Here is a 106943-nt window from a genome sequence, read left to right as displayed (position 1 = left end):
GGCGACGGGCACGTGGAGATCATCCGCAAGACCATGCACCGCATCCGGACGGTGGCGGGGTTGGCGCCGGCGGTGGGTGACACCGCCGAGGAACAACTCGCCGGGNTGGCNNNNATGTTGTCGCCGCGGCGGNTGGCGACCGCGGCGAAGGTGATCGCCGACCGGCTCGACCCCGACGGCGCCGCCCCGATCGACGACGACCCGTCGGGCAACGAGTTGCACTACCGCAAGCGCCGCGACGGCACCCTCACCGCGAAGCTGCTGCTGCGTGATCCGGCCGCGGTCGCGGTGTTCGACGACGCGATCCGCGCCGCCACCCCCGCCCCCGCCTCCGCCGCGTGTGCCGACCCGGAGACGGGGTTGCCGCCGGTCACCGAGGACGGCCGGCAGGTCGGGGCCGACCCGCGCGTCGAGGCCCGCAACACCAAGCCCTGCCGGCAAGCGACCGGGCTGTTGGACCTGCTGGCCGCCTCCCACCACGCCGGTCTCGACCACCCCGAGTCCGAACAGCACCCCGACAGCCCCACCGCGTCGATGCCGCTCCCGGACCTCGACGACCACGACGACACCGGCCCCATCGACGACCTCCCCGGCAACGGCGCTCCCGCCCACCGCGAACCCACCGACACCGGAGACGCCTTCGACGGGGACGGGGACGGGGACGGGGAGGCGGAGCCCGCCACGTTCGGGCCCGCGGCACCCGAGCCGGACGACGACACCATCGACGAGGAGCAGATCGAGGCCGAGTTCGGGCTCGACGGCGAGCCCGACAAGGCGGATGACGGGACGGGGCCCTTCGGCCGCACGGGCTCCACGCAGGACGACCGTGATCCTCCGGCCGGCGGACCGCCACCCGGTCCCGAGTCGCAAGCACCGCCGCCACCGCCGTGGACCCCTCCGGAGCGCGGAGCGATGTCCCTGCCCGGCCGCGAACGGGTCACCCTCACCGTGACCCTGGACTACGACACGCTGCGCCAACAGCTCACCGACACCAGCCGCACTCTGGCGCTGCTCGGGGACTCCACCTGGATCCGGCCCGACACCGCCCGACGCCTGGCCTGCGACGCCGANGTCATCCCCCTGGTCCTCGGCTCCCACGGCGAGGTCCTCGACGTCGGCCGCAAGACCCGCGCCGTCCCCACCGCCACCGCCCGCGCCGTCATCCACCGCGACCGGCACTGCGCGTTCCCCGGCTGCCGACGACGCGCCCNCACCACCGAAATCCACCACATCGTCCACTGGGCCGACCACGGCGACACCACACCCGACAACCTCGTCTGCCTCTGCCGCTATCACCACGACCTCGTCCACCACGCCGGCTGGACCGTGACGATGGTCGACCACCAGCCCTGGTTCACCCCACCGCACTGGCTCGACCCCACCCGAACACCACGACACAACCGACCCTGGCAGCTCCCGGCCGACGCCTGACCGTCAGGAGCAGGCCATGTTCATGGCGCGGCGGACCTGGTCGAGCTTCAGGTCGGCGACGAGGTTGGCGTGGTCGTTCCCCCGCGCGAGCACCTCGTCGAGACCACCGAGCGCGGCGTCGACGGCGAGTTCGGCGCGCCGGCGCAGGGCGCGGGTCTCGTCGGCGGTAGCGAGCAGAAGAGGATGTCGGCGGCCTGGTGCGGGGGATAGGTCAACATCAGGGCGCTCATCGATCGTTCGCCGGTCGCCGCAATCTCCGCCTTCACGGTGGGGTTGCGCGAGAGCTCGGCGACCGAGAGCAGGGACAGCAGCGGCAGCAACAGCTGGTTCAGCGCGGGCACTGCACTGTGGGTGAAGACGGTGGTGCGCATCGGGTCGATGCCGGCGGCGAACTGGTCGAGCAGCATCTCCCGGACGTGGCTCTGGATGTCGCCGGCGAGGTCGCGGTCGGTGACCACCTGGTAGTCAGCGATGACGACGTAGCTCTCGACGCCGAGCTCCTGCAGCCGCACCCGGTGGGCGAGCGTGCCGAAGTAATGACCGAGGTGGAGCGGCCCGGTGGGTCGGTCGCCGGTCAGCACCCGGTACCGGTGCGGTGCGCTCTCGACCAGCGTCATGAGGTCGGACGTCGCGGAAGCGGGCAGAGCGGTCATGTCGTACCTCTCGGAGGAGAGGCCGCCTCAGCCAGGTCGTCCGGGCTCCGGGAGAGCGCGCGTCGGCCGCCGGTGAGGCGGCCGCGTGCAGCGGTCAGGGCCGCCGGAGAGGCGACGACCACCAGCAGGACACGGACGGGAACACGTCGCGCAGCATGGCACGGACGAAACCGCCTATGCAGCACCCTTCCGCGACAGGGCTCCGGCGGGCGCGGGGCTCGCGAGCAGCACAGCGGTCGTCAGACACGCCCCGGCCCACAGCAGGGACGACGACGCGGCGCTTCCGAACAGCAGCACCCCGAGGTAGCCGACAACGCTGCCGAGCACGAGGACCGCGTCCCCCCGCTCCCCCGACGACCGCCGTCGACACCACAGCCACGCCCAGGCGATCACGACGACGGGTGTCGCGAGCAGGGCCCCCGTGTCGACGGTGCTCCCGGGCGTCGGCGCGAACTCGAGGCCCCGCCCGGACAGGAGAGCTCCCAGGACGGCCACCAGCAGGCCGCCGATCACCGCGACCAGGTCGACGGTGACCCGTCGGGTACGGGCACGACGCAGGCCGGTGTGTCGGGACCAGGCGCCGGCGACGAAGGCGAGCAACGCCCCGAGGACCAGCGGCGCTGCGGCAGGGTCGGCGCACACCGCCAGTCCGAGCAGTGACCCGGCGAGTCCGCGCACGAGCAGCCGCCGCACGCCCGTCGCCCAGGCCGCGAGCGACGGGAGACCGCCGAGCAGTCCGGCCAGGGCCACGCCGCGGGGGCCGTCGGGGGCGAGGTGCACGACGGCCGCCGAGGTGAGGACGACCGCCACCGCACCGGCGACGAGCGCCCGACGCCGCAACGACACGGCGACCGGCACGATCGCGACGAGCGCCAGCCCGTACCGCACCGCGAACGACATCGGGGTGTCCGGGCGCGACGTCAGCAGGGCGACGACGCCCGGCACCAGCAGGACCGCCGACGCCTCGGCCCACCGCGGGACGCACCACCCGAACCGCGCGACCGCCGACGGTGTGGTCTCGAGCGTGCTCATCGGAGTGACCCCACGACACACATCTCACTGCGCCGAACGGGGTACCGCCCAGGCCGGAGCGCCGGTTGAGGCCCCTCCGATGACGCGTCGTCACACTCTCGTCACCATCAGCGGTCGCCGTCGAGTGCTACCGGGTCGGACAGCTCCCGGCCAGGCGCTGCGCGGTGAGGGCGGCCGCGTGGTCGCGGATCGCCGTCGCGAGGGCCTGACCGTCGGCCGCGATCACGGCCGCTGACGCCCCGCGGCGCACATCGGCCGCGAGCCGGGTCCGGGCGGCGTCGATCGCCGCGGCGGTACGGACCACGTCCGCGTTCCCGACGACGGGTGTGGTCCCGGGCCGCGGGCACGGCAGGACCACGGGCGGCGCCGGCGTGGACCCCGGGACCGGCGTGGACCCCGGGACCGGCAGGACCACGGGCGGCGCCGGCGTGGACCCCGGGACCGGCAGGACCACGGGCGGCGCCGGCGTGGACCCCGGAACCGGAGGCGTCGTCGTCGAGACCGGAGTCGTCGTCGAGACGGGAGTCGTCGTCGTCGGAACCGGAGGCGTCGTCGTCGAGACCGGAGGCACGGTCGTGCTCGGAGGCGCCGGGTCCTCGCCGGTGATGACGGGCAGCAGGACCTTCCCCGTCTCGGGGTCCACGTCGCCCGGGAGCAGCCCCAGCGCGTCCACGGTCGATCCGTCCGCCGCCTGGCAGTCGGTCCCGTCGAGCGTGTAACCCGACGGGCACCCGTAGACGATGTCGTCGGCGTGGGCCACCCCGAGGCCCACCGTCGCCCCGCCGAGCGCCACCCCGGCGAGCACGCCCGCCACCCGCCGCGCCATCCGTTCCCTCGTCGTCATGACCGTCCCCTCGCTCCGTCGCCGCACGGGCAGCTCTCGGGGCGGTCCGGAGCGTCGTTACCGGGACGCGCGGGGCAAGCCGATGATCCACACGATGCGTGGACCGGCCTGGACAACGACGCGGTGGACGTGCCGTGACCGGGGGCGGCCGCCGGGGTACACCGGCTGGCGTGAACAGCTCCGACGTCCTCGTGGACGCCTTCGGCCGGGTCCGCTCCGACGTGCGCCGCGCGTTGGAGGGGCTCGACGAGCGTGCCCTCAACCTGCGGCTCGACGAGGACGCCAACCCCGTCGGGTGGCTGGTGTGGCACCTGACCCGCGTCCAGGACGACCACATCGCCGAGCTCGCCGGACTCCAGCAGGCCTACACGTCGCAGGGCTGGGCGGAGACGTTCGGGTTCGACCTCGACCCGTCCTCCATCGGCTACGGGCACACCTCCGAGCAGGTGGCGGCCGTCCACGTCACCGACGCGACGCTGCTCGCCGACTACTACGACGCCGTGCACGACCGCACCGTCGACTACCTCCGCACCCTCTCCGACGAGGACCTCGACGAGGTCATCGACAACGCCTGGGACCCGCCGGTGACGCGCGGCGTCCGGATCATCAGCGTCGTCGACGACGACATCCAGCACGCGGGCCAGGCCGCCTTCGTCGCCGGGATCGCCCGCCGCGCCTGAACCCGACCGGGTGAACCCGACGTGGAGGTGTCACCCGAACGGCCGCACGGCCGATGCTCCGGTCGGTCCCACCTCCCGGAGGTCGCGTTGTCCCTCACCCGGCCCGCCGGCGCGGCGTGCGCCCTGTTCGCCGCCTGTGCCCTCGTCCCCGCCCTGCTCGTGCTCGGCACCGCCGCACTGCTCCTGATCTCCTTCCCGACGACGGGTGCGGCGGCTCTCGTCGTCGGCGTCGCCGCCCTCGCCGTGCCGGGGACGCTGACCGTGGCGGCCGGGGCGCTGGTCACCGGTCGTGCCGAGGGGCCCGCGCTGGCCGTGCTCGCCGCGGCCACGGCGACGGCCGGTGCCGTGGCGACGACCGTCACCGCCGGCGGCACGACGATCCCGGGGCTGCTCGCCGTCGTCGCGGTCGGCACCGTGCTGGCGGCGGCGACGGTGGCCGTGCGCGGACCCGTCGTCGTGACCCCCGTGCTCGAGCGGACCGTCACCCTCACGGCCGCCGGGCTGCTCGCCGCCCACGGCCTCACGCTGCTCGCGGGAACCGCGGTGACCGGGCCCGCCGTCGCGACGTGCGCGGTCGTCGCCGTGGTGACCGCGGCGGTGGCGACCGGGGCGTGGTGGACGGCCCGACCCGGCGTCGTGAGCCCGGCCGTCGCCGCAGCCGCGATGGCCGTGCTGACGACCGTGCTCGCGGCCCGCTCCGGGGTCGATCCGCTGCCGCCGGCGACCGCCACGGCGGCTCTCGCGGCGGTGGCTACGCACCGTGGCGTCCTGTTCGTCCGCACTCCCACGATTCCGAAACTCCGGATCGTCCGATGTGATTGAGATTGCACGCCAGGTGGAACTCCGGGGCCATTCGATCACGCCTACGGGGAGGACACCGATGTCCACGACCAGTGAGAGCCGCGCCGCCGCCCACGCGTCCACGATGGACGAGCACGCCGCCGATCCCACCCGGAGCATCGCCGATCCGGGTCCCCTCGGGCTCGCGGCCTTCGCTCTGACGACGTTCCTGCTGAGCCTGTTCAACGCGGGCCTGGCGCCGAAGGCCCTCGAAGCGACCGTGCTGCCGCTCGCCCTGTTCTACGGCGGCCTCGCGCAGCTCATCGCCGGGCTGTGGGAGTTCCGCAAGGCCAACACGTTCGGCGCCACGGCCTTCGTGTCGTACGGGTCGTTCTGGCTCGCCTTCGCCGCGTTCGTCAAGTTCGTCGAGCCCGGTCTGCCGTCCGGCCAGGCGACCCTGGCCGCCGGCCTCTTCCTGCTCGGCTGGGCGATCTTCACCGGCTACATGCTGATCGCCTCGCTGCGCACCACCGGCGCGCTCATCGCCGTCTTCGCGCTGCTGTTCCTGACGTTCCTGCTCCTCGCGATCGGCGACCTCGCCGGGACCGATGGCATCGCGACCATCGGCGGGTACGCGGGCATCCTCACCGCCATTGCCGCCTGGTACGCGTCCTTCGCGGTGGTCACCAACGCCACGTGGGGCCGCCAGGTCCTGCCGACGGCGCCGCGGTAACCCACTGGCGTCACCGGGTGGGCCGCCGCCCGCCCGGTGTCGCCCGTGGTGCCACACTCCGCCGCCATGGGGGTCCTGCCGCGTCTCGCACTGTTCCTGACGACGGGCCTGGTCGGCCTGGGCGGGACGGCCTGCGCGGCCGAGACCGCACCCGCCATCGGGAACGCGTCCGCACCCGCGCGCACCGTCGCCTGTCCCGACGCGCACTGCACGGTCACCGCGACGCCGGGCACCGTGGTCGACCTCGGTGACGCGGGCTCGGTGACGGTCACCGACGTCGGGTCGGACACGGTCACGACCACGGCCGGCGGCTCCCGGATCACCTCGGGGCCCGGCGGGTCGAACACCCTGGGCGACGTGACCTACCGGGTGGCCGCCGTCCGCGACGGCGAGGCGACCCTGGTGTTCGGCGACACCGACTCCTAGCGACGGGCCGGCCCGACGACGTCGCGGCCGTGCGGGTGGGTCGGGGACGACAGGTCGTGTGCGACCCCGCTGCGCCAGACCGTGCGCAGGTCGCGGGTGGCGGTGATGTCGGTCAGCGGGTCGCCGTCGACGAGCAGCAGGTCGGCCCGGCGGCCGGGAGCGATCCGCCCGCGGTCGGCGAGGGCGAAGACGTCCGCCGCCCGCGAGGTCGCCGCGGCGAGCGCGTCGGCGGGCGAGCACCCCGCGCGCACGAGCAGTTCGAGCTCGAGGTGCATCGACGCACCGTGCAGGACAGCAGCGGGGCGGCCCGGGACGTCGTTCGCGTCGGTGCCCGCGACGATCGTCGCGCCGGCCTGCAGCAGCCGCGCGAGGTTGTCCTCGGCGTGCGCGTAGGACGCGCCGGCGGCCGAGGAGGTGGGCAGCCCGCCGCGGTCACCCGCTTCGAGTCCGGCCACGACCTCGGCGGGCAACCGGGCGGTCAGGCGGGGGTCGGCGAGGAGATCGCGGACCGAGTCGTGCGAGGTCAGGGCGGCCATCATCGTCAGGGTCGGCACCACCGTCAGGTCCGCCGCCGCCTCCGCGGCCCCGTCCAGCGGCAGGTGTGTGAGCACGTCGACCCCGGCGGCGCGGGCGGTCGCGAACGCCCACCGCGTGGGGGCATGGGCCACCGTCATCAGCCCCCGCCGTCGTGCGGCCCCGCACACCGCCGCGACCGTCTCCGGGGCGAGCGTCGGGCGCGACACGTCGGCGGCGTTCTCGACGAACACCTTGAGGTAGTCCGACCCCTCGCGCTCCCGGTCGGCGACGAACCGCTCGGCGTCGTCCGGGCCGGAGAGCCCGGGCATCCGCCAGCCCGTCGGGTCCGGCGGGAGCATCACGGCGGGCCACCCGTCGACGGCCCCGGCCATGAGCCCGGAGCTGCGCAGGTCGGCCTCGTCGTCGCGGGACGCCGCCCGGCGTCGCAGCATCGCGGTGAACTGCGGGGGCGCGGAGAACATGTCGAGGACGGTCGTCACGCCGTGGCGCAGGTCCTGGCCCAGGTTGCCCGCCCCGCGCAGGTGGACGTGCGCGTCGATCAGGCCCGGCAGCAGCGTGCCCCCGCGGGCGTCGACCTCGCCCGCGACCGGCGCCCGCTCCCCCGGCTCGACGGCCTCGATCGTCCCGGCGTCGTCCACGACGACCGTCGCCGGCCCGAGCGACCGCTCCCCGTCGAACACCCGCGCACCCACGATGGTCGTCGCCACCGGCCGAGTGTGCCGCCGCGGGACCCGTCGTCGGAACCCTCCGCGCGGGCGAGCCGAAGCGGCACGATCAGCGAGCCCCTGAACCCAGGCGGCGTGCGCCGAGGAGCAGGAAGGCCGGCCGGGCGGTGAGCCGGCGGAAGGCCTCCGGGTAGATCTCCGCCGTCGTCGGCAGCGGGCGTGGCTCGACGACGTCGGTCAGCGCGAGCCCGGCTCCCGTGAACCAGGCCGTCATCGCGCCGAGCGGGTGGTGCCAGAAGCGGACGACGACGGCCGTCCCGTCCAGTTCCCAGGTGTCCGCGACCCCGTAGCTGTCGAGGTAGTCCCCGTGCGGGTCCAGGCTCGGGATGTCGACGTCGGAGAAGGGGTGGTGGACGCTCGCGACGAAGCGCCCGCCCGGGCGCAGGACGCGGTGGACCTCGGCGAGCACGGCCGACCAGTCGCGCAGGTAGTGCAGCACGAGGCCGGACACGACGAGGTCGAACGTCGCGTCGGCCAGGGGCAGCGGGTCGGCGAGGTCGTGGACGAACAGACACGCGTCCGAGAGTGACCGGCCGTGCCGCACCAGCGCAGCGCTCCGGTCGAGCCCGGTGACACGCGCTCCCCGCCGGACCAGCTCCGCCGTCGTGATCCCCGGGCCGCACCCGAGGTCGAGCACGTCGAGCCCGGCGACGTCGCCCGCGAGGTCGAGCAGGGCGGGCCGTTCGTACAGCGCGTTGTAGGGAGCGACGGCGTTGTGCGCGGCGTACGCCGCCGCGTGCTCGGTGTAGGGGTCGGTCACGACGCCGAGCGGTGGCGGGACCAGGTGGCGACGACCTCGTCGACGAAGTCCGCCGTGACCGGCTCGCGGGCGAAGAAGCGCCGGAAGAAGAGCGGGCCGGCGAGCTGGTGGTACTCGCCGCTGGTGATCCTCACGCCGACGGGCTCGAGGAGTCGGTTCAGCTCGTCGCGGATCCCCACGACGACGTCGGCCAGCGCGCGCCGGCTCGCGGGGTCGTGGTCGGCCTGCGCCACCAGCGCCATCAGCGGGCCGGCGTTGGCCGGGTCGTCCATCCCGGCTCCGACCTGGTGGAGGAACGCGCCGAGGAGGCGTTCCGCGGTCGTCGCCTCGCCCGCGGCGCCCGCCAGCGACTGGATCTCCCTCACCGCCCGATCGAGCACGAGGTCGACGTACAGCGCCTCGAGGGTGGGCCAGTGCCGGTAGAGGGTCTGCCGGGTCACGCGGGCCTGCTTCGCCAGCGCGCTGTAGGTCATCGACGACGGTCCCCCGGCGGCCAGCATCGCGCGCGCGTGGTCGAGCACGTGCGCACGGGTCCGCTCGACGCGGGGGTCGAGGTCCGGGGACGCCATCGCACGATCCTATCGACGGAAGTCGCTATAAGACAGTCCGTTGCATGTAAGACACAATGGATGATAGACAGGCGGGGTGGAGGCGCCCGGGACGCGCGCTCCCCGAGGAGGAGACCGATGGGCGAGACGCGGTACTTCGAGGCCGTCAACGATGCGTTGGACCGGCTGCACGACCTGGGGTTCGAGTTCGGCGAGGTCGGGGACCTGGCGAACCACGGCCCGATGGGGTCGGAGACGCTGGCCATTCTGGGCTACCCCGACCAGGTCGCCCGGTGGGCCGACGGCTACCACCGCAAGCCCCACCACGAACGACCGGCGCCGCGGTTCGCGATCGACGCACACGACGAGGAGTCGTGGCGGCCGGCGTTGGGGCGCTTCGACCGGGCCGGGGACTGGGAGCAGCTCTTCGACCGGGAGCTGGCCGAGGCGCCGTGGCGTGAGGTCCTCGCGCGCTGGTGGTCCCGGCTGCTGCCGGGCCTGATGGCGAGCTTCACCCACGGCATGATCCGCACCGCCCACGCGGTGCGGAGCATCTCCTCGACCCCGTCGCCGACCCCGCTCCAGCTCGACGAACTGGCACGCGGCCTGTCCTATTGGGCGGCCCGTTACCGCGCGCTGCCGGGCGAGGCCCGGCTACGGGGGCGGCTCTCGGTCGCCGACGCCGTGGCCACGCTCCCCCGTCCCGATCTCGAGGAGGGCCTCGAGGGGCGGCTGGCCCGGCTCGACGGCCTCCCGGGCTGGGACGACGCCCTCGACGCCCTCGCCCCGGCCACGCTGCAGCGGATCCTCGGCGACATGACCGCCGAGTTCGCGGGGGTCTACCTCGCGCACCCCGAGGTGTTCCCGGTCCCGCTCGTCCACGGCGTGACCGCGCCGGCCGCCGTGCGCATGGTGCTGCCCCATCTGCCCGGTGACCTGCACGAGCGGAGCGTGGCCGCGGTCTGGCACGTGCACACCGCGATGCTCCTCGGCTTCACCGGCGACCGTCGTGGCGAGGCCGAGGCGCTGGCCCGGGCCGCCGGGACCGAGTCGCCCGGCTTCACCGAGCTGGTCGGTCGGGCGGTCGAGAACGGCGACGAGCACGTCATGAAGTTCACCGAGGCCTGCCAGCGCGAGTACGGGCTGCGGCCGGACCCACGGTTCCCCGCCGCGGTCATGGCCGCCCAGGAACGGATCGCGGGCGCGCAGGAGACCATCCAGCACCTCTAGGTGCCGGCACCGATCGGAGAGGACCGGACGATGTTGACCAACGATCACCCCCACGCCGAACTGCTGGCGCGGATCTACGGGACGGTGGGCGCGGGTGGCGGCCCGGAGGTCCTCCAGGCGGCCATCACCGAGCCGTTCGTCGCGCACACCGCCGGGCACGGCCCCATCGGGGGGACCCACGTCGGCGCCGCGGGCTTCACGGGCCACATCGCGCTGCTGCGCGCGATGAGCGACGGGACGATGCGCCGCGCGTCGATCGAGTTCTGGGCCGACGACCGGTGGGCCGTCGTCCCCCAGGTCCTCACGGCCACGCGGAACGGGCGCACCCTGGAGATGGAGGTCGCCGGTTTCTGGCGGTTCGGCGGGCCGGAGGAGCTCGTCGAACACTGGGAGGCGGTCGCCGACCCGGCCGCCTGGGACGCCTTCTGGAACACCCCGGCTCCCGTGGCGCCCGGCCCCTGACCATGCGGCCCGCGCGTCACGGTGCCGGCGGGATCTCCGGCGCCGGCACCTCGAAGGCGTTGAGGAGGGCGGAGGTCGCGAGGTACATGCCGATGAGGTGGACCATGTCGAGCACGCCGTCGCGGCCGAAGGCCGCCTCGGCCGCGGCGTAGGTCGCGTCGGCCACCCGGTGCTCGCGCACGAGCTCGGCGGTGAACCGGTGCGCGGCGAGCTCCGCGCCGGTGAAGCCCTCCGTCGAGCCCGTGCGGATCCCCTCGATCACGGTCTCCGAGAGGCCGACCGACCGGCCGACCGCCACGTGCGCGTAGATCTCGTAGGCCGCACCCCAGGCGACGCCGACGGTGAGGATCACGACCTCGCGGATCGGCACCGGCAGCGAGGAGTTCCGTTGGTCGTTCGCGACCCACTGGTTGAACCCGGCGCTCTGCCCCGGCCGCAGCACGAACGAGTTGAACGGCCCGATGAGGCCGCCCTGGTCGTCGGTCGCGGCGAAGCCGGACTTCTCGGCCCAGCGCTGCTGGCGCTGGTGGATCCGCTCGGCGGCGGCCTGCTGGTCGTCGTCGAGGTCGATCGACTCGTTGCGGGGCAGTCGCCCGCCCCAGTTCTCGGCGTCCGCCGTGGGGAGATCCGTCACGACGCCGGATTACCCCGCCTCGGGCGGCGTCCACCGGAAGAGGGTGGAGTCACGGCGGACGAAGCCGCACCGCTCGTAGAGCCGGATCGCCGCCTCGCGGGACGGCCGTGAGGTCAGGTCGACGGTGCGGGCGCCGACCTCCACGGCCCGGTCGAGCGCCGCGCGCACCAGCGCCTCGCCGACCCCCCGGCCCCGCGCCGCGTCGTCGACCACCACGTCGTCGACGTGCGCCCGCAGGCCGGTCGGCAGCGGGTACATCACCAGCGTCAGTGCGCCGACCACCGTGTCGCCGGCGGTCGCGGTGAAGAGCGTGCACGCCTCGTGCTGCACCACCCACGCGATCGTCTGCTCGTCGAACGTCGCCGAGCGCGAGAGCTGCGGCAGGAGCCGCTCGACGGCCGCGAGCAGGTCGTCGTCGACCCGCTCGACGATCTCGATGACGACGGTGTCCGGCTCGCTCATGGCCGCGACGGTAGACCCAGCATCGCCAGCGCCTCGTCGGTCGTCAGGGTCATGCGGCCTCCAGCCGGGCGAGGGAGCGGTCGAGGATCGTGATGAGCAGGAAGAGGCCGGACGCCACGAGCATCACGACCGCGAGGACGTGCAGCCCCGCCGTCGTGGCGCCGTCGGCCGCGAAGGCGAATCCGCCGGTGGTCCCGGCCGCGATGGCGCCGAGGTAGAAGAACGTGCGCATCAGGCCGGCCGAGGACGCGGTGCGCTCGGGGTCGGCCTGGCGGTAGACGGCGTTCTGGATCGCGAGGTTGTTCAGGCCCTGCGGCACCCCCGCGACGAGGGCGACGACCACGATCAGCCAGATCGGGCTCGTCGAGCCCAGGAACAGCAGCAGGACCCCGACGAGGAGCTGCCCCGCCGAGCCCACGAGCAACTTCCCGCGGATCTCCCGGCGCCGACCGGTGAGCGCCGCGACCCCGATGCCGCCGAGGAAGATCGGCAGCAGGGCGAGCCCGGCGCCGGAGGCCGACAGCCCGCGCCCCTGCTCGAGCCACTGCGTGTACCCGTAGAGGATCGCGTAGGAGACGGTGGCGCCCAGGAGAGCGCGCAGGAACGTCAGCAGCAGCGGACCGTTCCCGGCGAGCACCCGGACGTCGAGGAACGGGTGCGCGGCCCGCAGCTCCCACCACACGAGCGCGGCGGCGGCCACCACCGTCACCGCCGCGAGCGGCCACAGCGCCGGGCGCTCCAGGACGAGGAGCAGCGTCACCAGCGTCGCGGTGAACAGGACGATCCCGGCCGGGTCGACGAGCGAGGCCACCCGCTCCCCCGCCGAGCGCCTCCCGGCGCCGCGCGGCAGCCGCCACCAGCCCACCGCCAAGGCGATCACGGCGAGCGGCAGGTTGACCGCGAAGGTGGCCCGCCAGCCGCCGACGCCGATGAGCAGGCCACCCAGCGTCGGGCCGATCACCGCGATCGTCTGCGTCGACACCGAGAGCACGGTCAGCACGGTCTCCGGGCTGTCCTGCCCCGTCCGCTCGGACTCGCGGCGCACCAGGGCCATCGCCGCCGGGTAGCCCGCGCACGTCCCAAGCCCGAGGACCACCCGGGCCGCGACGAGCGTCCCGATGTCGGGGGCGAGCAGCCCGAGCAGGCCGCCGAGCCCGACCAGGGTGGTCCCCACAAGGTAGAGGGGCCGAGGGCCGTAGAGGTCGACGAGCCGTCCGGTGACCGGCTGGCCCACGGCCGTTGCCAGGTAGAGGCCGGACACCAGCCACGCCGTCTGCGCCGCCGACGCGCCGAGGGCGATCCCGATCGGGACGAGCGCCACCGCGATCAACGAGGAGTTGACCGGGTTGAGGATCGAGCCGAGCACCATCGGCAGCAGGAGCCGTCGGTCGAACACGCGCTCCCGCGACCTCACGTCCGTCATGTTCTCAGCATAGATACTCAGTCCGAACTGTGCATCTGTCGTTCGGCGCGGGCCGTCGACCCTCCGGCGCGGGCCGTGGAACCGGACGAAGGGGTCGACCGTGTCGTGACCCGGCACTCGGCGGCACGGCCGACCGCCGTGTCCCTGCTCCACGTGGCCGTATCGACCTGCGTTCCCGACGGCAGGTGTCGGCGGGTCCGCGCCGGACGGTCCCCTCCCGCGACCACCGGACGCCGAACGGTGCGCCGCGCCGGGGACACGCAGGGGGGTGCAGATCACGGAATGGTCTCGGTACGGTCTCGACCGGCTCGTCACCCGACGGGCCACCGCGCTCTCCGCCCGGGTCACCGACCCGTCCCGGTGACCCGTTCCCCGGGCGTCGAGCGAGGGACGACCGCGTGCGGGCCCCGAGCCGATCCCCAGCGGCACGGAGCCCGACCGAGCGGCCGCAGGACGGGAGCGGTGGAACCCCGAGCCACCGTGTCCGGCCAGGAGATCCCCCATGGGACGTCACGCCGCCGTCGCCGGCAGTCCGTTCACCGCACCCTTCGGGGCCGTCGCGCTCGTCGACGGGCCCGCCCGAGGCCACCGGGGCGGTCCGCGCACCGCGGCCGGCCCGATGTCCACCGGTTCCCTCACGCGCGCAGGCATCGCCGCCGCCCTGGTGACCGCGAGCGCCGCCGCCGTCGCCGGCTCGACGGGCACCTTCCCGTCGCTGGGTGACGCCGACGTCGCGAGCACCGGCACCAACCTGCTCTCCGTCTCCTCCCCCGACGCCGCCGCGGTCCCCGCTCCCCGGGCCGCGACCGTCATGCCGGTGTCGCTGGCCGCCGCGCCGGTGGCGACCGCACCCGCCGTCAAGACCGTGTCACCCGCGCAGAAGGCCGCGGCCGCGAAGGCCGCGGAGCAGGCCGCGCAGCAGAAGGCCGCCGCGGCGGCGACGAAGGACCAGGCCGACTCCGGGTCCGCCTCGAGCACCGCCGGCCTCGGGTCGCTGGGCGAGCGGATCGTCGCCCAGGCCGCCTCCTTCAAGGGCGTGCCCTACGTCTGGGGCGGCACCACGCCGAGCGGGTTCGACTGCTCGGGCCTCACGAAGTACGTCTTCGGCAAGATGGGCATCAGCCTGCCGCGGACCGCGCAGCAGCAGTACGACGCCGCGCAGCACATCTCGCAGAGCCAGGCCCAGCCCGGTGACCTGGTGTTCATGGGCTCCCCCGGCGACGTCTACCACGTCGCGATCTACGCCGGGAACGGCAAGATGTGGACCGCGCCGGAGACCGGGGAGACCGTGAAGCTCGGGAACCTGTTCGGCGACTACTCCTTCGGCCGCATCCGGTGACGTAGCTCTCCCCCAGGACTTGCTGACACTCACTGCCATATTCGCGATGGAGCGGGTACCACGATCAGTGGCCTGACCCGACGCTGACGCAGGAGGCGGCATGTCCACCGACACCGACCTCGACGCCCGGCCCGCGACCGTCACCGACGCTCCGCGGCCCGTGGTGTCGGACGTCGCCCCGACGCCCGCCCCCGCGGCGGCGCCGCCCGCCCCGGAGGCCCCGGCCCGGCGCGAGCCGTCGTCGGGGAAGGGCGGGGGGAACCCCTGGATCCTCCCGCTCCTGGTGCTGGTCGCCGGGATGTTCATGTCGGTGCTCGACATCAGCATCGTCAACGTCGCCATCACGACGATGCAGAACGACTTCGGGGCGACCACCGACGAGATGCAGTGGGTGTCGACGGCGTACTCGCTCGCCGAGGGCGTCGTCGTCCCCGCGAGCGCGTGGCTGGGCATCCGCTTCGGGCTCGGCCGCGTCTACACGATCGCGATGATCTTCTTCGCGCTGTTCTCGACGCTCTGCGGCTTCGCGTGGGACATCAACTCGATCATCGCCTTCCGCATCCTGCAGGCGATCCCCGGTGGCGTGATCCCGGTGGTGGCCCTGGCCGCGCTGTACAAGATCGTGCCGAAGGACAAGCTCGGCGCCGCGATGGGCATCTACGGCCTGGGGATCATCTTCGCGCCGGCCATCGGCCCGACACTCGGCGGCTACCTCGTCGAGTACGTCAACTGGCGGCTGATTTTCTTCATCAACGTGCCGATCGGCATCGTCGGCGTGCTCGCGGCGATCTTCTTCCTCCCGTCGTTCCCGAGCACCCGGGGCCGGAAGCTCGACGTCCCCGGCTTCGTCGCGGTCGCCATCGGGTTGTTCTCGATGCTGCTGGCCCTGCACGAGGGGCCGACGTGGGGCTGGACGTCCTACCCGACGCTGATCCTGCTGACCGTGGGCGCGCTGGCGCTGGCGCTGTTCGTCGTGATCGAGCTCGAGGTCGACGAGCCGCTGCTCGACCTGCGGGTGTTCGGCCACTGGCCGTTCACCAACTCGCTGCTGCTCATCGCGATCATCTCGATGGGCCTGTTCGGGGTGCTCTTCTACATCCCGGTCTTCCTGCAGCAGTACCAGGGCCTCGGCGCCTTCGAGACCGGCCTGCTCCTGCTGCCGCAGGCCCTCGTCATGGCGTTCGTGATGCCGGCCGCCGGGTTCATCTACGACAAGATCGGCGCCCGGATCCCCGCCGCCCTCGGCCTCGCGATCGTCGCCGGGACGACGTGGGAGCTCGCCGGGATGACGATCGACGTCTCTCACGGCCACCTCGAGATGCTGCTGGCCGCACGCGCCGCCGGGATCGGGCTCGCGATGATGCCGATCATGACGGGCGGGCTCGGCTCGCTGCCGTCCTTCCTCTCGGAGAACGGCAGCGCGGTGAACACCCTGGTCCAGCGGGCCTCGTCGGCGATCGGGCTCGCCGCCATGACCGCGATGATGACCATCCAGCAGGCGCAGGCCTCGGCCGACCGCACCGGCCTCGCGTCCATGCCGGACGGGTCGAGCGGGATGACGATGGAGTACCAGATGTACTCCAAGCTCCAGAGCCTCTCGTTCGTCACCGCCATGAACGACCTGCTCTACGCCACCGCGATCCTCACGGCGCTCGGCGTCCCGCTCGCCCTGATGCTGCGGCACGGGAAGCCGGCGCCGTCGGACGGTCCGGCGATGGCGCACTAGAGGTGGCTGCGCCCTGTGAGTATTAATCCGCGTCCTGGCACGGATTAGTACTCACGGGCCGGAGGCACCCCCACCTATGGGCATCAAGGACGCGATCTCGAAGGCCGCGAACGCGATCAAGGGCGAGGACGGGCCGCTCGGCCCGCCCGCGTCGGGTGAGCCGTCGGAGCAGGACGTGCCGCAGGACCCGCGGGTCGCGAGCAGCCGCGCCACCGGCGGGGAGCACCCCGACGCCGATTGCCGGTGGGACGAGATGTCGACGACCGGGACGGGCGACACGGACGAGTTCGTCGGGCGGGTCGCCGGCGACGACCCCGCGTACGCGGAAGAGACCGGCGCCGAAGCACGACGCACCCGCGAGTAGCCCGAAAGAGGCAATAGCTTTAGCCCGTTCATCGCAGCGCTGCCGTAAGCTCAGTTGCGTGTCGAGCCAACGGCGCCGTGATGACCGCGCGGACGGGTGAGGGTCTGGCCCGCCGGCTCGACGAGCTGGCCGGCTTCGTGGTGGAGCTCGCGTCCGGACGGCTGGACGCCCGCCTCACCCCCTCCCACGAGTCCGACGACATCGACGCGATCGTCGTCGGGCTCAACATGCTCGCCGAGGAGCTGCAGGGGCTGACCGTCGACCTCGAGGGGCGGGTCGAGGCCCGCACCCGGGAGCTGGCCGACGCGCACGCCGCGCTGGAGTCGCTCGCGCACTCCGACCCGCTCACCGGGCTCGCGAACCGCACCCTGCTCCACCAGCGGCTGCGTCAGGTCGAACGGTCGTCCGCGGTGCCGGCCGTCCTCGTCCTCGACCTCGACGGCTTCAAGGCGGTCAACGACAGCTTCGGCCACGAGGTCGGGGACGCGCTGCTGGTCGCCGTGGCCGACCGGCTCCGCGGGGTCGTGCGCGAGACCGACACCGTCGCGCGGCTCGGCGGTGACGAGTTCGCGATCCTCGTCCACGACGCCTCCCCCGGGCAGGCCCTCGACATCGCCGAGCGCATCCGCACCGTCCTGGCCGCACCCGTCGTCGTGCAGGGGCGGACGTGCTGGGTGAGCGCCAGCGTCGGGGTCCGGCTGGGCGGCCGGTGCGGGGACTCCACCGACGACTTCCTGCGCGACGCCGACACCGCCATGTACCGCGCGAAGTCGCGGTCGCGGGGCGGGGTGAGCGTGTTCGCGCCGTCGATGCGCCGCGAGGCCCAGGCGCGCACGCGGCTCGCCGACGAGCTGCGGACCGCCCTGATCACCGGTCAGCTCGTCGTCCTCTACCAACCGATCATGGACCTGGAGACCGACCGCGTCGTCGCCGTCGAGGCGCTCGCCCGCTGGCGGCACCCGGAGCGCGGCTTCCTCACCCCGGACGTGTTCCTGTCGGTCGCCGAGGACACGGGGCTGATCACGGCGCTCGACCTGTGGGTGCTGGAGACCGCGGCGGCCCAGGTCGCCCGCTGGCGTGCCGACGTGCTCGGCGACGCGCCGTTCACGGTGCACGTCAACGTCTCCCCCGTCGAGCTGCGGGCGCCGCGGTTCGTCGAGGACATCGTGGAGTGCACGCGTCGGCACGGCCTCGCGCCGCAGGACATCACCCTGGAGATCACCGAGCACCGGCTCCTCGGCGACGACACCCTCACCCGGGACGCGCTCGGGGAGCTGCGGGCGGCCGGCGTGGGCGTCGCCATCGACGACTTCGGCACCGGGAGCTCCTCCCTGGGCTATGCGCGCCGCGCCTTCGTCGACGAGGTCAAGATCGACCGCTCCCTCGTCAGCGACCTCGACGTCGACGAGCACCAGCTGCGCATCACCACGGCGATCCTCGTGATGGCCCACGCCTTCGACCTGGTCCCGATCGCCGAGGGGGTCCAGACGGCGGGTGAGGCCGAGGCACTGCGTCGGCTCGGCTGCCGCTACGGGCAGGGCTGGTTCTGGAGCCCGCCGGTTCCCGCTACCGAGCTGGAACCGCGGCTGCGACGGCAGCGCGCCTGACCTTCCCCGCGTCGTCGCGCAGTGGGTCGTCGACGAACGTGTACCCGCGGGGCTGCTTGTGCCGGCTCAGCCGCTCGGCCGCGTGGTCCCGCAGCGCCGGTTCCGACGACGGGTCCGCCTGCACCACCGCGTGCACGACGCGGCCGAGGTCGTCGTCGGGCACCCCCACCACGACGGCGTCGTGGACGGCCGGGTGCCCGAGCAGGACCGCCTCGACCTCGGCGGGATAGACGTTCGCGCCCCCGACCACCACCATGTCCGCGCGCCGGTCGGCGAGGTACAGGTAGCCGTCGTCGTCGAAGGAACCCATGTCGCCCAGGGACTCCCAGCCGTCGCGGGCCCGCGGCTCGGCGCCCAGGTAGCGGTAGGTCGGCGCTCCCTCGGGCCGCATCCAGATCTCCCCGACGACGCCGGGCGGCACCTCCCGCCCGTCGTCGTCGGTGATGCGGACGTGCCCGCGGGTGACCCGACCGACCGAGCCGGGGNGGGCGAGCCAGTCCCGGCCGTCGATCATCGCGCTCGCCTGCGACTCAGTGCCCGCGTACAGCTCGACGAGGATCTCCGGGCGGGGCAGCCGTGCCAGCCACCCGCGCTTGACCTCCGGCGGGCACGGCGCGCCCACGTGCAGGGCGGTGCGCAGGCTGCCCAAGCGGCCCCACCGGTCGTCGGGAACGGCCCGGAGGATGCGCGACATCATCGTGGGCACGAGGTAGAGCCACGTGACGCCGTGCTCGGCGACCAGAGCGAGCGTGCGGGCGGCGTCGAAGCGCTGCATCAGCACGACGTGGTGGCCCTGCAGGAGCGCCATGAGGCTGAACATGTAGGGCGCGTTGTGGTGCAGCGGGGCGGTGGCGAGGAAGACCCCGTCGCGGTCGATGCGCAGGCCGTCGGCGCGCGCGAGGACGTGCTCGGTGCAGGCGGCCTGTCCGGCGACGATGACCTTCGGCGTGCCCGTCGAGCCACCCGAGGTGGGCGCCTTCCAGGACGGTCCGACGACGTCGGGCAGCGGCGCGTCGTCCGCGGTGGTGAGCTCGGGCTCCCGGTCGATCACGACGGCGGGTCGCGCGACCGCGAGCACCGCCTCCCGTTCGGTGGCGGGGAGCCGGGCCGACAGCGGCAGCGGGACCGCGCCGAGCTTCCAGGCGGCCACACTCGCCGCGACGTGGTGCACGGTGTTGGGCAGGGCGATCGCCACGAGGTCGCCCCGGGCGACCCCGCGGGCCGCGAGGGTGCGGGCGAGCCGGTTGGTGAGCCGGTCGAGCTCGTCGCGGGTGAACCCGGCGTCGCCGTCCGAGACCGCCGGCGCCGCGGGGGCCGCGTCCGCGAGCTCCCGGAGCCGGGTGGCCAGCGGGGTCGGGCGCTCGGGGAGGGCGGGCTCGGCGATCACACCGCGGGAGCCTGCCCCCTCACGTCACGCGCCGCAGGCGGGGCAGACGCGTCGCTGCGCCGCGAGGTCGCCCCCGGCGGCCCACACCCGGACGACCGCGACCACCGGCGACGTGCCGTGGTGGTGGACGGCCCCATTGACGAGGGCCTTGCGGAGGGCGGCGACCGCGCCGGGGACGTCCGGCGTCACGGCCGGGAACGCGCCGGAGGCCGGCTCGCGCGAGCTCGGGACGGCGAGGTGGTCGAGGGAGACGGTCATGTCCCTCCCGACGGCCGGTGGGGCCGGGGACTTGATCCGGTGAAGGAGTGCGCCGCCCCTGAGACCGCCCTGCATGATTCCCCCGATCTTCGTACCGCTCTGGTCGCCGGGGTGATCGTGCGTCACCGGGGGCCTGTTACGCAGGGCCCCGTCACCCGACGAGACCAGTCGTTCCCCGGTGAGAACGCGGATCGCAACGACCCCGCGACGTCGACGTGACCACCCGAACGTGTGGCGCGTCAGTCCGTCGAGCGACCGGCACCCCGGGCCACGGCCTCCTCGACGAGCCAGCGCGCCACGTCGACGAGCTTCATGTTCGTGTCCTGGGAGGAGCGCACGAGCATTTGGAACGCGGCGTCGCCGTCGGTGCCGAACCGCTCGACGAGGATCCCCTTGGCCTGCCCGATGAGGTCGCGGCTGTCGACGGCGCGCTGCAGGTACTGGGCCTGCTCGCTGCCGTAGAGCAGCATCGCCGCCTGGGAGGCGAACAACGTCGCGGTGAGCAGCGCATCGCGGTCGAACGCGTCCGGCCCGGCCGCGTAGAGGTTGAGCGCCGCCCGCATCCGGCCACCGGTGTTGAGCTCGCAGGACACGATCGACCGGAACCCGGCGTCCACCACGTGCGGGGTGAAGCGGGGCCAGCGGTCGGCGTCCGCCCCGGCGAAGTCACGCACCACCACCGTGCCGTTCTCGGGCGGGTCCTCGATCGCCGTCACGCACGGCCCCTCGTGGAGATCGCCCTGCAGCCGGTCGAGCTTCGTGATCGACCCCGACGTCGGGTTGCGGGAGGTGACCTCCCCGTCCTCGGTCATCGAGATGCCACCGGCGTCCGCGCCGTCGACGGTCGCGACGGCTGCCGCGACGATCTCGGCGAGCGTCCGGTCGAGGTCACGGATGCTCCGTTTCCCCGTCAGCTCCCGGGCCGCACGGCGGAGTGCGACGGCGAGTTCCTGGTGGTCGACCATGGAGGGAACGGCCCCTTCCGCCTGGGGTGCGGATGACGAGTGCGGGGCAGCCCTGAGGTGGACCAACCTTCGTATCCCGGCCTACCCGTTCGCTCGACGAACGACACGAGGCCGGGTGTGAACACGCTGTGCGGGCCCCGTCTCGTGGTCCCCCCGCGACGACGGCGACCGTGGCGTGGACAGGATGAGCCCAGGAGCCGTGGGGTATCACCGGTGTGAGGCCGGCGGCGTCGGGACGACGGCGCCGCCGGCCGGTCCACCCCGGGCGGGCCGGAACCCGTCGCCGGTGGGGCAGGTCGGGCTCGAACCGACGACCTGACGGATTATGAGTCCGCTGCTCTGACCAGCTGAGCTACTGCCCCCGTGCGGCGCGCTCGGACGCGTGGCCGCGCCGCGCACCCTATCGGGCGACCGGATCGGACCCGTCGGCGCGACGCACGATGCCGGGCGCCCGGACCTCCCCCGGGCCGGCCCGGGCGCCGGCTTTCGTTGCGATCGTGGAACCCCGCTGGACATCGGCACATCACGGGCCGACCATCGAAGGACCCGACCTCGTGGAGGCAGCCATGCGCCTGGGACGTCGACTCTCCGCCGGCATCGCCGAGGACCCGCCCGCTCCCGTCCCCGCGCGGGAGGAGACGCCGGAACCGGTCGCCGTGGCGGCCAAACCCGTCGTCGAGGACCGGTCGTCGGACCCCGTGGGCACCGGGGGCTGAGCTGCGCCCGCTCTCGCGGCGCGGCCGCGCCGAGCCGGACGGCGATGCCGGGGCGGACCGCAGGCCCGCCCTGCCCGGCTGGAAGATCGCCTACCCGATGCTGTCCGCGGACGGCACCGCGGTCGGCTTCAACGGCGTGGCCCTCGGCCGCAGCCAGGTCTACGGGACGGTGGCCGAGGCGGTCTGCGTGCAGTCGCCGCGCCACCGCTGCCCGTCGACGTGGTGCGACTGCGGCTTCTACTGCTTCCACGAGGCCGACCAGGCCCGCGCGCTCGCCTGCGACGAGCAGTACGAGCGCGCCGTGCTCCTCGAGGTCCTGGCCTCGGGGCGCTACGTCTCCTACGAGCTCGGGCTGCGCTACCAGCGCCAGACGGTGCGGTCGGTGCGCCTCGGGCGCTGCCGCTGCGGGCGGACGGCCGCGGCCCTCGACGACGTCGGTGGCGGCATCGTCGGCTGGCGGCGGCTCGAGGCCGTCTGCCGCGAGTGCGCCGGCCGTCGTGCGGTGCTCTCGCTCGCGCGGCTCGCCCGTCTCGCCGGCGTGCCCGTCGACGTCGACGAGGGCGCGGAGCGTTCGGTCCTGGCTCCGCTGGCACCGCTGACCGATCCCGACGTCGGGGCGGCGGACCTCCCCCCGGACGCCGAGATCCCCCTCCTCACCGCCGAGGTCACGCTGCTGCAGGCGCGGCTCGACGAGGTCCAGCGACGCTTGCAGCGGCTCACCGGCCCGGCGTGAGGCACGCTGTCGGGGTGACCGACAGCACCGCACTCGTCCTCGGGCCCCTGCTGCGTCACGTCGGGACGACGACGGCGACGGTGTGGGTCGAGGTGGACCGTCCGGGGACGGTGGAGGTGCACCTGGGAGACGCGGCGCCGCGGAGCTCGACGTCGAGCGGCAGCCACACGGCCCCGACGTTCACCGTGTGCGGCCAGCACTACGCGCTCGTCGTCGTCCGCGATCTCGCGCCGGGCAGCGTGCACCCCTACGAGGTCCACCTCGACGGCGAGCGCGTCTGGCCGGTCGAGGGGCTGCCGCCCTCGCGCATCCGCACCCGGTCCACGCACACCGGGCGCACCCAACGGGTCGTGTTCGGGTCCTGCCGCTACCCCCCGACGGGCGACCCGGAGCTCGAGACCACGCTCGGGGTCGACGCCCTCGACGCCTACGCGGCGCGCCTCGTCCGCCGGCTCACCACGGTCACCGACGACGAGGCGGCCGCCGCCGAGCTGCCCGACGCGGTCTGCCTGCTCGGGGACCAGGTCTACGCCGACGAGACGACGCCCCGGACCCAGGAGTGGATCGCGCGTCGCCGCGACGAGGACGAGGGCGCCGGGACCGAGATCGCGGACTACACCGAGTACGCCCACCTCTACGCCGAGACGTGGCGCGATCCCGAGGTCCGCTGGCTGCTCTCCACCGCCCCCGTCGCGATGATCTTCGACGACCACGACATCCGGGACGACTGGAACACCTCCCAGGCGTGGCGCGAGGAGATAGCGCGGCTCGACTGGTGGCCGACGCGCATCCGCGCGGGCCTCGCCTCGTACTGGGTCTACCAGCACCTGGGCAACATGGATCCCGCGACGCTCGAGTCCGACGACGTCTACCGCAAGGTCCTGGCGTGCGAGGGCGACGCCTACCCGGTGCTCGACGAGTTCGCGGCCCGCGCCGACGCCGCCGTCGGGCAGCCGGAGGGCATCCGCTGGAGCTACCGCTGGGACCTCGGCGGCACCCGGCTGCTCATGGTCGACTCCCGCTGCGGGCGCGTGCTCAACGACGACGAGCGCCTCATGATCAACGACGACACCTTCGCCTGGCTCGAGTCCGAGGCCGGCGCGCCGGACCTCGACCACGTGCTCATCGGGTCGTCGATCCCCTGGCTCATGCCGCCGGCGATCAGCCAGGTCCAGTCGATGGACGAGCGCTCGGCCACGCGCGGCAGCCGCGTGGCGGAATGGCTCCGGCAGGCCGTCGACCTGGAGCACTGGCCGGCGTTCCGGGCGTCCTTCGACCGGCTCGCGCGGCTCGTGGAGCGCACCGCCGCGTCGTCGACCGCGCCCGCCACGGTCTGCGTGCTCTCCGGCGACGTGCACCACTGCTACGCGGCGCGCGCCACGTTCCCGACGCCCACCCACTCGCACGTCTACCAGCTCACCTGCTCGCCGGTGCGCAACGAGGTGCCGTGGTTCATGGAGTACGTGTTCGCCGCGGGGTGGCGACGGAGCGCGACCCGCCTCGCCCGGCGGCTGGGGCGGGCCTGGGGCGTGCCGCCCGAGCCGGTGGAGTGGGACGCGATCGGCGGGCCCTACTTCGGCAACGCGATCGCGACGCTCGAACTCACCGGACGCAGCGCCCGGGTGCGGTTCGAGCGCTCCACCCGCGAGGGCAACCTGGAGCCGATGAGCGTGCTGCCGCTCACGTAGGTGCGCTCCGCGCCCGTGAGTACTTCTCCGTGCCGGAGCACGGAGAAGTACTCACAAGCCGTCAGGCACCCTCGAACGTCGCCTTCCCGTGGCCGCGCTCGACGAAGGAGTCCATCGCCCCGCGCAGGTCGGCGGTCCCGAAGAGCTTCCCCGCGATCCCGGCGGTGCGGGCGTTGGCGGTGTCGAGCCCGGCGTCGGCCAGCGACGCGAGGATCTCCTTGGTGGCCGCGTGGGCCGCCGTCGGGCCCACGGCGAGCTGCTGCGCGAGCGTGCGCGCGGAACCGTCGAGCTCGTCGTCGGGAACCACCCGGTCGACGGCGCCCCAGCGCTCCATCTCCGCCGCGGCGAAGCGACCCGCCGTCATGACGAAGTACTTCGCGCGGCCCTGCCCGCACCGCTGCGCGAGCCGTTGCGTGCCGCCCATCGCCGGGGTGAGTCCGACCGTGGCCTCGATGAGCCCGAAGCTCGCGGACTTGCCGGCGACGATGAGGTCGCAGGCCAGGGCCAGCTCGAACGCCCAGGTGAGGGTGAGGCCGTGGGCCGCGAAGACGGTCGGGAACGGGAGGCGGTGGACCCGCTCCCCCAGCTCGAGGAGCTCGGCGAAGTAGCGGGTGCCTGCCTCGACGTCGCCCGCCTGCGCGATCGGCAGGAACGAGTCGCGGACGTCGACGCCGCCGCTGACGACCTTGCCCTCGGCCCGGAACAGCGCGGCCCGTGGGTGCGCGGCCTCGAGCTGCGTGACGGCCTCGGCGAGCGCCGTGTGCATCGCGCGGTCGTACAGGTTCAGCGGCGGGTGGTCGATCGTCACCACCGCGAGGGCGGGGTCGGTGCCGGTCTCGACGCGGATCGGGGAGGTCACGCGCCGACCCTGCCAGGTGGAACCGTTCCAGGCTGGGCTACGTCAGCGGGAGACGAAGCGAAGCTCGACCCGGCACGAGGGAGTGTGAGCCTCATGTCCATCGTCGATCCCGGCCACCTCCTCGACCTGGCGCAGTGGGACGCGCTCCCCGAGGACTCCGGTCGGCAGATGGAGCTGGCCGAAGGGGTCCTGCTGGTGGCCCCGAAGCCGCTCCCCGTCCACCACCGCATCGTGAAGCGCCTCCTCACGCAACTCGACGACGGCGCCGGAGGACGGTGGGAAGCCTTCTCCGAGGTCGAGGTCGTGATCGACGACGCGGCCGCCGCCACCGTGCGGGCGCCCGACGTCGTCCTGGTCCGGCCGGACATCTCCGTGACCGTGCCGCGGTGGACGGCGGACGAGGTCCTCGCCGCGGTCGAGGTCATCTCCCCCGGCAGTCGTCGGCTCGACCGGATCGTCAAGCTCCACGAGGACGCCGACGCCGGGATCCCGACCTACCTCGTGGTCGACCCGGGTCCGCCGGTGGAGCTGACCGAGTTCGCGCTGGTGGACGGGGCGTACCGGCAGGTCGCGGTGCACCGCGGGACGGCGGCGTTGCAGCTCGGCGTGACGCTGGAGCTCGACGCCCTGGCGTGAGTGTCGGACCCCTGTGCTCTCCTGATCATGGTCGGCGCGGGGTGTCGGTGGGAGGGCCTCCGGCCGCGCGGCCTACGGTGCTCGTGCGGGGAGGTGAGCATGCGCTTCGTCCACACCGCCGACTGGCAGCTGGGGATGACCCGGCGGTTCCTCGGCGCGGGTCGGGTCGGGCAGGCGGTCGGTGAGGCGCAGGCACGGTTCGCCCAGGCCCGCCTCGACGCGGTCGCCGCCCTCGGGCGGGTCGCGGCCGACGAGGGCGCGGCCTTCGTCGTGGTGTGCGGGGACGTGTTCGAGTCGAACCTCGTCGGGCCCGATGTGGTGGGCCGCGCGTGCGAGGCGCTGCGGTCGTTCACGGCGCCGGTGCTGCTCCTGCCCGGGAACCACGATCCGGCCGATGCGTCGCTGGTGATGCGCCGGGCCGACTTCACACGCCGGTGCCCGCCGCACGTGACGGTGCTCGACACGCCCGGGGTGCACGAGGTGGCGCCGGGGATCGAGGTGGTGGCCGCGCCGTGGGCCACGAAGCGCCCGCTGTCCGACCTCGTGGCCGACCGGCTGCGCGCCCTCGAGCCGGCCCCCGAGGGCGTGGTCCGGGTGCTCGCCGGGCACGGTGCGGTCGACGTGCTGAGCCCGGACGACCAGAACCCGGCCGTGATCCGCACGGCGGAGTGCCGGGCCGCGCTCGCCGACGGGCGGATCCACTACGTCGCGCTGGGCGACCGGCACTCCACCTGGCAGCTGCACGGCGAGCCGCGGATCGGCTACTCCGGCGCCCCGGAGGTCACCTCGCACGAGGAGACCGACCCGGGGAACGTCCTCGTCGTGGACGTGGGGGCCGACGGCGCCGCGTCGGTGCGCCCGGTCCGGGTCGGCCGGTGGGCGTTCACCCGCGAGCAGGCCGTGGTCGACACCGACGAGGACCTGGCGGCGCTCGACGCCCGGCTCGACGCGCTCGACGCCCCGGAGCGCACGGCGTTGCGGCTGGCCGTCGAGGGGACGGTGACGCTGCGCCAGCGCGCCCGTCTCGACGAGATCACCGAGGCGCACGGCCCGGTGTTCGCGGCGCTGGAGGTCGACACGTCGGCCGTGGCGGTCCGCCCCGACGACGCGGACGTCGAGGCGCTCGGGCTGACGGGGTTCGCGGCCGAGGCGGCCCGCGAGCTCGCCGACGCGGCCCGGGACACCGCGGACCCGGTGGCGCTCGACGCCCTCGCGCTGCTGCACCGGTTGGCGGTGGCACGGTGAGGCTGCTCCGGATCCGCCTGCGCGACTTCCGCGGGGTGCACGACCGCGAGGTCCACCTCGCCGAGTCCGGCGTCACCGTGCTCGAGGGCGAGAACGAGGTCGGGAAGACCTCGACCGTCGTCGCGCTCGACCTGCTCATCGACTTCCGCGACGACTCGAAGGCCTCGCCGGTCCGGGCCGCCGCGCCCTCGGGGCGCGACGCCGGGCCCGAGGTGGAGGCCGAGTTCGTCACCGGGCCCTACCGCGTCGTGTACCGGAAGCGGTGGCTGCGACGCCGGCTCACCGAGCTCACCGTCACGGGCCCGGCGACCGAGCAGCTCACCGGCCGCGAGGCGCACGACCGCCTGCTGGCGATCCTCGACGAGACGATGGACCGGGATCTCTGGCTCGCGCTGCGCGTGGAGCAGCACACCCCGCTGGGGCAGGCCGACCTCGGCGGGCACGACGCACTGACCCGCGCGCTCGACCGGGCGGCGGGCGGGAGCGGCCCCGACGCCCTCGGACCGGCCGCGGACGCCGCCGCCGAGGGACTCGTGGAGCGGGCGCTCGCGGAGGTCCGGCGCTACCACGGCGGGCACGGTCGTCCGGTCGGTCCGCTGCGGGAGGCCGCCGAGCGGGTCGCGGCGGCCCGGGCCGAGGCCGACACCGCGGCGGCCGCCGTGTCCGAGGTGGAGCGCGACGTCGACCTGCGCGCCGACCTCGACCGCGAGACGACCGGGCTGGCCGCCGAGCGGCGGGCGCAGAACGACCGGGTGCGTGAACTGGAGGACCGCTGGTCGGCCCTGCAGGCCCGGCAGCAGGAGGTCGCCACCAGCGCGGAACGGGCGGAGGCCGCCCGGGAACGGGCGAGCCGCGCCACCGAGCGGCAGGACGCCCGCGCCCGCCTCGTCGCGGCGGCCGACGTCGCGGAGCACGCCGCAGAGCAGGCGCAGCAGGTGCTGGCGGGCCTCGAGACCGGCGACCTCGCCCGGCGGGAGGACCTCGCGGAGCGCCGGGCCGAGGCCGACCGCGCACGCGCGGCGTCCGACGCGGCCACCGCCGCCGCCCGGACCGCGGCGACGGCCCTCACCCTGGCCCGCGACCGGGCGGAGCTCGCCGAGCTGCGCGGGCGGCTGCGGCGGGCCGAGACCGCCGAGGAGGCCCGCCGGGAGGCGGCGCGCGCGGCGGCCGGGCCCTGCGCGGACGGGGCCGCGGTCGAGCGGCTGGAACGGCTCGACCGGGCCGTCGTCCAGGCGGAGGCCGAGCTCGCGGCCGGCGCCGCCACGGTGGAGCTCACCGGGATCGCCGACCACACGACGCTGGCCGTCGACGGCACCGGCCGCGACGTCGCCGCCGGGGAGACCACGACGCTGCCGGTCGCGGACGCCGTGACCATCGACGTCCCGGGCGCGGTCCGGATGACGGTGCGGCCGGGCCGTGACGGCGAGGCCGCACGACGGCGGGCCGCGGACGCCCGCGCCGCGCGGGACGAGGCGTGCACCGCCCTGGGGGTGGCCGACGTCGCCGCCGCCCGCACCGCCCTGCGGGCGGCCGGTGAGGCGGCCGCCCGGGTGCGCGAGCTCGCGGCCGTGGTGGAGCGGGAGCTCGGCGGCCGCACTCTCGACGAGGTGCGCGCAGCGATCGCCACGCTCGCCGAGCGGGTGCCCACCGAGGCCGTCCCGGAGCCCTCGGCCGTCCGGAAGCGCGGGACGCGACGGCCGGCGCCGGACGAGCCGGGGCTGTTCGAGGAGGCCGGGCTGCTCGACGACGCGCCCGCCGACCCGGAGCCCGAGGACCTCGAACCGCTGCGGGTCGAGGCGGTGCGCACCCTCGACGTCGCCGACGAGGCCCACCGGGCGGCCCGGGCCGCCGAGGACGCGTGGCGCCGCCTCGACGCGTCGGTGACCGGCGCGGGGGCGGAGGTCGTGGCGGCCCGCACCGCCCTGGCCGTCGCCCGGGCCGAGGCCGACCGGCGCGCCGCCGAGCTGCGGGACGCCCGTGCGGAGCACGGCGACGAGGCGCTGGCCGCGGCCGCCACCGACGCGCTCGCGCGGGCCCGCCGCTACGAGGCCGACCACGAGCAGCGGGCCGCGGCGCTGGCGGCGGACGACCCCACCACGGTGGAGGCGCTCTACGCGACGGCCAAGCGCGCGGTCGACTCGCTCGCCGAGCGGACGGCCGACGTGGAGCGCCGCCGTGCCGAGGTCACCGGACGCCTGCAGGTCGCGGGCGGGGAGGGCCGGCACGACCGGCTGGCGGCCGCCCGGACGGAGCTCGCGGCCGCGGAGCGCGAGCACGCCTCGGTGTCCCGTCGTGCCGCGGCGGCGCTGCGGCTGCACGAGACCCTCGCGCGGCGACGCGACGAGGTGCGGCGGGCGTACGTGGCCCCGTTCCGGCGCGAGGTCGAACGGTTGGCGCGGATCGTGTTCGGGCCGACGCTGGCGCTCGAGGTCGACCCGGCGCTGCGGATCGTCTCGCGCACCCTGAACGGGGTGACCGTCCCGTTCGACGCGCTGTCCACCGGGGCGAAGGAACAGCTCGGGCTGTGCGCCCGGTTGGCGGTGGCCGCCCTGGTCGACGCCGAGGACGGGGTGCCGGTCCTCATCGACGACGCGCTCGGGCACTCCGACCCGGGCCGGCTGGAACGGCTGGCGGCCGTGTTCGGGGCCGCGGCGGCCGGGTCGTCGCACCAGGTCGTGGTGCTCACGTGCACCCCGGCCCGCTACCGCGGCATCGGCGCGACCCGCACGGTGACGCTGAATCCGTCGTACCCGCCGCCGCAGGCGGTGCCCGACGACCGGGACGGGGAGCCCGCGGACGGCGAGGACGACGCCCCGTCGGAGCCCACCGGGGAGTTCCGCGCGGGCTGAAGGGGCCCGCGGCGAAGCCGGCCCCGGCCCGCTCGCCAAGAGTCACACCAGGCACACCTGAGCGCCTCGCGCCCTGCCTCACGTTCACCCTCGCGGCGGGGACCGCGACGGTCAGCCGGGCGGCTCCAGTGCGATCGCGGTGACGACGTGCCGCCCCGCGACCGTCCAGCGCCCCCGGAACTCCGACACCGTGACGCCGTCCACGACCGGGCCGGGCACGAGCAGCTCCGCGCGGAAGGTGCCGTCGGGGCCCGGCGTCAGGAACGCCTCCTCGAAGCCGAGCCAGCGCCCGGTCAGCGGGAACCACGTCTTGTAGACCGACTCCTTGGCCGAGAACAGCAATCGGTCCCAGTGCACGTCGGGGTGCGCCGCGGCGAGCGAGGCCAGGACCGCCCGCTCCCCCGCGGCCGACACCGCGTCGAGCACCCCGTCCGGCAGCGGCCCGTGCTGCTCGGCGTCCACCCCCAGCGAGCGCAGCTCGGACGACCAGGCGACGGCGGCGCCGCGGAAGCCCTGCGTGTGCGTGATCGACCCGACCACCCCGGGCGGCCACACCGGCGACCGCTTCTCCCCCACCGGCACGGCGTCGGCGGCGGCACCGAGCGCCGCCAGGGCCTCCCGGGCGCAGCGGCGGGCGGTGGTGAACTCCGCGCGGCGCGAGGCCACGGCCTTCGCGACGGCGGGTTCCTCGGCCGGATGCAGCGGGCCGGACCCCTCGTCGTCGAAGCGGACGGCGGTGACGGCCGCGGCCGGCAGGACCTCGGCCAGGGGGTTCACCGCACCGACTCCCAGCGGGCGCCGTGGCCGATGGCCCAGGCGGTGAAGGGGTCGGGGACCTGCGGCTCGGGGGCGGGGAGGATGCGGCGCAGCGGGCCGCGCACCAGGTCGTGGCGCTGCCACTCGCGGGGGTAGCCGACCGACACCTCCTCGAAGCGCACCCCGTCCTCCCAGGTGGTGCGCGGGACGTGGAGGTGGCCGTAGACCACGACGGCGGCGTCGTACTCGACGTGCCAGCGGGCGGTCTCGGTGGTGCCGCACCACAGCGAGAACTCGGGGTGGCGCAGGACGCGCAGCGGGAGCTCGGTCATCGGCCAGTGGTTGACCAGTACCGTCGGGAGCCCGCCCAGGCGCGCCGCGAGCCGGCGGCGGGTCTCGGCGAGGCGTTCCGCGCACCACGCCACCGGTCCCGCGTGGGGACGCGACGCCATGAGGAACTCGTCGGTGCAGACGACCCCGGCGTCGCGGGCGACCTCGAGCGCGTCCTCGACGGAGAGCCCGACCATGTCCGGGCGCACGCGCCACGAGTAGTCGTAGAGCAGGAACATCGGGCAGATCAGGTGGCCCGCGAACACCGGCCACTCGTCCTCGGGGGTCAGCACCCCGAGCGAGCGGCAGACCTCGACGAGGTGCTCGTAGCGCGCGGGGCCGACGAGCTGCACGTCGTCGCCGGGCGGCGTCCACAGGTCGTGGTTGCCGGGCACCCAGATGACCTGCTCGAACCGGTCGGCGAGCAGCGCCAGCGCCCACCGGACGTCGGCCACCTTGTCGGCGACGTCCCCCGCGACGATCAGCCAGTCGCCCGGGTCGGTCGGGCGCAGATCCCGGACGAGCGCCTCGTTGTCGCCGCGGTTGACGTGGAGGTCGCTCGTCGCGAGCAGACCGGGACCGCTCATCGTGTCGAGCTCCGCTCCGCGACGTCTCCCATCGGACGATCACTCTAGTCGCGCCGCGCGGGCCGCGATTCGTCATGATGAGGTCGTGCCACCGCGCCACCTGACCTCATTGCCGATCCCGCAACGCCTGCGGTCGGCGATGGCGGAGACGGACTACGACCGCGCGGGCCTGCTCGAGGGCCTCACCGGGGACCAGCGCCGGATCCGGGTGGAGGTGCTCTCGGCGCTCGCGAGCGACGGAGTCGGCATCGAGACGATGCGCGAGGCGATCGAGCGTGACCGCCTCGGCCTGCTGCTGATCGAGCGGACGCTCGCCCCCGAGGACGGCTGGTCGATGTCCGGGATCTGCGCGCACACCGGGCAGGACCCGGAGGTCGTCTCGAAGTGGTTCCGCGCCCTGGGCCGGCCGGTGTCCACCGACCCCGACGAGGAGATGTACACCGACGAGGACGCCGAGATCGCCGAGCGCATCGAGCGCTACCGGGCGCTCGGGTTCAGCGACGACGAGATGATGCCGGTCGTCCGGGCGATCGGCCGCGGTGTGCTGAACATGGCCGACGCGCTGGGCGGGCTGCTCGGCGAGGCGCTGCTGGCGGCGGGCGAGCCCGAGCCGGAGATGGCGCTGCGATACGCGATCGAGGCACGCCGGATCGCCGAGCAGGACCTGCTGCACCTCACCCACCTCGTCTCGGTGGCGCTGGCCGACCGCATCCGCTCGCACGCCATCGCGATCGAGGAGTCGACGGCGGGGCGGCTGCAGGGCGCCCAGGAGGTGACGGTGTGCTTCGCCGACCTCGTCGGCTTCACCGACCTCGGCGAGAACGTCTCCGCGGCCGAGCTCTCCGAGGTGGCCGAGCAGCTCTCGGCCTGCGCCACCGACATCGCCACCCGCCCGGTGCGCCTCGCGAAGACGATCGGCGACGCGGTGATGCTGGTGTCATCCGACACGACGGCCCTGGTCCGGGCCGCCGTCGAGCTGGCGCGCCGCTGGGCGGACTCCGACGACGGGCGACCGGACGTGCGGGTCGGCATCGCGAACGGGATCGGGGTGCCGCACGCCGGCGACTGGTTCGGCCCGCCGGTCAACCTCGCCTCACGGGTCACGACGACGGCCCGTCCCGGCCAGGTGGTCGTCACGGCCGCCGTCCACGACGCGGTGGTGGCCCGGACCGGCGACGAGCACGAGTTCCGGTGGCGGGTCGCCGCACCGCGGCGGTTCAAGGGCATCCGGGGGGCGCAGCGCCTCTACCGGGTCACCGCCGCGTCCTGATCCCCGACGGCTCCGACGGCTCCGACGGCTCCGACGGCTCCGACGGCGTTGACGGCGTTGACGGCCCGGACGGAGAGCCGGGGTCGGCGGCGGTCCGCTCCCCAGCGACCGCCGCCGACCCGGGCAGTCGGCGTTCCCCGAACACCGACACCAACCGTCCGTCGGTGGGAAAACAGTGAGGCACGGACCACTCCCCCGTCCAGCCCCAACCCTCGATCACCACATGAGTTCACCCGGTGGGGTGTCACGGAGAGGGCTTGCGGGTGTGTTCCGCGGCCCGGACGCGGAGCAGGTTCACCGCGACGCCCATCGTCAGGATCACCCCGAGGATGAACACCACGAAGCCGACGACGACCGAGGCGCCGGTGAGCACGAGGGCGAGGCCGACGAGCAGGAGCACGGCGGCGAGGACCCAGCCGCCGAGGAGCAGACGGATCGGCGTCGTCCGGAACCGCACCGCGAGGCGTTCCACCATGGTCGGAGTCTATCGGCGTCTCAGGCGGCGAGACCGAGATCGTCGAGCCAGGAGATGACGGTGCGGGCCGCGAGGCCACGGACCGGGTCCAGCAGGGTGCGGAGCTTCGCCGCGGCGAATAGCGTCCCCGCGCGGTCGAGATGGCCCCGGCTGAGCTGCTCGGCGAGGGCGACGGCCTGGGCGCGGTCCGCCGCGTCGAGGTCGTCCAGCGATTCCCGGTTGGCGAGCACCGAGCGGGCGGCGACGCGCGCCTGCTCACTCGTTCGGTGCTGATCGTTCACAGGGAGGACGTTACGTAAAGTACAACGATGTCACTCTGTGCATTCACGTGGAGCGGTCGATCGGCGCGCCCGACGGTCGTCCCTGCTGGTCAGGACCACACGATCGGGCGAATGCACGGGTTGACGAACCGGAGCCGCGGGGATCGCCACGCCCGGCGGCCGCTCCGACCCGCCGTCGCGAAGTTGCTCCGTCTGCCGCATCGTGCGCTATGGAATTGATCACAATCGAATTCGTACGCTCGTGGCACGCGACGTGCAGCCCGCGGCGTCGCACCGGACGAACGGCGAGGTTCGCTCATGTCGACGACCACCCCCTCCGCACCACCGGAACGCCGGGCGCGCGCGCTGCCGTGGTGGGGCTTCGGCCTCGCCAACGTGGTGATCGTGCTCGTGCTCTCGGTCCTCGTGTGGTGGTTGCTGGTCGACCCGGAGTGGAGCCCGATCGGGTCCTACCCGCAGCCGTTCAATGCCCTGCTCTTCTGGTCGGTCATCTCGGTCGTCTTCGTGACCTTCAACTGCGGGTGGACCGGTCCCGCGCGGCCGGCCCAGCCGGGGCGGGGACTGACCGCCGTCGTCGTCACCCTCCTCATGTCGGCCGCGATCGTGTCGGCCCTGGCCTTCGGCTGGGGTGCGGTCGACCCGACGTTCGCCGCCTCCCGCCCCGACGGCGCCGGCTTCACGGCGGGCCAGCTGATCGTGCTGTTCGCGTTCTTCTTCTACGTGACCGCGGCCATCAACTGGATGCACTGGCCGTGGGCGGGGCGCCTCGAGCAGCCCTGGGTCGGGCTCGCGACGATCGGCATGCTCGTGCTCCCGACGCTCGCCGTCTACGGCGTGCTGGCCCTGCCGAACGTCGCGACCTGGGCCGACCGGGCCACGGTGCTCATCAGCGCCCCCACCCTCATCGGCTGGTTCTACTCGGTGATCGTCAGCGTCGTCGTCACCGGCCTGCTGTGGGACAACCTCCCCTGGTCGCTCGCCGGCTCGCCCGGCCGCGTCACGGCGGTCTCGTTCGTCGGCAACCTCCTGTTCGGCACCGTCATCTACTACGCCGTCGGTGGGCTCGCCCGGCTGCTCATGGGGTCGGCGAACGTCGCGGCCCTCGGCGACGGCGTCACGCAGTACGCCGCGCAACTCGGGGTCTGCTGGGTGTTCTGGATGATCGCCTGGGCCAACGTCTTCGGGAACCGCCCCACCCGTCTCGGGACCGCCGCCAACCTGGCGATCCGGCTCGTCGCCACCCTCGCCCTCGGGGTGGTCACCTTCCTCGCGTACTACTTCTTCGCCGCCGACGTCGTCCTCCACGAGCCCGCGGCCGGCGCGACGATGCACGGCAACGCCCTCGGCTTCATGGATCTCGCCGTCCTGCTCACCCTCTACTACGTCATCTACCTGGAGTCCTTCGGCCTGCCGCGGGCGGAGCCGGACGCCGCCGCGGCGGACGAGGAGACGATCGCGGTCGAGACCGGCGCGACGCACGTCTGACCGCGCACGGGGCCGGGGCGCCACTAGCCTCCGACCCGTGTCCGACCTCGACGACGCCCGGGCCGCCCTCGCCGAGCACGCCCGGCGGCTCGTCGCGGACCGGCTCGTCGCGGGGACCGCGGGGAACCTGAGCGTGCGCGTCGGCGACCTGGTCGCCGTGACCGCCTCCGGGGTCGCCTACGACACGATGACGCCCGAGGACGTCGTCGTGGTCGACCTCGCGGGGACACCCGTCGTCGGGACCCTCCGGCCGACGAGCGAACTCCCGCTGCACCTGCTCTGCTACCGCCGCCACGGGGCGTCGGCCGTGGTGCACACGCACTCGGCGGCGGCGGTCGCGCTCTCCCTGCTCCGCGACGACGTCCCGCTCGTGCACTACCAGACCGCGATCTTCGGGGGTGCCGTGTCGGTCGCGGAGTACGCCCCGTACGGCACCGACGAACTCGCCGCGACCACCTCGGCCGCCCTGGCCGACCGCACCGCCGCGGTGATGCGCCACCACGGGACGATCGTGCTCGGAGCGACCCTGCGCGCCGCCTACGACGGGGCGGCGCACCTCGAGTGGCTGTGCGACGTCTGGCTGCGGGCGGCCGCGGTCGGCACCCCGCGCGTGCTCACGACGGACCAGGTGGCCGACGTCGTGGAGCGGTTCCGGGGCTACGGCCGACGTGACCACGCGTCCCCGGACGGACGCGACGAGTGATGTGGCCCGAACCATTCCCGACGGCAGGTCACGCAAGACCCGTTGCGTGGGATGAGCGGGCGTGACGGTGAACGGGGAACGGGCGCTCTTCTGGCCCGGCCTGGCGACGGCCCGGGAGCTCGCGGCGGAGGCCGGTGCCCGCACCGTCGGGACGCAGCACCTCCTGCTCGCCGTCCTGCGCCGCGCCGAGGCGGACGCCGCGGCGGCCGACTGCCAGGTGCTCGACGCCCTGCTGGCCGAGCACGAACCCTCCCTCGCCCACCTCGTCCTGACCGCCCTCGGCGCCCACCGCCGGGTCAGGCTCGCCCGGCAGACACGTCGGACCCGCCTCGACGGTGCCGACGGGGACCTCGTCGACGCCTGAGGACCTAGTCCGGCCGGAGCGCGATCATGTTCATCGCCGTCCCGGTCAGCACCGCCCGGTCGTCGTCGGTGAGCACCGCGACCTCGGTCCGGACGATGCCGCGGTCGGGCTTGGACCGCGAGGGCCGGGACTCGACGACCGTCGTCCGCAGCCGCACCGGCTCGTCCGGGCGCAGCGGGGCGGGCCAGCGCAGCTCGTCCACGCCCGGGGACGCGAGGCTCGCGACGGCGGAGATGTAGTGCTCGCAGTACATCCGCATCATCACGCCGGCCGTCTGCCAGCCGCTCGCGATCAGGCCGCCGAACGGTCCGGTCGCCGCCCACTCCGGGTCGGTGTGGAGGCGCTGCGGGTCGTACTGCCGGCCGAACGCGACGATCTCGTCCGCGCTCAGCGCGAGCTTCCCGTACTCGTACGTCTCGCCGATGACGTAGTCCTCGAACCACCGGTCGTCGATCGGCGCGCGGAAGTCCGTCGCGCTGAGCACCTCGGTCACGGCCGCGATCATGTCACCGCGGCGAAGGGGCCGCCCGGGCCGAAGGCGAGCCGCGCGAACCGCTCCCCGATGAGCCGGTGGGTCGCCGCGTCGGGGTGCAACGCGTCGGGCAGGGGCAGCTCCGCCTCGTCGGCCTCGCCGTAGAGCTTGCGGCCGTCCAGGTACGTCAGGTGCGGGTCGTCGGCCCGCTGCGCCGCGACGGCCGCGAGCACCTCGCGGATCACCCGCAGCGTGAGCCGCCCGGCGGGCACGTCCGCCGGGTCCCCGGTCGCGACGAAGCGCGTCGCCCCGTCCTCCAGCACCGCCCCGCCCGGCCCCGGCGTGTCCTCGTGGATCGGGCACAGGAGCGGCGACACCAGCAGCAGCGGCGTCGTCGGGTGCCCGTCACGGATGGTGTCGAGGAACCCGTGGACGGCGGGGGCGAGGACCCGGCGCCGCATGACGTCCCCGTTCACCAGGTTGATCCCCAGCTTCACGCTGATCAGGTCCGCCGGCAGGTCCCGGATCGTCCGCGCGACGAACGGGTCGATCATCGCGCTGCCGCCGAACCCCAGGTTGACGAGCTCCACGCCGCCGGCGCGCGCCGCGAGGGCCGGCCACGTACCCGTCGGGGACGCGGCGTTCGAGCCGTGGCTGATGGAGCTGCCGTGGTGGATCCAGCGCGGCCCCCCCACCGACGACGGATGGACGGACGCGTCCGCGCGGAGCGCCACGAGGTCGGTGGTCTCGTGGGTCGGCAACCAGATCTCGACGTCGTGCTCGCCGGGCGGCAGCGCGAAGCGCACCGTGCCGGCCGGACCCGCCGTCGTGACCGCCTCCCCGGTCGTCAGGTCCGTCTCGACGCGGGTGCCCCCGGTGGTGCTCGCGGCCGTGACGACCTCGCCGTCGACGACGAGGTCGTAGACGCCCTCGGCCCGCGGGGGCAGGCCGCGGTAGGAGTACACGGTGCGGTGGGTGTCGAGCTCGACGGCCGACGCCTCCGTGCGGAACACGAGTCGCACGCCCGACGGCTGCGACTCGGCCATCGCGAGCTGGGGCTCGACGTTCTGGGCACGCGCCCGGGCGGGCAGTCGGTGCGGGCGCAGGCCCGTGGCCGTGGGCTCCAGGTCGAGGGCGCCCCGGACCAGGTCGGGTGAGAGATCGACGGCGAGCACGGTCGCGCACCGTACGGCCCCGCCGGGTGGCGCGCGTGGGCATGCGCGGAACCCCGACGTCGTCGTCCGTGCCCGGACTGACACTGCCCACGTCGACCGGCCGCCCTCGACGGACGCCGGGGGCGCGGGCCAGGATGCGACGCGTGACCGACGACCCGTACGCCTTCGCCGACTCCGTCTGGGTCGACGCGACCCCGCACCATGTCTACGACGTCGTCTCCGACGTCACCCGCCACGGCGAGTGGAGCGAGTTCACCCGGTCCTGCGAGTGGGAGGACGCGACCAGCGCCGTCGTCGGGGCCCACTTCACCGGGCACAACTCGCGGCCCGGCCGGGACTGGTCGACGCGCAGCGAGGTCGTCGCCGCGACGCCGGGCGTGGAGTTCGCCTGGGAGGTCCGGGACGGCTTCGTCCGCTGGGGCTTCACCATGGCACCGGAGGCCCGGGGTACGCGGTTGACCCAGAGCTGGGAGTTCCGGTCCGTGGGACGGGAGTACATCCGCGAGACCTTCGGTGAGGACGGCATCACGCTGCGGGTCAACGACGCGCGTACGTCGATCCCGCCGACGCTCGAGCGGATCAAGAAGGTCATCGAGGGCTGAGGCCGCCCGGCGTCCCCCGGGGCACGATCCTGTCGGCCCTGCGGGGTCCCGGCGTTCAGGCCGGTCCGCCGCCGACGCCGAACTCGTTGCCGTCCGGGTCGCGGAAGACGGCCTTGCGGACGCCGTTGCCGTAGGTCTCCGTCCACGCCGGCCCGACCCCGGCGCCCGTCAGGAACGCGTCGAGGTCGTCCAGGAACACCGTGGCGTGGGAGTGACCGGCCCGGTCCGGCGCGCGCTCGACGTAGACGAACCGGTCCTCGGCGATCTCCCAGACCGCCTCGTCGTCGTTCGGACGCATCACCGGCTGGGCGCCGAGCAGGCGCGAGAACCAGGCGATGGCGGCGTCGAGGTCGGAGACCCAGAAGCCGGCGAAGAGGGCGGGCGACACGACGACGGAGTGTCTCAGGACGGCTGCAGGTCCAGGCCCTTGACCAACCAGGCCGTGGCGAACGCGAACACCGCGACCGACTCCAGCCAGAGCAGGAAGCGGATCTCGTCGCGGACCGCGGTGTCCAGCACCAGACCGCCGACGAGCGCCACGAGCAGCGCCAGGACGATGAGCACCCCGCACACCCGGAACAGCACGCGGCGGCCGCGCGGCACCGTGTTGACCCGGACGTCGGGGTCGCGCGGGAACAGGAACAGGCAGAAGACCGCCATGCCGAGGAAGAACACCGCGGCGGCGGTGAGGTGCAGGCCGCCGACCAGCCGCTGCAGCGTCGTGGGGTCCACCGGGGTGGTCGGGCAGAGCCCCACGATCGCCGCGGCCACGCCGGCGACGACGCCGACGCGGCGTTCCCAGGCGCCGTACCGGTAGGTCACGAGGAACACCGCGAAGGCGATCTGCGCGCCGACGAAGATGTTGCCCGAGTACGTGTAGTAGTACGCGCTGATCGAGGGCCGGACGGACTCCCAGAAGCCCGGCGCCACGTGCGTGCCGTTCGCGGCGTCGACGACGAGGGCCCAGGCCCAGGTGAAGAGCACGACCAGCACCGGCAGCGCGAACCCGACGGTCCCGACCAGTCGCCGTTGCAGCAGGTGCGAACGGACGAACCAGCGGTCCTCGAGCCAGTCGGTCACCGTGAACGACGCCACGGGCGATCATCGTGCCAGGGCGGCCACCAGATCCGGGTGGTGGGCGGCGGCGACGTCGGGATGGGCCCGCAGGCGCGCCTTCAGCAGGTTCTCCCCGAAGGTCCCGGAGATGACGTTGTCGGGGTCGGCCGTGACGCCCCGGGCCTGCGCGGCCAGCTCCGGCGGGAGCGCCACGCGGGGCACCGTCGAGTCGAGCGCCGGGTTGAAGAAGAACGGGATCGACAGCCGTGTCTCGCCCGGCGGCGGGGACACGACGCGGTGCACGGTCGCCGTGAGGTAGCCGTCGGTCGCGAACTCCAGGAGCTCCCCGATGTTCACGACGAAGGCCCCGGGCACCGCGGGCGCGTCGATCCACGTGCCGTCGCGCTCGACCTGCAGGCCGCCCTTCCCCGGCTCGATCATGAGGAGGGTGAGCACGCCCGGGTCCTGGTGCGCGCCGACGCCCTGCCCCCGCTCCTCCCGGCCCGGGTAGCGGACGAGCTTGATCAGCGTGGAGGGACGGTCGCCGAAGAGGCCGTCGAACAGGTCGGCGGGCCCGCCCAGCGAGAGCGCCCACGCCGCCATCAGCCGCTGGGCGACGACGGTGCAGCGCCGCTCCCAGTCGGTGAACACCTCCCGCAGCCCTGGCTGGGCGGCGGGCCAGAGGTTGGGGCCCTCGAGACGCATGTAGGCCGGGGCGTCGGGGTCGTCGCAGACGGCGCGCTCGGCCCCGAGGTCGATCTGCTCGCGCCAGTCGACCCGCCCGCGGGTGAGTTCGCCGCCGGTGCGGGTGTAGCCGCGGAAGTGCGGGCTGCCGAGCATCTCCACGGCGCGCTTGTCCGCCTCGGGCAGCGCGAAGAACCGCTCGGCCGCGGCGAAGGCGCCGGCGATCACGTCGTCGCCGATGCCGTGCCCGGTGAGGTAGCAGAACCCGACGTCGTGGGTGGCCTCGCGCAGCCCGACGCGGAACCGCTCGGCCGCGGGGCCGCCCCGGTCGAGCTGCGCCATGTCGAGGATCGGGAGCGCGGTCATGGCCCCGATCCCACCAGGACCCGTCGTCATGGGGGAAGGTCTGCGGTGTGGCCACCCCCACCGTCACCGAGCTCGAGGCGCTGCGCATCCCGCTGACCGCCTACTGCTACCGGCTGCTCGGCGCGGCCGCGGACACCGACGACGCCGTGCAGGAGGCGATCGTGCGGGCGCACCTGCAGCGGGAGCGGTTCGACCCGGCGCGGGGTGTCCTGCAGGCGTGGGTCTTCCGCATCGCGACCAACGTCTGCCTGGACATGCTGCGCAGCGCCCGCCGTCGCGCGGTGTGCGTCGATTTCGGGCCCGCCGCCGTCCCCGGGGCCGACCTCGGGAGCCCCCTGCCCGCCGGCCGGTTCGTCGAGCCGATGCCCGATGCGCGGCTGGTCGCGGCGCGGGATCCGGCGGACGTCGTCGTCGAGCGGGAGAGCGTGCGCCTCGCGGTCGTCGCCGCGCTGCAGTACCTCCCGCCACGGCAGCGGGCGACGCTCGTGCTGCGCGACGTCCTCGGCTTCTCCGCGGCGGAGACCGCCGGGATCCTGGAGACGACGACGGCGTCGGTGACCAGTGCCCTGCAACGGGCGCGCGAGACGCTGGCACGGCACCGCCCCCGTCCGACCGATCGCCTGGACCCGGACGACGCCGTCCAGCGCGGGCTGCTCGAGCGCTACGTCGCGGCCTTCGAGGCGCACGACGCGGCCCGGCTCGTCGCCCTGCTCCGCGAGGACGCCCGCACCTCGATGCCGCCGTTCGCCTGGTGGATCGAGGGCGGCCCGACGATCGCGGCGCTCGTCGCGGCCGGCGGCTGCGAGGGGGCGCGGCTCGTCCCGACGGCGGTCAACGGGCAGCCGGGGTTCGGGCAGTACCGGCCCGACGACGACGGGGTGCTGCGGCCGTTCGCGGTGGTGCTCGTGGAGACCCGCGGCGAGGGCATCGACCACGTCACCACCTTCCTCGGCACCGCCGACCGCTTCGCGGAGTTCGGACTGCCCGACGACCTCCGATGAGTTCGCGGGCTCCCCGACGTAGAGGACACGACGAACCCCTCGACGAGGAGACGCCGTGACCCGACAGCTCGACCTCACGCTCCCGCTCGCCCGCGAGACCGCCGCCGAACGACGACGGCTCGCCGACCTCTACGCCGACCTCACCCCCGGCCGGTGGGCCGCGCCGTCGCTCTGCGCGGGCTGGCGGGTCCGCGAGGTCGTCGCCCACGTGACGATGCCCTACCGCCACTCGTCCTGGCGGGTGCTGCGCGGGATCGCGGCCGCCCGCGGCGACTTCAACCGCTTCGCCGACCGCATCGCGCGCGAGGACACCGCCCGCCTGACCGACGAGGAGCTGCTCCGCTCCCTGCGCGACAACGTCGAGCACCCGTGGCGCCCGCCCGCCGGCGGACAGGCGGGTGCCCTGAGCCACGACGTCATCCACGGCCTGGACGTCACGGAGGCCCTCGGCCTGGAGCGCGTGCCGGCCGACCGCGTGAAGCAGGTGCTCGACGGCGCCGGTCCGCGGGCGATGGCCTACTTCGGCGCCGACCTGGACGGGGTGCGGCTCGTCGCGACCGACGCCGAGATCGTCGTCGGGGAGGGTCCGGAGACCGTCGAGCTGCCCGCGGTCGACCTCCTGCTCCGCGTCACCGGCCGCGTCCGGTCAGGCTGACCAGGTGGCGGTCAGGGTGGCGCTGACCGGCTCGAGCAGGGTGATCAGCTCGTCGAGCTGGGCGGCGGACAGGGCGGCGTAGGGCGCGGCGGCGAGCTCGTCGGTCAGGTCCTCGACGTGTCGTTTGAGCTCGCGGCCCGCGTCGGTGAACCGGCCCTCGCCGTCGACGAGGCCCCGCTCCCGCATCCCGTCCATCACGGCGGCCAGCCGGCGCTTCGGCAGGTGGTGGATGCGGCCGAAGGTCTCCGCCGGGTGGATGCCCATGTCCAGGGCCGACAGGACGTGGGCCTCGGTGCCCCCGACCCGCGCGCCGACGAGCGCGGCCACGTGCCCGTCGCCGCGGTGCTCGCGCAGGATCGTCGCGGCGTGCCACAGCCGGGCGAGCGGCTCGTCGGGCACCGGGTGGGTCCGCATCCCGGCGTACATGACCCGCCCCGCCACGGGCGCGCCCGTGGCGGCGGTCAGGGTCAGGTCGGCGGCCCGGGCGATGCCCGGCGCGTCGGCGGCCCGGCCCAGGATGCGCCGCAGCGCGGCCACGCTCCCCCGCTGCTGCGCCGCGAACGACGCCTCGGGGCTCGCCGTCTCCCACACGCCCGGGATGTGCCGGGCGACCTCCCCCGGGGCGAAGCTGTAGAACGCCGCGTCCACGACCGCCGCCGGCACGCGCCCCAGCCCGGCGGCGCGGGCCGCGAAGTAGCCGTCCCAGTAGGTGCGGTGACCGAGCGCGGCGTACTCCTCGTTGACCTCGTCGCCGAGATAGGTGGCGAGGCAGATCGGCTCGAGGAGCTCGAACATCCGGCGGGCGGTGCTGGTCATGGCGTCTCCCTCGGTCGGGCGCGGTCACCACCACGTCGAACGGGGGGCCGTCGGTTCGACGACCCCCCGCGACCGGTCCGAGGGTAGGGAGTGGTCAGGCCACGATCAGGTACAGCCCGTAGAGCACGATCAGGGCCGCGACACCGAGGCAGACCGCCCCGACGGCCGTGCCCGCCGCGGGCGAGAGCGCCGGCTCCGGCCCGTCGGGCCGCGGCGCCCGCGCCGCGAGCCCGACGATGCCGAACGAGACCAGCGCCGTCACCGCGATCGCGGCCGCGAAGGACACGAGGGCGACCAGCCCGAGGGAACCCCACGCGATGCTCATTGCTTCTCCCGTCGCGTCGCTCGCCCGGTCATGCCTGCGCCGCCTCACGCTGCTCGTCCGGAGCCACCGGCGCCGGCACGTCGTTGACGTTGTCCGCGGTCACCGGCGTGCGACGCGAGGCCGCGTAGATGCCGACCGCCGCGGCGATCGCGACGACGGCGACGAGCACCGTCCCGACGACGCCCTGCGAGGCCGCGTACGCCGCGACCGCACCGACGACGGCCGCGGCGGGCAGCGTCAGGATCCAGGCGATCGCCATCTGGCCGGCGACGCCCCACTGCACGCCCGCGATCCGGCGGCCGGCCCCGGCGCCGAAGATCGCCCCGGTGGCCACCTGCGTCGTCGAGAGCGCGAAGCCCAGGTGCGCCGAGGCGAGGATGACCGCTGTCGTCGACGTCTCGGCCGCGAAGCCCTGCGGGGTCTGGATGTCGGAGACCCGCTTGCCGAGGGTGCGGATGATCCGCCAACCGCCGAGGTAGGTCCCGAGACCGATCGCGAGGCCGGCGGAGAGGATCACCCAGATCGGCGGCCCGGCGTCCGGCGCGAGGACCCCGGCGGCGATGAGCGTCAGGGTGATGACGCCCATCGTCTTCTGGGCGTCGCTGGTGCCGTGCGCGAGCGCGACCAGCGACGCCGAGAGGATCTGGCCGCCCTTGAAGCCCTTCTTCACCGACTCGGTGTCGGCGCGGGCGGTGCTGCGGTAGGCGATCACCGTGCCCACGAGGGCGATCACGCCGGCGAGCACCGGCGAGATCACCGCCGGCAGGATGATCTTCGACAGCAGCGTCGAGAAGTGCACCGCCCCGGCCCCGGCCGCCACCACGACGGCGCCGATGAGACCGCCGAACAGCGCGTGCGAGGAGCTCGACGGCAGGCCGAGCAGCCAGGTCAGGAGGTTCCAGAGGATCGCGCCGATCAGGCCGGCGAAGATGATGTACGGGTTGATCTTCGTCTCGTCGACGAGCCCGCTGGAGATCGTCTTCGCGACCTCCACGGACAGGAAGGCGCCGACGATGTTGAGGACGCCGGCGATCAGCACCGCGACCTTGGGCTTCAGTGCCCCGGTCGCGATGGAGGTCGCCATGGCGTTGGCGGTGTCGTGGAAGCCGTTGGTGAAGTCGAACGCCAGCGCCGTCACGATGACGACGATGACGATCAGTGAGATCTCCATGCCCTGGCGGGTCCCCTCCGGGTGATGAACGGGAGTGGTCACATCGCACGGTAGGTGCGTTGCGCAACCATCCCGACGCCACGGCGGGGAACAGGGTCTGAACAGCCCCTTCGGGGCGAGTAAAGCCGTGCCGGCGTCAGTGACCGTTCGAGCGGACGGAGCGGCCCGGTGCGGCCGGCTGGTGACCCGGTGCCGACGACGGGGCGACCTTCTCCTTCGCGACGGTGACGGCCGCGTGCACGGCCTCCCCCGCCTTCGCCTGCGCGACCCCGGCGGCCGCCTGCACCTGGGGGTTGTCGGCGACCCGGCGGTAGGCGCGGGAGAGCTGCTCGTAGCGCTCCCGGCCGGCTCGCGTGCCCAGCACGTAGCCCACGCCCATACCCAGCGCGAACGGCAGCAACTTCATGGCCCGGTTCCTCCCGACGACGACGTGGACCCATCCTGCCTGACGGGTCCGGATCCGCGTCGGGTACCGTCTACGACCAGAGCGGAACGGACACCGAACCGGTCCGCTGCACGGTCCTCCTTAGCTCAATTGGCAGAGCATGCGACTGTTAATCGCAGGGTTACTGGTTCGAGTCCAGTAGGAGGAGCACTCCCCCCAGGTCAGGGCCTTCACGGCCCGGCCGCTGCACGATCGCGAGTGCCCGGAAGCCCCTCCAGGGGTCTCGGCGTCGCGCCCATGAGCCAGATCGCGAGCGTTGACTCTGATCGAGCCCGTCCGCGCCGAGAGCGGTTCTCGTCCTCGGGGCCGGTGCACGGGGCAGGTCACGTGGTGCCGACGCATCGCTCGGCCTGACAGGGTGAACGTGGCCCGGCAGAAACCATCTCCGGGGCCTGAGACGCCGCCCGCCCGCCGTGGCCATGCTGGGCCATGGACCACGACCAGTTCACCGATGAGGTCGCCGAACGGGCGAGCATCGGGCGGGAACAGGCGGAGCCGCTGATCCGGGCCAGCCTGTGGACGCTCGGCGAACGCATCACCGGTGGGGAGGCCCGTCAGCTCGCCACGCAGCTCCCCGTCGAGCTGCGGAGCCCGCTGCTGGCGGCCGAGGAGGAGGCCGAGGGATTCAGCCTCGACGAATTCATCCGCCGGACCGCGGAACGCGCGGGGGTGGACCGGGGCACGGCGGACGTCGGCGTGGCCGCGGTGTTCGCCACGCTGCGCGACACGATCAGCGGTGACGTCTGCAGCCACATGATGAGCCAACTGCCCCTGGAGTTCAGGGAAGTGGCACCCGCCCCTCGTCTCCACGACGTCCGGCCAGCAGGTGGAGACCGATCATGACCCTGCCCGTCCCGGTGGTGGACCGATGACCCAGATTCTGTTGGCGCTTTCCGGCAGCGACCACTGGACGCTCAACGACGGCACCCGACACCCGACCGGGTACTGGGCCGAGGAGTTCGTCGTGCCGCACAGCGTGTTCCGCGACCAGGGTGTCGACGTGGTCGTCGCCACGCCGGGCGGGGTGGCGCCCACGGTGGACCGGATGAGCCTGCACCCGTCGAGGGCCGGCGGGGAGAGGAGAGCCACCGCCTTCCGCGACTACCTCGACGCGATCGCCGACGACCTGGCGCGCCCGATGGCGTTGGAGCACGCGGTGGGACACGTCGCCGACTACGACGCCGTCTTCATCCCCGGCGGACACGGCCCGATGGAGGATCTGGCCGACTTCCAGCCGCTGGGCGAGCTCCTCGTCCAGTTCTTCGACTCGGGCCGCGTCGTTGCGGCGGTCTGCCACGGCCCGGCGGGCCTGCTGTCGGCCGACCGGCCAGACGGCGGCTGGCTGTTCGACGGCATGCACATGACCGGTTTCACCGACGAGGAGGAACGCCTGGGTGGGCTCGCCGACCGCGCGCCGTGGCTGCTGGAGGACAGGCTGCGGGAGCGCGGTGCGGACTTCGAGGCGGGTCCGCCGTGGGCGCCGCACGTCGTGGTGGACGGCAACCTGCTCACCGGGCAGAACCCCGCGTCGTCCCAGGCGGCCGCCGACCGGACGCTGGGCGAACTGCGCGTCCACGAGGCACGATGATCACTACCGGGACGGTCCACCGGATACGCGGGTTGAACGGCGACGGGATCCCGATCGTGTCCGTGTACGTGCAGGTGCCGATCGATCCGAGGGACCGCGCCGGCCTGCCCGGCCGACTGAACAGCGTGCTGGACCAGGTCGAGCCGATGGCCGAGGAGAGGTCCCTGGATCGGACCGCTCGGCTGTCGCTGCGCGCCGACACGGAGCGCATGCGCGAGGAGGTCCGGACCGAGCGCTGGCGGCCCGGCTCGGTGGGGTTCTTCTCGTGCAGCGCCCGCGACGTGTTCGAGGCGGTCCAGCTGCCGCGTGCCGTGAGGGACCGTCCGTAGCGGCCGTGCCGGAGGGCGGTGCCAGGCATCGGTGGAACCCCGTGGGGCGTACGGACGCCCGACGAGGATCAGCCCCGGAGCTTCTCCGCGATGCCCTCGGCGAGGGTGAGCACCTCGTCGGGATCGGTCCCGGGGTCGGGCCGCACGTGCACCTCGATCCCGTCCGGGGTGCGCCGCTGCACGAACCACGCGCCGCCGCCGGGCAGGTCGTGGTGCTGGCGTGTGGTGATCACCGCCGTGACCCGCCGGTGCACCGTCTCGGGCACGCGGCCGGGCTCGGGCAGCGGCAGGCGCACCGGGGCGGCGTCGGCGAGGACCACCACCGAGCCGTGTCGGGCGGACACGGTCGCCTCGACGACCGTCAGGGCCCCGTTCGCCCACGTGGCCTTCGAGACGAGGTGCCACGGCACGCGCCGCTCCCCCACCCACAGGCCCAGGTCCGTCGCGAGGACCACCTCGCCCGCGCGGGTCCGGGCGTCGGCCAGCACCCGCTCCTCGGGGTCCAGCGTCCCGGTGAACCCGTCGGGCGTGATCTCGCGGCCGAGCAGGACCGAGGCCAGGCGGTCCGTGAACCTCATGCCGACCACTGCCCGCCGATCGCCTGGTCGCGCAGCGCCTTCTTGTACTGCTCCAGCGCCACCAGGTCGCCGAACAGCTCGTGGTACTCGTCCGCGTCGGTCACCGGCGAGATCCGTTGCAGCCGCGACTTGATCTCCGCGACCTGCCGCTCCACCAGCGCGCCCTGCAGCGCGGTCAGCATCGAGGACACATAGCGGTGGTCGTCGGCCTCGCGCGACTGCATCGGCTCGACCGCGAGCTCGGCCACCAGCCGGCCGTACGACGGCGGGGTGATCGCCCCGGTCACCGCCGCGACCCAGGACCCGCCCGAGTAGCCGCTCGAGGTCCCACCCGCCGCGAGGATCGCGCGGTGCACGGCGAGGTAGCCCTCGTGGGAGAACGCGTCCTCGGGCAGCGTGTCGAACACCGGCCCGGCGAGCGCCGGGACCTGCAGCGCGGACTTGAGCACCTCGCGCTGCACCCGCAGGCGCGGGTCGTCGCGCGGCGGCAGCGGCGGGCCGTCGGGAGCCGCCTGCTCGACCGGCCGCACCCGTCGTCGGGACGTCTGGCGCTGGTCGGCGGGCTGGCCCGCGGTCTCGCGCACCCGGCGCACCACCTGGGCCTCGTCGGCCCAGCCGGTCCAGCCCGCGAGCCGTCGGGCGTACCCGTCGCGCAGCTCGATCTGGCGGATCTGCGCGACGAGCGGGACGCACCGCTTGAGGGCGGCGGTCTGACCCTCGACGGTGCCGAGGTCGTACTCGTCGAGGATCGAGCGGATGGCGAAGGTGAACAGCGGGGCGCGGCGGGCGACCAGGTCGCGGACCGCGGTGTCGCCCTTCGCCTGGCGCAGCTCGCAGGGGTCCATGCCGTCGGGCGCGGTGGCGATGAAGGTCTGGGCGGAGAACTGCTGGTCGCCGTCGAACGCCTTGAGCGCCGCCGCCTGCCCGGCCGCGTCGCCGTCGAAGACGTAGATGACCTCGCCGCGGTCGAACGAGTCGTCGAGCAGCAGCCGGCGCAGCACCGCGACGTGGTCCTCGCCGAACGCCGTCCCGCAGCTCGCCACCGCGGTCGGCACGCCGGCGAGGTGCATCGCCATGACGTCGGTGTAGCCCTCGACGATCACCGCCTGCCGGGACTTCGCGATGTCGCGCTTCGCCTTGTCCAGCCCGAAGAGCACCTTCGACTTGTGGTAGACGGGCGTCTCGGGGGTGTTGAGGTACTTGGCCTCGATGCGGTCGTCGTCGAAGAGCCGGCGCGCGCCGAACCCGACGACGTCCCCGCCGAGGTCGCGGATCGGCCACAGCAGGCGCCGCTGGAAGCGGTCGCGGTGTCCGCGCTGCCCCGGCACCGAGAGACCGGCCTTCTCCAGCTCGTCGAGGGCGTAGCCGAGCCCGAGCAGGTGCTTGGTCAGCCTCTCCCAGCCACCGGGCGCGAAGCCGCAGCCGAACTGCTCGGCCGCCGCCTGGTCGAACCCGCGCTCGGCGAGGAACTGCCGTGCGGTGTTGGCCTCGCCCGGGGCGCGCAGCTGCTCGGCGTAGAACTCGGCGGCGGCCTTGTTGGCCGCCAGCAGCCGGGAGCGCGTGCCGCGGTCGCGCTGGACGCTGGCCCCGCCGCCCTCGTAGGTCAGCCGGAAGCCGACCCGGTCGGCGAGCTTCTCGACCGCCTCGACGAACCCCAGCTGGTCGATCTGCATGAGGAAGTCGATGGCGCTGCCGTGCGCCCCGCAGCCGAAGCAGTGGTAGGTGTTGTGGCTCGTCCGCACCTGGAACGACGGCGACTTCTCGTCGTGGAACGGGCAGAGCCCCTTCATCGAGCCCGGCCCGGCGGGCCGCAGAGCCACGTAGTCGCCGACCAGCTCGTCGATGCGGTTGCGGTCGCGCACCTCCGCGATGTCGGAGTCCCGGATGCGTCCCGCCACGCCCGGCAGTTTACGACGGCGGGTGGGGGCGGCGGGGGCGCATCGGCGGGAGGACCCGCCGTCAGGCCCGGACGGTGTCGACGACCCCCGTGACCGCGGCGAGGGTGGCCTCCGGCTGCTCCACGTGCGGCAGGTGGCCCGCCTTCTCGACCACCGTGAACGGCGCGCCGAGGGCCGCCGCGTAGGCGCGGCCGTAATCGAGGTCGGCGATCCGGTCGGCCTCGCCCCAGACGACGGCGGTGGGGACGGTGATGCCGGCCAGGCGGTCGCGCAACGACGGGTCGTGCATGTAGGGCTCGCCCGCGTAGTCGGCGAACACCGCGGCGTTGGCCGCCATCACGGCCTGGCGCTCCGGCGGGAGGGTGGTGGGGTCGATGCGGAACCGGTCGGGGTCGGCGTAGGAGAACTCGGCGATCTCGTCGAGCGGCATCCCGAGGATCGGGCGCACCGGGTGGTCCGGGACCTCGATCCCGACGGCGTTGACGAACACCACCGACCCGACCCGACCCGCCGTGTCCTGCAGGGCCATCTCGGCGGCGACCCACCCGCCGACCGAGCTGCCGACCAGGGCGACGTCGTGGAGGTCGCGCTCCGCGAGCACCGTCAGGAAGCGGGCGGCGACGTCGGCGACCGTCCGGCAGCCCTCGGGGCGCGGCGTCCCGTCGAAGCCGGGCACGGTCGGGGCGAGGACGTGGTGGTCGTTGCCGAGCTGCGCCGCGAGGCCGGCGACCGAGAACGGCCCGCCACCGCCGTGCAGCACCATCACCGGGCGGCCGCTCCCCTGCTCGGCGACCGCCGGGGCGTACTCCGTCGCGGGCACCGTCGCGTAGCGGGCCATGACCGGGGTGACGTTCTCCGGCGTCATGGGGCGGCCGCTCTCGATCATCGCGCGGAGGTCGCGGAAATACTGCACGTAGAGGTCGGGCGTGAAGGTGTTGAGCAGGACCGCGGGTTCGTCGCCCGGGTTCTCGAAGGTGTGCGGCGCCCCGGGCGGGACCATCACGAGCGTGCCGGCGGGCGCGTCGTGGACGGTGGTCCCGACGATGAAGCGGGCGGTGCCCCGGACGACGTAGAAGCCCTCGTCGTGCTGGGCGTGCCGGTGCTGCTGGGGCCCCGCGGTGTGCGGGGCGATGGTGATCTCGCTGATCCCCAGGCGGTGGTCGGTGGTGCTCCCGTCCTCGAGGATCCGCATCGTGACCGGGCCCAGTGGCGCGATCTCCCCCGTCGTCGGGCCGACGATCGACACCTCGGTCATGACCGACCTTCTCTCGTGAGAGTGAACTTTCACGACGAGACGCTAGTCCCGCTCCGAGGCCTCGTGCAAGTACGCTCTCACGATGGCGGTGCGGACCCAGCAGAAGGAGCGGACCCGGCAGGCGATCGCGGCCGCAGCGCGGGAGCTCGTCGTCGGGAACGCGGAGGTGACGATGCCCGCGGTCGCCCGGCGGGCCGGGGTCTCCGAGGCGACGGCGTACCGCTACTACCCCGACCTCGTGACGCTCCTGCGCGAGACCGTGGGCGACACCTGGCCCGCGCCGGCGGAGCTCGTCCCGCTGGACGGGGTGGACGACCTCGGGGAGCGCGTGGCCCGGGTCGCGGTGGCGTTCTGCGCGCGCACGATCGCCCACGAGGTCACCGTGCGGGCCATCGTCGCGGCGTCGATCTCGGGCGGCGGGATGCGGGCGGCCCACCGGTTCGCCCTCATCGAGCACGCCCTGGCGGACGTGCCGGAGTCGCCGGCCCGGGCGGCGCTGGCGACGCGGCTCGCCGTCGTCATCAGCGCCGAGTCGATCTTCACGCTGCTCGACCTGTGCGGTCTGGACCCCGACGCGACGACCGCGGCGCTGCGGGACACCGCTGTCGCGATCGTCGCGGGGTCGACTACGAGCGGAAGGCGCCCATCCGCTCCACGATGACCCGGTCGATCTCGCCGTCGGCGACCGTGGCGCCGTCGCCGTCGGTGGCCGAGACCGCGAACGAGAGGCGGCCCTTCTCGTCGGGGCCGCCGGTGAGCTTCGCGGTGGTGGTGATGCTGCCGCCCACGCGGGTGGGCCGACGGTGCTTGACCCGGACCGCCGTGCCGACGGTGGTCTGGCTCGCCGCGAGCTTCGGACGGGCCGCCTCGACGGTGGCCGCCTCGAGCCAGGCGATGAGTCGAGGGGTGCCGAGCACGGGAACGTCGCCACTCCCGAGGGCCTGCGCGGTGTCGTCCTGGGTCACCTCGTACGTCACCGGGCCGACCCTACGGGAGGTGGCCTGCGGCCTCGTGAGCACTAAGTGGGGCTATAGGCCCACTTAGCGCTCACCTGAGCGCAGCTCACATGTCCGGCGCGTCCGCGTTCGACGGCGTCGTCTTCTGCGACGTGATGTGGTCGTAGTTGCGCTTGATGTACTCGCCGGCCCGCACCGCGAGGGCGCCGATCGTCGACGTCGGGTTGACCGCACCACCGGTGGTGAGCGTCGACCCGTCCACGACGAACAGGTTCGGCAGGTCCCACGTCTGGCACCACTTGTTGAGCGTCGAGTCCTGCGGGTTGTTCCCCATCCGACAGGTGCCCATGAGGTGCCAGGCCGGCGGCGGGTAGAGCACGCCGGTGTCGTTGGTCTCGACCGCCCCGACCGCCCGCGTGGCCTCGAAGATCTTCTCGATGCCGTACTTCGCGAGCGCGATGTCGTTCTCGTGCAGTTCGTAGTTCACGTGGGCGGCGGGGATGCCGTCGGAGTCGGTGACGTCCGGGTCGAGGGTGACGCGGTTGGTCTCCACCGGGAGGTCCTCGCCGAACATGAAGACCATGAGGTGGTTGGCGAAGTGGTTCTCGAAGAAGTCCCGGTGCTTCTCCCCCCACGGCGCCGTGTAGCCGGTGTGCGTACCCATCGCGGCGTAGGACGGACCGAAGGAGCGGGCCACCTGCATGCCGAACCCGTTGACGAATCCGCGGTTGACATCCGTGTGGTAGAACTCGTGCGAGTACATCGGGGAACCGAACGAGCCCTTGAATCCCTCGACGGGCTCGTCGAACCACGAGTCGCAGAACGAGAACACGTGGTGCATGAGGTGCTTGCCCACGAGACCGTTCGAATTCGCCAGACCGTCCTCGTGGCCCTTCTGCGCACTCGCGAGCAGCATGCGCGGCGACCCGATGCCGTTGGCCGCGAGTACCACGATCTTCGCGCGGATCTCGTGCCGGTTGCCGGTGTTGCGGTCGATGTAGACCGCACCGGTCGCCCTGCCGCCGTCGGCGGTGATCGTCTCGACGCGGGCCATCGTCCGCAGGTCGACCCCGGCCCGGACGTTGTAGGGCCAGTGCGCGTGGGCCGGCGTCGACAGCGACCCGGTCGGGCTGCCGGAGAGCTCGTTGCCCATGCCCACGTCGGCCTCGCGGTTCTCGCGGGGCCGGGTGATCACGGCGTTGTCGGACGGCCACCAGTGCCACCCGAGGTCGCGGGACGCCTTGGCGTACTTCAGCCCGAGCTTGCCGGGCAGCACCATCGGGTCGCGCTGGGCGTTCTTGCGGTCCGGGTACGACGGGTCACCGATCAGGCCCGAGATACCGTAGATCGCGTCGTTGCGGTCGTAGAACGGCGCCAGGTCCTCGTAGGAGATCGGCCAGTCGATCGTGCCCTCGAGGCCGTGCTCGGTGCCCTTGCGGAAGTCGACCGGCTTGTACCGCGGCCAGTGCCCGGCGTAGTGCACCGTCGAGCCGCCGACGTTGTTCATCATGTACGGCGTCGTGGTCCCGGTGACCGGATAGTCCTCGGGCAGCTGGCGGACGTTCGGGTCGTAGGCCCACCCGCGCTGCTTCTCGATCTCCCACTCGTCGTGGTAGTGCGGGTGCTCGGGGGCGGTGACCCAGGGCCCCTGCTCGAGGCACACGATCTTCGCGCCCGTGTCCTTGAGCTCGTAGGCGACGCCGGCCCCACCCGGACCGGCACCGATGATCAGGACGTCGACTTCTTCGTAGCTGGCCATGGGTGCCTCACTGGATCCAGGTGACTTTGGAGAGGTCGACGCGCTCGACCTGGTCGGTCTCGAGATAGGAGCCGTTGTCGTTCGCCTGCGCGAGCGTCGTCTCGTCCCACGGCTCGAGGGACTGGATGTAGCCGTAGGGCAACGGCGGGCCGTGGTAGTCCTTGCCGGCCGGCACGTTCTTCCGGATCGCGATGACGACCTCGGGCCGCGAGTAGTAGCCGTAGTAGACGAGCGCGCGGATCTGCTCGAAGAACGGGTCCTCCGCCTTCTCCAGGGCCTCGAACGCCTTCGCCCGCTCGCTCGGGTCGGCATCGACGAACGCCTGGCCGAGCCTGTCCAGCGCGGCGACGAAGGAGTCCTCGTCCGCCCACGGGAAGTGCTTGTTCTTGTACCCGGTCGGCGTGATGTAGCGGCCGCAGAAGCCGACGATGTCGGTCGCGCTCGCGTCCGGCCAGTCCGGGTGCGGAGGGATGATGGTGTCGGCCAGCGCCCTGATCACGGCCTGCCGGGCCTCGCTGAACTGCACCGGGCGCTCGAGGCCGCCGAGCCGGGGCCGTCCGGTCTCGAAGTACCCGCCGCCCTCGCCGGGCTCGACGGTGGCCTCGGGCGCGCCCCAGGGAGCCGGGGCCTCCCCGACGCGATCGCCGTTCTCGGTGTGCACGGAACTCATGGCATCTCCTCCTCGCGATGGTGGGTTCTAGAGCGGGGCGCCGGCCCAGTCCGTGGCGGCGCGGAGCGGATCGAGGTTGATCGCGATGTGCTTGACCTGGGTGTAGTTGTGGACCGACTCCAGGCCCTCGTCCCGGCCGGTGCCGCTCTGCTTGTGACCGCCGTGCGGGGTCATCGGCAGCTCGCCGAACCAGTCGTTGATCATCACGCCGCCCACCTGGATCCGGCGGGCGGTGGAGAGCAGCGCGGTGATGTCCTTGCCGAGCAGGACCGCGAAGAGGCCGTAGATCGAGTCGTTCACCGCCTCGACGAGCTCGTCCTCGGTCGTCCACCCGTGCACCGACGCGACCGGACCGAAGATCTCCTCGGTGGCGATGCGGGCGGAGGGGGCGACGTCGGTGAACACCGTCGGGCCGACGAAGAACCCGCCCTCGTCCGTGCCCGCGGGCCGGTCACCGCCGTAGAAGAGAGTCGCCTCGCCCTTGCCGATCTCGATGTACTCGGTGACCTTGTCGTACTGCTTCTGCGAGATCAGCGGGCCCATCTGGGTGCCGTCGGCGAACCCGTCGCCCACCCGGGTCTCGTCCAGGCGCGCGGTGAGCTTCGCCAGGAAGGCGTCCTTCACGTCCGCGTGCACGAAGAGCTTGGTCCCCGCGACGCACACCTGGCCGGCATGCGAGAGGAAACCCTGGACCGCGACCTCGACGGCCTCGTCGAGGTCGGCGTCTGGGAAGACGACCGTCGGGCTCTTGCCGCCGAGCTCCAGCGTCACCTGCGCGACGTGGTCGGCAGCGAGCTTGGCGATCTGCTTGCCGGTCTCGGTGGACCCGGTGAAGGTGATGCCCGCGACGTCGGGGTGCGCCGCCAGAGCGGCCCCGGCCTCGGCCCCGTAGCCGGTCACGACGTTGAACACGCCGTCCGGGAAGCCGGCCTCCTTCACGAGCTCGGCGAACTTCAAGGCCGAGAGCGAGGTGTCCTCGGCCGGCTTGACCACGCACGTGTTGCCCAGCGCGAGCGCCGGGGCGCAGGACCGCACCAGGATGAGCAGCGGGTAGTTCCACGGGATGATGTGCGCGGTGACGCCGAGCGGCTCGAGCAGCGTGAACGAGAGCTTGTTGCCCGGCACCTCGATGGTGCGCCCGCCGACCTTGTCGGCGAGGCTCGCGAAGTAGTCGAGCCAGAGCGGGATCGCCCCGACCAGCTCCTGGGCCTTCGCCAGGTAGTGGCCGGAGTCGAGCGCCTCGAGCCGGGCCAGCTCGTCGGCGTTCTCGGTGACCTTGGCGGCCAGCTCACGCAGCAGACCGGCACGCACGATCGCGTCGGTGAACTGCCACTCGACGGCCTTCTCCTTCGCGGCGGCGACGGCCTTGTCCACGTCGGAGGAGTCGCCGCGCGGGACCTGGGCGATCGTGCGGCCGGTGTTGGGATCCACCGTCGGGAAGGTCTGGCCGGCGCCGGCGGCGGTCCAGGAACCGCCGATGAACATCTGTGCGTGCTCGGCCGTGCGGGCCGAGCTGTCGAGGGTCAGGGACATGGGGATTACCACCTCGTCGCTGAAGTGTCGGATTTCCGGACGCGGGTCTAGCGCTTGTTGTGCTCCCGCTCGTCGACCACGCGGCGGGACTTGTGCTCGGCGCGCTCGAGGGTGTTGGCGTCGACGGACTCGAAGGTCACGCGCACGCCGAGGAAGGACTGCAGACCCGAGCCGGTGTTGGACTCGAACTCCGCACGCTGCCCCTCGGGGAGCGTCGTCTCCGCGCGGACGATCATCTCGTCCATCGAGCCGGTGCGGCGGACGATGATCTGGTGCTCGCCGCCGTAGTCGTCCACCGTGCGCAGGTAGTTGTCGACCTCCGTCGGGTACACGTTCTCCCCGCGGATGTGGATCATGTCGTCGATGCGGCCGTACACGCCGTCGGGCAGCTTCGGGTACGTGCGACCACAGGGATTGTCCTCCATCACCCAGCGCGTGAGGTCGTTGGAGGCGAGCCGGATCATCGGCTGCGACGTGCGCTCGAGGTGGGTGTAGACCGGGGTGCCCTCGGAGCCGTAGGGCACGGTGCGGAAGGTGTCCGGGTCGCACACCTCGTGCCAGACGATGTCCTGCCAGAGGAGCATCCCGTCCGGGGTCCCGGCCGTCGCCGACGCCGACATGAACGGCGTCATCTCGGCCATCGTCCCGCAGTCGATCACCGTGGCGCCGAAGCTGTCCTCGATCGCCTTGCGCACCGAGGGCACCGACGCGCCGGGCTCGCCGGAGAAGAACATGACCTTGAGGCCGAACTCCTTCGGGTCGATCTTCTCCTTCTCGGCCACCTCGGCCAGACGCAGCGCGTAGGACGGCGTCGCGTAGAACGCGGCCGGCTGGATGCGGGCGAGCCAGTTCACCGCGCGCGCCGTCATGCCCTGGGCGCCGGCGCCGAACGGGAGGACGGTGCACCGCAGCCGCTCGGCCGCGGTCATCGCGCCCCAGGAGCCGAGGTAGAGGGAGAAGAGGGCCGCGACGAACACCGTGTCGCCCGGCCGGACGCCCATCCCCCACAGGATCCGGGCCTGGTTGTCGGCGATGACCTCCCAGTCCCGGCGCCCGAGCGCGAACGCCGTCGGGGCCCCCGTCGTGCCGGAGGTGCCGTGGATGTGGTGGACCTCGGACGGCTCGACGCAGACGTAGTCCCCGAAGGGCGGATGGTTCGCCTGCGACTCCCGCATCTCGGCCTTGGTGACGACGGGGACCTGCTCGAACGCCTCGAAGGAGGTGATGTCCGCCGGCTTCAGGCCCGCCGCGTCCCACTTCGTCCGGTAGAAGGTCGAGTTCGCGTACGCGTACTCCATGACCTCGCGGAGCCGCACGAGCACCGCGGCGTCGCGCTCGGCCGGGTCCATCGTCTCGCGCACCGGGAACCAGTACGGCGAGTCCGGATCGGGCAGGTAGTCCTGGTCGTAGCGGGTGGGGAACGCCCACTCCTCCATCTCGGCCATCTCAGATCCCTTCCTGACGGCGGGCGACCTCGGCGTCGTTCCACGGCGTGAGTGCCTGGTAGTCCGGGACGAAGCCGAGGCCCTTGCCGGAGTCCGGCGAGGCGGCGTCCTGGGTGGTGACCACGTCGACCAGCGCGGGCGCGTTCGCCAGCGCCCGCCGGATGGCGCCCTCGAGCTCGGCCGGGTCGGTGACCCGCTCGCCGTGCGCCCCGAACGCGCGGGCCACGCCGGCGTAGTCGGAGTCCGCGAGGTCGGTCCCGACGACGAGGCCGTAGTTCTCGGCCTGGTCGTAGCGCTCGATGTTCCAGGCGCGGTTGTTGGAGACGATCACGACGATCTTCGCGTCGTGCCGCACCGCCGTGTCGATCTCGGTGGCGGTGATGCCGAAGGCGCCGTCGCCGGTCACGGCCACCACGGGGCGGTCCGGGTACGCGAGCGCGGCGCCGATGGCGAAGGGGGTCGCGACGCCGAGGCAGCCGAACGCCCCGGCGTCGAGGTAGCGCCGCGCCTTGGTGATGCCGAGGCGGCCGAAGGACAGCAGGTCCCCGCCGTCCGCGATCATGATCGTCTCGCCGAGGTCGAGGACATCTCCGTCGAGCGCGTCGAGCGCCCCGAAGATCCGGTTCGGGTGGATGTGCCCGTCGGCGCCGTTCTCGGTGGAGTGCAGGGCCTGGCGGTAGTCCTCGGCGCGCTTCCGGTGCTTGGCCTTCAGCTCGTCGCGCCATGAGGTGTCGGGCGTGTGGTCCTTCAGCGCGTCGGCGATCGCGGCGAGTGCGGCGCCCGGTTCGGCGAGGATCTCCACCTCGCCGCGGCGGTTGTCGATCAGCTCGCTCGCGGTGTCGGCGATCCGGACGACCTTCGCGTGCGGGAACACTGCCGGGGAGCCCATGCCGAGCTGGTAATCGAGCTGGCGGCCCACGGTGATCAGCAGGTCCGTGTCGCGCATGACCGCGGACCGGGCACTCCCGACGGCGGCCGGGTGCGAGTCCGGCACCAGGCCGCGACTCTCCTGGGTGTCCAGGTAGGCGGCGCCCGAGGCGTCGAGCAGGCGGACGAGGTCGGTGCCGTCGGTGGTGCGGGCCCCGCGCCCGGAGATGATCGCGGGCTTCTCCGCGGCGCGGATGAGGTCGGCCACGGCGGCCACGTCGTCGGGGTGCGGCTGGGGGCGGCGCTTCGGCTTGGCCCGCAGGTGCTCGCGCATCTGCAGAGCCGGCGGCACGTCACGGCGCAGGACGTCGGTGGGGATCTCGAGGTAGACCGGGCCGGGCTCGCCGCGGTCGCCCGAGGCGCGCGCCCAGGCCTCGTCGAACTCGCGGAGCACCTGGTCGGCGCTGCGCAGCGTGCGTGCGAGCCGGGTGATCGGCTCGAGGATCGCGGTGTGCGGGATGTCCTGCAGTGGACCCATGTTCGACTGCGGGATCGGCGGGCAGCCGCCGATGACCAGGAGCGGGATGCGCGAGACCGACGCGTTGGCCACGGCGGTCACCGTGTTCGTGACCCCGGGACCGGCCGTCACCATCGCGACGGCGGTCTGACCGGTCAGCTCGGTGTGCGCGTGCGCCATGTGCACCGCCGAGCCCTCGTCGCGGACGTCGACGATCCGGACTCCGCGACGTGCGAGCTGGTCCCAGATGGGCTGGATGTGACCGCCCTGCAGCCCGAACACACGGTCGACCCCGTGCTCCTGCAGGAACTCCGCGACCAGGCTCGCCACCGGTACCGACTGCCGGGCCGGGCCGGCTCCGCTGCGCTCCGCGTCCTGCCGGTCCGCCATGGACCCTCCTCGTCGAGGTGATCGGCGACACGATCATGGACGTGTCGTGTGTCACTTCACCGTGCAGCATTCTGAATTCAGAAGTCAAGGATGAGTTCCTGATCACGGACCGCTACCATTCGCGGACGGCCGTTCGGCGCCGTGTGTCAGGATCCGTTGAACCAGCAGCGGGGACGGAGGAGCACCGGGAGGACGGCCCCCATGGCGGAGCTGCCGCAGAAGCCCTCACGGACCGAGCAGGTCTTCGAGGCCATCGTGGACGACATCTGCACCGGTCGACTCGCGCCGGGCGTCCCGCTGCGGCAGGAACAGCTCGCCGAACGGTTCAACGTCTCCCGGCAGCCGATCCAGCAGGCCCTGCTGCTGCTCCGCAACCAGGGGCTCGTGCGCGAGTTCGGGCGTCGTGGGCTCGAGGTGGCCCCGCTGGAGCGGGCGTTCGTCAGCCACCTCTACGAGCTGCGCGGGATCCTCGACGGTCAGGCCGCGCGGCTGGCGGCGGAGCGCCACACCGACGACTGGCTGCGGCACGCGACCCGGATCGTGGTCGCCGGGCGGCAGGCGTTCGACGACCGGGCGTTCGCGCTCATGGTGCGCAACGACGTCGAGTTCCACCGCACGGTCGTCGAGGCGACCGCGAACCCGCTGCTCGCCGAGAGCGCCGGCGTGATGTGGCGGAACGTGCAGCGCGTGATGGGCGAGGTGCTCCTCCAGGGCGGGGGGCCGGCGTGGGTCTGGGAGGACCACGCGGCGATCCTCGACGCCGTCCGGGACCGCGACGGCGACGCCGCGGAGGGGCTCGCGCGCCGGCACGCCGAGCACGGGGAGCAGCTCATCCTCGAGTCGATGCCGGCCGACGCCGGCGGCGCTCCGAGGTCGGCCGACACGCTCGGTCCGGCACCGGACGACTCGACCCCGTTGGCGGAGTAGCCGGCGCGATCAGTCGGTGGTGGCAGTGCGGTGCACGCCGAGCAGGTGGCGGTAGGCCGCCGCGCTGACGCCGTTGAACGCCTGCTCGTCCTCGGTGGTCTCGCGGCGGACCTTCCCCGGGACACCTGCGACCAGCGACCCGGGCGGCACCGTCACGCCCTGCGAGATCACCGCACCGGCGGCGATCACCGAGCCGCGCCCGACGGTGGCGCCGTTCATGATCACGGCGCCCATCCCGACGAGGACGTCGTCCTCCACCGTGCACCCGTGCACGACCGCACGGTGCCCGACCGTCACGTTCTCCCCCACCGTGCACGGGAAGCCGGGGTCGGCGTGCAGGACCGAGCCGTCCTGGATGTTCGAGCCGGCGCCGATGGTGATCGTGTCGTTGTCGGCGCGGACCACGGCGGTGTACCAGATGCCGACCTCGTCCCCGAGCGTCGCGCGGCCCGCCACGACGGCGCCGGGCGCGATCCACGCCGTCGGGTCGATCTGCGGGGTGTGGCCGTCGACGGTGACGATCAGGTGGTCCATGCGGGCATCGAATCAGGTCCCCGGACGGGTCAGCACCTCGGACGTTCCCGACGACGGGTCGGTGTCCGGGTCCTCCATCTCTGGTTCGGGGGTCGGCGGGGTCGGCGGGGTCGGTGGGGTCATCGCCGTCGCCCACGGTGCGGGCTCGGCCCGTGGTGCCCAGGCCGCCCCCTCACCCGTCGTCGGGACCGGGTCGAGGCCGGGCAGACCCTCCGGTGGGACGGCGGGGGCGACAGGTGCCGCCGGGGTGAGGTCCCAGCGGCCGTCGACGGGACGGCGCGCGAGGGTCGGTCCGGCAGTGAGCGCCTCGACCGGCACGTCGAGCAGCCGTTGGCGGACGCGGGCGACCACCCGCGCCGACCCCCGCACGACCGCCGCGAGGACGATCCGGTCGCCGTGCGGGTCGGGGACCTCGCGCAGCACGTGCACGCGACCGTCCCCGGTCTCCACGACGACGCACGCGCCGCCCTCGCCGCCCGGCGCGAGGACCGCGCCGCCGCGGGCGAGGTCGGCGTGGGCCGCCCCGAGGAGCTCGAGGTCGGCGAGCCCCTCGTCCCGGGTGCAGGCGTCGAGCAGGAACCCGCTCCCGACGTCGACGAGCGTCGCGGCCAGGACGCGCCGGTCGACGAGCAGCGAGGAGAGCACCGTCGACAGGCCGTCCGACCGGACGCACGTCACGTGCCGATGACGCGCCACCGGCGGCGGGTCAGCGTCGTCCGGCCTGCTGCGGGAAGTACCCGGGCTCGGCGGGCGCGGCGGTCGGGTCGTCCATGCTGAAGCGCGAGCAGATCATCCGCAGGTCGCGCCGCGCCATGGCGAGGTTGGCCTGCTGCCGGTTGAGCACGAGGTAGAGGAACAGCTTGTCCTCGTCCGTGCGGGAGTAGATCGGCCGGATGATGTGGTACTGGGTGTCGAGGGTGATGAGGATGTCCTCGATCGTCTCGCGCAGGCCCAGCTTCGCCATCACGTCGAACTTGGCGCGGACGACCTCGGAGTTGCCCGGCGCCGCGACGTCGAGGTCGAACTCGGCGCTGCCGCCCCGGGAACCCAGGGTCATGCCGCTCTCGTAGTCCACGAGGGCCACCGCGAAGGCGCCCTTGATGTTGGTGGCGGCGTTGAGGATGTAGTCGATGTCGGCCATCGGGGGATGCTCCGGTTCTGGTGGTGGTCGAGGTCGGGGCGGTCGCCGCGGTCTCGGACGGGCTCGGGGTGGGGACGTCAGCTCAGGCGGCGCAGCCCGGTCAGCAGGCGGCGCAGCACGGACTGCTCGGTGCTCCACCCCGGGATCCCGACGGCCGGCGCGGCGGCCGGGGCGGGATCGGGTGCGGGCGTCGGCGACCGCAGGTGCGCACCGGGGACACGACGGGGCAGGCCGGCGTCGGTGGCGACCTGCTCCTCCTCCGGTGCGGGTTCGGGGGCCGTCACGGCCGGCGCGGGGGCCGGCTCGAGCGGCGGGGCGGTGATGATCGGGTAGGGCACCGGGGCCGGGACCTCGGTGGTGTCGTCGTCGACCGGTGACGGCGGGGGCGGCACCACGACGACGGGCGCGAACAGCGACGCGGCCCGCGGCGCGGGGATGTGCGGGGCGGGCGTCGAGTGCTCCGCCGACTCCCGGGCGGGCGGCACCTCCGGCACCTCCGGCGCGGTCCGCCACGTGCGCGCCTGGCGCACGGTCAGCGGACGACGGCGGGGGTCCCACATCCCGGGCTCGTCGGGCGTGCCGTCGGGCGTGGGGGCCGGATCGGAATCCGCGTCCGAGGACGGCGCGCTGCTCCCATCCGGTGCGTGCAGGTCGCCGTCGTCGGGCGTGGTGCCGTCGGTCGGCTCCGCCGGCGTGAACGGCTCGCTGCCAACGTCGGGGGCACGGACGACGCCGTCCACCGGTTCCGCCGCCGACGGCGCGCTGCTCCCACCGGACGCGGGCAGATCGCCGGCCGGGGTGTCGGCCGCCGGCGTCCGTGGCTCGTCGCCGACGTCCGGGATGCGGACCGTGCCGTTCACGCCCGCGGGCCGGACGGCGGACGTGGCCGGCGGCGGGACCTCCTCGGGGGCCACCCGGACGGGCCGGGTGGTCGGCCGGCTCGGCGGCAGGAAGGCGAGGGCGGGCACGTCGGCGCCGGTGCGGCTCGCGGGGCGGGGCAGCTCCGCGTCGGGGGTGCGCCGCGGGGCGGGCGCGAGGGACATCGGGGTGCCGGCCGACGGCATGGCGGCGGGCAGCGATCCGGTGCCGGGCCCGACGTCGGGTCCGCGCGGCGACCGCGGCCGTCCGGGGTCGACCCGCGGCGCGGCGGACGACCCGGACACCGGCGCCGGGAAGGACCCGCGGCCCGGCGCGGCGAACGGCCCGGACACGGGCGCCCGGAAGGAACCGGAGATCGGGGCGGCGGAGGACCCGGACACGGGCGCCGGGAAGGACCCGGAGATCGGCTCGACCCGGGCGGCGGGGCCGGACGGCAGGGCGCGCGACCGCCCCGCGCCGGCGCGGCCCGTGACCAGCGCGCCGAGGGCCCGTCGCGCCAGAGCGAGGTTCCCGTGCTCGCGGTCGATCCGCAGGGCCACCCACACGTCCTCGCCCACCCCGGGCACGCGCCGCACGAGGTGGAACGACGACTCCGTGGTGAGGACGACGTCCTCCATCGTGCGGCCACGCTCGGCGGAGACGTCCGCGAGCCGGCGCGCCCAGGCGAGGACGGCGAGGTCGGAGTCGGGCGGACCGCCGAGCTCGCCGCGGACCCGGTCGCCGTCGGCGTCCGTGACGAGGACGTACCGGGCACCGGGGAGATCACCGAGCGCGACGAGGGACTGCGGCAGAGCGGTGACCGCCCGCGGTGTCGCTGCGAGCGGGACCGCGTCGACTGGGGAGAACCCCCGACCGAGTGCGACCACGCGAATCCTTCGTTGGTCCGATGAACGGGACCGACGCACCGTAGGTTTGCAATGCGTGAGCGGCAACGAGTCCGAACGGCCCAACGGCGGGGCGTTGCGCCGTCTGCGCACCCACGCTGCGTCGACGATCCGGGCCCGGCGCAAAGTCGCACGGTGTTGCGCCGGAGGACGCCGACCGCTCGCATCCGGCGCAACAGGTGTCGCGCATTCGGCTACCAGCTAGCGCCGGACAGGGCAGGAACGATCGGGCTTCCGGCGGTAGGCGATGGTCCGGAAAGACCTCGGTACGAAGTGTCACCATTCGTGTACCGCCCGAAAAGTGCACCGGTTCGGAGCAGCATCCTGTGGGCTGCTCGCTCGTTCGCCGGTCGCCCGATCGTCAGCGCACGGACGAGCTGCACGCCACCTCGGCGAGGACCGGGTCGCGCGGGAACCGCAGCTCCGTGCGCGCCGGCGCGCCGACGAGGTTGTCCCAGAAACGCGTCCACGTCAGCGGTGCCGACACCGAGTCCCGCAGCTCGACGATCGCCGGGCACCGCAGCGCCCGCTCCGCCGCCGCGACGTCGGCCCCGGTGGCCGCGCGGCTGTCGACCGCCGCTCCCCCGCCCGCGGCCACGAACCACGCGGCGGGGAGGTTCTTGTCGTGCCCGGTGCGGCCGTCGGGGACGTTCGTGGTGTGGGCCGCGAGGGGGTCGGCGAGCCCGACGGTGTCGGTGACCCGCACGTCGAGCGGCGTCAACGCCCCGGCCGCCCCGAGGTTGAGGAACACCAGCCCCGAGGGGTGGCCCGGTGCCAACGGCACGAGGTCCCACTCCGGCCCGGCCGGTCCGGTGCCGGGCGCGAGCAGGGCCACCACCGGGCGTGGGCTCCGCGCCACCAGCGCCGCGCCGCCCGCGACGTAGGGGTGCGCCCGGTAGTCGTCGGCGGTCACCGGGTGCGGGTTCCCGAGCAGCTGCGTGTAGAAGCCGCGCTCGTCGGCGATGCCGGACGCGGAGATGCCGTGGTAGCCCGGGCGGGCGGCGGCCGCGACCGCACCCGCCCACAGGAGCACCACGAGCAGCGGCAGCACCGTCCGGCGCCGCAGCGGCAGGGCCATCACCGGCAGCAGCAGCGCGAGGATCGCCGGGAGCAGCATCCGGGCGTGCATGAAGTCGCCGCCGACGCGCGTGACGTAGACCAGCATGCCGAGCCCGCCGAGCACCGGTGCGACCGCGACGGCGACGGTCCCCGCACGGTCCCACCGCCGCGTGCGCCGCACGTCCGGGCTGCTGCTCTCCCCCGGCACGGCCCCGTGGCGACGGCTGGCCCACCAGTCCGTCCGCGTCACCCGCTGCGCGACGACGAGCAGCGCGGCCACGCCGAGGACCACGGCCGGGACGAGCAGCCAGTAGGTCGCCACCGTGTCGCGCAGGTAGGAGTAGCCGCGGCCCCAGCGGGAGACGCCGGCCTCCTTCGCGAGGGCGGTCGACGGCACGAGCAGGCCGTAGTAGCCGGCCCGGAACACCTCGTAGGCGAGCGCGGGCGCCACGCAGAGTGCCCCGAGACCGACGACACGCGCCACGCCCCGCCGGTCACGGGGCTGTTCGAGGACGGCGAGCGCGACACCCCCGGCGGCCGCGACGAGCGCCAGGTCCGGGCGCACGAGCGGGCCCAGCCCGAGGACGAGCGCGAGCGGCCAGGCCCGCCCGGGCCGTCGTCGGGACCCCTCGGCGACGAAGAGGCGGGGCTCGCGCTGGGAGCGGCGCACCAGCAACCACCACGCGAACGCGAGCCAGGAGAACGACAGCCCGGTCTCCAGGCCCGACGTCCCGAAGTCCCAGAACGGCGGCATCGCGAGGACGACCAGGGCCCCGGCGGGCACGACGACACGGCCCAGGCCGGTCAGCCGGCGCGCGGCGTCCATGCCGAGCCCGAGGGCCAGCACCGACAGCAGGCCCCCGACGACGAGCGCCGCGGGTTCCGCGGGGACGGGCAGCAGCGCGAGCCCGAGCAGCACGACGGTCCAGAGCGTGGAGGTGTTGGTCTCGACCCGCTCGCCGATGTTGAACACCGGGCCGTGGCCGTCGAGGATCTGGCGCACGGTACGCAGGAAGATCAGGCCGTCGTCGGAGACCCAGCGACGCTGCCACACCAGCACGCCGTAGACCACGACGGTGAGGCCGAGCGCGGCCGCGGTGACCGTCACCGGCCGCCGACGGGCCCGCCGGGCGAGGTCGGCGGGGAACTCGCGCACGCGGGACGGCGACGCCGGCACCGCCATGGTGTCGCTCATCGTCCCTCCCCGCGCCGATGCCACGACCGGGCCTGCGCGTCGGTCAGGACCGCCACCTGGTCGACGACGACCCGCAACCGCGCGGGGCCGTCCGGGGCAGCGTCCCATGCCGGGCGGAAGGCCGGGTCCAACGCGTCCGGTGCGCCGTCCCACAGTCGCCCGACCAGGTCAGCGAGCAGCCCCCGTTCGGCCTCCTGGGCGCGCAGCCGGACGGGGTCGGACATCACCCAGCGCACCGCGGCGGCCTTGAGCAGCGTCACCTCGGCGCGGGCCCAGGGCGGCACGACGAGGTCGTCGCCGGCCACCGGGCACTCCCGCCCCGTCGTCGCGATCGTCTCCTCGACCGCGGCCGCGACGAACCGCCCGACGAGCTCGCTGGTCAGCCGTTTGAGCGCCACCTGGGCGGTCAGGCTGCCGGGGGTGGAGAGCGCCGCGACCGCCCGCAGCGGCGGGTAGGCCGCGAGCCGCTCCGCCGCGTCCCGCAGCTCGGTGGGCTCCCCGCCGAAGGTCGCGGCCGCCAGGGCGATCAACCCGTCGTCGGGAACGGCGAGCCGGGCGGGGTCGATGCGCGCGGCGAGGATCGCGTCCTCGACGTCGTGGACGGAGTAGGCGACGTCGTCCGCCCAGTCCATCACCTGCGCCTCCAGACACGGCCGGCGGTCCGCCGGGTCCCGGATCCAGGCGAACACCTCGGCGTCGTCGACATACACGCCGAACTTCCGGCCCTCACCGCGCGGCCAGGGGTACTTCATGCAGGCGTCCAGGGTGGCGCGGGTGAGGTTGAGTCCCGACGACGGGTCGTCCTGCAGATCCTCCCCCGCGGACCCGCCCNCCCNCCCCGCCTTGGGCTCGAGCCGCGTGAGCAGGCGCAGCGTCTGCGCGTTGCCCTCGAAGCCGCCCGCCTCGGCCGCGACCGCGTCGAGCGCGCGCTCGCCGTTGTGCCCGAACGGCGGGTGGCCGATGTCGTGCGCGAGGCCCGCGGTGTCGACGACGTCCGGGTCGAGCCCCAGCTCCTCGGCCATCCCGCGCCCGATCTGCGCCACCTCCAGCGAGTGCGTGAGGCGCGTCCGCGGCACCCCGGTGACCTCCGCGTCCTCGCCGGGGCCCACCACCTGCGTCTTGCCCGCCAGGCGCCGCAGCGCGGCGGAGTGCAGCACCCGCCCGCGGTCGCGGGCGAACGGCGAGCGCCGGTCCCGGCCGCGCTTGGGCGCCTCCGGCGAGAACCGTTCCTCCCGACGACGGGTGACCGCGTCACCCGGGGCCGGCGCGGCGGGGCGTGTCACTGCAGGCCGGGGTCGGAGAAGTCCGACGAGGCGTGGGCGAGGTGGTAGTAGATCAACCCCGCGGTCTCCCGCACGATGTAGAAGAACTGCGTCCGCCGCGTCTGCGACACCGGTCCGCCCTTGGCCGGCGACGTCGTCGCGTCGAGCCCCACGTCACGGGCCATCGTCCGCGAGCGCAGCGAGTGCCACGGGTCGGACACGATCACGGCCGACGTCCACCCGCGTTGGCGCGACACCGACCCGACCGCCTCGAAGCTGCCGAGCGTGTCGCGGCCCTCGTCGATCGGCAGCACGTCGCGGTTGGGGACGCCGTGCTCGGTGAGCCAGCGGTCGCCGCTCTCGGCCTCGGAGAACTGGTCGCCCTGCGCCGCCCCGCCGACCGTGACGATCCGCGGCGCCACGCCCTGCTGGTAGAGGGCGAGCGCGTGCTCCAGGCGGGCCTGCAGCACCGGCGACGGGCGCCCGTCGTACTGGGCGGCGCCGAGCACCAGGATCATGTCGGTCGGCGTGCGCTCGTCCACGCGGCCGAGCCACCAGACCCGCGCGGCCGTCCCGCCCACGAGCAGCAGGGCGATGACGAGCGCGCCCACCACCACCCGGGGTGCCCACGTGAGGGCCGCACGGGAGCGCGTGGGCCGTGGCGACCCCACGTCGGAGTTCATGGTCGAGCTCCGCCCCGCTGCGTCTCCTCCGGTCACGCGCCGATCTGCCCGCGCCCGGCGGACAGCGCTCCCGGGTCGCGGCCCGAGCGGACCGCGAGCACCTCGGCGACGACCGACACCGCGGTCTCCGCCGGGGTGCGGGCCCCGAGGTCGAGGCCGACCGGCCCGTGGACGGCCGACAGCGCCGCCTCGGTCACGCCGGCGGCGAGCAGCCGTTCCCGGCGGGCCGCCTGGGTGCGGCGGGACCCGAGGGCGCCGAGGAAGCCGCGGCCGTGGCGCAGGCCCGCGAGCAGGGCCTCGTCGAAGGCCGGGTCGTGGTCGAGCAGGACGAGGACGTCGGCGTCGGTGAACGCCTCGACGGCGGCCGTCGTCTCCGCCACCCCGGCCACCGTGCGGCAGCCCCAGCCGAGGACCCCCGCCTGGGCCGCCAGCGCTTCGCCGAGCGCGCCGGCACCCACGACGAGCAGGGAGGGCACCGGCACCCACAGGTCGACCAGCACGTCGGTGCCCGCGAGCTCGGTGCGCTCCGTGGCCGTCGCGCCGCGGCGCAGCAGGCCCGTGACGTGCGCCGTGGCGGCCTCGTCGAGGTCGGTGGACCCGAGGCTGCCGTGGGCGCCGTCGAGGTCGCGGCCCACGAGGACGAGCGCGGCCGTGCCGTCCGCCGTCGACACCAGGGCCGCCGGGACGCCGTCGGTGAAGCCGCGGGCGAGGGCCCGGGCGGCGTCGCCGCCGAGGGGGTGGGCGAGCAGCGTCGCGCCGCCGGCGCACGCCAGGCCGGCGGCCACCGCGTCGTCCTCCGCGACGTGCGCCTCCTGCGTGCCCGGCGCGCTCAGGGCGGTCCGGGCGAGCTCCGTGGCGGACGCGTCGAGCGCCCCGCGCAGCAGGTCCCCGGCCGTCACGATCTCGCCCATGAGCGTGCCGCGGGCGGCGAGCAGCTGCCCGGGTTCGACGGTGCCGAAGCCGTGCCGCGCGAGCACCCGCACGACGCCGACGGGGGCGGCCGGGTCGTCGCCCCCGGCCAGGACCTCACTCAGCTCGGTCACGGGAACCATTGTGCGCTGCGCGCAGGTGAGCACTCGGAGGGGCTGTCGGCCCCCTGAGTGCTCACCGGCGTCAGCACCCGATGAGCCGCGCCGCGAGATAGCCCTCGAGCTGGTCGAAGGAGACCCGCTCCTGGGTCATCGCGTCGCGGTGGCGCACCGTCGCGGCGCGGTCCTCCATCGAGTCGAAGTCCACGGTGACGCAGAACGGGGTGCCGATCTCGTCCTGGCGCCGGTAGCGGCGGCCGATGGCCCCGGCGTCGTCGAAGTCGACGTTCCAGTGCTGGCGCAGCCGCGCCGCGACGTCCCGGGCGACGGGCGAGAGGTCGGCGTTGCGGGAGAGCGGGAGCACCGCCGCCTTCACGGGCGCGAGCCGCGGGTCGAGCTTGAGCACGACGCGCTTGTCGACCCCGCCCTTCGCGTTCGGCGCCTCGTCCTCGGTGTAGGCCTCCAGCAGGAACGCCATCATCGGGCGCCCGACGCCGGCCGCCGGCTCGATGACGTAGGGCCGGTACCGCGAGTCGGTGGCCTGGTCGTAGTACGAGAGGTCGACGCCCGAGTGGTTCGAGTGCGTGGTGAGGTCGAAATCGGTGCGGTTCGCGATGCCCTCGAGCTCGCCCCACTCCTGGCCGGCGTTGAACTGGAACTTGTACTCCACGTCCACGGTGCGCTTGGAGTAGTGGGAGAGCTTCTCCTTCGGGTGCTCGTAGTGGCGCAGGTTCTCGCGCGCGATCCCGAGCTCGGTGTACCAGCGGGTCCGCTCGTCGATCCAGTACTGGTGCCACTGCTCGTCGGAGCCCGGCTCGACGAAGTACTCCATCTCCATCTGCTCGAACTCGCGCGTGCGGAAGATGAAGTTGCCCGGCGTGATCTCGTTGCGGAAGCTCTTGCCGATCTGGCCGATGCCGAACGGCGGCTTCTTGCGCGCGGTCGACATGACGTTCGCGAAGTTCACGAAGATGCCCTGCGCGGTCTCCGGGCGCAGGTAGTGCAGGCCCTCCTCGGACTCCACGGGGCCGAGGTAGGTCTTGAGCATCATGTTGAACTCGCGCGGCGCGGTGTACTGGCCGCGGACGCCGCAGTTCGGGCAGGGCACCGTCGAGAGGTCGTAGCCGACCTTGCCCTCGGCGTCGACCGTCTCCAGCGACGGGCCGCCGGTGCGCTCGGAGAAGTCCTCCGCGAGCTGGTCGGCGCGGAAGCGGCGGTGGCAGTTGGTGCACTCGACCAGCGGGTCGGTGAACACGTCGACGTGGCCGGACGCGACCCACACCTGGCGCGGCAGGATCACGCTCGAGTCCAGGCCCACGACGTCGTCGCGGCTCTGCACCATGAACCGCCACCACTGGCGCTTGATGTTGTCCTTCAGCTCGACGCCCAGGGGCCCGTAGTCCCACGCGGACTTGGTGCCGCCGTAGATCTCGCCCGAGGGGAAGACGAATCCGCGTCGCTTGCACAGGTTGACGACGGTCTCGATACGGGCGCTGCCGGTGGGGGTGGGCACTGAGAACTCTCCTGTTGCTGCTCGCTGGCCCACCCAGCGTATCGAGCGGGTCGGGTCGCCTCAGCCGAGGATGCTCGGGTGCTCGACGCACCCGCCGTCGGGAAGGCCGGTGAGCCGCCGCTCGAAGGTGGCCTCGTCCGCGGTGGACGCCTCGGAGAGGAAGGGCACGACGTGCTCGCGCACGTCGAAGGGCTGCAGCGCCCGGCGGTAGGCGGTGAGCGAGGCGAACACCGCGACCAGCACCCACTCCCCCGGCGCCTCGACCGCGCGGGCGAGCTCCACGCGCTCGCAGTCCGGCTGGGCCGCCAGCAGCCCGACGGCCCGCCGGGCGCGGGTGAGGAACCCGTCCTCGTCGGGGGGGTGGAAGCGGCAGACGAGGAGCACGGCCGGACCTTATCGACACCCGGTGTCAGTATGGGATCGTGGAGGTCGGGTCGACGAGGAGGAGCACCGTGGCGAACGGTCGACAGGGACGGCGGGGCCGGTGGGGCCGGGGCGACCTGCGCCGCCCGCTGCTGCCCGGGGCGGGTCCCCTGGCGGGCGTGCCGCCGGTGCTCGTCTTCGCGGTGGTCGCGGTCGTCTTCGCCGCCGGGGTGTTCTTCGGCGGGTTCGTCGGCGCGCTGCTCCTGGCGCTGCTCGCCGCGGGCGTCGCGGTGCTGCTCGCCACGACGTGGGGCCGGATGTCGCCGCCGGAGCGGCTGGCCCGGAGCCTGATCCTCGTCGTGCTGGTCCTGGTGACGGTCGGGGTGGCGCTGCGATGACGATCTCCCACGAGGCGCCCGCTCCCATGGCGCCGGCGCCGTTGGAACCGGCCACGCTCGAGGCGGCGGGCGAGCTGCTGCGCGCGCTCGCCGCGCCGGTCCGGATCGCCGTGGTGATGCAGCTGCGGCAGTCGCCGCGCTGCGTGCACGAGCTGGTCGACACGCTCGGCGTCACGCAGCCGCTGATCAGCCAGCACCTGCGGGTGCTCAAGTCCGCCGGCGTGGTCCGGGGCGAGCGACGCGGCCGCGAGGTGGTGTACCGGTTGGTCGACGATCACCTGGCCCATATCGTGGTCGACGCCGTCGAACACGTGCAGGAGGACGCATGAGTGCTCGGAGACGGAGTGCAGCGGAGCTCGACCGGTGACCGAATCGCGCCCGACGGTCGTGCCCGGTCAGCGCTCCACCCGCCAGCGCGCGGCGATCGGCGACCTGCTCGACCAGCTCGACGACTTCCGCTCCGCCCAGGACATCCACGAGGAGCTCCGCCGCCGCGGCGAGGGCATCGGCCTGACGACGGTCTACCGGACCCTGCAGGCGCTCGCCGACGCCGGCGAGATCGACGTCCTGCGCACGTCGGCGGGCGAGGCCTCCTACCGGCGCTGCTCCGACACCCACCACCACCACCTCGTGTGCCGGGTCTGCCGGCGGACCGTCGAGGTGGAGGGCCCCGCCGTCGAGCACTGGGCGGAGAAGGTCGCGGTGGAGCACGGGTTCGCCCAGATCGACCACACCGTCGAGATCATCGGCACCTGCTCGGGCTGCCGTTCCTGACGGTGGGTGCGGCGCCGCGTCCGCGAGGGACGAGCACGTCGCACCCCGGAGGAACGGCGAGCGTCAGGCCGTCCCGACGAGGTCGGCCCGGACCTGCGAGGCCGTCGATACGACGAGCATGAGCAGCGTGCCCAGGGGGTCGGGGGCGAGGTCCTCGGCGGGGAAGGCGTAGCGCAACGTCACGTCCCAGCCGGTGTCGGTCCCGACGACGCCGAGCGTGCCGAAGAGCCCCTGCCCCGCCCGCTCGGCCATCCGCCGCGGCACGTCGTCGTCGGTGAGGTCCCAGGCGACGACGCAGGTCAGGGACAGGACGGCGAGGCCCTCGACCAGCTCGACCCCCTGCACCGCACAGGGGACGTCGCCGTGGCGGAAGGAGAGGGCACCGTCGTCGTCGACCCGGACCTCGACGAACTTCTCCAGCGCCTCGCGGGCGGTGATCAGCAGGGTGGCGGTGGTGGCGGCCTCGCGGCTCACTCAGCTCTCCTCGGCCGGCGGTACGGCGACCCCGGACGCGTCGACGGCGCCACCGTAGCGGCGGTCACGGGAGGCGTAGATCTCGCAGGCCTGCCACAGGTGGCGGCGGTCGAAGTCGGGGAAGAGCGTGTCGAGGAAGACCATCTCGGCGTACGCGGACTGCCAGAGCAGGAAGTTCGAGGTGCGCTGCTCCCCCGAGCTGCGCACGAACAGGTCGACGTCGGGCATGTCCGGCTCGTCGAGGTAGCGCGCGATCGCCCGCTCGTCGATGCGCTCCGGGTCGATCTCGCCGGCCTTCGCCCGCCGTGCGAGCTCCCGCGCGGCGCCCACGATCTCGGCGCGCCCGCCGTAGTTGACGCACATGGTGAGGGTGACGACGTCGTTGTCCTTCGTCAGCTCCTCGGCGATCTCGAGCTCCCTGATGACGCTGCGCCAGAGCCGCGGGCGCTGCCCCGACCAGCGCACCCGCACGCCCATCGCGTGCATCTCGTCGCGTCGTCGACGGATCACGTCGCGGTTGAAGCCGAGCAGGAAGCGGACCTCCTCGGGGCTGCGCCGCCAGTTCTCGGTGGAGAACGCGTAGGCGCTGATCCACGTCACGCCGATGTCGATGCACCCGCGCACCACGTCGAGCAGCTGGGCCTCGCCGTGCCGGTGGCCCTCGATCCGCGGCAGTCCCCGCTGGTTTGCCCACCGGCCGTTGCCGTCCATGACGAGCGCGACGTGCTTCGGCACCAGGTCCGCCGGGATCGGCGGCGGCGTCGCCCCGGAGGGGTGCGGCGTCGGGGCCATCACCGTCGGGTCGCCCGGACCGCGCAGCCGGGCCCCCGACCGGCCGCGACTCCGTTCGGCGCGCTGACGCAGGGGACTCACACGACTCCTTCCGTGACCGGTTCGTCCGTCGCCGGGACCCCGTCCGCCAGGTCCACCCGGGGCACCGCACCGCGACGGTCGACGAGCGGGAGCGAGCGGAGCTGCCGCTCGAGGTGCCACTGCAGGTGGGCGGCGACGAGGCCCGCGGCGTCGCGACGGGCGTCGGGCGGGCTCTCCTCGGCGGCGGACCAGTCGCCGTCGCGGAGGGCCTCGAGCAGCCGCCAGGTCCACCACGAGGGGACGACCGCGCCACCGGGCCGGCAGGTGTCGCACACCGCTCCCCCGGCGGCGACCGCGAAGCGGCGGTGGAAGCCGTGCGTGCCGGCGGGGGCGTCGAGCGGGGTCTCGGGCTCGACGCCGCAGCGGGCGCACTCGGTGAGGGCGGGCGCGTAGCCGGCGATGACCATGGCGCGCAGCAGGTAGGCGTCGAGGACGAGGTGCGGGTCGCGCCGCCCGGTGGACAGGCCTCGGAGGGCCCCGACGAGGAGCAGGAACAGCTCGCGGGCGGGCTCGCCCTCCTCCGGGGTGAGGCGGTCCGCCGTCTCGAGCAGCGCGCACCCGGCCGTGTAGCGGGGGTAGTCGGCGACGAGGTCACCGCTGAAGGCGTCGATCGTCTGCACCTGGGTGACGATGTCGAGGCTGCGCCCGGTGTGCAGCTGCAGGTCGACGTGGCCGAACGGCTCGAGGCGCGCCCCGAATTTCGAGGTGGTCCGCCGCACGCCCTTCGCGGTGGCGCGGACCTTGCCGTGATGTCGGGTCAGCAGGGTGACGATCCGGTCGGCCTCACCGAGTTTCTGACACCGCAGCACCACGCCGGTGTCGCGGTAGAAGCCCACGCCGACCATCCTGGCACTCCGGTCCGACATCGTGCGTCGTTCACTCGCTCGGCCCATTGCTCCGGGGCCGCGCCCGACTAATGTCACCGAGAGTCACATCGATCCGGGAAGGACCCGTCATGACCACTCCGCAGCAGCAGCCCTTCGCCCCCGGCCCCACCGCCTCCGGCCGACCCTCCGGCCAACCCTTCGCCCAGCCCGTGGGGTACGGCCCGCCCCGCACGAACGTGCTCTCGGTCGTCTCGCTGATCGCGGCGTTCTTCGTCCCGCTCGTCGCGGTGGTCTGCGGCTGGGTGTCGCTGCGCCAGATCGCGCGGACCGGCGAGAACGGGCGTGCGCTCGCGATCGCCGCGCTCGTGCTCGGCGGGATCGGCTGTGCGCTCTGGATCCTGTTCTGGGTGCTGATCATCGCCGGCGGCGGCAGCTTCTCGTACTCGTACTCGATGTAGCCGCGGCGCGAGGGCCACGTCAGGCCGGGTCGCGCTCCGGATCCCTGCCTGGCGTGCACCTCACGATGTGGCTTCCCTGCCACTGGATGACAGCAACGACGCTTCGCTGCCACGAAGGGGCGGTCAGAACCCCAGCTTGCGCAGCTGCCGGGGGTCGCGCTGCCAGTCCTTGGCCACCTTGACGAACAGGTCGAGGTGGACCTGCGTGCCCAGCATGTTCTCGATCTGCTGCCGGGAGTTGACGCCCACCTCCTTGAGCCGTGAGCCGCCGCGCCCGATCACGATCGCCTTCTGCGAGGGGCGTTCGACGAAGATCTCGGCCCGGATCTTGAGGGTCTTGCCCTCCACCATCTCCTCGACCACGACGGCGAGCGAGTGCGGCAGCTCGTCGCGCACGCCCTCGAGGGCGGCCTCGCGGATGAACTCCGCGATCATCGTCGTCTCCGGCTCGTCGGAGAGCTCGCCCTCGGGGTAGAGCGGCGGGCCGGGCGGCATCTGGGCCAGCAGCAGGTCGGTCAGCAGGTCGACCTGCTTCCCGGACACGGCCGACACCGGCACGATCTCGGCGAAGTCGGCGAGCTGGGACAGCTCCAGCAGCCGCTCGGCGATCACCTCGGGGCGGGCGAGGTCGGTCTTGGTGAGGATCGCGACGACGGGCGTGCGGTCGGCGACCTTGCGCAGCTCCGAGATGATGAACCGGTCGCCCGGCCCCACCGCCTGGTCGGCCGGCGCGCAGAACCCGACGACGTCGACCTCGGCCCAGGTGGTGCGCACGACGTCGTTGAGCCGCTCCCCCAGCAGCGTCCGCGGCTTGTGCAGGCCCGGCGTGTCGACGAGGACGAGCTGCCCGTCGGGCCGGTGCACGATGCCGCGGATCGCGTGCCGCGTGGTCTGCGGCCGCGACGACGTGATCGCGACCTTCTGCCCCACCAGCGCGTTCGTCAGCGTCGACTTCCCGACGTTGGGGCGGCCGACGAAGCAGGCGAACCCGGAGCGGAAGTCCTCCGGCCAGGGCTGGGTCACGCGGCCTCCACCGCCTTGCCCTCGAGCCGGGCGACGATCTCGCGCCCGATCGGGAGGGCCGCGGTCGCCGCCGGCGAGGGCGCGTTGAGCACGTGCAGCACCGAGACGTCCTCGGCGCGGTCCTCGGCGAAGAGGAAGTCGTCGACCAGCGACCCGTCCGGCCGCACCGCCTGCGCCCGGACCCCGGCCCGGCGCATGACGTCGTGCGGCGGCTCGAGGTCGTCCGCCGTCACGCCGGGGAGCATCCTCGACACGGCCTTCGCCATCGCCGCCTTGGAGAGCGAGCGGTGCATCTCGCCGAGCCCGTAGCGCCATTGCCTGGCGGCGAGGGCGAGGAAGCCCGGGTCGGTGAGCGTGCCGGCGAGCTCCCGCGCCTTCAGCGTCCGCCAGTCGTAGCCCTCGCGGGCGAGCGCGAGCACGGCGTTCGGGCCCACGTGCACCGAGCCGTCGACCCCGCGCGTGGCGTGCACCCCGAGGAAGGGGAAGGCCGGGTCGGGCACCGGGTAGACCAGCCCCCGGATCGCGTCGGCCTTCGGGCCGCGCAGGTCGGAGTACTCCCCGCGGAACGGCACGATGCGCACGCCGGGGTCGAAGCCGGAGGCACGGGCGATCTCGTCCGAGCGCAGGCCCGCGCACACCACGACCTGCCCGGCGAGCAGGTCCCCGCCGTCGGTGTGGACCACCACGTCCCGACGGCGGCGCACCGTCGACCGCACGGCCCGGCCGGTGTGGATCACCGCGCCCCGCGCGACGGCGAGCTCGGCGAGCTTCACGGTGATCGCCTCGTAGTCGCAGATGCCGGTCGAGGGGACGAAGAGCCCCGCCACGGCCCGGACGGCGGGCTCCCGGTCGCGCACCCCGGCGGCGTCCAACTCGTGCACCTCGACGCCGTTGGCCCGCCCGCGGCGCACCAGCTCGGCCATCCGCGGCAGCTCGTCGTCGCTCGTCGCGGCGACGACCTTGCCGCACTCGGCGTAGGGCAGGTCGTGCTCCGCGCAGAACGCCTTCGTCTCGGCGCACCCGGCGACGGCCAGCCGGGCCTTCAGCGACCCCGGCGCGTAGTACAGCCCGGAGTGGATGACGTTGGAGTTCCGCCCGGTCTGGTGCCCGGCGAGCGAGGACTCCCGCTCCACCAGCGCGACCGACGTGTGCCCGGCGTCGAGCAGCGCCGTGAGCACGGCGAGCCCGACGATGCCGCCGCCGACCACGACGACGTCGTGCCGCGGGCTGGGTCCCGGGATGCCTGCCACGTCAACCACGCTGGTCCTCTCTCGCTCCGATGGTCGAGCTCCGTCTCGCGTCGGCTCCACCGCGTCGGCCGCTCGCGCTCACGAGCGTGTCCTCGTCGTCGGCGGGGCCGTCGTCGGGACCGTCCGACGACGGCGGGCGCGGGTCCCACACCAGCACCGAGACGATCCGCATGCGGCCCCGATCGTCCTCCCCGCCCTCGGCGCGCAGCCGCAGGCCCCCGACCTCGGCCTCCGCACCCGGCAGCGGGACCCGACCGAGCCGTTGCGCGAGCAGGCCGCCCACGGTGTCGACGTCCTCGGCCTCGAACTCGACCCCGGTGGCCTCCTCGAGGTCCTCCACGGGCAGCCGCGCCGACACCCGCAGCGTCCCGTCCTCGAGGCGGTCGAGGGGGCGGTGCTCGGCGGTGTCGTACTCGTCGGTGATCTCCCCGACGATCTCCTCGAGGATGTCCTCGATCGTCACCAGCCCGGCGATCCCGCCGTACTCGTCGACGACGAGCGCCATGTGGTTGCGGGTGCGCTGCATCTCACGCAGCAGGTCGTCGACCTGCTTGGAGTCGGGCACGTAGGCCGCCGGCCGCATGATCTCGCCGACCGCGCCGGGGTGGTCCGAGGGGGCATGCTGCGGGTCGTTCTGGTGGGCGGTGGTGAAGCGCACCAGGTCCTTGAGGTAGACGACGCCGACCGTGTCGTCGACGTTCTCGCCGATCACCGGGATGCGCGAGTACCCGGAGCGCAGCGCGAGCGCGAGCGCCTGCCGGACCGACTTGTCCCGCTCGATCCACACCATCTCGGTGCGCGGGACCATCACCTCGCGGACCATCGTGTCGTCGAGCTCGAACACCGACTGGATCATGGAGCGCTCGTCGTCGTCGACGAGCCCGCGGGCCTCCGCCATGTCGACCAGCTCGCGCAGCTCCACCTCCTGGCTGAACGGCCCGTCCCGGAAGCCGCGACCGGGCGTGATGGCGTTGCCGACGAGGATCAGCAGCGACGCCAGGGGGCCCAGCAGCCGGGCGAGGGCGCGGATCGGCACGGCGACCGCGAGCCCGACGCCGTACGGGTGCTGCAGGCCGATCGTGCGCGGCCCCACGCCGATGAGCACGTACGACACGACGATCACGACGAGTGCCGCGATCACCACCGCCCAGCTGTCGGACGACACCAGCTGCAGCGCCACGTAGGCGCCCAGCACGGTGGACACCGCCTCGCACGCGAGCCGCATGAGCAGCAGCAGGTTGAGGTGCCGCGGCTTGTCGGCGACGACGGCGGCCAGCGCCCTCGCCCCGGTCCGTCCCTCGCGCACCAGCCCCTCGACGCGCGCCGGCGACATCGTGGTGATCGCCGAGTCGGCCGCCGCGAACACCCCGGCCAACGGGACCAGGACGAGCGCGGCGATCAGTTGCCCGATCTGGGCGGAGGTCATGACGGACTCTCGTCCAGACCCACCGTGCCGAGGAGCTTCGCGTCCGCCGCCCGCTGGCGCTCCCGCGTCAGCCGGTCCCGCTCCGCCCGCGCCCGTTCGGCCACCTCGGCCCGCCACGCGCCGAGCAGTTCGCCCTGCAGGCCGAACATCTCGGCCTCCTCGTCGGGCTCCGCGTGGTCGTAGCCGAGCAGGTGCAGCACGCCGTGCACGGTCAGCAGGTGGAGCTCGTCGTCGAGCGTGTGGCCCGCCGACACCGCCTGGTCCCGGGCGAACGCCGGGCACAGCACGATGTCGCCGAGCAGGCTCGGCCCGGACGGCGGGGCGTCCGGCCGCTTGGCCGTGTCCAGCTCGTCCATCGGGAAGCTCATCACGTCGGTGGGCCCCGGCAGGTCGAGCCAGCGCTCGTGCAGCTCGGCCATCGGCTCGAGCTCCACCAGCAGGATCGACAGCTCGGCGAGCGGGCTCACGCCCATCCGGTCCAGCGCGTAGCGCGCGACGTCGACGATCGGCGCCTCGTCGACGTCGACCCCGGACTCGTTCGCGATCTCGATGCTCATCTACCGCCCCCGCCGTTCCCGACGATTCTGCGGCGGCCCGTTGCGCGGGGGTACGGCCTTCGGACCCTCGTTCTGCCGCGCGTCCCACCGGCCGTACGCGTCGATGATCTCCGCGACGAGGCGGTGGCGGACCACGTCGGCGCTGGTCAGCTCGCTGAAGTACACGTCGTCGACCCCGTCGAGGATCTCCCGCACCACGTGCAGGCCGGACATCTGCCCGCCGGGCAGGTCGACCTGCGTGACGTCGCCGGTGACGACGATCTTCGAGTCGTACCCGAGCCGCGTCAGGAACATCTTCATCTGTTCCGGCGTGGTGTTCTGGGCCTCGTCGAGGATGATGAACGCGTTGTTCAGCGAGCGGCCGCGCATGTAGGCCAGGGGCGCGATCTCGATGGTCCCGGAGGCGATGAGCTTCGGGACCGCCTCGGTGTCCATCATGTCGTTCAGCGCGTCGTAGAGCGGGCGCAGGTACGGGTCGATCTTCTCCGAGAGCGTGCCGGGCAGGAACCCGAGCCGCTCCCCCGCCTCGACGGCCGGGCGGGTGAGGATGATCCGCGTGACCTGCTTGGCCTGCAGCGCCTGCACGGCCTTCGCCATCGCCAGGTAGGTCTTGCCGGTACCGGCCGGGCCGATGCCGAAGACGATGGTGTTGACGTCGATCGCGTCGACGTACCGCTTCTGGTTGAGCGTCTTGGGTCGGATGGTGCGGCCGCGCCGGGACAGGATGTCCAGGCTCAGCACCTCGGCCGGCGACGCGGTCTCGGCCGCGTCGTCGCCGAGCATGCGGACGGTGCGACGGACGGCGTCGGGGTCGATGTGCTGGCCCCGGCTCGCGAGCACGACCAGCTCGGCGAAGACGCGCTCGGCGAACGCCACGTCGGGCGGCGGGCCGGTGAGCGTCAGCTCGTTGCCGCGGACGTGGACGTCGGCGTCCAGCAGGTCCTCGGCCTCACGGAGGTTCTCGTCACGCTTGCCCAACAGCGCGAGCAGCGCGGACTCGGGGACGACGATGCGCGACTCGCCGGACGAGTCGGTGGACGTGGGACTCAGGATGCGTGCTCCCCGTGCGGTGATGCGTGCGTGAATCAGTCTAGACCGACAGCCTGACAGGCAAATCCAGCGTCGGACCCCGCCAGCGGGAACGCAACCAGCGGTCGTGCGAGGTCACGACGACGGTGGCCGCCGTTCGGTCGAGCGCCGCCTCCAGTTCCCCCGCCAGGCGCAGCGAGAGGTGGTTGGTCGGCTCGTCGAGCAGGAGCAGGTCCGGGCGGAGGGCCACGGCGACCGCCAGCGAGAGCCGACGCCGCTGCCCGACGCTCAGCGCCCCGACCGGCGTGGCGTGGTCCCGCGGATGCAGCAGCCCGAGCGACCGGAGCGGCACCGTCTCCGCCGCCTCCGTTCCGACCGCCGCGGCGTAGGTCGCCGCCGCCGTGAGGTCGTCGCGGTCGAACGACGGGTCCTGCCGGACGAGCGCGATCCGCCGCGCGCCCACCGCCACCGAGCCCTGCACCCCGGGATGGCGGCCGGGAACGAGGTCCCCGGCGAGCACCTCGAGCAGTGTCGACTTGCCCGCGCCGTTCGGCCCCGTGACCAGCAGTCCCTCCCCGTTCCCGACGTCGAGCCGGTCCAGCGTGAGCCGCCCGGTCACCCGCAGACCGCGGACCGACACCGTCGCGGCGCCGGCGGGCGGCGGGGCCTGGAACCGCAGGGGCGCCGGAGGTTTCGGGAGGGCTTCCCGTTCGGCGACCTCGAGTCGGCGCTCGGCGTCGTGCACCCGGCGGGCGCGGGTCCGCTCGACCCGGGCGCCCTTGAACGCCGTGATGAACTTGTCGTTGTCGGTGGGCCCGCGGCCGGGCGCGATCGACCGCAGGTCGACGTGCGTGCGCGCCCGCAGCGCCGCGATCTCCTCCTGCTGTGCCGCGAACGTCTCCTCCCACCGGCGCCGCGAGTCCGCCTGCGCCACCAGGTACGCCCCGTAGCTTCCACCGAAGCGCCGCCCGCCCCGGCCGTCGGTGCCGAGGACCCCGGCGTCGAGGTCGTAGAGCTCGGTGGCGACGCGGTCGAGGAACGTCCGGTCGTGGCTCGCCGCGACCACGACGCCGGGCAGCTCGACGAGGCTGCGTTCGAGCAGGTCGAGGGCCGCGTCGTCGAGGTGGTTGGTCGGTTCGTCGAGCAGCAGGGCCGCTGGCCGCCGCACGAGGGCCGCCGCGAGGGCGAGCCGCGTGCGCTGACCGCCGGAGAGCGTGCCCACCGGCCGGGCGCGGTCGAGCTCGGCCACCCCGAGGGTCGCCGCGGTGACCTCGGCGCGCCGGTCGGCGTCCCACGCGTCGTGGGCGACGGCCCAGGCGAGCACCGCGTCGTACTCGGCGGCGACGTCGGCCCCGGTCCCGTCCGCCTCGGAGCCCAGGAGCGTGGCGAGCGACTCCAGTCGCGCGACCGCGTCGTGCAACGGGCGCAGCGCGTCGTCGAGCATCCCGCCGACCGTGGTGTCCGCGTCGACGGCGGGCTCCTGCGGCAGGTACACGAGGTCGGCCGGGACCCGCACCGACCCGGCGTCGGGACCGTCGACCCCCGCGAGCAGCCGCAGCAGGGTCGACTTGCCACTGCCGTTCTCCCCGATCAGCCCGAGGCGGGCGCCGGGGGCGACGGTGAGATCGACACCGTCGAGGACGCGACGGGCACCGAAGGAGCGGACGAGGCCCTGCGCGACGACGGGCCCGAGACCGGAAGACATGACGACGCTCCGCGGATCGGAGAGCGAGGACCCCGCCGGGCGAGGGCCGCAGCGTGGGTCGAGGCGTCGTCAGAACTCCATGATGGCCGCGACGCTACACCCGTCGCCGCCCCGCGCGAGCCGTTTACCGGAGCAGCCCCAGCACCTCGTCGCGGATCGTCCGCCACGCGGGCGTGGCCGGATCGATGAGCTGGAAGTGGTCGACGCCCGGCAGCTCCACCAGCCGCGCCTGGCCGCGCACCGCGGTGGCCGCCGCGACGTAGCGGCGGGACTGGTCGATCGGGACGGTGTCGTCCGCGGTGCCGTGCACGGCGACGACCGGGCACGACGCCGGCACCAGCGCGGTCGGGGAGGCGACGGCGTAGCGGGCGGCCTGGCCGATCGGGTCGCCGCCGAGCAGGTCCACCACGGCGCCGCCGCCGAGGCCCTGCTGGGCCGCGGCGACGAGGTCGAGCACCCCGGCCTGGGAGACGACGCCCTTCGGCACGACCACCGGGTCCGCGCCGGGCGCGGGCGCCTGCAGCCGGGTCCGCGACGCGGCCCACGCCGCGAGCTGCCCGCCCGCGGAGTGGCCGAGGAGCACGACGGAGCGCAGGTCGAGGTCGCGGCCGGCGCGGCGGGCCGCGTCCCGGCCCTGGTTCGCCAGCAGGTCGACCGCGGCCGCGACGTCGTCGAGGGTCTGCGGGAACCCGCCGCCGTCCCCGACGCGCCGGTACTCGACGTTCAGGGCCGCGACGTCGGCGTTCGTGAGGTCCACCGCGAGCGGGGTCCCCAGCTCCAGGCCGTACGCGGAGCGCCAGTAGCCGCCGTGGATCACGACGACGACGGGGAGCGGCCCCTCCGCCCCCTCCCCCGGGTCCCCGGGCGGGAGGTGGAGCACCGCGTACTGCGACGGGTCGGGGCCGTAGCGCAGCGGCACCGGCTCCGGCGTCCCCGGTCGCGGGGCGGGGGTGGTGCCGGCGGGGCTCGTCGAGCACGCGGCGAGCAGCCCCGTGAGACCGAGCGCTGCGAGCAGGCTCCGGCGGGCCATCACGCCTCCCACCGTCCGGTCCGCACACCCAGCGCGCCGAGCGCGACGGCCGCCGCGGTCGAGGTGCGCAGCACGTCCGGGCCGAGGCGCACCGGCGTCGCGCCCGCGGCCACCAGCCGTGCGGTCTCCGCGTCCGTGACCCCGCCCTCCGGCCCCACGAGCAGCACGACCTCCCCGCCCAGTTCCACGTCCGCCACCGACACCTCCGCCGTCGCCTCCAGCAGCAGTCCCGTGGCACCTTCGAGGCGCTGCGCCAGCTGGTTCGTCGTCAGGGGTTCGGACACCTCCGGGACCCACGCCCGCCGCGACTGCTTCGCCGCCTCGGTGACGCTCGAGCGCCACCTCGCCAGCTGCTTCGCCCCGCGCGGTCCGTCGTCCCAGCGGGTCACGCAGCGTTCGGCGCGCCACGGGATCACCGCGTCGATCCCCGCCTCGGTGGCGGTCTCGACGGCGAGCTCCCCGCGGTCGCCCTTCGCCAGCGCCTGCGCCAGGACCAACCGCGTTCCCGACGGCGGGTCGGTGCGGGTCTCGAGGACCTCCGCGGTCACCCGGCCCTTCCCGACCGCCGTGACCTCCGCGCGCGCCCGGGTCCCGGCCCCGTCGCCGACGAGGATCACCTCGCCGGGCGCCACGCGCTTCACGTCCGCGGCGTGCCGGCCCTCGGGCCCGTCGAGGGTGACCGTCGCACCCGTCGTCGGGACCGCCTCGACGAGGAACAGCGCCGGGCGGGTCCAGTCCGCCCGACGATGGGGCGCTACTGCCACGGGACGACAGCTACGACTCGTTGCTGCCAGCAGAGGGAGGGCGTCACCGACCGCGCCCCGCCGCCTTGCGCCGGCCGAACAGCCCGTTGCGTGCCTGGCCCGCGTACTCGGGCTGCTCCTCGCCGCGCAGCGACGCGAGTTCGCGCAGCAGCTCGGTCTGGCGGGCGTCGAGCTTCTCCGGCACGGCCACGTCGAGGTGCACGAGCAGGTCGCCGCGGCCGTCGGTGCGCCCGGACGAGCGTAGCCGCGGCATGCCCTTGCCGCGCAGCGTGTGCACGGTGCCGGGCTGCGTGCCGGGGTCGACGTGGAGCTCCTCGTCGCCCTCGAGCGTGCGCTGGCGCAGCGTGGTGCCGAGCGCGGCCGCGGTCATCGGGAGCGAGACGTGGCAGTGGAGGTCCACGCCGTCGCGCTCGAAGTAGTCGTGCGGGGCCTCCGTGACCTCGACGTACAGGTTGCCGGCCGGACCGCCGCCGGGCCCGACCTCGCCCTGCCCGGCCATGCGGATCCGCATCCCGTCGCCGACGCCCGGGGGCACCTGGACGGTGACCGTGCGACGCGCGCGCACCCGGCCGTCGCCGCCGCACTGTTGGCAGGGGTTCGGGATGATCTCGCCGAGCCCCCGGCAGACCGGGCACGGGCGCGCCGTGACGACCTGCCCGATAAAGGACCGCTGCACGTTCTGGATCTCGCCGCGACCGCCGCAGGTGTCGCAGGGGACGGGGTGCGAGCCTGCCTCCGCGCCGCCGCCCTGGCAGCGCTCGCAGAGCACGGCGGTGTCGACCGTGAGCTCACGGGCCACGCCGGCGGCGCACTCCTCGAGGGTGAGGTCGATGCGGATCAGCGCGTCCTCGCCGGGCTGCACGCGCCCGCGCGGACCGCGCCCGCCACCGCCGCCGGCCGCGCCGAAGAACGCGTCCATGATGTCGCCGAGCCCACCGAAGCCGGCCCCGCCGAACCCGCTGCCGCCGAAGCCGCCGGCGCCCGCCGTTGCGTTGGGGTCGCCGCCGAGGTCGACGATGCGGCGCTTCTCGGGGTCGGAGAGCACCTCGTAGGCGCTCTTGACCTGTTGGAAGCGCTCCGCGGCGTCGGGGTTGACGTCGGGGTGGAGCTCGCGGGCGAGCTTCCGGTACGCCCGGCGGATCTCCGCGTCGTCGGCCTCCCGGCTGACGCCGAGGATGTCGTAGTAGTCCGTGGCCACGCTGGTGTGTCGTCCTTGTCCTGAGGGGAGCGTTCCGGTCAGCGTCCGCCGACGATCTCGCCGACGTACCGCGCGACGGCCCGCACCGCCGCGATCGTGCTGGGGTAGTCCATCCGGGTCGGCCCGACGACGCCCATGCCGCCGAGCGCCGGTGCGGAGACCGGGCCGTAGCCGATGGAGATCGTCGAGGTGGCGAATAGGTCCTCGGCCTCGTTCTCCTCACCGATGCGCACCGTGACCTGGGCGGGGTCGCTCGACGCGGCGAGCAGGCGCAGCACCACCACCTGTTCCTCGAGCGCCTCCAGCACCCCGCGCAGCGAGGCGGCGTCGGCGCCCTGCCGGGCGAGGTTGGCGGTGCCGCCGAGCACGAGGCGCTCCTCGGGGTGCTCGACCAGCGCCTCGACCAGCACCGCGCTCACGGTGGACACGACCGTCCGCAGATCCGCCGCCTCCTCCGGCAGGCTCGCGACCGCCGCCGCGGCCGTCGTCAGGGGCTTCCCGACGAGGGCCTGGTTCAACATCGTGCGCAGCCGCGCGACGTCGTCGTCGGAGAGCACGTCGCCGAGGTCGACCACCCGCTGGTCGACCCGCCCGGTGTCGGTGATCAGCACCAGCATCAGCCGGGCCGGCGTAAGGCTCACGACCTCGAGGTGGCGCACCGTCGACCGCGTCAGCGTCGGGTACTGGACCACCGCGACCTGCCGCGTCAGCTGGGCGAGCAGCCGCACGCTGCGCCGCAGCACGTCGTCGAGGTCGACCGCGCCGTCGAGGAACGTCGCGATCGCCTTCCGCTCGGCGGCCGAGAGCGGCTTGACCTGCGAGAGGCGGTCGACGAACAGGCGGTAGCCCTTGTCGGTGGGGATCCGGCCGGCGCTGGTGTGCGGCTGGATGATGTAGCCCTCGTCCTCCAGGGCGGCCATGTCGTTGCGGACCGTCGCGCTGGAGACGCCCAGGTTGTGCCGGTCGACGATGCCCTTGCTGCCCACGGGTTCGTTGGTGGCGACGAAGTCCGCGACGATGGCGCGCAGGACGGCGATCCGGCGTTCCTCGGCGTTCATCTCGTCGACCTCCCCACGTGTTTGAGAACCCGACACTCCATCGTAGGCGAGACATCGGGCCGGGGTGGGACGGCCGTGAGCGGGGTCGGCTCAGGATCCTTCCCGGCGCCGGGTCGGCCCATCGACGCTTCTCCGCAGCCTTTGAGTACGCTTTGGCAGAAACGACGGGCAGTCGTCCACGCCAAAGGACTCTCAATGCACGACGTCGACTCGTCGCTCTCGGACCCGCGGTTGCCTACCACCGGCAATCGAGCAGCGAGATCGACCGCAAGGTCGTCGATCACGTCCGGGAGTACGAGACGATCAACAGCGCCACGATCCAGAGGATCTTCGACGTCGATGTCTACCGGGCGCGCGACATCCTGCGGGATTTCGTCGGACGGGAGATTCTCGTCCGCATCTCGACGCAGACCCGTGGCCCCAAGGTGAAGTACGGGCCGGGCGCACAATTCCCCGCCCGTCAGGGACGACGTCGATGAGATCGACCCGGGTCAGCCCACCCCGACCGCCACGGGACGCGGGAGCTCGACGAGCAGCCCCTCCAGCGAGCGGACGACGACCTGCGCGGTCTCGACGGCGTCGGGGTCGGCGAGCGGGTTGTCGGCGTGCCCGCGCCAGCGGCCGAGCGCGGCGAGGGCGACGGCCCGCAGCTCGCCGGGGCCCGTCTCGGCGGCGACGCCGAGCCGGGCGGGCGCCGACGCCCCCTGGTCGCCGAGGAGGCGCTCGGCCTCCTCGGTCAGCGCGGCCCCGGCCCGTCCGGGCACCTCGAGCGGGCGACGGCGCAGCCGGGTGAGGACGTCCAGCTCGACGATCTCGTGGGCCCCCGTCCGCACCCGCTCCACGTGCTCGGTGAGTGAGGCGAGTGCGGCGGGCGCGGCCGGCGGCAGGGTCCGCGGGACCGGGGACGGCCGCGGGGGGACCACCCCCGTCGTCGGGACCTCCGCGCGGGCCCGGGCGAGGAACCGGTCGACGGCGAGCAGGGCCGACCGGGCCTGGAAGACGTCGCGGCGGGCGAGGAAGCGCTGCTCGAGGATGTCGCGCAGCTCGTCGAGGCCGCTGCGGCGCGCGAGCTCGACGGCGAGGGCGGCCGAGTCGTCGACGCCGCGGCGCAGCAACGAGGTGGCCAGCCGGACGCCGAACAGGCCGAACCGGTCGAGGAGCGCGAGGCGGGTCCCCGACGGCAGCACCCCACGGGCCGCCACGAACCGGTCGGCCGTGAGCAGCTGCGCGTCGAGCTCGGCGCGGTCGAGGCGGGCGAGGGTCCGCAGCGACGTGAACTCCACTCCGCGCAGCGTCCGGGCGGTCTCGGCGACCAGGCCCGCGACGGTCGTCGTCGTGGCGCACCAGGGCCGGAGCGCGGGGTCGGTGCGGTAGCGGCGGGCGACCTGCTGGGCGGCCATCACCGCGTCCACCCGGCCGCCCCCGACCTCGTCGGCACGCGACAGCACCACGAGCGTGCCCGCGGCCCCGACGTTCTCCGCGACGCGGTCGCCGTAGGACTCGAGGAAGGCGACGTCGGGTTCGTGCAGGTGGCGCACGAGGTGCACGACGCAGTCGACGACGTCCTCGGACAGCTCGCCCCAGACGCTGCGGGTCACCGCCGAGTCGACGCCGGGGGTGTCGATGAGGGTGACGTCGCGCAGGTGCTGGGTGGGCCAGTCGACGTGCAGCGCGGCGACGCGGGCCAGGTCGAGGCGCTCGGTCTCGATGACCAGCGAGCCGCGCCGGTGGAGGGCGGGCAGCTCGACGGGGTCGTCGTCGCGGGGCGCGCCGCGGTAGGTCACCCCGATGCGGGGGCTGGGCCCGTCGGCGTAGTGCGTGGTGACGCGGGTGCACTCCCCCACGCCCGTCGGCGCGATCTGCTCGCCGACCAGGGCGTTGAGCAGCGTCGACTTGCCGGTCTTGATCGAGCCGGCGAGGGCCATGCGCAGCGGGCCACCCAACCGGGCGCGGTGCGCGGTGAGGGCGCCGACGACGTGCGGGTCGGCGGCGAACACGGTGAGCGCGTGGTCGAGGACCCCGCGCGTCTCGTCGAGGAGTCGGCTCATCGCACACCGCCGGCGGTCAGCTCGCGGTCGTGGGAGGCCCTCGTGGCCCGAGGGCTCCCCCCACGCGCGAGGGTGGCGACGAACGACGCCCGGCAGGCCGCGACCCGCCCGGCGAGCAGCTCCACGCGGGCGAGCTCGGCGGTGACGTCGCGGAGCCGCCGTTCCCGCCGACCGCTCTCGATCTCCTGGGCCGCGGCGGCCGCGGTCACGGCGTCGGCGACGGAGCGGGCGAGCGACTCGGCCTGCGCGGTGAAGTGGTCGCGCAGCGTGCGCTGGACGTCGCGCAGCAGATCCCGGGACCGCTTGCTCGCGAGGTGCAGCACCTCGTCGCCGTGGCGTCGGACCGCCTGCTTGGCCTCCGCCCGCCGTCGTTGCAGGGCGCGCTTGCGCTCGTCGCGGATGGTCTTCGACCCGAGCAGCACACCGGCCCCCACCGAGAACGGGTTGATCAGGGCGAGGCCGGACAGCGTGGTCACCATCCCGACCATGAGCACCCCGCCGTAGGACCCCCGCATCCCGACGACGAACCCGTTGGCCCAGCCGATCCGCTCCAGCTCGGGCAGCTCGATGCCCGGCACGTCGGGCAGCTCGGCCCGCACGACCATCCCGCCGGGCATGGTCTGCTCCGTCGGGGACTCCGGGGGCGAGGGCGCCACGAGGGCGGTCGCGGCCGGGGCGCCGGGCAGCTGCGAGCGCACCGAGTCGCCGGAGAGCGCGAAGTGCTCGGCGACCCGCTCCGCCAACCGCCACGTGCGCTCCCCGGCCCAGATGAACGTCGTCGTGACCGCCTCCGAGATCTCGTCGGTGAACCAGGGCGCGAAGGTCTCCCACGACGACGCCGGGTCGGCCGCGTCGAGCGCCTCCTCCCCGGCGCGGACGACATGGCGGATCCGGTCGCGCAGGTCCCAGTCGATGTCGGAGACCAGGTCGGCGACCCCGTCGGCCAGCGTCTGCTGCCAGCGGGCGCTGCGTTCCTTGAGCTCGGCGGCGCGGGCGCGGGCGGCCGTGAGCTCGCGGGCCAGCTCGGCGGCGCGGGCCGGGTCCTCGAGCCCGATCCGTTCGGCCTCGAGGGCCGCGGCGAACTCGGTGACCGCCTCGGCGACCTGGTCGAGCACGGCGACGGCGTGCCGGGCGCCCGCCGGGTCGGCGACCTCGGCGCGGAGCAGGTCCGCCAGCGCCGGCACGCCGGACTCGGCCAGCAGCCCGTCGTCGCCGAGCCGCCGGGCGTGCGCCGCGAGGGTCGACGACACCGGGACCACTCGGACGCGGCGGAGGTCGTGGGCCTGCAGGTGGTGCCGGTCGAGGTCGCGGACCTCCCGCCAGCGCGGGTGCAGGTCGACCTTGGTCAGCGCGACGACGACGGTGGCGCACTGCCGGTCCGCCGCCCGCAGGAGCGCCAGCTCCGGGGCGGTCAGCTCCCGCGACGCGTCGGTCACGACGACGACGGCGTGCGCGGCCGGGAAGCCCGCCCGCACCGCGAGGCCGCGGGCCGAGCGCAGCCCGCCCTCCCCCGGCATGTCGACGAGGACGAGCCCGTCGGCGACGAGTCCCTCGGGGAGCTCGACCTCGGCGTGGTCCCAGCCGTCGGTCCGTCCCGTGACGGCGGCCGTGAGTTCGTTCGCGGTGACCCGCCGTCGGACCTCGGTCCCCTCCTCGCCCGCGCCGACGAGCACCGCCGCCGGCTCCGGGCCGTGCCGGACCACGGTCGGCAGTCGCGTGGCCACGTCGTCGTGCGCGGGGCAGACGACCGCTCCTGCGAGCTCCGAGACCAGCGCGCTCTTGCCCTGCTTGAAGTCCCCGACGACGAGGACCCGCGCCCCCGGGTCCGCCAGGCGGTCCGCCGCCGCGTCGAGGTCGGCCGCGAGGTCGGGGCGCCCGTACGCCGCGGCCGCCCGCACGGCCAGCGCGGTGACCGCCCGTGCCTCGTCCCGGTCGGGACCGGCCGTCACGGTCGCCCCGGTGTCCTGCCCCTCCACGTCGCCCCCCGCGTCGGTCCGGCCCCCGCTCCGTCTGATCGAACCAACACGTTGGCCCGTTCGGCCGACTCTAACGCCCGGCCTCGACGGGGCCGGGGCGACGCGGGCGCCTCGGACGGTGGACACGCAGGACAGCCGGGGCCCCTGACGTGGCGGGGCCCCGGCTGCCGGTCGGGTCGCGGCGGGCGCGGTCGCCACGACCCGTCCCGGGGGCGGGGTGCGGGGGGCAGCCCCCGGGACGTCGTGCCCGATCAGGCGTGGTGCTCGACCAGGGCGTGGTCGTGCGCGGCCAGGGTGTCGGCCGCGGCGGTGTGCGCCGCGTCCTCGTGGGCGAACAGCGGCGAGGCCTCGCGCTCGGCGGCGGTCTGGTCGCCGGCACCGGTGTTGGTGTTGGTGTGCTGCGAGTTGTCGGCGTTGTTGCTGTCGGTCTGGCTGTTGTCGGTCTGGGTCACCGTGGTGGTCGGCGTCTCGGTGTGGGTCGCCGCGGCGTTGCTGGCGGCCGCGCCCGAGCCGAAGTTCGTCGCCGAGTTGTCGGCGCCACCGGTCGCGGCGCCCTGCAGCGAGACCGCGCCACCGTGGTCGACGCCGATCGAGCCGCCGACGCTCGAGGCGTTGCCGCCCCCGAAGGCCGCGGTGCCGCTGCCGTTGGCCTGCGAGCCGTTGTCGGCGGCCGACGAGCCCGCGCCGGTCGCGACCGGGGACGTGATGGCGCCGCCCGCGGCCACCGCACCGGCGCCGGAGGCGACGGGCTGGTTCAGCGTGGTGGTCACGTCGCCGTTGGCGCGGATGTTCTGCTCGAGGTTGGTCTCGAGGTTCGTGTCGTGCGAGTCGTACGCGTAGTTGTTGGTGACGTACTGCAGCTGCTGGATGACCTTGTCGACCTCCGGGGCGTGCGACGGGAGGACGGGGCCGGGGATCCAGTGGTGCTCGTCGTGGCCGTGGTGGTAGTCCTCGCCGACGACCGCGACGGCCGAGGCGGAGGCGGCGCGGACGTCGTCGTCGTACCGGGCGGCGACGGCGGCGGGCGCGTGGTCCATGACCAGCGGCAGCGCGTCACGCACGTCGGCGAAGCACATCCCGTCCAGGCCGGCCGCGGTGAGCGTGGCCTGGGGGTCGGCGTCGAACGCCGCCTGGGTCTGCGGGTCGCGCAGCAGGTCGAGCAGGAACTGCAGCAGGGTCTTGGCCTCGGTCGCCGGCATCGTGCACTCCAGGGTTGCTCCTTCCGGACCTCTCTGATCCGGCGTTGGGAGCAACGTTAGGAATCCGGGGCGCCGCTGCCATCGGTGTTCCGCCCGCGAACCCGATCCGGGGAGGAGGGGGATCCGACCACCCCCCGGCCGGTCACACCCCCGGGGTCCCGTTCACCCCACCAGCCCCACCGTTCACCCGACTCTCGACGCCCACTCGGGTGGCGCGCCTCAACCGTGACTCTTCTTCCTCCGATTGGCGCAGTATGTTGCGCTTGACGGGGGAGCGCCGGTATGCGGTCAACCGAGTGATGGGGGAATACGGTGGGTTACGACCTCGGGGTCGACCTGGGCAGCACGACCGTGGTCGCGGCGGTCCTGCGTGACGGCGAGGCCCGCACGGCGGCCGTCGGCCTCGGCGCCGACGGGTCGCCGATCATGCCCGCGACCGCCCACCGCGGCAGTGACGGGGTGGTGCGCACGGGCACCGAGGCGGAGCGACGGGCCGCCCTCGAACCCGACCGGGCCGTCCGCGACGTCTCGGCGCGCCTCGGCGACGACGTCCCCCTGATCGTGGGCGACGAGCCCTGGCGCGCGGACGACGTGGCCGCCGAGATCGTGCTCGCCGCCGTGCGGCGGGTCGCGTCCCTCGAGGGCGGCGCGGCGCGCTCGCTCGCGGTCACCCGTCCCGCCGGGTGGGGCACCCACCGCGAGCGCACGCTGCGCCGGGCGCTCGTCCGGGTCGGGCTCGGGCACGCCGTGCTCGTCGCGGAGTCCCGGGCGGCCGTGCTTGCCGCGTCGACCTTCGGCGGCCTGCGCGCCGGCCGGGTCGCCGCCGTGTACGACCTCGGCGGTCGCCGCTTCCGCGCCGCCGTCGTCCGTCGTGGCGCCCGCGGTGTCGTCGCCGCCGGCACCGACGGCGGCACGGCCGGCCCGGGGACGACCACCACCGAGGTGCTCGCCGACTCCGGCGCCCCGGTCCGCGCGGGCGGCACCGACGTGGACGGCGCCGTGCTCGCCCTCGTCCGCGAGGAGCTCGGCGAGCCGTTCGACACCGCGATCGCGGCCCTCGACGACAACGCCTCCCGCCACGCCCTGGCGGCGCTGCAGCGGTCGGCCCGCCGCGCCAAGGAACGGCTGTCGGCGGAGACCGAGGCGTCGGTGCGGGTGACGGTCGGTCCCCTCGACACGACCGTCCGCATCACGCGCGCCGACCTCGAAACCCGGATCACGCCGCTCGTCGCGGCCACCGTCGACACCTTCGCCGGCACCCTCGAGGCCGCCGGGGTCACGCCCGACCAGGTCGTGCTCGTCGGCGGCTCGTCCCGCATCCCGCTGGTCGCGCGCCTGCTCGCGGAGGAGCTCGGCCGCCCGGTGCACCCCGAGCTCGATCCGGTCACGGTCGTCGCCGAGGGTGCGGCCCTCGCCGCGGCCGGCCACGCGGCCGCCCGTCGTCAGGAGGCCCTGACCGGCTCGGCCTCCGGCTCCTTCCCGACGCCGGGTCGGGGCGAGTTCGCCGCCGCGGCCGCGGACGTGCGGGAACGGCGCCGGGTCGAGGCCGAGCGCCGGGCGACCACTCCCTCGGCGACCACTCCCTCGGTGCCCGCGGCGTCCACGGCGTCCACGGCGCCCGCAGCGCCCGCAGCGTCTGCGGCGTTCCCGGCGCCCGCGAACCGGCACAGTGCCGTCGGGGCGGCCATCACCGCCGGCGCCGCGCTCGGCGCGTCCGCCGCCCGTCGTCGTGCCGTGGATCCGACGCCGGACGAGCGGGCCGACGACGTCCGGGAGCCCGCCCGCTCTGGGTCGACCGCCCTGCTGGAGCGGCCCCGCACCGTCGGCGACGACGTGCCCCGCCCGCCCGTCGCCACGGCGGCCGCCCCGGTCGGCGAGCGCGCCCCGCAGGGTCCCCTGCGCCGTTACCGCGTCTGGATCGTGGTGGCGCTCGCCCTGCTCGTGCTCGCCGCAGTCGCCGTCATGGTGCCGATCCCCGGCCTCACCGCTACGCGCACGGCGACGACCACCTCCACCCCGACCTCGAGCGCGCCCACCCCGGCCGCCGCCCCGGCGGTCCCGCCGCTCGAGGCGCCGTCCGCCGAGCCGTCCTCGCCCGCGGCCGGGTCGTCCGCCGCGGCGCCACCGGCCGCCGCGACCGGCACGGAGCCGACGTCGTCCGCGGCCGGGAGCACCACGCGTCGTCCGGCGACGGCGACCCGCTCCTCCCGGACCCCGACCACACAGCTCCGACCCGCCGCACCGGCCGCCGGGGGCCCGGCGCCGGTCGCCGCCCCGCAGGCGGTGGCACCCGCCGCCGTCCCGGCGGCACCGGCCCCGTCCGCCCCGGTACCCGTGGCGCCGACCTCCCCCGCGTCCGACGGCACGAGCCCGGTCGCCCAGGCCCCGGCCGTCGCCCCGACCACCGCCGACACCCCGGTCGCCGCCGGTCCCGCCCCGACCGTCACCCCGACCACCGGGACGGCCTCGTGACCGGCCCGGAGGACGCCTCCGACGGTGCCGCCGCGGCGCGCGCGGCCCTCGCCGGGGACTCCGACACGGCGCTGCGCCTGGCCGACGTCGCGCTACGCACCCAGGACGGGCCGGACCGCCTGCTCGGCGCGCGGGTCCTCGCCGCGGTGCTGCCCCAGCGCGGGCTGCTCGCCCGGGCCGCCGAGGTGCACCGATGGCTCGCCCGGCAGGGGGCGGGGACGCCCGACGCGGTGGTCGCCCTGCTCGGCACGGGCGCACTCGCCGAGGCGCGCGGCGCGCTCGCCCCGGCGGCCGACGTCCTGCCCGGGCTGCGCGACGGCGCCGACGCGCTGACGGCCGAGGGACTGCTCGCCTCGGTCGACGGGCGCGACGGCACGGCGGGGACCTCCCTCTCGCTGCTGGTCCGCGCGACGACCGCGCTCGCCGCCACCGGGGAGCAGGCGCCCGCCGCCGACTCCCCCGCCGCCCTCGGCGCCCTGCTCGCCCTGCACCGCGGCGAACCCGAGCTCGCCGAACCGCTGCTCGACCTCGCCGTCGACGCCGACCTCGGCGGCCCCGCGCTGCGCCGCCGCCACGTCCTGCTGCGCGCGTGGTCGGCGATGCTGCGCGACGACGAGGCCGCGGCCCGCGCCGCGCTGGCCGTCGCCGACGACCTCCCGGGCGCCCCCGAGCCGCGCGACGCGCTCGTCACCGTGGCCTGCGAGGTCGCCCTCGCCCGCCGCGCCGGGGACACCCGCCGCCTGCTCGACCTCTGGTCCCGGGCCCGGCAGGCCCTGCTCCGCCACCCGGTCGACCTGTACTGCCTGCTGCCGGTCGGCGAGCTCGCGATCGCCGCCGCCCGCCTCGGCGAGAGCCGCTGGGTGCACCCGCATCTCGCCGAGGCGACCGCACTCCTCGCCGGCCTCGGTGACCCGCCGTCCTGGTCGACCGCCTGGCACTGGGCGCGGCTGCACGCCGCGATCACCGCCGACGACCACGTCACCGCCCGCGCCCACGCGGCCGCCCTCGAGGACGCCGCGCAGGCCAACGACCGCGCCGTCGCCCCGGCCCGCGCCGCCCGCGTGTGGCTCGCGGTGCTGGCCGGGGAGGTCGACGCGGACGCGGTGACCGCGACCGCGACCGCCCTCCGCGCGGTCGGCCTCGGCTGGGACGGCGCCCGCCTCGCCGGCGAGGCCGCCATCCGCACCACCGACCGCGCCGACTCCGCGGCCCTCCTCGCCTGCGCCCGCGCCCTCCAGGCCGGGCGCGTGCCCACCGCTCCCGCCGCCGAGCCCGTCCCCGACGCCGGGGCCTCCCGGGCCGCCGCGGTCACCCGCGCCCGCCGCGAGGCCACGTCGACATCCCTCACCGACCGCGAACGCGACATCGCCGAGCTCGTCCTCGAGGGCCTCACCTACCGCGAGATCGCGGGCCGGCTCTTCCTCTCGACGAAGACCGTCGAGCACCACGTCGCCCGCATCCGCCGTCGTCTGGGCTCGGAGAGCCGGGCGGAGCTGTTCAGCGAACTGAAGGTGCTGGTCGGCACCGCTCCGTAATCGGCGCCGCCACCACCGTCACCCGCCCCTGCCGAGCACGCCCGAGAACCGGTGCCGTCAGCACCGGTTCTGCGGCAACGCCCCCGAGAGTCCGATCCTCCGGAACCCACCCCTCGAAACCGGTGCCGCCCGCACCGGTCCTGCGGCACGCGGCCGGAACTCCCGGCCCTCCGCGACCCACCCCGCGAAACCGGTGCCAGCGGCACCGGTTCTGCGGCACGTCGCCGGGACCTGGGTCACGCACGGTCGTCAGTCGATCACGGGCGGTACCTTCTGGCGTTGCCGGTGACGGCGGCGCGGCGTCAGCCGGACACCGGAGTCCTGGGCCGCCCGGAACAGGCACGCGCTCAGGATGCGCATGATCGCCGCGGCCCCGGCGAGCTCACGTCGGCGGTGCAGGCCCGCCTCCGACGCCGCGCTCGCCATCGCCGCCCGCACCACGAAGCGCAACTGCTCCGCGGCGTCGTCGCGTTCCTGATGCGGCACGAGGGCGACGACGACCCGCTGCGCGTGGTGGTCGTCGTCCATGCGGACGACGTGTCCCTCCCGCTCCAGGCGACGAAGCATCCGGGACAGGCCGCTGCGGGTGAGCCCGGTGCGGTCGGCGAGCAGATCCGTCGTGAGGGGGCCCTGCCGCCGGAGCAGGTCGAGGCAGGCCAGTTCGTGCACCGTCAGGTCCAGCCGTGCGGCCGTGAGCAGGCGCAGGCGGTTCACCACCGGCACCAGATCGTCGAGGACGAACCCCGCGAGTTCGTCGCCCGCCTCGCGCCACGCGTGGTAACGGGCGAGGTGCCCGGGCTCGTCCGTACCCGGCAGCCTGACCGAACGGCCCCGTCGTCGGGGGCCGTTCGGTCCAGGTCGTCCTCAGACGTCGACCGACGCCGCCTCCGGGTCGCCCGAGGCGCCGCCGCGGACCGGCAGCGTCGCGAAGACGGCCGGCGGCTCGGACCAGGGGTCGGCGAGCGTGCCGGCCTCGGCGTCGCGGATGGTGTGCCACACCCGGTCCGGGGTGAGCGGCATGTCGACGTGGCGCACACCGAGGTGGGCGAGCGCGTCGACGACGGCGTTCTGCACCGCCGGGGTCGACCCGATCGTCGCCGCTTCGCCGATCCCCTTCGCCCCGAGCGGGTTGTACGGGGTCGGCGTCTCGGTCGACGCGGCCTCGAACGTCGGCAGCTCCGCGGCGGTCGGCAGCAGGTAGGCGGCGAAGGAGCCGGTCACGGGGTTGCCGTCGGCGTCGTAGGAGAAGCCCTCCCACAGTGCCTGGGAGATGCCCTGGACCAGCCCGCCGTGCTGCTGGCCGGCGACGAGCGTCGGGTTCAGCACGCGCCCGCAGTCGTCGACCGCGATGTGCCGGACCGGCGTGACCCGCCCCGTGTCGAGGTCGACCTCGACGACGCTGACGTGCGCGCCGAACGGGTAGGTCGCGCCGGGCTGCGACTCGTCGCGCGCCTCGGCGAGCGACACGCCCTGCTCGTGTGCGGCCGCGGCGACCTCGGCCCAGCCCAGCGACCGCCCGGGGACCCCCGCGACCCCGACCGACCCGTCGTCGAGAACCGCGATGTCCTCCGGCGCGGCCTCGAAGACCGACGCGACCACCTCGCGGGCGCGGGACAGCACGGTGTCGGCGGCGACGAGCACGCTGGACCCGGCGAGCTGCAGCGACCGCGACCCACCGGTGCCGCCGCCGTGCGGGACGACCGCGGTGTCGGACTGCACGAAGCGGATCCGGTCCATCGGGATGCCGAGTCGGTCGGACACGATCATGGCGAACGACGTCGCGCGGCCCTGCCCGTGCCCGGAGGTGCCGACGGCGATCGTCGCCCCGCCGTCGTCGTCGACCGAGACCTTGCCGTACTCCTGCGCGGCGCCGCCGGCGGTGACCTCGACGTAGACCGCGAGGCCGATCCCGAGCACCACGCGGTCGCCCCGGTCCCGACGACGGGTCTGCTCGGCCCGGAGCTCCTCGTACCCGGCGAGGCGCAACGCCTCGTCGAGCGGCTTGACGTAGTCGCCGGAGTCGTAGAGCGAGCCGGTGACGGTCGTGTAGGGGAACTGGTCGGGGGCGAGGAAGTTCCGGCGGCGGAGCTCGGCCGGGTCGAGGTCGAGCTCGGCGGCCGCCATGTCGACCATCCGCTCGAGCATCGCCGCGGCCTCCGGGCGACCCGCGCCGCGGAAGGCGCCCATCGGCGTCGTCGTGGTGAGCGCGACCGCGGCGCCGTAGGAGATCGTCGGGATGCGGTAGACGCCCTGGGCCATGTTGCGGGTCGGGCCGAGCGCGAGGGCGCCGCCGAACCCGGCGTAGGCGCCGGCGTCGCCGACCACCCGGGCGCGCAGGCCGACGATCGTGCCGTCGCGACGCAGCCCCAGCTCGGCGTACTGCACCTGGCCGCGGCCGTGGGGCATCGCGGTGAGGTTCTCGCTGCGGGTCTCGGTCCAGGTCACGGGGCGTCCGAGGCGCCGGGCGAGCTCGATGACGACCGCGTGCTCCGGCGCGAGACCGGCCTTGCCGCCGAAGCCGCCGCCGACGTGCGGGGCGACGACGCGCACCCGCTCGGGCTCCCAGCCCCACTGCGTCGCGACCTGGTTGCGCAGCCCGTGCGGCATCTGGGTCGAGACGTGGATGGTCGTGTCGTAGGTGCCGTCGCCGGGCTCGGCCGTGACGGAGTTGCCCTCCATCGGCGCGACGGCGAGGCGCTGGTTGACGATGCGCGCGCGGACGACGACCTCGGCGTCGGCGAGCGGGTCGACGTCGTCGGGGTCGCGCATCCCGGCCGCGAGGTTGGAACCGAGCTCCTCGAACTGCAGCGGCGCACCGGCGGCGAGGGCGGCCTCGGGGTCGACGACGGCCTCGAGCGGGTCGTAGTCCACCTCGACCAGCTCGGCGGCGTCGACGGCCTCGGCCTTCGTCGTCGCGACCACCGCGGCCACCATGTCGCCGACGAAGCGGACCTTGCCGCGGGCGAGCAGCGGGCGGGCGCAGGCGTCGTTGAGGACCATGAAGGGCCGGTGGTCGGGCAGGTCGACGAGGTCGTCCGCCGTCAGGACCGCGACGACGCCGGGCGCCTCACGCGCCTTGTCGACCGCCACGTCCTCGAGCCGCGCGTGCGCGAGCGGCGAGCGGACGAACACGACGTGCAGCGCGCCGGGCGGGACGATGTTGTCGACGTAGGTGGCGCGACCGCGGATCAGCTCCGGGTCCTCGACGCGGCGGACGGCGGTTCCGAGTATGGATCCTGGCACCACACGACCGTAGGACTTCGAGTGCGCTCGAACGCAAGGTGCCTTCGGCCCGTGAGCACTTTCCGTGGCTGGAGCCACGGAAAGTGCTCACAAGCGAAGCACCTCGGGAAGCACCTCGGAGATGCCGCCGCGGAGCACCACCGAGGCGACGTCGTCGTACGGCGTCGGCTCGGCGTTCACGATGATCACCTCGGCCCCGACCTGGGCGGCGACGCCGACCAGGCCGGCCGCCGGGTGCACGCCGAGGGACGTGCCGATCGCGAGGAAGCGGTCGCAGGCGAGCGCGGCGTCGCGGGCCCGGGTGAGCACGTCGACGTCGAGCATCTCGCCGAACATGATCGTCGTCGCCTTGAGGACGCCGCCGCAGCGCTCGCACGTCGGGTCGTCGTCGCCGGCGCGGACCCGCTCCAGCGCGTCCGCCATCGGCGCGACCGCCCCGCAGGTCAGGCACACCGTCCCGTGGTTCGACCCGTGCAGCTCCGCGACCAGCGACGCCGACGACCCGGCCTTCTGGTGCAGCCCGTCGATGTTCTGCGTCAGCAGCGCGAGCAGCTTGCCCGAGCGCTCCAGCGCCACGAGCGCCTCGTGCGCGGGCCCGGGGACGGCCGTGAACATGGGGTGGTCGACCCGGTCGCGCCACGCCTCGCGCCGGACCTCGGGGTCGGCGCGGTAGTTGTCGTAGTTCCAGATCAGCTCGGCCGCGGGGTTCTTCGTCCACACGCCCTGCGGGCCGCGGAAGTCCGGGATGCCGGAGTCGGTCGAGATCCCGGCCCCGGTCAGCACGGTCACCCGCTGCGCGCCGGCGATCAGCTCCCGCGCCCGCTCGATGTCGTCCGCCATGTTTCCACCGTGTCACGCGCGCAGGGCCGTGGCGACCGCGGCCGGGTGCGACAGCGCGACCAGGTGCCCGCCCGGCAGCACCTCTGCCTCGACGCCGGCCCGTTCCCGCGCGAGCCGCGCCACGAACGGCAGCGGGAAGAGCCGGTCGTCCCGAGCGGCGAGCACGCGGGTGGGGACGTCGGGCCACGCCTCGAGCGGGTACGGCGCGTCGAACAGCGCGGCCGCGGGCCACGACGGGTCGGGCGGCTCGACGAGGACCTCGGGCGGCACGTCGTGCAGGAACGTCACGTCCACGTCGAACCCCGGCCCCGGCACGACGGCGGCCGGGTCGAGTCCCTGCCGGAGCGCCGCCTCGGCCGCGGCCGCCGCGTGCCCGGTCCGCTCCCACCACGACCCGGCCGTCTCCCCCGGCGCCGGGACCATCGGCGCCAGCAGCACCGCACCCGCCGTCGGGAAGCGGGCGGCCGCGAGAGCGACGACGAAGGCGCCCATCGACTGCCCGACGAGGACCGCCGGCTCGTCGGTGCGGACCGCGTCGAGGCACTCCTCCCAGGTCGTGGCCTCGGGTGGCAGCTCGACCGCCACCGCGTCGGGCAGGAGCGGGAGCACCTGCGACCAGTACGCCGCGCCGCCGCCGGAACCGTGGACGAGGACGAACCGGGTCACGCGTCGAGTGTCGCGAGGTCCTCCGCCGTGAGCGACACCGACCCCGCCGCGACGTTCTCCTCGAGGTGCTCGACCGACCGCGTCCCCGGGATCACCATCGCCTCCGGCGAGCGCGTGAGCACCCAGGCGAGCCCGACCTGCGACGGCGTCGCGCCGGTCCGCTCCGCCACGGACCGCACCGCCGGCAGCGAGGTCACCTGCGTCTGCCCCGGCCACCCCCCGCCGAGCGGGAAGTAGGGCATCCAGGCGATGCCGTGCTCGCGGCAGAGGTCGAGCACGGCCTCCGAGCTGCGGTCGACCAGCGAGTAGGCGTTCTGCACGCACACGACGCCGACCGGGAGCGCGTGTCGCAGCTGGTCCGCCGACACGTGCGAGAGCCCGACCGCGCCGATCTTTCCCTCGTCGCGCAGGGCGGTCATGACGGCGAGCTGGTCGTCGAGGTCCACCACCTGCTCGCCCTCGGCCACGAGCCCGGGCGCCGCGTCGGCCCGCCGGAGGTTCACGACGTCGAGCCGCTCCGCGCCGAGCGAGCGCAGGTTCGCCTCGACCTGGGCGCGGAGCTGATCCGGGCGCTGGGCGAGACGCAGCGGGATCTCGCCCGTCGCCGGTTCGGCTCCGACCTTCGTGACCACGACGACGTCGTCGTACGGCGCGAGTGCCGCACGGATGCGGCGGTTCACCACGCCGTCGCCGTAGAACTCGGCGGTGTCGACGTGGTCCACCCCCAGCTCGCGGGCGCGGCGCAGGACGGCGACCGGCCCGTCGTCGGGCCCCTCCTCCCGCAACTGCATCGCGCCGTACCCGACGCGGGCGACCTCGTGCTCCCCCAGCCTCGCGGTACCTCCGGGACGCATGGCTCCACCCCTCGTCGTGACCGATCCGGAGTAGCCTCCGGTTCCGAGGACGACGCTACCACTGAAACGGAGGTACCTCCGGATATGCCCCGCGCCGATGCCGCCCGCAACCGCGCCCGGCTGCTCGAGGCGGCCGCGGCCGCCTTCCTGGCCGGGGCGAGCGGAGCGACGGGGGATCGCAGCGGCGACCCGACGCTGGAGAAGATCGCGCGCGACGCCGGGGTCGGGATCGGCACGCTCTACCGGCACTTCCCGAGTCGCGAGGCGCTCGTCGAGGCCGTCTACCGCACGGAGCTCGAGTCGCTGTGCCGCGACGTCGACCCGGGCCCGCACGCCGCGACCGCACTGCGCGCCTGGCTGGACCGCTACGCCGAGTTCGTCCTCACCAAGCGCGGGATGGCCGACACCTTCCGCGCGATGGTCGCCGACGGCTCCCTGGCCTCGCCGCGGACGCGGGAGTCGGTCGACGCGGCGGTCGGGACCTTCCTGACGGCGGGTGCGGCCGATGGCTCCCTGCGCCCGGGCATCGAGGCCGACGACGTCGTGACCCTGCTGGTCGGCACGTTCGTGACGATGCAGGACGCCGACGACCGGGCCCGGGTGGGGCGGCTGCTCGACCTGGTGTGCTCCGCACTCGTGAGCACTAAGAGGGGCTATAGCCCCACTTAGTGCTCACGTGCGCGCAGCGCACATCACGGCCACCCGCCAGTCGAACCACGGCCCGGGCGGGGCGGCCGCGATCGCCCGCGCGAGGTGGTCGTCGAACAGGGCCGCGGCCACGGTCTCCCGCCGCTGCGGCTCCAGGGCGTGCAGCAGCGACGGGCCGAAGGACACCCGAATCGCCGCGGCGACGGCCTGCGCGTAGCCGGCGCCGCCGCTCTGCTGCCACAGCGGGTCGCCCAGGTCCACGTGCTCGAACCGCTCGAGCTCGAGGCCGAGGCCGTCGGAGAACGGGGCCCGCCACTCCGCCTCCGTGCGGTACCACGCGGGGATCACCATCGCGTCCCGCTCCGCGGCGGAGAGCACCCCGGCCTCGACGAGGGCCGCCAGACCACGGGCGACCTCGGCCATGACCGGCTCCGCGCCCGACCGCCGTGTGGGGCCGTCACCGTGCGCGCCACCGACGACGACCACGAGCCGCGCCCCGGGCAGCAGCTCGGCCGCCCTCGCCGTCAGGAACGCCGACCAGTCCGCCGCCGCGGCGCGCGTCCACGCCGCGGCCTGCCCCCCGGTCGCGACCGTCGGCCAGAACCCGTGCAGCGGCCCCGGGACCTCGCGCAGCCAGTGCACCGCGATCGAGCTCCACCCCAGACCCACCGAGCCCGCCGGGAGCAGCTGCTCGTAGAACGACCGGCCGATCGCCGCCGGGTGGATCCCGGGTCGCAGGTAACTCGCCGGGTCCTCGGCGAGGATGTGGAAGAGCGAGCTGAAGTCGTTGTCCGGCAGGTCGGTGTGGAACACGCGGACCGGCAGGCCCTCGCCGTGGACCTGCCGGAGGGTCTCGACGACGGCACCCACGGGCGCCAGCGAGTTCCGGCCCTCCGAGGCGCCGTAGTCGACGACGGTGACCGTCCCGTCGGGCCCGACCGGCGCCGTGCGCGCTGCGTCCCGCACCAGGTCCAGGGCGAACGTGGCCGACGCGGCCTGCGCCGACGCGTGGGCGTTGTAGTGCCCGCCGCCCTCCATCGCCGTCGTCATCGGCCGCCCCTTCCGTCACCGTCGACCCTGCTCACCGTGCCGCTTCGGGCCGCGGGAGGGAACGGCCTCACCCGAAGGTGTTCAGCGGCGCCGCGCGCACAGCACGGTCGTCGGTCCGATCGGGGGCTCGGCGGGCAGCCGGAGGTCGGCCACGACGTGCAGCCCGGCCGCCTCGAGCAGGGTCGTGAGCTGCTCGGGTCGCCACTGGTGGGTGGTCCACCGGACCGGGACCCCGCCGTAGGCCTCTGTCCGCTGCAGGTCCTCGTCACCGACGTGCGTCGCGACGATCAGCTGCCCGCCCGGCACGAGCGCCCGGGCGAACGACGCCAGGACCTCGGGCAGCACGTCGCGCGGCAGGTTGAACAGCGACCACCAGCCGAGGATGCCGCCGTACGACGCCTCGGCGAGATCGAGCTCGGTCGCGGACGCGACCCGGAAGGTGCACGCGGGGTGGCGGCGGCGGGCGTGCTCGATCATGCGCGGCGAGAGGTCCACCCCGGTGACGTCGAGACCTCGATCGGCCAGGTACGCCGTGACCAGACCGGGCCCGCACCCGACGTCGAGCACGGGTCCCCGACCGGCGACCGCCGAGGCGAACGCGTCGATCGACGCCTGCATCCAGGGGTGGGTCCGGATGTCACCCAGGCCCGTCGTCTCGACCATCTCGACGTAGGCGTCGGCGACGCGGTCGTAGGAGTCCCGGACGGTGTCGAGGTCCTCGGGGCGGCGCACGACCCCGCACCGTAGACGCCTGGGCAGGTACGGCGACCCGCTCACCGCCGCGCGCGCAGGACCTCCAGCGCGGCGTCCGGGCCCTCCCACACGTGCGCCGCCCAGCCGTGGGCGCGGGCGGCCTCGACGTTGCGGGGCCGGTCGTCGAAGAACACGCACTCCTCCGGCGTCGTGCCGTAGGCCCGGTCGGCCGCGGCGTAGATCGCCGGGTCGGGCTTCACGAGCGCGACCTCGGCCGAGAACAGCAACGTCTCGAACCCCTGCGACCACTCGGCGCCGCGCACGGTCTCGGCCAGGTGCGCCGGCGCGTTCGACAGCACCGCGGTCCGCTCCCCGTCCAGCGCCGCCAGGAACGCCGCGGACTCCGACGGCAGGTCGGCCCACTTCCGCGCGTCGATCGTGGTGAGTTCCGCGGCGTCGGCGGCGCTCACGGTGACGCCGAGCCGCTCCCCCACTGCGGTCCAGTACGCCAGGTCCGACCCGCCCAGGTCGAACGCCTCCCGCGCCGGTCCGTAGTAGACCGCCTCGAGCGCCGACCGGGACACGCCGAGCCGCTCCGCGACGGCCGCCATCACCTCGTCGGAACGCACGAGGACACCGCCGAGATCCAGGACGATCATGATCCGGAACCGTAGACCGACGCGGCGGTCCGCGCCGCGACTACGCCGACGTCAGCAGTTCCGCCAGGTCCGCCGCGCCCGGGACCGACCGGACGTGGACGTGCACGGTCCGGCCCAACGGCGGGTCGAGCGGCAGGACCACGACCCCCGTGGGCAACGGGTCGGGCAGCGCCAGGGCCGGGAGCACGCCCACCGTGATCCCCGCGGCCGCCATCGCCAGCACGGTCCCGACGTCGCGCACGACGTGCGCCGGCACCCACGACTCGCCGTGCGCGACGTAGCCGTCCGCCAGTTGCGGCCCGCACGTCCCACCCGGGTCGGCCACGCCCGCCTCCACGAGCGCCCGGAGCCCGACCGGGCCGCGCCCCACCAGCGGGTGCCGCGCCGGGAGCACCGCGAGGAACGCGTCCTCCCGCACCAGGTGGGCCGCCGCGCCGTCGAAGTGCTCGGGGCCCCACGTCGAGACCGCGAGGTCGACGGTCCCGGCCGCGAACCACGCCGCGAGCTCGTCGTCGTCGCCCTGCACCACCCACACCCGGCTCGGCACCCGCCGCACCACCGCCGGCACCAGCCGCACGGTGGCCGAGTGCACCGCGCCCACCCGCAGGTCGGCCTGCGTCCCGCGCTGCGCCAGCCCCGCCACCGCGTCGAGGTGGCCCCGGACGGCGCGCGCGTGCTCGGCGACCTCCCGCCCGGTCGCGGTCAGCGTCACGACCGGTCCCCGGTGCGCGACCGGCGCCCCCAGCCGCCGCTCCAGGGTGGCGACCGACCGGCTCACGGCCGACTGCGTCCGCCCCAGTGCCGCGGCCGCACGGGTAAAGCTGCCGTGCTCGGCCAGCGCGAGCACGGCGTCCAGCTGGGCCAGCGCGACGTCCATGAGTCCCCATCATGCCGGGTAGGAGGAGAAGTCGTTGGACTCATGCGCGTCACGGACTTCTCCTGTCGTCATGTCCGCCCGCGTCCCGCTCGCCCTCGTCATCCTCTGGCTCTGCTGGGGTTCCTCGTTCCCCGCGATGCGGGTGATGGTCGGGACCCTGCCGCCCCTCACCACCTCCGGCGCCGTCTTCCTGACGGCGGGTGTGGTCCTGGCGGTCGCGCGGGCGCGGGACCTGCGCCGCACGTCCGTGCCGGCGCTGCGCCGGGCGGCGCTCGTCGGGTGCTGCCTGCTCGGCGCGCAGGGGCTCGCGGCCCTCGCCGTGGCGCACGTGCCCGCCTCGACCTCGGCGCTGCTGGCCGCGTCGATCCCGCTGTGGCTGGTGGTCCTGCGCGCCGTCGTCGGGGAGCCGACGGGGCGCCGCGAGTGGGGGTGCCTGGTGCTGGGCCTGGCCGGGGTCGCGGTGATCGTCCTGGCGGGGTCGGGCGGTCCGGCCTGGACACCGTGGGCCCTGCTGGTCCTGGGGACGAGCGTCCTGTGGGCCGCCGGCACCCTCGTCGCCTCCCGCAGCGTCGTCCTCCCCACGCCCGGTGCCGCCACGGCCGTGCAGCTCGTGGCGGGCGGCGCCCTCGTGCTCACCGCCGGCCTGGCGGTCGAGCCGGCCGCACCCGGCGTCGGGAACGGGAGCTCGTGGGCCGCCGTGGCGGTGCTCCTGGTGGTCGACTCGCTCGCCGGGTTCGCGCTGTTCACGTGGCTGGTGCGGCACGCGCCGGTGTCGGTGGTCGGCACGTACGCGTACGCGGTGCCGGTGGTCGCCTACCTCACGGGCGTACTGGTGCTGGGCGAGGAGTTCCGGCCGGTGGTGCTGGTGGGCGCCGCGCTGGTGCTGACGGCGGTCGCCCTACAGGTACGTCAGCACGCCCTCGCACGACCGCACAGCGGCCCGGGCGACCTCGGCCGCCGCCCGTGACGTCAGTGGCGACTCCGCCCGCGTCCGCCAACGGTCGAGCGCCTCCAGCGCAGCGGCCCGGACGTCGTCGGCGCCGCCGAGCCGGTCCCGCGGGTCGGGACCGTCGCCGCCCAGCAGGCGCTCGGCCTCCGGCTGGGTGTCGGCCGGCATCGTCACCTGACCCTGCCGCAGGGCCGCGAGGAGGCGCTGCTCGGTGAACTCGTGGGCGCCCGTGAGGACCCGTTCGAGCTCGGCGGCGAGCGGCCCGGTGTCGGGTCGCGGCGCCCGGGCCAGCACCATCTCGACGGCGAGCAACGCCGACCGGGCCTTGTGCACATCGCGCCGCCCGACCACCCGCGACGCGAGCACCTCGCGCAGCTCCTCGAGCCCGGACCGGCGCACCAGCTCCTCGGCCAGCGACACCGAGTCGACCACCCCACGCCCGGTCCGGGCACCGCGGCGCAGCACGGTGGTCGCGGTCCGGATGCCGTACACACCGAAGCGGTCCATGAGCGCGCGCCGGGTGGGCGCGTCGAGCCGGACGCCGTCCGGGTCGGACGCGAGGGCCTCCGCGACGACGGCGGGGGGCTCGGCCGAGCAGAACCGGTCGGCCGAGAGGAGCAGCGCGTCGACCTCGGCGCGCGGGGCCCGGGCGAGCGCCCGCAGGGCGGTGAACTCGGCCTGCCGCAGCGTCCGCGCCGTCTCGGCGAGCAGCCCGTCGACCGCGACGACCGTCTGGCACAGCGGGCGCAGCGCCGGGTCCGCGCGGTAGGCCTCGGCGACCCGACCCGCCGTCGTGATGGCGTCGAGGCCCCCGCCGCCGATCTCGTCGGCGCGGGAGAGGACCACGACGGTGCCCGAGGCGCCCACCGCGCCCAGGCCGCCGGCACCGCCGCGGGCGAGGTCGGCGAAGGCCTCGAGGAACCCGACGTCGTTCCGGTGCGCGTGCCGCATCAGGTAGACGACGGCGTCGGCCCCGGAGGGCCGGTCCTCGGGCGTGACGAACGCGAGGGTGCGCCGGGAGTTGGTCTCGCGGATCGAGTCGAGCCCGGGGGTGTCGACCAGCGTCGTCTCCGCGAGCCCGCGCGACGGCCAGTCCACCAGCAGCCGCCCGACCCGTGTCGGGTCCACGCCGCGCAGGTCGATCCGCAGCCCCTCGCCGTCCTGGGCGAACGGGACCGGACCACGCCGGCCGTCGAGGTCCTCGCGCAGCACCGTCGGCGAGGGCGCGTCGCGGTACCAGGTGACCAGGCGCGTGCACTCCCCCGCGTCGGTCGCCGCCACGCGCTCCCCGACCAGGGCGTTGAGCAGCGTGGACTTGCCCGCCTTCAGGGTCCCGGCGAGCGCCACCCGCAGCGGCTCGTCGAGCCGGGACCGTGCGTCGTGCAGGACGGCGCGCGCCCAGTCGGTCACCGGGTCGGCGGGCCCGCTCCCGTAGAGCCGCTGCGCGTTCCCGACGACGGATCGGGCCTGGTCGGTGAGTCGGGTGCGGGTGTCGGCGGCGCCGCTCACGCGCCGACCAGCCGGGCGCTCCCGACGCTCTCCCGGATCCGGCGCGCCCGCTGCTCCAGTGCCTCGAGCCGCTCCAGCTCCGCCGCGACGTCGGCGAGCCGGGCCTGGCGCTTCGCCCCGTCCGCCTCCACCGCCTTGGCCGCCTGCGAGGTGGCGTTGAGGGAGCGCTCGAGCTCCTCGGCCGTCGTCGTGAAGTGGTCGCGCAGCGTGCGCTGGACCTCCCGGAGCATGTCGCGGGAGTTCTTGCCCGCCTGGAAGATCACGTCGTCGACGTGGCGGCGCACCGCCTGCTTCGCCTCGGACTGCCGGCGGCGCAGTGCCCGCTTGCGCTCGTCGACCAGCGTCTTCGAGCCGAGCAGCAGGCCCGCGCCGACCGAGAACGGGTTGAGCAGGGCCATCCCGGCGATCGTGGTCATCATGCCGATCATCAGCACGCCGCCGTAGGAGCCGCGCATCCCGATCATCAACGACTGCGACAGCCCGAACTTCTCGTGGTCCGGCGCGGCGAGCAGGCCGACCGGGTCGGCCGCCATCACCTGACCCTCCGGCGAGGCCATCGGCGGGAGGACCCCGGCGCCGTCCTCGGCGAAGTGGGTCGCGACCCGCTCGGCGAGCCAGCGCGTGCGCTCCTCAGCCCAGACCACGTTCGTCGACACCGCGGCCGAGACCTGCTGGTGCAGCCACGGCGCGAACTGCTCCCACGTCTTCGCGGGATCGGTGTCGTCGAGCGCGGCCTCGGCGTCGGTGGTGACGGTGCGCAGGCGGTCGCGCAGGTCGTACTCGATGTCGGAGACGAGGTCCTGCGTGCCGTCGTTGAGCGTCTGCTGCCAGCGGGCGGCACGGTCGCGCAGGGCGACGACCCGCGCCTTCGACCGCT

The 106943-nt window shown here is 74.4% G+C and carries 110 protein-coding genes and 2 tRNA genes (1 of these 112 only partly in view); 39 read left to right on the top strand and 73 right to left on the bottom strand.

Features of this window, described 5'->3' with window-relative positions:
• Nucleotides 1-33 precede the first annotated feature (33 nt).
• Nucleotides 34-1431: an HNH endonuclease signature motif containing protein gene (locus A3CO_RS35545; RefSeq protein ID WP_425393406.1), complete on the top strand. Its 1398-nt coding sequence runs from the start codon at nucleotides 34-36 to the stop codon at nucleotides 1429-1431.
• Nucleotides 1432-1478: 47 nt separating this feature from the next.
• Here the strand turns inward: A3CO_RS35545 and A3CO_RS31090 are convergent, their stop codons facing one another.
• The 3 genes from A3CO_RS31090 to A3CO_RS37440 form a co-directional block, all read right to left on the bottom strand.
• On the bottom strand, nucleotides 1479-2084 hold the full coding sequence (locus A3CO_RS31090; RefSeq protein ID WP_084681654.1) for a hypothetical protein: 606 nt from the start codon (nucleotides 2082-2084) through the stop codon (nucleotides 1479-1481).
• A 174-nt stretch (nucleotides 2085-2258) separates the two neighbouring features.
• Nucleotides 2259-3116, bottom strand: a complete 858-nt coding sequence (locus A3CO_RS0109295; protein ID WP_020508840.1) for a hypothetical protein — start codon at nucleotides 3114-3116, stop codon at nucleotides 2259-2261.
• A gap of 127 nt (nucleotides 3117-3243) precedes the next feature.
• The gene (locus A3CO_RS37440) at nucleotides 3244-3960 is read right to left on the bottom strand and encodes a hypothetical protein (RefSeq protein WP_157647272.1); all 717 of its coding nucleotides are present in this window, start codon (nucleotides 3958-3960) and stop codon (nucleotides 3244-3246) included.
• A gap of 170 nt (nucleotides 3961-4130) precedes the next feature.
• Here A3CO_RS37440 and A3CO_RS0109285 point away from each other — a divergent pair, with 170 nt between their 5' ends.
• The 4 genes from A3CO_RS0109285 (at nucleotide 4131) to A3CO_RS0109270 (ending at nucleotide 6579) form a co-directional block, all read left to right on the top strand.
• Nucleotides 4131-4640 (top strand): mycothiol transferase, encoded by a 510-nt coding sequence (locus tag A3CO_RS0109285; RefSeq protein ID WP_018331972.1) that lies wholly within the window; start codon nucleotides 4131-4133, stop codon nucleotides 4638-4640.
• 87 nt (nucleotides 4641-4727) lie between these two features.
• Nucleotides 4728-5462, top strand: coding sequence for a hypothetical protein (locus A3CO_RS0109280; protein WP_157647270.1), 735 nt, complete (start codon nucleotides 4728-4730; stop codon nucleotides 5460-5462).
• 58 nt (nucleotides 5463-5520) lie between these two features.
• Entirely contained in the window at nucleotides 5521-6153 is a 633-nt protein-coding gene (locus A3CO_RS0109275) for an acetate uptake transporter (protein WP_018331970.1), read from the top strand.
• A gap of 66 nt (nucleotides 6154-6219) precedes the next feature.
• Nucleotides 6220-6579: a hypothetical protein gene (locus A3CO_RS0109270; protein ID WP_018331969.1), complete on the top strand. Its 360-nt coding sequence runs from the start codon at nucleotides 6220-6222 to the stop codon at nucleotides 6577-6579.
• On the opposite strand, the gene A3CO_RS0109265 is transcribed toward A3CO_RS0109270, so the two are convergent.
• From A3CO_RS0109265 to A3CO_RS0109255, 3 genes are all read right to left on the bottom strand, one after another.
• A complete protein-coding gene (locus A3CO_RS0109265) occupies nucleotides 6576-7823 on the bottom strand; it encodes an amidohydrolase family protein (protein WP_018331968.1) in 1248 nt (415 codons plus the stop codon). The genes A3CO_RS0109270 and A3CO_RS0109265 overlap by 4 nt on opposite strands.
• Nucleotides 7824-7890: 67 nt before the next feature.
• Nucleotides 7891-8601 carry a class I SAM-dependent methyltransferase gene (locus A3CO_RS0109260; RefSeq protein WP_018331967.1) on the bottom strand — a complete coding sequence of 237 codons (711 nt, stop codon included), beginning with the start codon at nucleotides 8599-8601 and terminating at the stop codon, nucleotides 7891-7893.
• Nucleotides 8598-9170, bottom strand: a complete 573-nt coding sequence (locus A3CO_RS0109255) for a TetR/AcrR family transcriptional regulator (protein ID WP_018331966.1) — start codon at nucleotides 9168-9170, stop codon at nucleotides 8598-8600. The genes A3CO_RS0109260 and A3CO_RS0109255 overlap by 4 nt, the downstream gene beginning before the upstream one ends.
• Nucleotides 9171-9287: 117 nt before the next feature.
• On the opposite strand from A3CO_RS0109255, the gene A3CO_RS0109250 reads away from it, so the two are divergent.
• Together A3CO_RS0109250 and A3CO_RS0109245 are read left to right on the top strand one after the other, a co-directional pair.
• Nucleotides 9288-10379 carry a questin oxidase family protein gene (locus A3CO_RS0109250; protein ID WP_018331965.1) on the top strand — a complete coding sequence of 364 codons (1092 nt, stop codon included), beginning with the start codon at nucleotides 9288-9290 and terminating at the stop codon, nucleotides 10377-10379.
• A 30-nt stretch (nucleotides 10380-10409) separates the two neighbouring features.
• Nucleotides 10410-10841 carry a nuclear transport factor 2 family protein gene (locus tag A3CO_RS0109245; RefSeq protein ID WP_033414148.1) on the top strand — a complete coding sequence of 144 codons (432 nt, stop codon included), beginning with the start codon at nucleotides 10410-10412 and terminating at the stop codon, nucleotides 10839-10841.
• Nucleotides 10842-10857: 16 nt separating this feature from the next.
• Here A3CO_RS0109245 and A3CO_RS0109240 read toward each other — a convergent pair whose 3' ends face one another.
• From A3CO_RS0109240 to A3CO_RS0109230, 3 genes are read right to left on the bottom strand one after another with little or no spacing between them, the layout of a single operon-like run.
• Nucleotides 10858-11475, bottom strand: coding sequence for a carboxymuconolactone decarboxylase family protein (locus tag A3CO_RS0109240; RefSeq protein WP_018331963.1), 618 nt, complete (start codon nucleotides 11473-11475; stop codon nucleotides 10858-10860).
• A 9-nt stretch (nucleotides 11476-11484) separates the two neighbouring features.
• On the bottom strand, nucleotides 11485-11937 hold the full coding sequence (locus A3CO_RS0109235) for a GNAT family N-acetyltransferase (RefSeq protein ID WP_018331962.1): 453 nt from the start codon (nucleotides 11935-11937) through the stop codon (nucleotides 11485-11487).
• Nucleotides 11938-11986: 49 nt separating this feature from the next.
• Nucleotides 11987-13360, bottom strand: a complete 1374-nt coding sequence (locus A3CO_RS0109230) for an MFS transporter (protein ID WP_026204431.1) — start codon at nucleotides 13358-13360, stop codon at nucleotides 11987-11989.
• Between the two features lie 502 nt (nucleotides 13361-13862).
• On the opposite strand from A3CO_RS0109230, the gene A3CO_RS39390 reads away from it, so the two are divergent.
• From A3CO_RS39390 to A3CO_RS0109210, 4 genes are all read left to right on the top strand, one after another.
• Entirely contained in the window at nucleotides 13863-14699 is an 837-nt protein-coding gene (locus tag A3CO_RS39390) for a C40 family peptidase (RefSeq protein WP_018331959.1), read from the top strand.
• A gap of 100 nt (nucleotides 14700-14799) precedes the next feature.
• Entirely contained in the window at nucleotides 14800-16425 is a 1626-nt protein-coding gene (locus A3CO_RS0109220; protein WP_018331958.1) for a DHA2 family efflux MFS transporter permease subunit, read from the top strand.
• Nucleotides 16426-16501: 76 nt separating this feature from the next.
• Nucleotides 16502-16789, top strand: coding sequence for a hypothetical protein (locus A3CO_RS0109215; RefSeq protein ID WP_018331957.1), 288 nt, complete (start codon nucleotides 16502-16504; stop codon nucleotides 16787-16789).
• An 80-nt stretch (nucleotides 16790-16869) separates the two neighbouring features.
• Nucleotides 16870-18396, top strand: coding sequence for a putative bifunctional diguanylate cyclase/phosphodiesterase (locus tag A3CO_RS0109210; RefSeq protein WP_018331956.1), 1527 nt, complete (start codon nucleotides 16870-16872; stop codon nucleotides 18394-18396).
• Here the strand turns inward: A3CO_RS0109210 and A3CO_RS0109205 are convergent.
• From A3CO_RS0109205 to A3CO_RS0109190, 4 genes are all read right to left on the bottom strand, one after another.
• The gene (locus tag A3CO_RS0109205; protein WP_018331955.1) at nucleotides 18356-19783 is read right to left on the bottom strand and encodes an AMP-binding protein; all 1428 of its coding nucleotides are present in this window, start codon (nucleotides 19781-19783) and stop codon (nucleotides 18356-18358) included. The two genes, A3CO_RS0109210 and A3CO_RS0109205, sit on opposite strands and share 41 nt — an antisense overlap.
• Nucleotides 19784-19807: 24 nt before the next feature.
• Nucleotides 19808-20041: a hypothetical protein gene (locus A3CO_RS0109200; RefSeq protein WP_018331954.1), complete on the bottom strand. Its 234-nt coding sequence runs from the start codon at nucleotides 20039-20041 to the stop codon at nucleotides 19808-19810.
• Between the two features lie 239 nt (nucleotides 20042-20280).
• The gene (locus tag A3CO_RS0109195; RefSeq protein ID WP_018331953.1) at nucleotides 20281-21006 is read right to left on the bottom strand and encodes a GAF and ANTAR domain-containing protein; all 726 of its coding nucleotides are present in this window, start codon (nucleotides 21004-21006) and stop codon (nucleotides 20281-20283) included.
• 287 nt (nucleotides 21007-21293) lie between these two features.
• A tRNA-Ile gene (locus tag A3CO_RS0109190) sits at nucleotides 21294-21368 on the bottom strand.
• Nucleotides 21369-21572: 204 nt separating this feature from the next.
• Between A3CO_RS0109190 and A3CO_RS38640 the strand changes: the two genes are divergently transcribed.
• The 3 genes from A3CO_RS38640 to A3CO_RS0109180 all read left to right on the top strand — a co-directional run bounded on the left by A3CO_RS38640 (nucleotide 21573) and on the right by A3CO_RS0109180 (nucleotide 24143).
• Nucleotides 21573-21722 carry a hypothetical protein gene (locus A3CO_RS38640; protein WP_018331952.1) on the top strand — a complete coding sequence of 50 codons (150 nt, stop codon included), beginning with the start codon at nucleotides 21573-21575 and terminating at the stop codon, nucleotides 21720-21722.
• Nucleotides 21723-21819: 97 nt separating this feature from the next.
• Complete coding sequence (locus A3CO_RS0109185) at nucleotides 21820-22455, top strand: hypothetical protein (RefSeq protein WP_018331951.1); 636 nt, start codon at nucleotides 21820-21822, stop codon at nucleotides 22453-22455.
• A gap of 14 nt (nucleotides 22456-22469) precedes the next feature.
• The gene (locus A3CO_RS0109180; protein ID WP_018331950.1) at nucleotides 22470-24143 is read left to right on the top strand and encodes an alkaline phosphatase D family protein; all 1674 of its coding nucleotides are present in this window, start codon (nucleotides 22470-22472) and stop codon (nucleotides 24141-24143) included.
• Nucleotides 24144-24204: 61 nt separating this feature from the next.
• Here the strand turns inward: A3CO_RS0109180 and A3CO_RS0109175 are convergent, their stop codons facing one another.
• Nucleotides 24205-25002 (bottom strand): enoyl-CoA hydratase/isomerase family protein, encoded by a 798-nt coding sequence (locus tag A3CO_RS0109175; protein WP_018331949.1) that lies wholly within the window; start codon nucleotides 25000-25002, stop codon nucleotides 24205-24207.
• Nucleotides 25003-25095: 93 nt separating this feature from the next.
• Here A3CO_RS0109175 and A3CO_RS0109170 point away from each other — a divergent pair, with 93 nt between their 5' ends.
• From A3CO_RS0109170 to A3CO_RS31080, 3 genes are all read left to right on the top strand, one after another.
• On the top strand, nucleotides 25096-25638 hold the full coding sequence (locus A3CO_RS0109170) for a Uma2 family endonuclease (RefSeq protein WP_026204426.1): 543 nt from the start codon (nucleotides 25096-25098) through the stop codon (nucleotides 25636-25638).
• Between the two features lie 99 nt (nucleotides 25639-25737).
• Nucleotides 25738-26883 carry a metallophosphoesterase family protein gene (locus tag A3CO_RS0109165; RefSeq protein ID WP_018331947.1) on the top strand — a complete coding sequence of 382 codons (1146 nt, stop codon included), beginning with the start codon at nucleotides 25738-25740 and terminating at the stop codon, nucleotides 26881-26883.
• On the top strand, nucleotides 26880-29732 hold the full coding sequence (locus tag A3CO_RS31080; protein ID WP_018331946.1) for an AAA family ATPase: 2853 nt from the start codon (nucleotides 26880-26882) through the stop codon (nucleotides 29730-29732). The genes A3CO_RS0109165 and A3CO_RS31080 overlap by 4 nt, the downstream gene beginning before the upstream one ends.
• Before the next feature lie 111 nt (nucleotides 29733-29843).
• Here the strand turns inward: A3CO_RS31080 and A3CO_RS0109155 are convergent, their stop codons facing one another.
• Nucleotides 29844-30509, bottom strand: coding sequence for a 4'-phosphopantetheinyl transferase family protein (locus tag A3CO_RS0109155; RefSeq protein WP_018331945.1), 666 nt, complete (start codon nucleotides 30507-30509; stop codon nucleotides 29844-29846).
• Nucleotides 30506-31405 carry a metallophosphoesterase family protein gene (locus A3CO_RS31075; protein ID WP_018331944.1) on the bottom strand — a complete coding sequence of 300 codons (900 nt, stop codon included), beginning with the start codon at nucleotides 31403-31405 and terminating at the stop codon, nucleotides 30506-30508. Before A3CO_RS31075 ends, A3CO_RS0109155 begins: the two co-directional genes overlap by 4 nt.
• Nucleotides 31406-31490: 85 nt before the next feature.
• On the opposite strand from A3CO_RS31075, the gene A3CO_RS0109145 reads away from it, so the two are divergent.
• Entirely contained in the window at nucleotides 31491-32675 is a 1185-nt protein-coding gene (locus A3CO_RS0109145) for an adenylate/guanylate cyclase domain-containing protein (RefSeq protein ID WP_157647267.1), read from the top strand.
• A 244-nt stretch (nucleotides 32676-32919) separates the two neighbouring features.
• Here A3CO_RS0109145 and A3CO_RS0109140 read toward each other — a convergent pair whose 3' ends face one another.
• Nucleotides 32920-33150, bottom strand: a complete 231-nt coding sequence (locus A3CO_RS0109140; protein ID WP_018331942.1) for a hypothetical protein — start codon at nucleotides 33148-33150, stop codon at nucleotides 32920-32922.
• Between the two features lie 20 nt (nucleotides 33151-33170).
• Nucleotides 33171-33431, bottom strand: coding sequence for a hypothetical protein (locus tag A3CO_RS0109135; RefSeq protein WP_018331941.1), 261 nt, complete (start codon nucleotides 33429-33431; stop codon nucleotides 33171-33173).
• A gap of 297 nt (nucleotides 33432-33728) precedes the next feature.
• Between A3CO_RS0109135 and A3CO_RS0109130 the strand changes: the two genes are divergently transcribed.
• From A3CO_RS0109130 to A3CO_RS0109120, 3 genes are all read left to right on the top strand, one after another.
• Nucleotides 33729-34916, top strand: coding sequence for a hypothetical protein (locus A3CO_RS0109130; protein WP_018331940.1), 1188 nt, complete (start codon nucleotides 33729-33731; stop codon nucleotides 34914-34916).
• A 37-nt stretch (nucleotides 34917-34953) separates the two neighbouring features.
• A complete protein-coding gene (locus tag A3CO_RS0109125; RefSeq protein WP_018331939.1) occupies nucleotides 34954-35619 on the top strand; it encodes a class II aldolase/adducin family protein in 666 nt (221 codons plus the stop codon).
• Between the two features lie 61 nt (nucleotides 35620-35680).
• On the top strand, nucleotides 35681-35983 hold the full coding sequence (locus A3CO_RS0109120; protein WP_018331938.1) for a hypothetical protein: 303 nt from the start codon (nucleotides 35681-35683) through the stop codon (nucleotides 35981-35983).
• 4 nt (nucleotides 35984-35987) lie between these two features.
• Here A3CO_RS0109120 and A3CO_RS0109115 read toward each other — a convergent pair whose 3' ends face one another.
• Both A3CO_RS0109115 and A3CO_RS0109110 read right to left on the bottom strand, forming a co-directional pair.
• Nucleotides 35988-36476, bottom strand: coding sequence for a MaoC family dehydratase (locus tag A3CO_RS0109115; protein ID WP_033414138.1), 489 nt, complete (start codon nucleotides 36474-36476; stop codon nucleotides 35988-35990).
• Nucleotides 36477-36484: 8 nt separating this feature from the next.
• Entirely contained in the window at nucleotides 36485-37630 is a 1146-nt protein-coding gene (locus A3CO_RS0109110) for a GDSL-type esterase/lipase family protein (protein WP_018331936.1), read from the bottom strand.
• A gap of 143 nt (nucleotides 37631-37773) precedes the next feature.
• Here A3CO_RS0109110 and A3CO_RS0109105 point away from each other — a divergent pair, with 143 nt between their 5' ends.
• Nucleotides 37774-38232: an SRPBCC family protein gene (locus A3CO_RS0109105; protein WP_018331935.1), complete on the top strand. Its 459-nt coding sequence runs from the start codon at nucleotides 37774-37776 to the stop codon at nucleotides 38230-38232.
• 55 nt (nucleotides 38233-38287) lie between these two features.
• Here the strand turns inward: A3CO_RS0109105 and A3CO_RS0109100 are convergent, their stop codons facing one another.
• Genes A3CO_RS0109100 through A3CO_RS0109090 form a run of 3 tightly spaced genes read right to left on the bottom strand, consistent with a single transcriptional unit; the run spans nucleotide 38288 to nucleotide 40338 of the window.
• Complete coding sequence (locus A3CO_RS0109100) at nucleotides 38288-38620, bottom strand: VOC family protein (protein ID WP_018331934.1); 333 nt, start codon at nucleotides 38618-38620, stop codon at nucleotides 38288-38290.
• A 14-nt stretch (nucleotides 38621-38634) separates the two neighbouring features.
• Nucleotides 38635-39327: a hypothetical protein gene (locus A3CO_RS0109095; RefSeq protein ID WP_018331933.1), complete on the bottom strand. Its 693-nt coding sequence runs from the start codon at nucleotides 39325-39327 to the stop codon at nucleotides 38635-38637.
• Nucleotides 39328-39333: 6 nt separating this feature from the next.
• The gene (locus A3CO_RS0109090) at nucleotides 39334-40338 is read right to left on the bottom strand and encodes an isopenicillin N synthase family dioxygenase (protein ID WP_018331932.1); all 1005 of its coding nucleotides are present in this window, start codon (nucleotides 40336-40338) and stop codon (nucleotides 39334-39336) included.
• A 47-nt stretch (nucleotides 40339-40385) separates the two neighbouring features.
• Here A3CO_RS0109090 and A3CO_RS0109085 point away from each other — a divergent pair, with 47 nt between their 5' ends.
• Both A3CO_RS0109085 and A3CO_RS0109080 read left to right on the top strand, forming a co-directional pair.
• Nucleotides 40386-41339 carry an RNA polymerase subunit sigma-70 gene (locus A3CO_RS0109085; protein WP_018331931.1) on the top strand — a complete coding sequence of 318 codons (954 nt, stop codon included), beginning with the start codon at nucleotides 40386-40388 and terminating at the stop codon, nucleotides 41337-41339.
• 55 nt (nucleotides 41340-41394) lie between these two features.
• Nucleotides 41395-41994 (top strand): maleylpyruvate isomerase family mycothiol-dependent enzyme, encoded by a 600-nt coding sequence (locus tag A3CO_RS0109080; protein ID WP_018331930.1) that lies wholly within the window; start codon nucleotides 41395-41397, stop codon nucleotides 41992-41994.
• Here the strand turns inward: A3CO_RS0109080 and A3CO_RS0109075 are convergent.
• The 4 genes from A3CO_RS0109075 to A3CO_RS31070 form a co-directional block, all read right to left on the bottom strand.
• Entirely contained in the window at nucleotides 41986-42810 is an 825-nt protein-coding gene (locus A3CO_RS0109075; RefSeq protein ID WP_018331929.1) for an SCO6745 family protein, read from the bottom strand. The two genes, A3CO_RS0109080 and A3CO_RS0109075, sit on opposite strands and share 9 nt — an antisense overlap.
• A 94-nt stretch (nucleotides 42811-42904) precedes the next feature.
• Nucleotides 42905-43135: a hypothetical protein gene (locus tag A3CO_RS0109070; RefSeq protein WP_018331928.1), complete on the bottom strand. Its 231-nt coding sequence runs from the start codon at nucleotides 43133-43135 to the stop codon at nucleotides 42905-42907.
• A 28-nt stretch (nucleotides 43136-43163) separates the two neighbouring features.
• Nucleotides 43164-44306, bottom strand: coding sequence for an inorganic phosphate transporter (locus tag A3CO_RS0109065; protein WP_018331927.1), 1143 nt, complete (start codon nucleotides 44304-44306; stop codon nucleotides 43164-43166).
• A gap of 136 nt (nucleotides 44307-44442) precedes the next feature.
• Nucleotides 44443-44712, bottom strand: coding sequence for a hypothetical protein (locus A3CO_RS31070; RefSeq protein ID WP_018331926.1), 270 nt, complete (start codon nucleotides 44710-44712; stop codon nucleotides 44443-44445).
• 114 nt (nucleotides 44713-44826) lie between these two features.
• Between A3CO_RS31070 and A3CO_RS0109055 the strand changes: the two genes are divergently transcribed.
• The 4 genes from A3CO_RS0109055 (at nucleotide 44827) to A3CO_RS0109040 (ending at nucleotide 46668) form a co-directional block, all read left to right on the top strand.
• Nucleotides 44827-44899: transfer RNA gene (locus tag A3CO_RS0109055), tRNA-Asn, on the top strand.
• Nucleotides 44900-45180: 281 nt separating this feature from the next.
• The gene (locus A3CO_RS31065) at nucleotides 45181-45594 is read left to right on the top strand and encodes a DUF2267 domain-containing protein (RefSeq protein ID WP_018331925.1); all 414 of its coding nucleotides are present in this window, start codon (nucleotides 45181-45183) and stop codon (nucleotides 45592-45594) included.
• 25 nt (nucleotides 45595-45619) lie between these two features.
• Entirely contained in the window at nucleotides 45620-46339 is a 720-nt protein-coding gene (locus tag A3CO_RS0109045) for a type 1 glutamine amidotransferase domain-containing protein (RefSeq protein ID WP_018331924.1), read from the top strand.
• 56 nt (nucleotides 46340-46395) lie between these two features.
• Entirely contained in the window at nucleotides 46396-46668 is a 273-nt protein-coding gene (locus A3CO_RS0109040) for a hypothetical protein (protein ID WP_157647261.1), read from the top strand.
• 68 nt (nucleotides 46669-46736) lie between these two features.
• On the opposite strand, the gene A3CO_RS0109035 is transcribed toward A3CO_RS0109040, so the two are convergent.
• The 3 genes from A3CO_RS0109035 to A3CO_RS31060 all read right to left on the bottom strand — a co-directional run bounded on the left by A3CO_RS0109035 (nucleotide 46737) and on the right by A3CO_RS31060 (nucleotide 50399).
• Entirely contained in the window at nucleotides 46737-47246 is a 510-nt protein-coding gene (locus tag A3CO_RS0109035; RefSeq protein ID WP_033414135.1) for a hypothetical protein, read from the bottom strand.
• Nucleotides 47243-49144 carry a DNA primase gene (gene dnaG / locus A3CO_RS0109030; protein ID WP_018331921.1) on the bottom strand — a complete coding sequence of 634 codons (1902 nt, stop codon included), beginning with the start codon at nucleotides 49142-49144 and terminating at the stop codon, nucleotides 47243-47245. The genes A3CO_RS0109035 and dnaG overlap by 4 nt, the downstream gene beginning before the upstream one ends.
• 61 nt (nucleotides 49145-49205) lie before the next feature.
• Entirely contained in the window at nucleotides 49206-50399 is a 1194-nt protein-coding gene (locus A3CO_RS31060; protein ID WP_018331920.1) for an alpha/beta fold hydrolase, read from the bottom strand.
• Between the two features lie 82 nt (nucleotides 50400-50481).
• Between A3CO_RS31060 and A3CO_RS31055 the strand changes: the two genes are divergently transcribed.
• On the top strand, nucleotides 50482-51060 hold the full coding sequence (locus A3CO_RS31055) for a TetR/AcrR family transcriptional regulator (protein WP_018331919.1): 579 nt from the start codon (nucleotides 50482-50484) through the stop codon (nucleotides 51058-51060).
• On the opposite strand, the gene A3CO_RS0109010 is transcribed toward A3CO_RS31055, so the two are convergent.
• From A3CO_RS0109010 to A3CO_RS0108985, 6 genes are all read right to left on the bottom strand, one after another.
• Nucleotides 51026-51376, bottom strand: coding sequence for a thioesterase family protein (locus A3CO_RS0109010; RefSeq protein ID WP_018331918.1), 351 nt, complete (start codon nucleotides 51374-51376; stop codon nucleotides 51026-51028). The genes A3CO_RS31055 and A3CO_RS0109010 overlap by 35 nt on opposite strands.
• A gap of 85 nt (nucleotides 51377-51461) precedes the next feature.
• Nucleotides 51462-53114, bottom strand: a complete 1653-nt coding sequence (locus A3CO_RS0109005; protein ID WP_018331917.1) for a GMC family oxidoreductase — start codon at nucleotides 53112-53114, stop codon at nucleotides 51462-51464.
• 7 nt (nucleotides 53115-53121) lie between these two features.
• Nucleotides 53122-53784: a gluconate 2-dehydrogenase subunit 3 family protein gene (locus A3CO_RS0109000; RefSeq protein WP_018331916.1), complete on the bottom strand. Its 663-nt coding sequence runs from the start codon at nucleotides 53782-53784 to the stop codon at nucleotides 53122-53124.
• 27 nt (nucleotides 53785-53811) lie between these two features.
• The gene (locus A3CO_RS0108995; protein WP_018331915.1) at nucleotides 53812-55317 is read right to left on the bottom strand and encodes an aldehyde dehydrogenase family protein; all 1506 of its coding nucleotides are present in this window, start codon (nucleotides 55315-55317) and stop codon (nucleotides 53812-53814) included.
• 47 nt (nucleotides 55318-55364) lie between these two features.
• Nucleotides 55365-56762, bottom strand: coding sequence for a phenylacetate--CoA ligase family protein (locus A3CO_RS0108990; protein ID WP_018331914.1), 1398 nt, complete (start codon nucleotides 56760-56762; stop codon nucleotides 55365-55367).
• Between the two features lies 1 nt (nucleotide 56763).
• Nucleotides 56764-58536, bottom strand: coding sequence for a thiamine pyrophosphate-binding protein (locus A3CO_RS0108985; RefSeq protein WP_018331913.1), 1773 nt, complete (start codon nucleotides 58534-58536; stop codon nucleotides 56764-56766).
• 201 nt (nucleotides 58537-58737) lie between these two features.
• Between A3CO_RS0108985 and A3CO_RS0108980 the strand changes: the two genes are divergently transcribed.
• Complete coding sequence (locus tag A3CO_RS0108980) at nucleotides 58738-59463, top strand: GntR family transcriptional regulator (RefSeq protein ID WP_018331912.1); 726 nt, start codon at nucleotides 58738-58740, stop codon at nucleotides 59461-59463.
• A 9-nt stretch (nucleotides 59464-59472) separates the two neighbouring features.
• Here A3CO_RS0108980 and A3CO_RS0108975 read toward each other — a convergent pair whose 3' ends face one another.
• The 10 genes from A3CO_RS0108975 to A3CO_RS31045 form a co-directional block, all read right to left on the bottom strand.
• The gene (locus tag A3CO_RS0108975; RefSeq protein ID WP_018331911.1) at nucleotides 59473-59997 is read right to left on the bottom strand and encodes a gamma carbonic anhydrase family protein; all 525 of its coding nucleotides are present in this window, start codon (nucleotides 59995-59997) and stop codon (nucleotides 59473-59475) included.
• Nucleotides 59998-60009: 12 nt separating this feature from the next.
• Nucleotides 60010-60675, bottom strand: coding sequence for a hypothetical protein (locus A3CO_RS0108970; protein ID WP_018331910.1), 666 nt, complete (start codon nucleotides 60673-60675; stop codon nucleotides 60010-60012).
• Nucleotides 60676-60703: 28 nt separating this feature from the next.
• A complete protein-coding gene (locus A3CO_RS0108965) occupies nucleotides 60704-61138 on the bottom strand; it encodes a hypothetical protein (protein ID WP_018331909.1) in 435 nt (144 codons plus the stop codon).
• 77 nt (nucleotides 61139-61215) lie between these two features.
• Nucleotides 61216-62883 carry a hypothetical protein gene (locus tag A3CO_RS31050; RefSeq protein ID WP_033414101.1) on the bottom strand — a complete coding sequence of 556 codons (1668 nt, stop codon included), beginning with the start codon at nucleotides 62881-62883 and terminating at the stop codon, nucleotides 61216-61218.
• A 379-nt stretch (nucleotides 62884-63262) separates the two neighbouring features.
• Nucleotides 63263-65155 carry an arabinofuranosyltransferase AftB family protein gene (locus A3CO_RS0108955; protein ID WP_018331908.1) on the bottom strand — a complete coding sequence of 631 codons (1893 nt, stop codon included), beginning with the start codon at nucleotides 65153-65155 and terminating at the stop codon, nucleotides 63263-63265.
• On the bottom strand, nucleotides 65152-66438 hold the full coding sequence (locus A3CO_RS0108950) for a deoxyguanosinetriphosphate triphosphohydrolase (RefSeq protein ID WP_018331907.1): 1287 nt from the start codon (nucleotides 66436-66438) through the stop codon (nucleotides 65152-65154). Before A3CO_RS0108950 ends, A3CO_RS0108955 begins: the two co-directional genes overlap by 4 nt.
• Entirely contained in the window at nucleotides 66435-67100 is a 666-nt protein-coding gene (locus A3CO_RS0108945; protein WP_051085897.1) for a YdcF family protein, read from the bottom strand. Before A3CO_RS0108945 ends, A3CO_RS0108950 begins: the two co-directional genes overlap by 4 nt.
• 32 nt (nucleotides 67101-67132) lie before the next feature.
• Nucleotides 67133-68152: an XdhC family protein gene (locus A3CO_RS0108940; protein ID WP_157647255.1), complete on the bottom strand. Its 1020-nt coding sequence runs from the start codon at nucleotides 68150-68152 to the stop codon at nucleotides 67133-67135.
• 61 nt (nucleotides 68153-68213) lie between these two features.
• Entirely contained in the window at nucleotides 68214-69641 is a 1428-nt protein-coding gene (locus A3CO_RS0108935; RefSeq protein WP_018331904.1) for a glycine--tRNA ligase, read from the bottom strand.
• Nucleotides 69642-69701: 60 nt separating this feature from the next.
• Nucleotides 69702-70025 (bottom strand): antibiotic biosynthesis monooxygenase family protein, encoded by a 324-nt coding sequence (locus A3CO_RS31045; RefSeq protein WP_018331903.1) that lies wholly within the window; start codon nucleotides 70023-70025, stop codon nucleotides 69702-69704.
• 68 nt (nucleotides 70026-70093) lie between these two features.
• Between A3CO_RS31045 and A3CO_RS0108925 the strand changes: the two genes are divergently transcribed.
• The 3 genes from A3CO_RS0108925 to A3CO_RS0108915 are packed head-to-tail and all read left to right on the top strand — an operon-like array spanning nucleotide 70094 to nucleotide 71176.
• A complete protein-coding gene (locus A3CO_RS0108925) occupies nucleotides 70094-70402 on the top strand; it encodes a DUF6703 family protein (RefSeq protein WP_018331902.1) in 309 nt (102 codons plus the stop codon).
• Nucleotides 70399-70731, top strand: coding sequence for an ArsR/SmtB family transcription factor (locus tag A3CO_RS0108920; protein WP_018331901.1), 333 nt, complete (start codon nucleotides 70399-70401; stop codon nucleotides 70729-70731). Before A3CO_RS0108925 ends, A3CO_RS0108920 begins: the two co-directional genes overlap by 4 nt.
• Before the next feature lie 34 nt (nucleotides 70732-70765).
• Nucleotides 70766-71176 carry a Fur family transcriptional regulator gene (locus A3CO_RS0108915; RefSeq protein ID WP_018331900.1) on the top strand — a complete coding sequence of 137 codons (411 nt, stop codon included), beginning with the start codon at nucleotides 70766-70768 and terminating at the stop codon, nucleotides 71174-71176.
• Nucleotides 71177-71239: 63 nt separating this feature from the next.
• Here A3CO_RS0108915 and A3CO_RS0108910 read toward each other — a convergent pair whose 3' ends face one another.
• The 3 genes from A3CO_RS0108910 to recO form a co-directional block, all read right to left on the bottom strand.
• Entirely contained in the window at nucleotides 71240-71650 is a 411-nt protein-coding gene (locus A3CO_RS0108910) for a hypothetical protein (protein WP_018331899.1), read from the bottom strand.
• Entirely contained in the window at nucleotides 71651-72442 is a 792-nt protein-coding gene (locus tag A3CO_RS0108905) for an isoprenyl transferase (protein ID WP_033414126.1), read from the bottom strand. It abuts the gene before it with no gap.
• Between the two features lie 77 nt (nucleotides 72443-72519).
• Nucleotides 72520-73368, bottom strand: coding sequence for a DNA repair protein RecO (gene recO / locus A3CO_RS0108900; RefSeq protein WP_018331897.1), 849 nt, complete (start codon nucleotides 73366-73368; stop codon nucleotides 72520-72522).
• A gap of 110 nt (nucleotides 73369-73478) precedes the next feature.
• Between recO and A3CO_RS31040 the strand changes: the two genes are divergently transcribed.
• Nucleotides 73479-73808 carry a DUF4190 domain-containing protein gene (locus A3CO_RS31040; protein WP_018331896.1) on the top strand — a complete coding sequence of 110 codons (330 nt, stop codon included), beginning with the start codon at nucleotides 73479-73481 and terminating at the stop codon, nucleotides 73806-73808.
• Nucleotides 73809-73931: 123 nt separating this feature from the next.
• On the opposite strand, the gene era is transcribed toward A3CO_RS31040, so the two are convergent.
• The 10 genes from era to hrcA all read right to left on the bottom strand — a co-directional run bounded on the left by era (nucleotide 73932) and on the right by hrcA (nucleotide 84848).
• Nucleotides 73932-74831: a GTPase Era gene (gene era / locus A3CO_RS0108890; RefSeq protein WP_018331895.1), complete on the bottom strand. Its 900-nt coding sequence runs from the start codon at nucleotides 74829-74831 to the stop codon at nucleotides 73932-73934.
• Nucleotides 74828-76081, bottom strand: a complete 1254-nt coding sequence (gene lhgO, locus A3CO_RS38980; RefSeq protein WP_026204417.1) for an L-2-hydroxyglutarate oxidase — start codon at nucleotides 76079-76081, stop codon at nucleotides 74828-74830. The genes era and lhgO overlap by 4 nt, the downstream gene beginning before the upstream one ends.
• A gap of 1 nt (nucleotide 76082) precedes the next feature.
• Nucleotides 76083-77507 (bottom strand): hemolysin family protein, encoded by a 1425-nt coding sequence (locus tag A3CO_RS0108880; protein ID WP_018331893.1) that lies wholly within the window; start codon nucleotides 77505-77507, stop codon nucleotides 76083-76085.
• Complete coding sequence (ybeY, locus tag A3CO_RS0108875) at nucleotides 77504-78064, bottom strand: rRNA maturation RNase YbeY (protein WP_018331892.1); 561 nt, start codon at nucleotides 78062-78064, stop codon at nucleotides 77504-77506. Before ybeY ends, A3CO_RS0108880 begins: the two co-directional genes overlap by 4 nt.
• The gene (locus A3CO_RS0108870; RefSeq protein ID WP_026204416.1) at nucleotides 78065-79117 is read right to left on the bottom strand and encodes a PhoH family protein; all 1053 of its coding nucleotides are present in this window, start codon (nucleotides 79115-79117) and stop codon (nucleotides 78065-78067) included.
• A 37-nt stretch (nucleotides 79118-79154) separates the two neighbouring features.
• Nucleotides 79155-80798 (bottom strand): ABC-F family ATP-binding cassette domain-containing protein, encoded by a 1644-nt coding sequence (locus tag A3CO_RS0108865; protein WP_018331890.1) that lies wholly within the window; start codon nucleotides 80796-80798, stop codon nucleotides 79155-79157.
• A gap of 124 nt (nucleotides 80799-80922) precedes the next feature.
• A complete protein-coding gene (locus tag A3CO_RS0108860) occupies nucleotides 80923-81828 on the bottom strand; it encodes an alpha/beta hydrolase family protein (RefSeq protein WP_018331889.1) in 906 nt (301 codons plus the stop codon).
• The gene (locus A3CO_RS0108855; RefSeq protein ID WP_018331888.1) at nucleotides 81828-82592 is read right to left on the bottom strand and encodes a 16S rRNA (uracil(1498)-N(3))-methyltransferase; all 765 of its coding nucleotides are present in this window, start codon (nucleotides 82590-82592) and stop codon (nucleotides 81828-81830) included. The genes A3CO_RS0108860 and A3CO_RS0108855 overlap by 1 nt, the downstream gene beginning before the upstream one ends.
• A 43-nt stretch (nucleotides 82593-82635) precedes the next feature.
• Nucleotides 82636-83790: a molecular chaperone DnaJ gene (gene dnaJ / locus A3CO_RS0108850; protein WP_018331887.1), complete on the bottom strand. Its 1155-nt coding sequence runs from the start codon at nucleotides 83788-83790 to the stop codon at nucleotides 82636-82638.
• A 38-nt stretch (nucleotides 83791-83828) separates the two neighbouring features.
• A complete protein-coding gene (gene hrcA / locus A3CO_RS0108845; protein ID WP_018331886.1) occupies nucleotides 83829-84848 on the bottom strand; it encodes a heat-inducible transcriptional repressor HrcA in 1020 nt (339 codons plus the stop codon).
• 152 nt (nucleotides 84849-85000) lie between these two features.
• Between hrcA and A3CO_RS38635 the strand changes: the two genes are divergently transcribed.
• Nucleotides 85001-85327, top strand: a complete 327-nt coding sequence (locus tag A3CO_RS38635; protein ID WP_211214426.1) for a hypothetical protein — start codon at nucleotides 85001-85003, stop codon at nucleotides 85325-85327.
• A gap of 12 nt (nucleotides 85328-85339) precedes the next feature.
• Here the strand turns inward: A3CO_RS38635 and A3CO_RS31035 are convergent, their stop codons facing one another.
• The 3 genes from A3CO_RS31035 to A3CO_RS0108830 form a co-directional block, all read right to left on the bottom strand.
• Complete coding sequence (locus A3CO_RS31035) at nucleotides 85340-86896, bottom strand: dynamin family protein (protein ID WP_018331885.1); 1557 nt, start codon at nucleotides 86894-86896, stop codon at nucleotides 85340-85342.
• Complete coding sequence (locus tag A3CO_RS38630) at nucleotides 86893-88872, bottom strand: dynamin family protein (RefSeq protein WP_018331884.1); 1980 nt, start codon at nucleotides 88870-88872, stop codon at nucleotides 86893-86895. Before A3CO_RS38630 ends, A3CO_RS31035 begins: the two co-directional genes overlap by 4 nt.
• A gap of 251 nt (nucleotides 88873-89123) precedes the next feature.
• Complete coding sequence (locus A3CO_RS0108830; protein WP_018331883.1) at nucleotides 89124-90071, bottom strand: IniB N-terminal domain-containing protein; 948 nt, start codon at nucleotides 90069-90071, stop codon at nucleotides 89124-89126.
• 312 nt (nucleotides 90072-90383) lie between these two features.
• Here A3CO_RS0108830 and A3CO_RS0108825 point away from each other — a divergent pair, with 312 nt between their 5' ends.
• A complete protein-coding gene (locus A3CO_RS0108825) occupies nucleotides 90384-92543 on the top strand; it encodes an Hsp70 family protein (protein ID WP_018331882.1) in 2160 nt (719 codons plus the stop codon).
• The gene (locus A3CO_RS31025) at nucleotides 92540-94078 is read left to right on the top strand and encodes a helix-turn-helix domain-containing protein (RefSeq protein ID WP_018331881.1); all 1539 of its coding nucleotides are present in this window, start codon (nucleotides 92540-92542) and stop codon (nucleotides 94076-94078) included. The genes A3CO_RS0108825 and A3CO_RS31025 overlap by 4 nt, the downstream gene beginning before the upstream one ends.
• A gap of 249 nt (nucleotides 94079-94327) precedes the next feature.
• Here the strand turns inward: A3CO_RS31025 and A3CO_RS35535 are convergent, their stop codons facing one another.
• From A3CO_RS35535 to A3CO_RS0108795, 5 genes are all read right to left on the bottom strand, one after another.
• Entirely contained in the window at nucleotides 94328-94792 is a 465-nt protein-coding gene (locus tag A3CO_RS35535; protein ID WP_157647252.1) for a MarR family winged helix-turn-helix transcriptional regulator, read from the bottom strand.
• A gap of 150 nt (nucleotides 94793-94942) precedes the next feature.
• Nucleotides 94943-97321 (bottom strand): xanthine dehydrogenase family protein molybdopterin-binding subunit, encoded by a 2379-nt coding sequence (locus A3CO_RS0108810; RefSeq protein WP_026204414.1) that lies wholly within the window; start codon nucleotides 97319-97321, stop codon nucleotides 94943-94945.
• Between the two features lie 87 nt (nucleotides 97322-97408).
• Complete coding sequence (locus tag A3CO_RS0108805; protein WP_018331878.1) at nucleotides 97409-98161, bottom strand: SIR2 family NAD-dependent protein deacylase; 753 nt, start codon at nucleotides 98159-98161, stop codon at nucleotides 97409-97411.
• 12 nt (nucleotides 98162-98173) lie between these two features.
• Nucleotides 98174-98827, bottom strand: coding sequence for an alpha/beta fold hydrolase (locus A3CO_RS0108800; protein WP_018331877.1), 654 nt, complete (start codon nucleotides 98825-98827; stop codon nucleotides 98174-98176).
• Nucleotides 98824-99681 (bottom strand): aldo/keto reductase, encoded by an 858-nt coding sequence (locus A3CO_RS0108795; protein ID WP_018331876.1) that lies wholly within the window; start codon nucleotides 99679-99681, stop codon nucleotides 98824-98826. The genes A3CO_RS0108800 and A3CO_RS0108795 overlap by 4 nt, the downstream gene beginning before the upstream one ends.
• A gap of 84 nt (nucleotides 99682-99765) precedes the next feature.
• Here A3CO_RS0108795 and A3CO_RS0108790 point away from each other — a divergent pair, with 84 nt between their 5' ends.
• Entirely contained in the window at nucleotides 99766-100350 is a 585-nt protein-coding gene (locus A3CO_RS0108790) for a TetR/AcrR family transcriptional regulator (protein ID WP_018331875.1), read from the top strand.
• A gap of 3 nt (nucleotides 100351-100353) precedes the next feature.
• Here the strand turns inward: A3CO_RS0108790 and A3CO_RS31015 are convergent, their stop codons facing one another.
• The 4 genes from A3CO_RS31015 to A3CO_RS0108770 form a co-directional block, all read right to left on the bottom strand.
• Nucleotides 100354-101379: a class I SAM-dependent methyltransferase gene (locus tag A3CO_RS31015; RefSeq protein ID WP_018331874.1), complete on the bottom strand. Its 1026-nt coding sequence runs from the start codon at nucleotides 101377-101379 to the stop codon at nucleotides 100354-100356.
• 81 nt (nucleotides 101380-101460) lie between these two features.
• Nucleotides 101461-102111 (bottom strand): class I SAM-dependent DNA methyltransferase, encoded by a 651-nt coding sequence (locus A3CO_RS0108780; RefSeq protein WP_018331873.1) that lies wholly within the window; start codon nucleotides 102109-102111, stop codon nucleotides 101461-101463.
• A 41-nt stretch (nucleotides 102112-102152) separates the two neighbouring features.
• A complete protein-coding gene (locus A3CO_RS0108775) occupies nucleotides 102153-102731 on the bottom strand; it encodes an HAD-IA family hydrolase (RefSeq protein WP_018331872.1) in 579 nt (192 codons plus the stop codon).
• A gap of 40 nt (nucleotides 102732-102771) precedes the next feature.
• Nucleotides 102772-103608 carry a LysR family transcriptional regulator gene (locus tag A3CO_RS0108770; protein ID WP_018331871.1) on the bottom strand — a complete coding sequence of 279 codons (837 nt, stop codon included), beginning with the start codon at nucleotides 103606-103608 and terminating at the stop codon, nucleotides 102772-102774.
• Between the two features lie 70 nt (nucleotides 103609-103678).
• Between A3CO_RS0108770 and A3CO_RS0108765 the strand changes: the two genes are divergently transcribed.
• Nucleotides 103679-104575: an EamA family transporter gene (locus tag A3CO_RS0108765; RefSeq protein WP_018331870.1), complete on the top strand. Its 897-nt coding sequence runs from the start codon at nucleotides 103679-103681 to the stop codon at nucleotides 104573-104575.
• On the opposite strand, the gene A3CO_RS31010 is transcribed toward A3CO_RS0108765, so the two are convergent.
• Together A3CO_RS31010 and A3CO_RS0108755 are read right to left on the bottom strand one after the other, a co-directional pair.
• Nucleotides 104507-106066: a dynamin family protein gene (locus tag A3CO_RS31010; RefSeq protein ID WP_018331869.1), complete on the bottom strand. Its 1560-nt coding sequence runs from the start codon at nucleotides 106064-106066 to the stop codon at nucleotides 104507-104509. The two genes, A3CO_RS0108765 and A3CO_RS31010, sit on opposite strands and share 69 nt — an antisense overlap.
• Nucleotides 106063-106943, bottom strand: partial view of a dynamin family protein gene (locus A3CO_RS0108755; protein WP_018331868.1) — the 3' portion only. The gene runs 931 nt beyond the window's last position; only the last 881 of its 1812 coding nucleotides appear in the window; its start codon lies off the right edge, out of view; its stop codon occupies nucleotides 106063-106065. Before A3CO_RS0108755 ends, A3CO_RS31010 begins: the two co-directional genes overlap by 4 nt.

It is taken from the genome of Actinomycetospora chiangmaiensis DSM 45062, from assembly GCF_000379625.1.
Taxonomy (GTDB): domain Bacteria; phylum Actinomycetota; class Actinomycetes; order Mycobacteriales; family Pseudonocardiaceae; genus Actinomycetospora; species Actinomycetospora chiangmaiensis.
Note: the sequence above shows the minus strand (reverse complement) of the source record. Positions and strands in the feature narration are given on the sequence as shown.

Coding starts and splice junctions, on each gene's coding strand:
- A3CO_RS0108770 (WP_018331871.1), bottom strand. CDS start 103,608: ATGGACGTCGCGCTGGCCCAGCTGGACGCCGTGCTCGCGCTGGCCGAG.
- A3CO_RS0109130 (WP_018331940.1), top strand. CDS start 33,729: ATGTCGACGACCACCCCCTCCGCACCACCGGAACGCCGGGCGCGCGCG.
- A3CO_RS0109275 (WP_018331970.1), top strand. CDS start 5,521: ATGTCCACGACCAGTGAGAGCCGCGCCGCCGCCCACGCGTCCACGATG.
- A3CO_RS37440 (WP_157647272.1), bottom strand. CDS start 3,960: ATGACGACGAGGGAACGGATGGCGCGGCGGGTGGCGGGCGTGCTCGCC.
- A3CO_RS0109195 (WP_018331953.1), bottom strand. CDS start 21,006: ATGGTCGACCACCAGGAACTCGCCGTCGCACTCCGCCGTGCGGCCCGG.
- A3CO_RS31015 (WP_018331874.1), bottom strand. CDS start 101,379: ATGACGACGGCGATGGAGGGCGGCGGGCACTACAACGCCCACGCGTCG.
- A3CO_RS0108940 (WP_157647255.1), bottom strand. CDS start 68,152: ATGGTTCCCGTGACCGAGCTGAGTGAGGTCCTGGCCGGGGGCGACGAC.
- A3CO_RS0109250 (WP_018331965.1), top strand. CDS start 9,288: ATGGGCGAGACGCGGTACTTCGAGGCCGTCAACGATGCGTTGGACCGG.
- A3CO_RS0108990 (WP_018331914.1), bottom strand. CDS start 56,762: ATGGCCGAGATGGAGGAGTGGGCGTTCCCCACCCGCTACGACCAGGAC.
- A3CO_RS0109170 (WP_026204426.1), top strand. CDS start 25,096: ATGTCCATCGTCGATCCCGGCCACCTCCTCGACCTGGCGCAGTGGGAC.
- A3CO_RS0109245 (WP_033414148.1), top strand. CDS start 10,410: ATGTTGACCAACGATCACCCCCACGCCGAACTGCTGGCGCGGATCTAC.
- A3CO_RS0108805 (WP_018331878.1), bottom strand. CDS start 98,161: ATGGCGGACGACATCGAGCGGGCGCGGGAGCTGATCGCCGGCGCGCAG.
- A3CO_RS0109070 (WP_018331928.1), bottom strand. CDS start 43,135: ATGAGCATCGCGTGGGGTTCCCTCGGGCTGGTCGCCCTCGTGTCCTTC.
- A3CO_RS0109005 (WP_018331917.1), bottom strand. CDS start 53,114: ATGGCCAGCTACGAAGAAGTCGACGTCCTGATCATCGGTGCCGGTCCG.
- A3CO_RS31070 (WP_018331926.1), bottom strand. CDS start 44,712: ATGAAGTTGCTGCCGTTCGCGCTGGGTATGGGCGTGGGCTACGTGCTG.
- A3CO_RS31035 (WP_018331885.1), bottom strand. CDS start 86,896: ATGAGCCGACTCCTCGACGAGACGCGCGGGGTCCTCGACCACGCGCTC.
- A3CO_RS0108955 (WP_018331908.1), bottom strand. CDS start 65,155: ATGAGCGACACCATGGCGGTGCCGGCGTCGCCGTCCCGCGTGCGCGAG.
- A3CO_RS0108860 (WP_018331889.1), bottom strand. CDS start 81,828: ATGGCCCGCCGGAGCCTGCTCGCAGCGCTCGGTCTCACGGGGCTGCTC.
- A3CO_RS0108775 (WP_018331872.1), bottom strand. CDS start 102,731: ATGATCGTCCTGGATCTCGGCGGTGTCCTCGTGCGTTCCGACGAGGTG.
- A3CO_RS38640 (WP_018331952.1), top strand. CDS start 21,573: ATGCGCCTGGGACGTCGACTCTCCGCCGGCATCGCCGAGGACCCGCCC.
- A3CO_RS0109210 (WP_018331956.1), top strand. CDS start 16,870: ATGACCGCGCGGACGGGTGAGGGTCTGGCCCGCCGGCTCGACGAGCTG.
- A3CO_RS31075 (WP_018331944.1), bottom strand. CDS start 31,405: ATGAGCGGTCCCGGTCTGCTCGCGACGAGCGACCTCCACGTCAACCGC.
- A3CO_RS0108985 (WP_018331913.1), bottom strand. CDS start 58,536: ATGGCGGACCGGCAGGACGCGGAGCGCAGCGGAGCCGGCCCGGCCCGG.
- A3CO_RS0108920 (WP_018331901.1), top strand. CDS start 70,399: ATGACGATCTCCCACGAGGCGCCCGCTCCCATGGCGCCGGCGCCGTTG.
- A3CO_RS0108975 (WP_018331911.1), bottom strand. CDS start 59,997: ATGGACCACCTGATCGTCACCGTCGACGGCCACACCCCGCAGATCGAC.
- A3CO_RS31055 (WP_018331919.1), top strand. CDS start 50,482: ATGGCGGTGCGGACCCAGCAGAAGGAGCGGACCCGGCAGGCGATCGCG.
- A3CO_RS39390 (WP_018331959.1), top strand. CDS start 13,863: ATGGGACGTCACGCCGCCGTCGCCGGCAGTCCGTTCACCGCACCCTTC.
- A3CO_RS0109045 (WP_018331924.1), top strand. CDS start 45,620: ATGACCCAGATTCTGTTGGCGCTTTCCGGCAGCGACCACTGGACGCTC.
- A3CO_RS0109165 (WP_018331947.1), top strand. CDS start 25,738: ATGCGCTTCGTCCACACCGCCGACTGGCAGCTGGGGATGACCCGGCGG.
- A3CO_RS31065 (WP_018331925.1), top strand. CDS start 45,181: ATGGACCACGACCAGTTCACCGATGAGGTCGCCGAACGGGCGAGCATC.
- A3CO_RS0108765 (WP_018331870.1), top strand. CDS start 103,679: ATGTCCGCCCGCGTCCCGCTCGCCCTCGTCATCCTCTGGCTCTGCTGG.
- A3CO_RS0109295 (WP_020508840.1), bottom strand. CDS start 3,116: ATGAGCACGCTCGAGACCACACCGTCGGCGGTCGCGCGGTTCGGGTGG.
- A3CO_RS0109065 (WP_018331927.1), bottom strand. CDS start 44,306: ATGGAGATCTCACTGATCGTCATCGTCGTCATCGTGACGGCGCTGGCG.
- A3CO_RS0108830 (WP_018331883.1), bottom strand. CDS start 90,071: ATGCCGGCGACCGAGGCCAAGACCCTGCTGCAGTTCCTGCTCGACCTG.
- A3CO_RS0109215 (WP_018331957.1), top strand. CDS start 16,502: ATGGGCATCAAGGACGCGATCTCGAAGGCCGCGAACGCGATCAAGGGC.
- A3CO_RS0109220 (WP_018331958.1), top strand. CDS start 14,800: ATGTCCACCGACACCGACCTCGACGCCCGGCCCGCGACCGTCACCGAC.
- A3CO_RS0109000 (WP_018331916.1), bottom strand. CDS start 53,784: ATGAGTTCCGTGCACACCGAGAACGGCGATCGCGTCGGGGAGGCCCCG.
- A3CO_RS0108980 (WP_018331912.1), top strand. CDS start 58,738: ATGGCGGAGCTGCCGCAGAAGCCCTCACGGACCGAGCAGGTCTTCGAG.
- A3CO_RS0109140 (WP_018331942.1), bottom strand. CDS start 33,150: ATGGTGGAACGCCTCGCGGTGCGGTTCCGGACGACGCCGATCCGTCTG.
- A3CO_RS0108880 (WP_018331893.1), bottom strand. CDS start 77,507: ATGACCTCCGCCCAGATCGGGCAACTGATCGCCGCGCTCGTCCTGGTC.
- A3CO_RS0109090 (WP_018331932.1), bottom strand. CDS start 40,338: ATGACCGCGCTCCCGATCCTCGACATGGCGCAGCTCGACCGGGGCGGC.
- A3CO_RS0108965 (WP_018331909.1), bottom strand. CDS start 61,138: ATGGCCGACATCGACTACATCCTCAACGCCGCCACCAACATCAAGGGC.
- A3CO_RS0109200 (WP_018331954.1), bottom strand. CDS start 20,041: ATGACCGTCTCCCTCGACCACCTCGCCGTCCCGAGCTCGCGCGAGCCG.
- A3CO_RS0108905 (WP_033414126.1), bottom strand. CDS start 72,442: ATGGCCCCGACGCCGCACCCCTCCGGGGCGACGCCGCCGCCGATCCCG.
- A3CO_RS31060 (WP_018331920.1), bottom strand. CDS start 50,399: ATGACCGAGGTGTCGATCGTCGGCCCGACGACGGGGGAGATCGCGCCA.
- A3CO_RS0109185 (WP_018331951.1), top strand. CDS start 21,820: ATGCTGTCCGCGGACGGCACCGCGGTCGGCTTCAACGGCGTGGCCCTC.
- A3CO_RS0108790 (WP_018331875.1), top strand. CDS start 99,766: ATGCCCCGCGCCGATGCCGCCCGCAACCGCGCCCGGCTGCTCGAGGCG.
- A3CO_RS0109235 (WP_018331962.1), bottom strand. CDS start 11,937: ATGAGCGAGCCGGACACCGTCGTCATCGAGATCGTCGAGCGGGTCGAC.
- recO (WP_018331897.1), bottom strand. CDS start 73,368: ATGGTCGGCGTGGGCTTCTACCGCGACACCGGCGTGGTGCTGCGGTGT.
- A3CO_RS31040 (WP_018331896.1), top strand. CDS start 73,479: ATGACCACTCCGCAGCAGCAGCCCTTCGCCCCCGGCCCCACCGCCTCC.
- A3CO_RS0108795 (WP_018331876.1), bottom strand. CDS start 99,681: ATGCGTCCCGGAGGTACCGCGAGGCTGGGGGAGCACGAGGTCGCCCGC.
- A3CO_RS31090 (WP_084681654.1), bottom strand. CDS start 2,084: ATGACCGCTCTGCCCGCTTCCGCGACGTCCGACCTCATGACGCTGGTC.
- hrcA (WP_018331886.1), bottom strand. CDS start 84,848: ATGAACGCCGAGGAACGCCGGATCGCCGTCCTGCGCGCCATCGTCGCG.
- A3CO_RS0108995 (WP_018331915.1), bottom strand. CDS start 55,317: ATGTCCCTGACCCTCGACAGCTCGGCCCGCACGGCCGAGCACGCACAG.
- ybeY (WP_018331892.1), bottom strand. CDS start 78,064: ATGAGCATCGAGATCGCGAACGAGTCCGGGGTCGACGTCGACGAGGCG.
- A3CO_RS0108865 (WP_018331890.1), bottom strand. CDS start 80,798: ATGTCTTCCGGTCTCGGGCCCGTCGTCGCGCAGGGCCTCGTCCGCTCC.
- A3CO_RS0109075 (WP_018331929.1), bottom strand. CDS start 42,810: ATGACCAGCACCGCCCGCCGGATGTTCGAGCTCCTCGAGCCGATCTGC.
- A3CO_RS0109270 (WP_018331969.1), top strand. CDS start 6,220: ATGGGGGTCCTGCCGCGTCTCGCACTGTTCCTGACGACGGGCCTGGTC.
- A3CO_RS0109035 (WP_033414135.1), bottom strand. CDS start 47,246: ATGAGGTTCACGGACCGCCTGGCCTCGGTCCTGCTCGGCCGCGAGATC.
- A3CO_RS0109255 (WP_018331966.1), bottom strand. CDS start 9,170: ATGGCGTCCCCGGACCTCGACCCCCGCGTCGAGCGGACCCGTGCGCAC.
- A3CO_RS0108945 (WP_051085897.1), bottom strand. CDS start 67,100: ATGAACTCCGACGTGGGGTCGCCACGGCCCACGCGCTCCCGTGCGGCC.
- A3CO_RS0109230 (WP_026204431.1), bottom strand. CDS start 13,360: ATGACGGACGTGAGGTCGCGGGAGCGCGTGTTCGACCGACGGCTCCTG.